General features: G+C 62.5%; 82 protein-coding genes (1 of these 82 running past the window's edge). 19 read left to right on the forward strand and 63 right to left on the reverse strand.

Annotation, left to right across the window (positions count from 1 at the left end; translation table 11 throughout):
* Positions 1-917: RCC1 domain-containing protein (locus GKC41_RS04105; RefSeq protein ID WP_418904389.1), on the forward strand; the 917-nt coding region annotated here is incomplete at its 5' end.
* Between the two features lie 195 nt (positions 918-1,112).
* On the opposite strand, the gene GKC41_RS04110 is transcribed toward GKC41_RS04105, so the two are convergent.
* Together GKC41_RS04110 and GKC41_RS04115 are read right to left on the reverse strand one after the other, a co-directional pair.
* A complete protein-coding gene (locus tag GKC41_RS04110) occupies positions 1,113-2,501 on the reverse strand; it encodes an MFS transporter (RefSeq protein ID WP_154313097.1) in 1,389 nt (462 codons plus the stop codon).
* A 51-nt stretch (positions 2,502-2,552) separates the two neighbouring features.
* A complete protein-coding gene (locus GKC41_RS04115; RefSeq protein WP_154313098.1) occupies positions 2,553-3,509 on the reverse strand; it encodes a nucleoside hydrolase in 957 nt (318 codons plus the stop codon).
* 322 nt (positions 3,510-3,831) lie between these two features.
* On the opposite strand from GKC41_RS04115, the gene GKC41_RS04120 reads away from it, so the two are divergent.
* Positions 3,832-5,202 (forward strand): sugar porter family MFS transporter, encoded by a 1,371-nt coding sequence (locus GKC41_RS04120; protein WP_154313099.1) that lies wholly within the window; start codon positions 3,832-3,834, stop codon positions 5,200-5,202.
* Between the two features lie 74 nt (positions 5,203-5,276).
* On the opposite strand, the gene GKC41_RS04125 is transcribed toward GKC41_RS04120, so the two are convergent.
* Together GKC41_RS04125 and GKC41_RS04130 are read right to left on the reverse strand one after the other, a co-directional pair.
* A complete protein-coding gene (locus GKC41_RS04125; RefSeq protein ID WP_154313100.1) occupies positions 5,277-5,480 on the reverse strand; it encodes a hypothetical protein in 204 nt (67 codons plus the stop codon).
* A gap of 113 nt (positions 5,481-5,593) precedes the next feature.
* Complete coding sequence (locus GKC41_RS04130) at positions 5,594-6,610, reverse strand: alpha/beta hydrolase (RefSeq protein WP_229281618.1); 1,017 nt, start codon at positions 6,608-6,610, stop codon at positions 5,594-5,596.
* 168 nt (positions 6,611-6,778) lie between these two features.
* On the opposite strand from GKC41_RS04130, the gene GKC41_RS04135 reads away from it, so the two are divergent.
* Positions 6,779-7,501 (forward strand): DUF4391 domain-containing protein, encoded by a 723-nt coding sequence (locus GKC41_RS04135; protein WP_195760156.1) that lies wholly within the window; start codon positions 6,779-6,781, stop codon positions 7,499-7,501.
* Between the two features lie 342 nt (positions 7,502-7,843).
* On the opposite strand, the gene GKC41_RS04140 is transcribed toward GKC41_RS04135, so the two are convergent.
* From GKC41_RS04140 to GKC41_RS04150, 3 genes are all read right to left on the reverse strand, one after another.
* Positions 7,844-8,737: a dihydrodipicolinate synthase family protein gene (locus GKC41_RS04140; protein ID WP_229281619.1), complete on the reverse strand. Its 894-nt coding sequence runs from the start codon at positions 8,735-8,737 to the stop codon at positions 7,844-7,846.
* 95 nt (positions 8,738-8,832) lie between these two features.
* Positions 8,833-10,269 carry a GntP family permease gene (locus GKC41_RS04145; RefSeq protein WP_154313104.1) on the reverse strand — a complete coding sequence of 479 codons (1,437 nt, stop codon included), beginning with the start codon at positions 10,267-10,269 and terminating at the stop codon, positions 8,833-8,835.
* Between the two features lie 201 nt (positions 10,270-10,470).
* The gene (locus GKC41_RS04150) at positions 10,471-11,754 is read right to left on the reverse strand and encodes an enolase C-terminal domain-like protein (protein ID WP_324612035.1); all 1,284 of its coding nucleotides are present in this window, start codon (positions 11,752-11,754) and stop codon (positions 10,471-10,473) included.
* Between the two features lie 244 nt (positions 11,755-11,998).
* Between GKC41_RS04150 and GKC41_RS04155 the strand changes: the two genes are divergently transcribed.
* Positions 11,999-12,991, forward strand: a complete 993-nt coding sequence (locus tag GKC41_RS04155; RefSeq protein WP_324612036.1) for a LacI family DNA-binding transcriptional regulator — start codon at positions 11,999-12,001, stop codon at positions 12,989-12,991.
* A 619-nt stretch (positions 12,992-13,610) separates the two neighbouring features.
* Here GKC41_RS04155 and GKC41_RS04160 read toward each other — a convergent pair.
* Positions 13,611-14,729, reverse strand: a complete 1,119-nt coding sequence (locus tag GKC41_RS04160) for a zinc-binding dehydrogenase (protein WP_052323105.1) — start codon at positions 14,727-14,729, stop codon at positions 13,611-13,613.
* Positions 14,730-14,953: 224 nt separating this feature from the next.
* Between GKC41_RS04160 and GKC41_RS04165 the strand changes: the two genes are divergently transcribed.
* Entirely contained in the window at positions 14,954-15,637 is a 684-nt protein-coding gene (locus GKC41_RS04165) for an SOS response-associated peptidase (RefSeq protein WP_154313106.1), read from the forward strand.
* A gap of 14 nt (positions 15,638-15,651) precedes the next feature.
* On the opposite strand, the gene GKC41_RS04170 is transcribed toward GKC41_RS04165, so the two are convergent.
* From GKC41_RS04170 to pepN, 3 genes are all read right to left on the reverse strand, one after another.
* Positions 15,652-16,305, reverse strand: coding sequence for a peptide deformylase (locus tag GKC41_RS04170; protein ID WP_154313107.1), 654 nt, complete (start codon positions 16,303-16,305; stop codon positions 15,652-15,654).
* Positions 16,306-16,335: 30 nt separating this feature from the next.
* Entirely contained in the window at positions 16,336-17,712 is a 1,377-nt protein-coding gene (glmM, locus tag GKC41_RS04175) for a phosphoglucosamine mutase (RefSeq protein ID WP_154313108.1), read from the reverse strand.
* A gap of 99 nt (positions 17,713-17,811) precedes the next feature.
* The gene (gene pepN, locus GKC41_RS04180; protein WP_154313109.1) at positions 17,812-20,427 is read right to left on the reverse strand and encodes an aminopeptidase N; all 2,616 of its coding nucleotides are present in this window, start codon (positions 20,425-20,427) and stop codon (positions 17,812-17,814) included.
* A 213-nt stretch (positions 20,428-20,640) separates the two neighbouring features.
* On the opposite strand from pepN, the gene GKC41_RS04185 reads away from it, so the two are divergent.
* Together GKC41_RS04185 and GKC41_RS04190 are read left to right on the forward strand one after the other, a co-directional pair.
* Positions 20,641-21,399: a hypothetical protein gene (locus GKC41_RS04185; protein ID WP_154313110.1), complete on the forward strand. Its 759-nt coding sequence runs from the start codon at positions 20,641-20,643 to the stop codon at positions 21,397-21,399.
* Positions 21,400-21,515: 116 nt separating this feature from the next.
* The gene (locus tag GKC41_RS04190; protein ID WP_154313111.1) at positions 21,516-22,580 is read left to right on the forward strand and encodes a 2,3-butanediol dehydrogenase; all 1,065 of its coding nucleotides are present in this window, start codon (positions 21,516-21,518) and stop codon (positions 22,578-22,580) included.
* Positions 22,581-22,668: 88 nt separating this feature from the next.
* Here GKC41_RS04190 and GKC41_RS04195 read toward each other — a convergent pair whose 3' ends face one another.
* The 11 genes from GKC41_RS04195 to GKC41_RS04245 form a co-directional block, all read right to left on the reverse strand.
* The gene (locus GKC41_RS04195) at positions 22,669-24,522 is read right to left on the reverse strand and encodes a ribonuclease J (RefSeq protein ID WP_045935108.1); all 1,854 of its coding nucleotides are present in this window, start codon (positions 24,520-24,522) and stop codon (positions 22,669-22,671) included.
* A gap of 62 nt (positions 24,523-24,584) precedes the next feature.
* Positions 24,585-25,496 (reverse strand): 4-hydroxy-tetrahydrodipicolinate synthase, encoded by a 912-nt coding sequence (dapA, locus tag GKC41_RS04200; protein ID WP_154313112.1) that lies wholly within the window; start codon positions 25,494-25,496, stop codon positions 24,585-24,587.
* 239 nt (positions 25,497-25,735) lie between these two features.
* On the reverse strand, positions 25,736-26,518 hold the full coding sequence (locus GKC41_RS04205; RefSeq protein WP_154313113.1) for a hypothetical protein: 783 nt from the start codon (positions 26,516-26,518) through the stop codon (positions 25,736-25,738).
* A gap of 319 nt (positions 26,519-26,837) precedes the next feature.
* Positions 26,838-27,638 (reverse strand): hypothetical protein, encoded by an 801-nt coding sequence (locus GKC41_RS04210; RefSeq protein WP_154313114.1) that lies wholly within the window; start codon positions 27,636-27,638, stop codon positions 26,838-26,840.
* A gap of 42 nt (positions 27,639-27,680) precedes the next feature.
* A complete protein-coding gene (locus tag GKC41_RS04215) occupies positions 27,681-28,250 on the reverse strand; it encodes a DUF805 domain-containing protein (RefSeq protein ID WP_195760157.1) in 570 nt (189 codons plus the stop codon).
* 109 nt (positions 28,251-28,359) lie between these two features.
* A complete protein-coding gene (locus GKC41_RS04220; RefSeq protein ID WP_154313116.1) occupies positions 28,360-29,190 on the reverse strand; it encodes a hypothetical protein in 831 nt (276 codons plus the stop codon).
* Between the two features lie 514 nt (positions 29,191-29,704).
* On the reverse strand, positions 29,705-30,442 hold the full coding sequence (gene dapB / locus GKC41_RS04225; protein ID WP_154313117.1) for a 4-hydroxy-tetrahydrodipicolinate reductase: 738 nt from the start codon (positions 30,440-30,442) through the stop codon (positions 29,705-29,707).
* Between the two features lie 28 nt (positions 30,443-30,470).
* A complete protein-coding gene (locus GKC41_RS04230; protein WP_154313118.1) occupies positions 30,471-31,781 on the reverse strand; it encodes an MFS transporter in 1,311 nt (436 codons plus the stop codon).
* Positions 31,768-32,508: a GNAT family N-acetyltransferase gene (locus GKC41_RS04235; protein WP_195760158.1), complete on the reverse strand. Its 741-nt coding sequence runs from the start codon at positions 32,506-32,508 to the stop codon at positions 31,768-31,770. Before GKC41_RS04235 ends, GKC41_RS04230 begins: the two co-directional genes overlap by 14 nt.
* A 128-nt stretch (positions 32,509-32,636) precedes the next feature.
* Positions 32,637-36,677, reverse strand: coding sequence for an ATP-dependent DNA helicase (locus GKC41_RS04240; protein ID WP_229281620.1), 4,041 nt, complete (start codon positions 36,675-36,677; stop codon positions 32,637-32,639).
* Positions 36,674-41,257 (reverse strand): PD-(D/E)XK nuclease family protein, encoded by a 4,584-nt coding sequence (locus GKC41_RS04245; RefSeq protein ID WP_195760159.1) that lies wholly within the window; start codon positions 41,255-41,257, stop codon positions 36,674-36,676. The genes GKC41_RS04240 and GKC41_RS04245 overlap by 4 nt, the downstream gene beginning before the upstream one ends.
* Positions 41,258-41,412: 155 nt before the next feature.
* On the opposite strand from GKC41_RS04245, the gene GKC41_RS04250 reads away from it, so the two are divergent.
* From GKC41_RS04250 to GKC41_RS04270, 5 genes are all read left to right on the forward strand, one after another.
* Entirely contained in the window at positions 41,413-42,999 is a 1,587-nt protein-coding gene (locus GKC41_RS04250) for a serine/threonine protein kinase (protein WP_154313122.1), read from the forward strand.
* Positions 43,000-43,198: 199 nt separating this feature from the next.
* The gene (locus tag GKC41_RS04255) at positions 43,199-48,631 is read left to right on the forward strand and encodes an Ig-like domain-containing protein (protein ID WP_154313123.1); all 5,433 of its coding nucleotides are present in this window, start codon (positions 43,199-43,201) and stop codon (positions 48,629-48,631) included.
* 2 nt (positions 48,632-48,633) lie between these two features.
* Positions 48,634-50,190 carry an AAA family ATPase gene (locus tag GKC41_RS04260; RefSeq protein ID WP_229281621.1) on the forward strand — a complete coding sequence of 519 codons (1,557 nt, stop codon included), beginning with the start codon at positions 48,634-48,636 and terminating at the stop codon, positions 50,188-50,190.
* Positions 50,191-50,193: 3 nt separating this feature from the next.
* Positions 50,194-51,441 (forward strand): DUF58 domain-containing protein, encoded by a 1,248-nt coding sequence (locus GKC41_RS04265; protein WP_154313124.1) that lies wholly within the window; start codon positions 50,194-50,196, stop codon positions 51,439-51,441.
* Entirely contained in the window at positions 51,438-53,849 is a 2,412-nt protein-coding gene (locus GKC41_RS04270) for a transglutaminase-like domain-containing protein (RefSeq protein ID WP_154313125.1), read from the forward strand. Before GKC41_RS04265 ends, GKC41_RS04270 begins: the two co-directional genes overlap by 4 nt.
* A gap of 161 nt (positions 53,850-54,010) precedes the next feature.
* Here the strand turns inward: GKC41_RS04270 and GKC41_RS04275 are convergent, their stop codons facing one another.
* The 4 genes from GKC41_RS04275 to GKC41_RS04290 form a co-directional block, all read right to left on the reverse strand.
* A complete protein-coding gene (locus GKC41_RS04275; protein WP_324612037.1) occupies positions 54,011-58,171 on the reverse strand; it encodes a DNA-directed RNA polymerase subunit beta' in 4,161 nt (1,386 codons plus the stop codon).
* A gap of 88 nt (positions 58,172-58,259) precedes the next feature.
* Complete coding sequence (rpoB, locus tag GKC41_RS04280) at positions 58,260-61,826, reverse strand: DNA-directed RNA polymerase subunit beta (protein WP_045935092.1); 3,567 nt, start codon at positions 61,824-61,826, stop codon at positions 58,260-58,262.
* Between the two features lie 194 nt (positions 61,827-62,020).
* A complete protein-coding gene (locus tag GKC41_RS04285) occupies positions 62,021-62,671 on the reverse strand; it encodes a hypothetical protein (protein ID WP_154313126.1) in 651 nt (216 codons plus the stop codon).
* A gap of 30 nt (positions 62,672-62,701) precedes the next feature.
* Positions 62,702-63,757 carry an A/G-specific adenine glycosylase gene (locus tag GKC41_RS04290; protein ID WP_154313127.1) on the reverse strand — a complete coding sequence of 352 codons (1,056 nt, stop codon included), beginning with the start codon at positions 63,755-63,757 and terminating at the stop codon, positions 62,702-62,704.
* 90 nt (positions 63,758-63,847) lie between these two features.
* On the opposite strand from GKC41_RS04290, the gene GKC41_RS04295 reads away from it, so the two are divergent.
* Positions 63,848-64,501, forward strand: coding sequence for a tRNA (cytidine(34)-2'-O)-methyltransferase (locus GKC41_RS04295; protein WP_154313128.1), 654 nt, complete (start codon positions 63,848-63,850; stop codon positions 64,499-64,501).
* Positions 64,502-64,516: 15 nt separating this feature from the next.
* Here GKC41_RS04295 and GKC41_RS04300 read toward each other — a convergent pair whose 3' ends face one another.
* The 11 genes from GKC41_RS04300 to GKC41_RS04350 all read right to left on the reverse strand — a co-directional run bounded on the left by GKC41_RS04300 (position 64,517) and on the right by GKC41_RS04350 (position 76,937).
* Positions 64,517-65,881: a PFL family protein gene (locus tag GKC41_RS04300; protein ID WP_154313129.1), complete on the reverse strand. Its 1,365-nt coding sequence runs from the start codon at positions 65,879-65,881 to the stop codon at positions 64,517-64,519.
* A gap of 10 nt (positions 65,882-65,891) precedes the next feature.
* Positions 65,892-66,164, reverse strand: coding sequence for an ACT domain-containing protein (locus GKC41_RS04305; protein WP_015021435.1), 273 nt, complete (start codon positions 66,162-66,164; stop codon positions 65,892-65,894).
* Positions 66,165-66,279: 115 nt separating this feature from the next.
* Entirely contained in the window at positions 66,280-67,542 is a 1,263-nt protein-coding gene (galK, locus tag GKC41_RS04310) for a galactokinase (RefSeq protein ID WP_154313130.1), read from the reverse strand.
* Positions 67,539-68,822, reverse strand: coding sequence for a galactose-1-phosphate uridylyltransferase (gene galT / locus GKC41_RS04315; protein ID WP_154313131.1), 1,284 nt, complete (start codon positions 68,820-68,822; stop codon positions 67,539-67,541). The genes galK and galT overlap by 4 nt, the downstream gene beginning before the upstream one ends.
* 82 nt (positions 68,823-68,904) lie before the next feature.
* Positions 68,905-69,780 carry a DeoR/GlpR family DNA-binding transcription regulator gene (locus GKC41_RS04320; RefSeq protein WP_324612038.1) on the reverse strand — a complete coding sequence of 292 codons (876 nt, stop codon included), beginning with the start codon at positions 69,778-69,780 and terminating at the stop codon, positions 68,905-68,907.
* 219 nt (positions 69,781-69,999) lie between these two features.
* Positions 70,000-70,743, reverse strand: a complete 744-nt coding sequence (locus GKC41_RS04325; RefSeq protein WP_154313133.1) for a polyprenol monophosphomannose synthase — start codon at positions 70,741-70,743, stop codon at positions 70,000-70,002.
* An 8-nt stretch (positions 70,744-70,751) separates the two neighbouring features.
* Positions 70,752-72,113, reverse strand: a complete 1,362-nt coding sequence (locus GKC41_RS04330; RefSeq protein WP_154313134.1) for an NADH:flavin oxidoreductase/NADH oxidase — start codon at positions 72,111-72,113, stop codon at positions 70,752-70,754.
* An 88-nt stretch (positions 72,114-72,201) separates the two neighbouring features.
* Complete coding sequence (locus GKC41_RS04335) at positions 72,202-74,487, reverse strand: transglycosylase domain-containing protein (protein ID WP_229281622.1); 2,286 nt, start codon at positions 74,485-74,487, stop codon at positions 72,202-72,204.
* A gap of 41 nt (positions 74,488-74,528) precedes the next feature.
* Complete coding sequence (locus GKC41_RS04340; RefSeq protein WP_045935086.1) at positions 74,529-75,248, reverse strand: Crp/Fnr family transcriptional regulator; 720 nt, start codon at positions 75,246-75,248, stop codon at positions 74,529-74,531.
* A 124-nt stretch (positions 75,249-75,372) separates the two neighbouring features.
* Positions 75,373-76,620, reverse strand: a complete 1,248-nt coding sequence (locus GKC41_RS04345) for a lipoate--protein ligase family protein (RefSeq protein WP_154313135.1) — start codon at positions 76,618-76,620, stop codon at positions 75,373-75,375.
* Positions 76,602-76,937: a TM2 domain-containing protein gene (locus GKC41_RS04350; protein ID WP_154313136.1), complete on the reverse strand. Its 336-nt coding sequence runs from the start codon at positions 76,935-76,937 to the stop codon at positions 76,602-76,604. Before GKC41_RS04350 ends, GKC41_RS04345 begins: the two co-directional genes overlap by 19 nt.
* A gap of 93 nt (positions 76,938-77,030) precedes the next feature.
* Here GKC41_RS04350 and GKC41_RS04355 point away from each other — a divergent pair, with 93 nt between their 5' ends.
* Positions 77,031-77,477, forward strand: coding sequence for a hypothetical protein (locus GKC41_RS04355; protein ID WP_154313137.1), 447 nt, complete (start codon positions 77,031-77,033; stop codon positions 77,475-77,477).
* 114 nt (positions 77,478-77,591) lie between these two features.
* On the opposite strand, the gene GKC41_RS04360 is transcribed toward GKC41_RS04355, so the two are convergent.
* The 8 genes from GKC41_RS04360 to GKC41_RS04395 all read right to left on the reverse strand — a co-directional run bounded on the left by GKC41_RS04360 (position 77,592) and on the right by GKC41_RS04395 (position 86,994).
* Positions 77,592-78,635 (reverse strand): 3-isopropylmalate dehydrogenase, encoded by a 1,044-nt coding sequence (locus GKC41_RS04360; protein ID WP_154313138.1) that lies wholly within the window; start codon positions 78,633-78,635, stop codon positions 77,592-77,594.
* A complete protein-coding gene (locus tag GKC41_RS04365; RefSeq protein ID WP_229281623.1) occupies positions 78,625-81,102 on the reverse strand; it encodes a S9 family peptidase in 2,478 nt (825 codons plus the stop codon). Before GKC41_RS04365 ends, GKC41_RS04360 begins: the two co-directional genes overlap by 11 nt.
* Positions 81,103-81,109: 7 nt before the next feature.
* Positions 81,110-82,300 carry an App1 family protein gene (locus GKC41_RS04370; protein WP_154313139.1) on the reverse strand — a complete coding sequence of 397 codons (1,191 nt, stop codon included), beginning with the start codon at positions 82,298-82,300 and terminating at the stop codon, positions 81,110-81,112.
* Between the two features lie 10 nt (positions 82,301-82,310).
* A complete protein-coding gene (gene gcvH, locus GKC41_RS04375) occupies positions 82,311-82,724 on the reverse strand; it encodes a glycine cleavage system protein GcvH (protein ID WP_045935082.1) in 414 nt (137 codons plus the stop codon).
* Positions 82,725-82,763: 39 nt separating this feature from the next.
* Positions 82,764-84,362, reverse strand: a complete 1,599-nt coding sequence (locus GKC41_RS04380) for a L,D-transpeptidase family protein (protein ID WP_195760160.1) — start codon at positions 84,360-84,362, stop codon at positions 82,764-82,766.
* Positions 84,363-84,449: 87 nt separating this feature from the next.
* The gene (gene nudC / locus GKC41_RS04385) at positions 84,450-85,487 is read right to left on the reverse strand and encodes an NAD(+) diphosphatase (protein ID WP_154313141.1); all 1,038 of its coding nucleotides are present in this window, start codon (positions 85,485-85,487) and stop codon (positions 84,450-84,452) included.
* Positions 85,484-86,341 carry an alpha/beta fold hydrolase gene (locus GKC41_RS04390; protein WP_154313142.1) on the reverse strand — a complete coding sequence of 286 codons (858 nt, stop codon included), beginning with the start codon at positions 86,339-86,341 and terminating at the stop codon, positions 85,484-85,486. The genes nudC and GKC41_RS04390 overlap by 4 nt, the downstream gene beginning before the upstream one ends.
* A 23-nt stretch (positions 86,342-86,364) precedes the next feature.
* Positions 86,365-86,994: an NUDIX hydrolase family protein gene (locus GKC41_RS04395; RefSeq protein ID WP_110424936.1), complete on the reverse strand. Its 630-nt coding sequence runs from the start codon at positions 86,992-86,994 to the stop codon at positions 86,365-86,367.
* A 171-nt stretch (positions 86,995-87,165) separates the two neighbouring features.
* On the opposite strand from GKC41_RS04395, the gene trxA reads away from it, so the two are divergent.
* From trxA to GKC41_RS04410, 3 genes are all read left to right on the forward strand, one after another.
* Positions 87,166-87,510: a thioredoxin gene (gene trxA / locus GKC41_RS04400; RefSeq protein WP_015021417.1), complete on the forward strand. Its 345-nt coding sequence runs from the start codon at positions 87,166-87,168 to the stop codon at positions 87,508-87,510.
* 149 nt (positions 87,511-87,659) lie between these two features.
* The gene (locus tag GKC41_RS04405; protein ID WP_154313143.1) at positions 87,660-88,667 is read left to right on the forward strand and encodes a G5 domain-containing protein; all 1,008 of its coding nucleotides are present in this window, start codon (positions 87,660-87,662) and stop codon (positions 88,665-88,667) included.
* Between the two features lie 408 nt (positions 88,668-89,075).
* Complete coding sequence (locus tag GKC41_RS04410) at positions 89,076-92,777, forward strand: InlB B-repeat-containing protein (protein ID WP_195760161.1); 3,702 nt, start codon at positions 89,076-89,078, stop codon at positions 92,775-92,777.
* 196 nt (positions 92,778-92,973) lie between these two features.
* Here GKC41_RS04410 and GKC41_RS04415 read toward each other — a convergent pair whose 3' ends face one another.
* A complete protein-coding gene (locus tag GKC41_RS04415; RefSeq protein WP_154313145.1) occupies positions 92,974-94,374 on the reverse strand; it encodes an NCS2 family permease in 1,401 nt (466 codons plus the stop codon).
* Positions 94,375-94,579: 205 nt separating this feature from the next.
* On the opposite strand from GKC41_RS04415, the gene GKC41_RS04420 reads away from it, so the two are divergent.
* Complete coding sequence (locus tag GKC41_RS04420) at positions 94,580-94,795, forward strand: hypothetical protein (RefSeq protein WP_154313146.1); 216 nt, start codon at positions 94,580-94,582, stop codon at positions 94,793-94,795.
* A gap of 4 nt (positions 94,796-94,799) precedes the next feature.
* Here the strand turns inward: GKC41_RS04420 and GKC41_RS04425 are convergent, their stop codons facing one another.
* The 5 genes from GKC41_RS04425 to GKC41_RS04445 form a co-directional block, all read right to left on the reverse strand.
* Positions 94,800-95,786 carry an AEC family transporter gene (locus GKC41_RS04425; RefSeq protein ID WP_154313147.1) on the reverse strand — a complete coding sequence of 329 codons (987 nt, stop codon included), beginning with the start codon at positions 95,784-95,786 and terminating at the stop codon, positions 94,800-94,802.
* 68 nt (positions 95,787-95,854) lie between these two features.
* Positions 95,855-96,634, reverse strand: a complete 780-nt coding sequence (gene pstB / locus GKC41_RS04430; protein WP_024627440.1) for a phosphate ABC transporter ATP-binding protein PstB — start codon at positions 96,632-96,634, stop codon at positions 95,855-95,857.
* A gap of 31 nt (positions 96,635-96,665) precedes the next feature.
* On the reverse strand, positions 96,666-97,643 hold the full coding sequence (gene pstA, locus GKC41_RS04435; protein ID WP_154313148.1) for a phosphate ABC transporter permease PstA: 978 nt from the start codon (positions 97,641-97,643) through the stop codon (positions 96,666-96,668).
* The gene (pstC, locus tag GKC41_RS04440) at positions 97,643-98,596 is read right to left on the reverse strand and encodes a phosphate ABC transporter permease subunit PstC (RefSeq protein WP_324612040.1); all 954 of its coding nucleotides are present in this window, start codon (positions 98,594-98,596) and stop codon (positions 97,643-97,645) included. Before pstC ends, pstA begins: the two co-directional genes overlap by 1 nt.
* Entirely contained in the window at positions 98,593-99,741 is a 1,149-nt protein-coding gene (locus GKC41_RS04445; RefSeq protein ID WP_154313149.1) for a phosphate ABC transporter substrate-binding protein PstS, read from the reverse strand. Before GKC41_RS04445 ends, pstC begins: the two co-directional genes overlap by 4 nt.
* A 330-nt stretch (positions 99,742-100,071) precedes the next feature.
* Between GKC41_RS04445 and GKC41_RS04450 the strand changes: the two genes are divergently transcribed.
* Positions 100,072-101,643, forward strand: a complete 1,572-nt coding sequence (locus tag GKC41_RS04450) for an MDR family MFS transporter (RefSeq protein ID WP_045935071.1) — start codon at positions 100,072-100,074, stop codon at positions 101,641-101,643.
* Between the two features lie 154 nt (positions 101,644-101,797).
* Here GKC41_RS04450 and GKC41_RS04455 read toward each other — a convergent pair whose 3' ends face one another.
* The 12 genes from GKC41_RS04455 to rplS form a co-directional block, all read right to left on the reverse strand.
* Positions 101,798-102,595, reverse strand: coding sequence for an HNH endonuclease family protein (locus GKC41_RS04455; RefSeq protein WP_229281624.1), 798 nt, complete (start codon positions 102,593-102,595; stop codon positions 101,798-101,800).
* Between the two features lie 54 nt (positions 102,596-102,649).
* Positions 102,650-103,498, reverse strand: a complete 849-nt coding sequence (locus GKC41_RS04460; protein ID WP_195760162.1) for an aldo/keto reductase — start codon at positions 103,496-103,498, stop codon at positions 102,650-102,652.
* A gap of 129 nt (positions 103,499-103,627) precedes the next feature.
* A complete protein-coding gene (locus GKC41_RS04465) occupies positions 103,628-104,716 on the reverse strand; it encodes a class C sortase (RefSeq protein ID WP_195760163.1) in 1,089 nt (362 codons plus the stop codon).
* Between the two features lie 571 nt (positions 104,717-105,287).
* Positions 105,288-105,848: a hypothetical protein gene (locus GKC41_RS04470; protein WP_154313152.1), complete on the reverse strand. Its 561-nt coding sequence runs from the start codon at positions 105,846-105,848 to the stop codon at positions 105,288-105,290.
* 460 nt (positions 105,849-106,308) lie between these two features.
* Positions 106,309-108,288, reverse strand: a complete 1,980-nt coding sequence (locus GKC41_RS04475) for an LPXTG cell wall anchor domain-containing protein (protein WP_154313153.1) — start codon at positions 108,286-108,288, stop codon at positions 106,309-106,311.
* 243 nt (positions 108,289-108,531) lie between these two features.
* Complete coding sequence (gene araA, locus GKC41_RS04480) at positions 108,532-110,046, reverse strand: L-arabinose isomerase (RefSeq protein WP_154313154.1); 1,515 nt, start codon at positions 110,044-110,046, stop codon at positions 108,532-108,534.
* A gap of 30 nt (positions 110,047-110,076) precedes the next feature.
* Complete coding sequence (locus GKC41_RS04485; protein ID WP_154313155.1) at positions 110,077-110,769, reverse strand: L-ribulose-5-phosphate 4-epimerase; 693 nt, start codon at positions 110,767-110,769, stop codon at positions 110,077-110,079.
* A gap of 63 nt (positions 110,770-110,832) precedes the next feature.
* On the reverse strand, positions 110,833-112,446 hold the full coding sequence (locus tag GKC41_RS04490) for a xylulokinase (RefSeq protein WP_154313156.1): 1,614 nt from the start codon (positions 112,444-112,446) through the stop codon (positions 110,833-110,835).
* Between the two features lie 102 nt (positions 112,447-112,548).
* Complete coding sequence (locus GKC41_RS04495) at positions 112,549-113,670, reverse strand: LacI family DNA-binding transcriptional regulator (protein WP_154313157.1); 1,122 nt, start codon at positions 113,668-113,670, stop codon at positions 112,549-112,551.
* A gap of 38 nt (positions 113,671-113,708) precedes the next feature.
* Positions 113,709-114,416: a ribonuclease HII gene (locus GKC41_RS04500; RefSeq protein ID WP_324612041.1), complete on the reverse strand. Its 708-nt coding sequence runs from the start codon at positions 114,414-114,416 to the stop codon at positions 113,709-113,711.
* Positions 114,417-114,423: 7 nt separating this feature from the next.
* Positions 114,424-115,188 carry a signal peptidase I gene (lepB, locus tag GKC41_RS04505; RefSeq protein WP_154313159.1) on the reverse strand — a complete coding sequence of 255 codons (765 nt, stop codon included), beginning with the start codon at positions 115,186-115,188 and terminating at the stop codon, positions 114,424-114,426.
* 145 nt (positions 115,189-115,333) lie between these two features.
* Positions 115,334-115,343: the end of a 50S ribosomal protein L19 gene (gene rplS / locus GKC41_RS04510; protein ID WP_024627419.1), read on the reverse strand. It continues 362 nt past the right edge of the window; the window shows 10 of its 372 coding nt (coding positions 363-372); its start codon lies beyond the right edge, outside the window; the stop codon is at positions 115,334-115,336.

Raw genomic sequence — 115,343 nt, forward strand, 5'->3', positions numbered from 1 at the left:
AACGGCATACGCCTGTCAGGGTGAACAAGCCTGACCGCAAGGCGTACCCGGACCTGCCAGAGGATTTCACCTACGTACAAATCAGCGCCGGAAACGATTATTCCCTGGCCGTGGGCAGCGACGGCAACGCCTACGCCTGGGGATGGAACGGCAGTGGCCAGATCGGCGACGGGACGACCACCGAACGGCATACGCCTGTCAGGGTGAACAAGCCTGACCGCAAGGCGTACCCGGACCTACCCAAGGATTTCACCTACGTACAAATCAGCGGCGGAGCCGATCATTCGCTGGCTGTGGGCAGCGACGACAAAGTCTGGGCATGGGGATGCAACTGGTATGGCCAGCTCGGCAACAACACCATCAGCGGGTACAGTGACGTGAATCCTGTTCCTGTGCGCGTGCGCGACCCCGCCAACCCCACCGACAAGAGCAAAGGACTAAAAGCCACACAGGTCAGCGGCGGGTGGCATCTTTCGCTGGCCCTGGGCAGCGACGGAAACGCCTGGGCATGGGGTGCTAACGACAGTGGCCAGCTCGGCGACGGCACAGGAAACACCAAGTCGGCTCCCGTGCCGGTGGTGTTCAACCTGCAGCTGGTGATCACCGGCGTCAGATTCGACCAGACTGCCGTATCAGGCTTGACGCGCGGCGATGGCAACAGTGTCAGCGTGCTCACGCCTGCACACCAGCCGGGCACGGTCACGGTCAGCGTCGACTACACGATGGGTGGCACAGGAATCACCCTGACCGACACTTCCCTCAGATACACGTACCTGCCCGCAGGCGTGCTCCCCCGAGCCGGAGGGGAGGGCATCCTGCTCGCCCTGGCCACCGGCATGACCGGCATGGGCGGGGTCCTCGCCTCACGCCGCCAAAGAGAAGAACAACGTAGTATGTCACATGCTTCGCACGAGTAAGAAAAGGCCTGGGGCGCGTATCAATCCCCCCGCCCTCGGCCCATATAGGGGGCAGGGAGGAAAAGTGCCACTTAAGGCCCAACCCCAAGAGAGCCGACACCCCCTCCCGCGCCCCCAGCACACAATCGGTCGACCGCCCGAACGCAAGAGAGGAAGCAGCTCCTCTCTGCGCTCGGACGGTCGACTACAACTGTTCTACTGCTGGTCGGCAGTCGTGGCGTAGATGGTCTTCTTGCAGGCCAAGTACACGACCAGGCCCAGCAGGGACACGGCAGCTCCGATCAGCAGCAGGTTGCTGTAGTTGGCGGCCGGCCCGGTGGCTCCCATGATGCTGAAACCCTCCAGGCTGGGCTTGCCCATCAGACCGCCGATGATGGCGATGCCGATGGAGCCGGTCACGTTCATGACCAGATCGTTCATGCCCACGCCGCGGCCCGACTGATCCTGGGGCAGGGTGTCAAGCACGGTGGAGACGATGGGCGAATACATCAGTCCGACCCCGGCATAGTAGACGCAGGCAGTCAGCGTCAGGGCCAGCAGGCCGGAATTGACCACCAGAGCCGTCCCGGCGAAGCCCAGAATCATCAGACAGGCGGCGATGATGATGGCGGTCTTTCGGCCGATCTTATCTACAATGGCGCCCGAGGTGGTGCCCAGCACGGCGGCCACCAGGAAGGCCCAGACCACATGCAGAGAGACCGTGGTGGTCGACACCTTGTAGACGTCACGTCCGATGGCGTTGAAGATGGGCGACATGCAGTAGTTCATGAAGTAGAAGATCAGAATCAGCCCGATGCCCATCAGCCAGCGCTTGTTGCGGAAGAAGTCCGGGGTGATGAAGGGGCTCTTGGCCCGGCTGATGTACACGGCGAAGATCAGGTAGCAGACAGCGGAGGCCGCCAGCAGCCACCAGGCCGTGTACGAGAAGAAGAGGGTCAGCAGGGCCGTGGCCAGTCCGAAGATGACGAAGCCCAGCCAGTCCACCTTCTCGCCGTTGCCGCCGCCGGTGGGCAGGCTCTTGAGCAGGATGGGCAGGAAGATGATGGTGACCGCGGGAATCAGGAAGAGGTACTGCCAGGCTATGGAGCTGAGCAGGCCGGCGGCAAAGATGCCGATGGCTGCAGACACCTGGTAGCCTGCCGTGAAGATGCCGAAGAAGATCACCTTCAGTGAGGGCTTGAGGTACTTGGTTGCCACGACCAGGTAGGCCGAGCCAGCCACCTGTTCGCCGGCGGTCTGCAGCAGCCGGGCCGCGATCACATTCCAGATGTTGGGGGCCATGATCGTGTTGGCCACGTATCCGTACACGGACCCGATGAACAGTATGCACAGGCCGAAGGTGACCAGCTTGCGCAGGGATACGAAGTCACCCAGGGACCCGTAGATGAAGCAGACGATGCCCAGGACGATGCTGGGTAGGGCCGTGATCAGCGAGGCCTGGTCGGGGGCGCCGGCATCCTTGCCGACCTGCTGGAAGACCAGGTTGAAGCCCTGCAGGCACAGGGTGCCCAGGACGAAGGTGATCAGCAGCAGGATCAGCGATCGTACGGCTGTCGAATCCTCGGTGGATTGCTTTTCGGACATAATGTCTTCAATTCTCTTTCTTTTGCGTGAACTTGCCGGGGATGGAGGACCTCAGTCGGCCTGGGAGGCCAGCCTGGTGATCCGGGTCATGAACTCGTCCAGGAAGCGGGGCACGTCCACGCCGACGGCCACGCGCATGGTCTTGTTCGGGTCGTTGAGCCGCTGCTCGTCCCCGATGGTACGCCCGCGAGTGGCGCCTTCGGTCTCCACCTTCATATTGATGGGCAGGGTGGTGACCAGGGTCGGATCCACGGCCACGCCCACGGCCAGCGGATCGTGCAGGCCGCAACCACCCAGATGGGGCGAGGTGGTCTCGTAGGCCTTGATGTAGAAGTCGGTCATGTCCGCCAGGAAGTTGCCTGCCGCAGTGCCCAGCTGCCGCCAGCGGGCGGTCTCCTTGTAGGTCAGCAGGGTCTGCAGGGTCACGTCCAGGCCGACCATGGTCACGGGAGCGCCGGAGCGGAAGAGCACATCGGCCGCGTCCGGGTCCTGGGAGATGTTGGCTTCCTGCCAGGCGTCCACATTGCCCGGCACGGTCAGGGCCCCGCCCATGAGCACAATGGAGCCTATGCGCTGGGCGATGTCAGGCTCCTTGGCCAGGGCGGCGGCGATGTTGGTCATGGGGCCGGTGGGCACGTAGACCAGATCCTTGCCGTAGGTGTTGACCGCATCGATGATGAAGTCCACGGCCGACTGTGTCTCAGCCTTGCGGTCCGAGTCGGGGATGGCCACGTCGCCGATGCCGTTCTCGCCGTGGATGAAGGCGGAGACGGGCAGCACCTCGAAGGAGTCCGCCTTGCAGGCGTGGGACAGGCCCGGGTAGACCTTGACCTCAGGATGACCCAGCAGGTCGGTGATGGCCAGATCGTTGCGGATGCCCTGCTCCAGGAGCACGTTGCCATAGGTGCCGGTTATGCCGATCAGCTCAACTTCGGGGCTGCCCAGGGCATAGGAGATAGCCAGAGTGTCGTCGACACCAGTGTCCAGATCGAGAATCAGCTTACGCATACAATGTTTCCTTTCATCGCCATGGCTGTATGGAACCATGGCCGTATGCATCCACGATGTCCTTGTGGTGGATGCTTGTTTATCATATGCGAAATCGAGCGGTTTCGCTCCCCTATGACATGCGCAAGTCGTGGACAATATCCGCAAATGTTCATATAGCCCGCAACCAGGGCCCGGATAACGAATCCGGATAGCGAATCCAACAGCTGGTTCTCCGGCTGATTCCCCCTATCCACAATGGCGAGCCTGGTCGACGGACCGCTCCCCCAGATGCCTATGATTACCCTGATTAAGCCCGGATGATCTGGCGAAAGGGGAGCCCATGGCTGCGATTCAAGGACGGCGGCGCAATCTGCAACTGATGACCGCCCTGGGTGTGCTGGCCGGCGGCCTCTATGGCTATACCTTGACCGTCATCTCCGGCGCGCTGATCGGCATGAATCTAGGCTCCGGCCCGGGCGGGCATCTGACTGCCGGCGAACAGGGCATGGTCACCTCAGCCCTGCTGATAGGAGCTGCATTGGGATCCTACCTGGCTGGCAAGTTCAACGACCGTTTCGGCCCCAAGCACATCATCCTGGCCGGCGCCCTGCTGGCCATCCCCGGAGCCCTGCTGAGCGCCCTGGCCCCCAGCCTGATCCTGCTTGGTCTGGGAAGATTGATCATCGGGGCTGGCATCGGCATGACCTCGACCATCGTGCCCATCTACCTGGCCGATATGGTCGGCACGGAGGAACGCGGACGGGTGGTTTCGGTCAACTCGGTCATGATTGTGGTCTGGCAGCTGCTGGCCGTCAGTGTCAACGCCATCCTGGACCGGATGGGTGCCGACTGGCGGACCATGCTCTGGGCCCTGGTGCCTCCGGCCATCCTGCTGGCCCTGCTGGCCTGCTTCCTGCATGACAGCCCGGCCCACCTGATCCGCCGTGGCCAATCGGACCAGGCAGCAGTCTTCCTGGAATCCACCCGCGACCAGGCAGAGGCCCGGGTGACCATGCGGGAGCTGTCGCATCCGGCGAGCGCGAAGACCGCCGGCTTCAAGGCCCCCTGGCTCCGGCGGGTACTGATCGTGGGCATCGGCGTGGCCATGATCAACCAGCTGACCGGGCTGAACATCGTCAACTATTACGCGCCGACCATCTTCACCGACACCCTGGGCTTCGACCCCTCCCTGTCCATGGTGGCCACCGTGCCCGTCATCCTGGTCTCCGCCATAGCGGCAACCATCGGAGGGCTGGGACTGATCGACCGCTTCGACCGCCGCGCCATTCTGGCTGTGGGACTTGCAGGCACCATCATCTTTCTGGCGGCCATCGGGGTCTGCTACCGGTTCGTCGGCGCCCCAGGCAGCGGGTCACGGACTGCCGCCTGGATCATGATCGGCATGATGATGATCTACGTGGTCTTCGTCCAGGGCCTGGTGGCCCCGGTCACCTGGCTGCTCCTGTCCGAGATCTTCCCCCAGCAGGTCAAGAGCCGTGGCATGGGCTACGCCAACGTGGCCATGAACCTGACCAACTTCGGACTCTCCCTGGTCTTCCCCACCCTGCTGGCCCGACTGGGTGGCACCGGCACCTACCTGCTCTTCGCCCTGATCAATGTGTGCGCCCTGGTGTTCGCCTGGGTCATGGTGCCCGAGACCCGTGGCAAGAGCCTGGCCCAGATCGAGCAGGAGGCCCGCACCCGGGCATGAAACCGGCATAAGAAGAGGGCGGAACCGGATACCGGCCCGCCCTTATGGAATCTGATACTTCAGATTCAGATGCCTCAGATTTTAAAGACCTGCTTGGCCAGCTTGGCGATGGTGTCGCCGCCCAGCTGTGCAACATCATTCTTGCACTGGTTGATCCTGCCGAAGAGCTGGTCCGCGTCGTTGTATGACAGGGGCTGGCCGATCTCCTTGGACAGGTCAACCAGCTGGTCGATGGTCTCCAGGTTGCTCAGCTTCTCTACCAAGGTCTTCTCGTCCATGAATCACTCCTCTGTAAGCGGCGGTGCAGACACCGGGGGCCTTACGCCATCGATGCCCACCTTTCTCTTCCCATCATAGCCAGCGAACGGATGAACCGGGCGCGCACGGGGGCTCAAATCAGGTCGTATGAGAAATCGTGGATCTGGTCCAGGGTCTGCCGGCTCTCCTCCAGCCAGGTCATGGCCACCGGATAGACGTGCCCCAGGGTCTGCAGGCGGTTGGGCCTCGGGTCATGCAGCTCGAAGTCGCGGCCCTTCCTGCACAGAATCCCGGCCAGCTTCAGAGCGTCGCCCTGCAGGAAGTCGTCGGCACTGGTGTTCAGGAATACCGGCGGCAGGTGGACCATATCAACCATGGTCGTCAGGTCGGCCACCTGGTCGCCCCCAGCCTGCACGAAGCTCCCGAAGAAGGATGGAGCAACCATGGTCAAGGCATCGGTGGGCGAGCCACTGGGTTGGAAACCATCCAGATTCACCGATAGGTAAGGAGTCAGGTCGAAAAGCCCTGAGACCAAGGCAGCGCCACGGGGCCGCAGCCCGGCAGGTTTCAACCCCAGCCTCTGCGCGAATTGGTCATCGGACTCCACTGCCAGCGTATATAGGGCCAGCGTGCCTCCGGCCGAGTCTCCCGTCAGAAAGATCCTGTCGGGCGAAACCGGATACTCGTCCAGGTGGTTCTTGATCCACGTCAGGGCCGTCAGCACGTCACCCAGCTGGCCCATGAAGTCCGTGCTGGGGACCAGCCGGTAGTTGATCGAGAAGACCGCAAAGCCGCGCTGGGCCAGATGGGTGCAGAAGTTCCGGTTGAGCTCCTTGTAGCCGTACATGAACCCGCCGCCGTGGATGTCGATGTAGACCGGCGTCACCCTGCCGTTGCGCAGCAGGGCATCATGCGGCAGGTAAAGATCCAGCTTGTGGGCGCGCAAACCGTCGTCCACGTAGGCGATGTCGTTCAGGCAATCCACCCCCTCGGGCACCTGCCAGTGACGGGAGCGGGGAGCGTCCATGCGCCCGAAGGTCAGCCGGGATCCCAGAACGGCCCGAACCATATCCGGACTGCAGCCATCCAGGTCGCCGTCGACCTCGGTCCAGCCCTCCAGGAGTTCGCGTTCCTCGTCGGTTACGGTCATCTTTGCATCATTGCTCATCATTCAGCCCTCATAACTCCAACCCGCACTGCTCTTTGCATCCGGTCTTGTGGGTTTACAGCCAATATACAATGCCGGCAGACGGACACTCCTGGCCCTGGTCGCGATCCTACCGGTAGAATGACGGGAACAGCGACAGAAAGGCCAAGGATGACAATCGCAAGCTACGAAGGCGTATCCGCGCTCTCCCTGGGCCTGCCGCCCACCACCGCCATTCCAGCAGCCAAGGGTGAACTGCCCATACGGGCCTTCACCACACGGCCGCCCGTCTCCTCACGGCTGCGCCAGCACTTCTCCACCAGCGTCGACAGGATCGTCATGCTGGCCCTGCTGCGGCCCGGGACCATCCCTGTGACGGATGGCGCGCACTGTCATGAGGTGCTGGTCATGGCCATCGGACTGAAGACTCCCGATGTGCCGGAGGACGTGTTGGAACACATCGCCGCCATGCGCTCCTCAGGCATGGTCTTCATCACCATTCACCAGGGTGAGGAGGGACTCGTCTGTACGCCGGCCGTCCGCCGGGCCCTGCCCACCAAAGCCGGTCATGAGACCAGACATACGCTCCACCTGGGCAGTCCTCGCCCTGCTGATCAGACCAATCTGACCTTAGCCGGCGACGATATGGACCAACTCTGGGACAGCCTGTGTGCCCAGGTGACCCTGGACCAGACTGACGGCACGGATCTGGACAACCGACTCGCCGTCCGCGAACGCATCGACCTGCTCAAGGCCCAGGAGGCCAAGCTGACCGGAGAACACGGCCGGGCACGAACCACTCAGGACCGCAACACAGCCTTCGCCAAGCTCCAGAAGGTCCGCGCCGAGCTGAAGCGGCTTTCCGCCGATAATCAGACTTTAGAGGATAATTAATCAAGCAGCAACATCCTCATACACCAATCTGATACACATAGATCAGAGCGGCCAGATTTCCACAACGGAATCTTTCTTGCAACTGCAATGAAATCCCACCTTATGCAGAGACAAAGAGGCGGATAATCCCGAAGCCAAATAGCCAAAAGTGCTTTTGGTCACTGCAAATTTTCTGATCTTATGCGTATTGAAGAAACAATCTAACTGGCACTTGTTAAAAGCACAAGAGCACAACGAGTGCGGACGTCACAGGAGTCATCATTTCCTACAACGTCCGCATTAGTCGTAACAATCAGCTGACTTAGCATTGCTTACCCAGTCATGATGCGCCAAGCTAAATCATCAGCGGGATTCGAGAATATCAGCAATTCTTGCTTCCTGGTCGCCAGTAAGTTGGACAGCAGGCTTTCGTATATCTGTACAAATCGGCAATCCCTTGGCCTTTACCGCTCCCTTAATAGAGGAAATAAACAGATCGGCCACATCATATATCTGCATTAAGGCATTGACACGCTCCGCACATCGCAGAGCCGTCTGGTAATCTTCATGCTCATATGCAGAATGCATGGCGACAAAGGTCTCTGGTTCAACGTTTGTTAGCCCGCAAAGCACTCCATCGCCACCGGCAATTCTGTTAGCTGTGTAGTATTCATCAAACCCCGAGAGTACACAAAAATCAGGATTAACCTTGCGAACAGCTGCGATTACCTTGCGAGTATGGCTGATCGTATCGACCGTATCTTTGATTCCGACGATATTGGGATGGCTGGAAACCAATTTGACAACTAGGTCTGGGGACAAATCCATTCCTGTTCGGGGAGGAAAATTGTAAAGGAGGACCGGGAGTTTGATCGATTTGCAAATCATATCATAGTAGTCTTCAGCTGCCTCATTCGAGGGGCCGAAGTAATAGGGAGCTACAGCAACAACAGCATCAGCTCCGGATTCCTCGGCATTTATCGCGAAGTCGACCACCTCATCAGGATTTGTTCCGCCAATCCCCACCAGCACCTTCATTCTGCACGCCACGTGATCTGAGACGTACTGTATGACCTTCTTTTTGGTCTCCAAATCGAATGCATAAAACTCACCTATGCTGCCAAAGATCAGTACTCCGTCAATTCCGGCATCGATCAGATGGTCGAGATGACGGCCCCAAAGATCGTAATCAATGTCACCGTTCTTTCTTGTAATCGTGATCGAAGGGCAGTAAATACCGTGGAATTTTTTCGCCATACCAATACTCCTCATTCGTTAAACAATGAACCCCTATGCTTCTGGCAAGAAGTTTATGATGAACGGGCTCATCCCCGAACCAACCAATCGCTCCTTTACATCAGGACAATGCTCAAGAGCATCACGAAGATGAACGCCACAACCCCTAAGAGAGTTTGCATCACGGTCCATGTCTTGAACATCTCGGTCAAAGAGAATCCGAAATATTCCTTGACCAACCACAATCCGGCATCGTTGACGAATGAGAATACGATGGAACCGGCACCAATGGCCAATACCAGAAGAGTCACACCAACGGGGTTCAGGCCCATCGCTACAGCCACTGGTTCAAGGATTCCTGCAGTAGTTATGGCAGATACCGTAGAAGAGCCGGTCGCAATCCTCACAAACGCAGCGATAACCCAAGCGATAAGCAGCACCGAAATATGGGAGGTCTTCACAAATTCAGTTAACATATCGCCAATCCCGGTATCAATAAGGACTGTCTTGAAACCACCACCCGCGCCTAGGATAAAGACGATTCCTGCGATGGGCTTCAGAGAATTGCCTGCCTCGCTTTGAATTTTCTTCCATGGGAAATTGGTGACCTTGAAGAGGACAAGGGCCGAGAAAATGAGCGAAATCAGCAAGGCGACCTCAGGATTGCCGACGAACTGCAATATCTGCGGACCCATCGCTTTTGAAGTGCCAAGCTTAGGATCGATCATTGTTGCAATGGATGTGATCAACAGCAGAAGGGCTGGGAAAATAATGCACATAAGAGAGAGCAAGAACGAAGGACGCCTGCTACCCTCTGGTCGATTTTCCAAACTCGACATGTCGAAAGTATCTGGAGCCCCTCTACCAACAATCCTTGTAGCATAGCGCGCAAAGAGAGGGCCGCAAATAATGACAGTGGGAATAGCGATCAGCACACCAATTCCCATGGTTATGCCCATGCTTCCGTTAGAAAACGTCTTTAAGGCAGCCGTAGGTCCAGGATGAGGCGGTACAAGAGCCTGCATGGAAGACAAACCAGCCAGGGATGGCATTGCAATCATCATAATGGGCAACTTGGAACGCTTGGAAACCATGATAATGACCGGAACCATAATAATCAGGCCCACATCGAAGAACATGGGCAACCCTATCAGCGAACCAATCAAAGCCATAGTCCAGGGCAACCATTTTGTTGACGAATGATCAACCAGTGTGTCTACAAGCACACCAGTCGCACCCGTAACCATGAGTGTTTGACCTAGCATGGCACCGATTCCAACTAATATGCCCACGCTTTTGGTCGTCGAACCGAACCCATCAAGAAAGGAATTGATGGTATTCATCAAACCATAGCCTGATCCGATGCCTGTGATCATCGATGCAATCATTATGGCTATGAATGGGTGAACATGTGCGGCAGAGACCAACATGATCAACACAACCACACCCACGATAATGCTGATCAATAGAGCCACGGGGTTCAGATGAACCTGTGGAGGCTGTTCTGAAGCAGCTGCCAAGAGTAAAGGAGCCGCTGCGATAATTGAATTCATGAGACGTCTTTCTGTGAAACGATGTGCAATGTATGATTGAATTCATGCTTCATTCGAGCTCACCACATAAATGTTCCTAATGGAAAAGTCCGGGGCTCAGAACTTTGGAGCGAAAGGCATGAATTCAGCAGAATCAAATAGAAGGGAGTGAGGGCGAGGGGGCGAGGGGGCGAGGGGCATCATTGCCTTCCCAGCCGAACATCAACCGCGGTAAATATACTTTTCGGCCGTCTCTATCGTCATCTCAGTGCCATTACCTGGGGCTGTGGGAGCCACATAATTGCCATTACGTATCTCAGTGGGATGGACAAAATACTCATGTTGGTTATCAACGTATTCGATCATCCGGCCATCCATGGTACCAGACACTGCGCAGTAATCGAACATGGCAAAATGGCAGACAGCTTCGCACAACCCGACTCCTCCGGCATGCGGGCATACAATTTTATTGAACTTCTTTGCCATAAGATACTCGAGCACGATCTCCTGAGGGCCAGCAACCCTGGTAGCGTCTATCTGCATGACGCCGAAGGCATTTTCTTGTAGGAATTGCTTGAACATGATGCGGTTCTGCATCTGCTCGCCGGTTGCTACAGGGATGGGGTTGATAGCACGGGCGATAGTCGCGTGACCAATGATATCGTCTGGATTAGTCGGCTCCTCCACCCAAGCCAAATCAAAATCATGAAACTTATTGATCCACTCTATGGCCTCAGGAACATCCCATACTTGATTTGCATCAACCGCTAAGCGAACTTCAGGACCAACTGTCTCACGAGCCAATGCGAGACGACGCAGATCGTCGTCAACATTATGCCCAACCTTAAGCTTGATTTGCTTGAAGCCTTTTTCTTGGGTCTCCTTCTTGGCTATTTCCACCATCTTCTCGTCTGCGTAACCCAGCCACCCTGCTGCAGTGGAGTATCCGGGATAGCCGTTCTTGAGCAGATATTTGATACGCTCTTCCTTGCCTTCCTGCCCTTGTCTGAGGATTTCTGTAGCCTCCTCTGGACGAAGGGCATCAGTCAGATAACGGAAATCAAGCGTGCTTACCAATTCCTCTGGTTCCATCTCAGCAAGGAGCCTCCACAGGGGCTTGCCTGCCCTCTTAGCCTTAATGTCCCAAAGAGCGCTAAGTACAGCGCCAATGGCCATATGTTCCACTCCCTTTTCCGGACCAAGCCATCGCAATTGGGAGTCGCCGACCAAGAGATCCCAGGCACTTCGCATGTTATCAAGAAAATCCTCAACATTACGCCCTAACAAGACCTGCGACATGGAATCAATGGCCCTGCAGACCACATCGTTACCCCGACCGATGGTGAAGACAAAACCCGTGCCTACGATACCGTCGTCTTTATTAGTGTGAACTTCTACGTACGCAGCGGAATAATCAGGATCCGGATTCATGGCATCTGAGCCGGATAGGGTTTGAGAAGTGGGAAAGCGAAAATCATATGTTTGGACTTTGGTGATTGTGCTCACGATAGACTCCTTCGTCATATATACCGCGATCAATTCTTTGATGACAGTTCAGACTATAGCGATATACTTCGAAAAGTACAAACATGCTTTGGAAATATTTCCAAGCTGGGGATCTTTATTATATACTTATGAACTAAGCAGGCTCTGCGTCAACCTGCAATTGCACAGGTCTGCCTTTGTAACCCTAAGTTTCTGAGTCCCGTCCTTGCAAGGATCGATCAATGGGGGAAGGAAGTGACTTGCAGTGAAGGTTTCCGAAATAGCAGAGCTCGCTGGCGTTTCGGCGTCGACAGTTTCCAAGGTCATCAATGGCAGAGCGGGAATCGCTGCTGAGACTAGGCGACATGTAGAGGAGGTGCTTGAAGAAAATGGATACTTCAAACCGCTGGTCAGCACCAAAGTATCTCATACAATTGAGCTGGTTCTAGACCATATCGACTCAGACTGTACAACAGCTTTTACCAAAGAAGTCTCGTATTGGGTACAGCAGGCCGGTTTCGCACTGACCGTAACCCAGCTAGAGGCAGGCCTCAGCATAGAGCACTGCTTCCGAAACATCATTGACCGCAACCCCATGGGTGTGGTGATACACCAGATAACTCAAATTCCCGAAGCAGAAAAGAAGCTTTTAAAATCTAGAAATATTCCATATGTTATATTAAATCCAGTCACACCTCTGGATGACAAAGCAATGTGGGTCTCCTTTGATAGGTGGACTGGAGCCTTTCAAATAACTCAGTATCTGATATCTATGGGGCATAGACGCATCGGCATAATCAATGGTCCCGCAGATGCGCAGGCTACCATTTCGAGATATGGAGGTTTCCTCACCGCAGCACATCATGAGGACATTGATACTTCTGATGAGCTCGAAGAGACGACTGATCTCTCTCCTCAAAGCGGATATGAGGCTGCTTGTCACTTGCTTGACCGTTCTGATCGACCCACTGCGATTTTTGCCTGCAACGACCAGGTAGCAACGGCCGTCTACCGTGCAGCACACGAAAGGGGCCTATCTATACCCGACGATCTCTCTGTCGTTGGTTTTGAGGATATATTCCCTGCAAATTACTTGGATCCGCCTCTGACGACAGTTCATCAACCCTTCAACTCTGCTTCACGTAAGGCCATAGAAATGATTATCGATCAACGACGAAATCGAAAAACAGAAAATCACGTGGTATTACCTATGACTATCGTTAAACGTGGAAGCGTGATGCGCCCCAAAGAACACTAGCAATACAGCTTAATATGCAAATTATTTTAATAAAAATAATCCCAAAGTAGGCAGTGTATGGTATTTGACATCATGATAGGCTAGTCCATTTTTTATTGAGGATCATCCATGACAGTCATATATTTGTTGATCTAGGCACAAAGACACAGCATAGCAGTGCAACCGCGAACTGCGCATGTACAAAGCTTACCGCGATGCTTCGTCTTGGCACAAAAGAAGCTATATTGCGAAAGAACCGATGTTTAACAGTGCGCGAAATACCGACATCCAACATGTCCTTCTGGTCGAATTTTCACAACATAAAGAAAATTTTTGCCGATCTGAAATTTAGTGAAAATTAGTAATTTTAGTTCGTTGCACCTTAATTACAAGCAATATGTAGTCTTTCTAAAAAAACATCATGTACTATCTAAGCATAAAGAATCACCATCTTTCTGACTCAGCGCGGAAAACATCGGACCAATCATCATATAGAGCAGATTATCCTAACTAAGGAAAGGTAAAGGGGTTGTCGGACTGCAGCGGTCCGACAACCCCTCATAGATCCATATCATGAATCTACTCAATTAGGCACAGAGTTCTGGAATCAATTGATTTTCCAATAAACCCTAAAGACCGATCAGTCGAATTCGGTGATGACCGAACGGATGACCTCGCCGTTGACCAGCTGCTTGTAAGCCTCGTCGATCTGGCTCAGCTTGATGTGCTGGCTGACGATGTCATGCATGTTCAGCCTGCCGTCCACAGCAAAGTCGGCATACATGGGGATGTCGTGCTTGATGTTGGTGGAGCCCATCCACACGCCCTTGAAGCCGCGCTGGTGAACCAGCAGGTCGGCCGGGTTGATCTCCAGGGAGACCGTGGCATCCGGCTTGGTCAGACCGATCGGGTAGGCGGTGCCGCCCACGCCCAGCATGTCCCAGGCCTGCTTCATGGTGACGGGCAGACCGATGGCCTCGAAGGCCTGGTCCACGCCGCCGTCAGTCAGCTCGCGCACCTTGGCCACAGGATCCTCGTTCTTGGAGTTGATGACGTCGGTGGCGCCGAACTTGCGGGCGAACTCCAGCTTGTTGTCCAGCAGATCGATGGCGATGATCCGCTTGGCACCACAAATCCGGGCTCCCGAGATGATGTTCAGACCGATGCCGCCGGTGCCGATGACGGCCACGGTGTCGCCAGGACGCACATGGGCGGTGTTGATGGCCGCTCCGGCTCCGGTGATGGTGGCGCAGCCGATGCAGGCGGCCTCATCCCACTTGACCTGGTTGTTGACCACAGCCAGCTGATTCTCGTGAATAAGGGCCTTCTCGGCGAAACCGCCGGTGCCGAAGGCCTGGGTGATGGGCCGACCGTCGGGGAAGGACAGACGGGGCTTCTCGCCCGCGCCGCGCACGCACTCCTGCTGCTGGGTGCAGGACTGGGGCTGGCCCTTGAGGCAGTTGGCGCAGTGTCCGCAGACCTGCTCCAGGGAGGCCACCACATGGTCGCCCACCTTGATCCCGGACACCTCGGGGCCCACGGCCTCGACGATGCCCGAGATCTCATGGCCGATCACAGCCGGGAAGGGGAAGAACTTGTCGTCATCCTCGACCAGATGCAGATCCGAATGGCACAGACCCGAGGCCTGCACGTCCACCAGGACCTCCGCGCCAATGGGGTCGTCAATGATGATCTCCTCGGGCTGGGCAAAGCCCTTGCCGATGCCGTAGGCAATCGACGCCTTGATCTTCTGAGGCATAAACCATCTCCTAATCACAATGCCGCCACCGGCCTCATGCCGGGCAGGGCAAAACAACGTTGAATATTCCGCTGTGGCCACGGCCATCCTCAATGTATGAACCGCTGCCGCAGACCACCTTCATGCTAGCAGGAAAGAGGGGTCAATAGGCATTTAGACCGGCCCGGGAAAAGGCCTCCGGCGTTTCCTCGACGGGGGCCCCAAGCATCCATAGAATGGGCCTCATGTGTGGACGATTCGCGGCCGACCTGGACTACTCCACCCTGGCCCAACACTACGGTGCCCGGCAGGCTCCGGGACTGCCCGAACCCTCATGGAACATCAGCCCCGGGTCGGTCATCGCCCTGGTGGCCCAGGACCGACATGGGCAACGGCACCTGCATCCGGCCCGCTGGAACCTGGTCCCCTCCTGGTCCGACAGCGATCGGATGGCCTACCCCACCCATAACGCCCGGGTGGAGAGCGCCCTGACCAAGCGGACCTACGCAGAATCAGCCAGGAGTCAGAGGGCCATCATTCCGGCCAGCGGCTACTACGAGTGGACGCCTGACCATCAGCCCTACTACTTCCAGGCTCCCGACGGCCACACCCTGAACATCGCCGGACTCTACTCCTGGTGGCGTGCCAGGCCTGGTCAACCCTGGCTGCTGACCGCCACCATCCTGACGACGCAAGCCACGCCAGAGGCCGCCCGGGTGCACGATCGGATGCCCTTGCTGATCACCGATGAAAACCTGGACTCCTGGCTGGACCCAGACATAGAAGGCAGTACGATCCTGCCCAAGGCTGTGGAACCCGGCCGTCAAGCCTCAGAAGAATTGACCATGCACCCAGTGGCGCCCCTGAAGGGGGACGGACCGGAACTGACTGAGGATATGGCCCTGGATCAGCGGGTCAAGAGAATTTAGAAGGTTCGCGGGATTCAGATGGTGAAGCCCAGCTCCTGCGCCGCCTCGGTGGGGACCGGGTCGTAGGCCCAGTACTCGCTCAGGTTGTCATCGGAGGACAGGCTGCGAATCTCGGCCTTGTCGATGTAGACCTCACCCGACAGATGGTCGGTCTCATGCTGGAAGATGCGGGCCGGCCAGCCGTGCATGTGCTGGCGATGCTTGCGCCCGGAACGGTCCTCCCAGCTGGCGGTGATGTCCAGCCAGCGCCGCCGGACCGCCTGGAACCCTTCCAGCGACAGGCATCCCTCGTAGAAGGCCGCGGTCTCCTGCCCGATAGGCTCATAGGAGGGGTTGATGATGACCCTGAAGGGCAGCTCGTCGATCTGACGCGGATCGTCCTCATCGTCGCGGACATGGTCCTCGATGACGGCGATGGCCAGGCCCAGACCCACCTGGGGTGCCGCCAGCCCCACGCCCGGTGCCTCGAGCATGGTGGCACGCATGGCCTTGAGCAGCCTGTTCAGAGTCTTGGCTGCCAGCTGGCCCTGGTAGGGCTGGGCCTGCTGGCGCAGGACGGGTTCGCCCATCTGCACGATGGGCAGGAGCTCTTCCTTGCCGGCCTCGGCCAGCATGGATTCCACCCGGTGGTTGAGATCGGCGTCGAAGGCCGCCTTTCTGCCGAACATGGATGATTCCGCCTTTCCTGGGTCGTCGGTTCAGATGGCCAGCTCGTCGGCAACAACCGAAGCCAACCGCTGGCAAACCTGGTCGGCCTGCTCCTGGGTGGCCGCCTCGACCATGACCCTGACCAAGGGCTCGGTGCCCGAGGGCCGCAGCAGAACCCGGCCGGTGTTGCCCAGCATCCGCTCCTCCGCCTCGACCGCATCCTGGACCTTGGCGTTGGTGCGGGCCGCGTTCTTGTCCACGCCTGAAACGTTGATCAGTTGCTGCGGCAGCTGGGGGAAGTCGGCGGCCAGTTGCTTGAGGCTCTTGCCTGAGCGCACGACCTCCTTGGCCAGGGTCAGGGCCGTCAGGGTCCCATCGCCGGTGGTGGCGAACTCCCGGTTGATGACGTGCCCGGACTGCTCGCCGCCCAGGGTGTAGCCTCCGCGCAGCATCTCCTCAAGGACGTAGCGGTCGCCCACAGCCGTCTGGACGGTGACGATGCCCATCTGCTTCAGGGCCAGCTTCAATCCCAGGTTGCTCATGACAGTGACCACCAGGGTATCGTTGGCCAGCTTGCCCTCGCGCTGCTTGGCGCGGGCCAGGATGCCCATGATCTGATCGCCGTTGACCATGTTTCCCTCTTCGTCCACGGCCAGACAGCGGTCGGCATCCCCGTCGAAGGCCACGCCCATGACCGCGTCCGAGGCCTTGACCATGGCCTGCAACTGCTCGGGATGGGTGGAGCCGGCGTGCTTGTTGATGTTGTAGCCATCGGGCGAGGCGTTGATGACCACCACGTCCGCTCCGGCCCGGCGCAGGGCCTCGGGGGCCACCACCGAGGTGGCTCCGTTGGCGCAGTCGGCCACGATCCGCAGACCGTCCAGGGGCTTGGGCTGGGTCTTGTCGGGGGCGACAGGGGCCACGGCCTCCACCAGATGGTCGATGTACATGTTGGTGGCGGTCACTGTGTCATGGGAGACACGGCCCACGCCCTCGCCCACCGGGCGCTCCCAGTCCTGGCCCAGGACCGCTTCGATGTCGTCCTCCTTGGAATCCTGGAGCTTGAACCCGCCCCGTGCGAAGAACTTGATGCCGTTGTCGGGCATGGGATTGTGGGAGGCGGAGATGACCGCTCCCATCTCCACGTTCAGCACGCTGGTCAGGTAGGCGATGCCCGGGGTGGGAATGATGCCCACGTCGATCACGTCGAAGCCGCCCGAAGACATGCCGGCGGCCAGGGCCGAGGCCAGGAAGTCCCCGGAGACCCTGGTGTCGCGGCCGATCAGGGCCCGTCGGCGCCCCGCGGACCGATCCGCGCCACGGCCCAGGACACGGACTGCCGCATCGCCCAGATCCAGGGCCAGTTGTGCAGTCAGGTCTCTATTGGCCAAACCGCGTACACCATCGGTACCGAATAATCTGGGCATTTGCTCTCCTCCGAACGTACCATCCTGCATGCAGGCAACAGATTCATTATGGCCCCGACCCTGACCCGTCGCCACCCGGGCCAGGGTCGGGCGGAATACTCAGCGCAGACGCTCGTTGTATTCGCGGACCTTGAGGATGCGCCTGGAGGACTCCGTGTTCTGGATGATCATCCCGCGCAGGGCCTTGGGGGCCTCGGCGTGGTCGGCCAGCCAGGCATCGCCCGCCTTGACCAGGGCGGCCGGGTCGGCCTTGGTCGGGTAGAGCCCGCCTGCCGACAGGGGGTTGAGCAGGGTCTCCGCAATGTGGAAGGTCTTATGGGTCCAGACCTCGTCCACGGCCGCGAAGAAGCGATCCACATAGGGCGCGAAGAGCTCCTGGTCACCCGAGCCGGAGAAGCCGTCGGCCAGGGCCTCGATCTGCGAGTTGGTCAGATCCTCGTTGTGCAGGGCCTGATCCCAGGCCCAGGCCTTGGCCTGATCCGTCGGACGGGCTGCCCGGGCTCCCATGGCGAACTCCCGGTTCTCCGTGGTGTCTTTCGCGGCCAGCTCCCGGTCGATCTCCCCGTCAGCCAGCAGGTCGTGGGCGGACAGGGCGTGGATGATCAGCCAGCGGGTGTTGTTGTCGATGGTCAGACCTTCCAGCTTCAGGTCGCCGCTCAGCAGACCACGGGCGTGATCCTCGAAGTCGGCGTCGTTCCCGTAACCCAGGTAGGCGCGGACCAGCTGGAACTGCTCGTCCGAACCGGGCTGGGCCTTCATGGCCAGATCCCAGAGCGTGCCGGCCACCAGCTGCAGCATGGGCTGGCGGCGACGGGAGGCGGTGAAGTGGTGGGCTGCCGTGGAGATCTGAGACAGGGCGTAGCGGAAGGTGGTGGACTGATGCTCGGTGGCCAGGGCCTTCAGACTCAGGCTGATGAAGCGCTCGGCAGGGAACTGCGCATCCCGGGTCATGTCCCAAAGGCTGAGCCAGACCACAGCCCGGGCCAGACGGTCCTCAATCCGGTAGAGATTCTGCGTGGCATACTCCAGGGAGTCCTGGTCCAGACGCAGCTTGGCGTAGGTCAGGTCGTCATCGTTGATCAGGATCAGGGCCGGACGCTTCTTACCGACGACCTGGGGCACTTCGGCTCCCTGGCCCTCCAGATCCAGCTCGAACCGGTCTGTGCGCACCACCTTGCCGGACTCGTCCTCGTCGTAGAAGCCCACAGCCAGGCGATGGGGACGCAGGACAGGATGCTCCTCGGGGGCGGTCTGGTCGATCCGCATGGCGGTGATGATCCCCCGCTCGTCGGTCTGCACCTGGCTGCTCAGCGTGGTGATGCCGGCCTCCTCAAGCCAGAGCCGTGACCAGTTGCCCAGGTCGCGGCCGCTGGTCTTCTCCAGCTCGGTCAGCAGATCCTTCAGGGTGGCGTTGCCGTGGGCATGGGCCGTCAGATAGTTGTGGATGCCCTGGAAGAAGCGATCACGGCCCACGTAGGCGACCAGCTGCTTCAGGACAGAGCCGCCCTTGGCGTAGGTGATGCCGTCGAAGTTGACCTCGGTATCGTGCAGGTCGCGGATAGGGGCCACCACCGGGTGGGTGGTGGGTAGCTGATCCTCGGTCAGGGCCCAGCTCTTCTCACCGGAGCAGAAGGTGGCCCAGTCGTCGGTCCACTCGGTGGCCTCGGCGGTTGCCAGGGTCGACATGAACTCGGCGAAGGACTCGTTCAGCCACAGATCGTTCCACCACTTCATGGTCACCAGGTCGCCGAACCACATGTGGGCCAGCTCGTGCAAAACGGTCTCCACACGGCGGTTGATCTGGGCCCCGGTGGCCTTGGACTCGAAGACGTAGGAGTCGCGGAAGGTGACCAGGCCGATGTTCTCCATGGCGCCCGCGTTGTATTCGGGCACGAAGATCTGGTCGTACTTGGCCCAAGGGAAGGGCAGATCCCAGGTCTTGGCATAGAAGGCGAAGCCCTTCTTGGTCACGTCGAAGAGGTATTCGGCGTCCCCGTCCAGGGAGTCCTTCAGCGCCTGGCGGCAGTATAGGCCCATGGGGATGGTCCGTCCATCCTCGTTCTGGTATTCGCTGGTCCATTGGGCATAAGGTCCGGCGGCGAAGGCGGTCAGGTAGGAGCTCATGACCGGGGTGGTCTGGAAGACCCAACGGGTCACGCCCTCGGTGTGGCCGCCCTCCAGGGTTCCCTCGGCGGTGCGGCTGTCCAGGTCCTGATGGGAAGCGGGAGGCATGTTGGACAGGACCGTCCAGGATGCCGGGGCATCCACGGTGAAGTCAAAGACGGCCTTGATGTCGGGCTGGTCGAAGACGGCATAGACCCTGCGGGCGTCGGGCACCTCGAACTGGGAGTAGAGGTAGACGTTGCCATCCGAGGGGTCCACGCTGCGATGCAGTCCCTCGCCTGTGCGCGAGTAGCGGCAGAGGGCCTCCACCCGCAGCTGGTTGTGCTGGCGCAGGTCGTTGAGCTCAATCCGGTCGTCCCGGAAGGCCAGGGCCGGGTCCAGACGCCGGCCGTTGAGCTCGATCAGGCTGACCTGGTCGGCGATCAGATCTACAAAGGTGGACTCCCCCGGCCGGGCATCAAAGTCGATCAGGGCCGTGGAGGGGAAGGTGGCAGGCCCCTTGGTCAGGTCCAGATTGACCTTGTAGCTGACATTGGATACGACGACGGCTCGCTCTTCGGCTTCCACACGAGTCAGATTGGCTCCGGGCATGAATTTCCTTTCGCACATGGATGTCGGTGCCCCCACCGGCATCGGCATAGGTCCTGTATGGATATGGCATGTCAAGTCTAATGCGGGCACCAGCCGACGGGCCAGGAGGACGGTTACCCTCTTTTCTGATGGCGCAGTCCGGACGGGAATAGTCGGGCCTCCAGGCGGTTGTTCATGGTCCATGCCTCACGAGTCTGGCAGAAAGGGAGCGTCATGCAGGTCCGGACCGGGTTCACCACTCAGCAGCTCAACATGCTCTGCCAGTACTCCTACGGGATCGGTCGAGGGGATGTCAAGACCAGGCCTGGCCTGCACCGGTTCGAAGATCCGGCCCTGGGCAGTTACTGGGTACTGCGTTCCCGCTACTGCCCCGAAAACGGCTTCGAGGGGATGATCGCTGCCCCGGATCTGGAGGGTGGCCCGGACTATGCCCATTTGATCGTGGTCTATGCAGGCACCAACCTGCGCGACGACCCACGCCACGACATCCACGCCGCGTTGACCTGTTTCCTGCCGCCGCTGAACGGGGAGCCGGGGCAGACACAGCAGGCAGGCATACTGGCCGAGCAGGCACTTGACCTGGCCAGACGGAGGGCGGGAACCGACCGTGGGGTGCTCTTTACCGGGCATAGTCTAGGCGGAGGCCTGGCCCTGATCCAGGCGGCGGAGCAGGACATGCCCGCTCGGGTCTTCTGCGCCGCCGACCCCTGGCGGGTGCTGGACCAAAAGCAGCGTCAGCGGGTGGCCCGTCACTACGGGGACGGAAAATTCCTGGACTATCGTCTGGGCAACGACCGGGTGACCGGGACCGCCAATCGACTGCTGAGCGGACAGGCCGACCGCAGCGCCTGCGTAGTCTGGTGCGGCAAGGGACCCAGCAGGTTCGGACACTGGTTGGGCGACTTCGACTTCGACCAGGGCGGCGAGGTCCTGGTCGAAACTCCCCTTACGGTGACCGCATATCCACGGTAGTATGGAAACCGGGCGGTCTCCAATGAGGGAGCGTCACCCGCCCGCAGGGATGTCATGTTGGGTTATTCAACTTCGTCCGTGCAGGGCCTACACGCATATCAGAGAGGATATACGATATGAAAGCATTGATGTACTACGGCAAGGAAGATGTACGTCTGGAGGACATACCCGAGCCTGAGCTCAAACCGGGGACCATCAAGATCCACCCCGCCTTCACCGGCATCTGCGGTTCCGACCTTCACCTCTACTTTGACGGCGAGCAAAACGGCGGCAACTCCAAAGACACCCCGCACCCTCTTTCCGGGGAGACCCTGCCGGTGGTCTTCGGCCATGAGATCTCCGGAACCATCGAGGCCATCGCCGATGACGTGCACACCGATATGAAGGTGGGCGACTCCGTGGTGGTCGAGGCCGAGATGGCCTGCGGAGAATGCCCCGCCTGCAAGGCCGGCAACTACAATGACTGCCCCAAGCTGGGCTTCATCGGCATCAACGGCTGGGGCGGTGGCATGAGCGAGCACATGGTGGTGGCCGCCGAGCGCGTCTTCCCCGTGGGCGACCTGCCCCTGGATCAGGCAGCCCTGATCGAACCCTTCTCAGTGGCCTACCACGCCGTGCGTCTGATCCATACCGAACCCGGGCAGACCGCCCTGGTCGGCGGAGCAGGACCTGTCGGCCTGCTGCTGGGAACCGTGCTCAAGGCCAAGGGGCTCAAGGTCATCATGTCCGAGCTCTCCCATGCCCGCAAGGACAAGGCCCTGCAGTCCGGTGCCGCTGACCTGGTCATCGACCCCAGCAAGGAGGATCTGCTGGAGCGGGTCAGGACCGAGACCGATGGCCGTGGCGCCGATGTGGCTTTCGACGCGGCCGGCGCGGAACCAGTGGTCCACCAGCTTCTGTCGGCACTCAAGGCACAGGGCAGCCTGGTCGTCGTGGCCATCCACGTCAAGCCCGTCAACTTGAACCTGACCATGGAGATGGGCTTCGGCGAGAAGCTGATGTCAGGATCCATGGGATACGCCAACGATCATGCCGACGCCATCAAGCTCATTCATGACCGGAACATCGACCTGTCCACCTTCATCACCGACCGGATCAAGGTCGAGGACATCGTGGACAAGGGCTTCCGTCCGCTGCGTGAGGACGCGGAAAACCACGTCAAGATCATCGTGAGCATGTAAACGCTCCCTTCTGCTGATAACACTGAAGGCTCCTGCCGTCCTTCTGGGCGACCGGAGCCTTCGGTATTCAGTATGCAGGCAGCGGCGATCAGTCCTGCGGCTGCACGTCGGTGGCGATGTCGGCCACCACGGGCACGATCATGGGCCGGCGGTGCAGCTTGCGGGAGATCCAGCCGCCCAGGGTGCGGCGCATCATCTGCTGAAGCTGGTAGGTGCCGGTGGTCCCCTTGGACATGGCATCTTCAAGCTGATCGACTATCTGGGAGTTGATGGACTTGAACTCGCTCTCGTCCTCGGCCACGGCGTTCAGGTAGAGCTTGGGGCCGGAAACGACCTTGCTGGTCTCGGTGTCGACCACGGCGAAGGCGGAGACAAAGCCCTCGGTGCCCAGAATCCGGCGCTGCTCCAGCTCGTCGTCGGTCAGCTGACCCACCGAGTCGCCGTCCACATAGACGTATCCGCAGGGCACGGATCCGACCACGGCGGCCTGGCCGTGGTAGAGGTCCACCACGTCGCCGTCCTCGGCCAGGACCACGTTCTGCGGATCCACGCCGGTCTTGACGGCAATCAGGCCGTTGGCCACCAAATGTCGGTTCTCGCCGTGGATGGGCATGGCGCACTTGGGCTGCACGATGTTATAGAAATGCAGCAGCTCGCCCTCATCGGAGTGGCCGGAGACGTGGATGGCCGCGTTGTCTCGATTGACCACCTTGGCGCCCAGACGCACCAGCTTGTTGATGACCTTGTAGACCTCGTGCTCGTTGCCGGGGATCAGTGAGCTGGCCAGGATGACCGTGTCGAACTCATTGATGGTGATGTCACGGTGGGTCCCGTCGGCGATGCGGCCCAGAGCCGCCATGGGCTCGCCCTGGGATCCGGTGCACATGTAGACGATCTTCTCGTCGGGGATGCTGTGGGCGTCCTTGAGGTCGACCACGGTGTCCTCGGGCAGGTGAAGGTAGCCCAGGTCGGAGGCGATGGACATGTTGCGGACCATGGACCGGCCGGCGAAGACCACCTTGCGGCCGAACTTGTGGGCTGCGTCGACCACCTGCTGCACCCGGTGGACGTGGCTGGAGAAGGAGGCCACGATGATCTTGCGCTGGGCCTCGGCGAAGGCCTTGTCCAAGGCGGGGGCGATGGAGATCTCGGGCTTGACGAAGCCAGGGACCTCGGCGTTGGTGGAATCGACCATGAGCAGGTCCACGCCGGACTCGCCCAACTTGGCGAACTCCCTCAGGTCAGTCAGTCGATGATCCAAAGGCAAGGGATCGATCTTCATGTCACCGGTGTCGATGATGTGACCCGCGGGGGTGCGCACAGAGACAGCCAGGGCGTCAGGAATGGAGTGGGTCACCGCCACGAACTCCAGGCTGAAGGGGCCAACCTTGAGCTTGTCGCGGCCCTTGACCTCAACCTCGGTGGGCTTGAGATGATGCTCCTCACACTTGGCATCCACGAACCCCAGGGTCAGCTTGGAACCAATCAGGGGAATGTCCGGACGCAGCTTGAGCAGATAGGGCACGCCGCCGATATGGTCCTCATGCCCATGGGTCAGCACCAGGGCATCCACCTGATCCAGCTTGTCCTTGATGTAACTGAAGTCGGGCAGAATCAGGTCCACGCCCGGCTGCTCCTCCTCCGGGAAGAGCACCCCGCAGTCAATAAGCAGAATGTGGCCGTTGTACTCGATCACATTCATGTTCCGGCCGATCTCCCCCAAGCCACCAAGCGGGACGATACGCATGGAGCCCTTACGGTACTTGGGAGGCGCCACCAGACGCTGCTCGGTCTGGGTGCCCTTGCCGCGGGCAATGGCGCCGTTACGGCGGCTGCGGGATTCACCCCGGGACCTGCCCGACCCCTGCTTACCGTTCTTCGAGGAGGACCGACGATTTCTGCTCTTGCCGGTCGTGTTTGATTCTTCTTGTTTTCTTGCCATTCTCACTTGTGTTTCCATTATCTGTACCCCCGTCTGATACAGGGGCGACGCTTGGTTGCTTGTCAGGAACGCATCAGCCCTGCGGCCTTCATGCCTTTCTCGGCTTGGATCAGCTGGTCCTTGCCAGGCCCAAGATTAGGGAGCCTCATCGTCGTGCTGTCCAAGACGCCGGCCACCTTCAAAGCGGCCTTGGCCATTACCGCCTGCTGCCCTTGGCCGTTCAGAGCCTGGACCAGCGGCGCCAAGACGGTCGACAACCTCCGCGCCCCTTTCAGGTCGCCTTGATCGAACCGAGTCGCCAGGTCCTGCATAGGACCGCTGGCCACATGGGCCATGACCGATATGACGCCGACGGCACCCAAAGCCAGGAAGGGCAGGTACAGCCCGTCATCGCCGGAGTACCAGGTCAGCCCCGTCTCCTTACGCTTGATGGGAACTGCGGCCAGGTCACCAGTGGCATCCTTGACTGCCTCGACATGCGGCAATTCGGCAAGACGACGGTAGGTATCCACAGTCACGTGCAACCCTGTGCGGCCAGGTACATCGTAGAGCACGATGGGACGATCCACAGACCGGCAGACGGACCTGAAATGCGCTACAACCCCATCCTGGGAGGGTCTGGAGTAGTAAGGCATGACCACCAGGAGCGCATCTGCCCCGGCTTCCTGGGTCATCTCGGCCATGCGGACCGTATGGGCCGTGTCATTGGAGCCCGCACCCGAGATGACCGGCACGTCCACCGAATCCTTTACTGCTCGTACCAAATCGACTTTTTCTTCCATGTGGGTGGCCGGAGATTCGCCGGTGGTGCCGTTGACCAGTATGCCGTCGGCCCCATCAGCCACCAGGGTCCGGGCCAGATTGGCGGCAGCCTCGTAATCCACGGATCCGTCATGGTTCATGGGGGTGACCATGGCCGGCACGACCCGCCCGAATGGGGCCTTGTCCAACAGATGGGTTTGGAGCTCAGACATACTTCAACGCTACTTGCAGACGGGGACTCATCACCCTCACGACACCCTTCCCCCACTGTCAGTCTTAGACAAGCAACGTGTGCCGAACCTCCTCAATCCCTGCCCAATCAACAAGAGGGGAAAGAGACGGTCCCCAGTAGCATAAGCCAGATGGCAGAGCCAGCCCGGTCACCCTGCCGCATCCCACGATGTGCGTTCGATCCGTGCCTATAAGCAGAGAGCAGCATCCCGGGGCAAGCTCATTGTTGGTCCTGCACGGCGGTGCCGCCGCGATACAGGGCGGCCACCAGGGTCATCAGGTCGAAGATCAGCGCCCAGGCCGCCATCCACTCGAAGGAGGCGTCGCGATCATCGCCCGCGCAATAGTCGATCGCCCACAGGTCCTGCAGAAACCACAAAGCTCCCGTTGCGCCCACCGCCACGCACCAGGGCAGGCACGACAGGGGGGAGCCCCCGGACAACAGGCACAGCATCCACGACGGCACCACACACGACGCAGCCGAAGCCGCCCACGCCGCCACACGGCCACGCACCAGATCCGACACGAACCGCAGCCAGGTCACCCCGGCCACCACCAGCACGGCCACCGACACCAGCACCCAGCGCATCACCCCCGGATTCGCGCCGGTCATCGCACCGAACACCACCCCCCAGCAGGGCATCGTCGGCATCGTCAGCGCAAGGCACCAGAACCCCGGACGCCCCCCACGGCTCTCAAACCGGTCCAAAAACCACCACATCGTAAAAACCGAGAGCAGGCCCGCCAAGCCGAACTCCACAAAACGGTACCGTACCCACAGCTCCTCCTGGTCGTACAGGAACGCCCAGCCAGGCACAAACCCCGCCAGGAAGGCCGCCCCGTACACCGCCAGCTTGCGCACCACGCCGGCACGCGAAAAGGCACGCTCCCCCACGGGCGCATGACGCGCGCAACCCGCCACCCGCGACATGACCGAAGACGCGCTCTCCAGCCAGGACCCCCCCGCAGGAAGCCGCAAGGAACCGGAAACACCAACAGCCATCACACACCACCCTCCTGCTCAAAGCCGCGAATCCGCCACTTCGCCCACCAGACCGTTGATTCCGGTCTTGTATCAGTGCCGTTCATATTGGTCTCTTTCCATCTCACATCGTCGGAGTTCGTCCTACTCCTGCGCAAGCACGGACCCCCAAGACCCGGCCGACGACGAGAAAGGCTTCGAATAACCAAGGCCCTCAGACACCAGCGTCTTCCACTGACACCGCCTTTATCCTGATTATAGACTTGCCGCTTCAAGGCATCGACATCGTCTTTGACCACGGAGAAAACGGACGGGTCCAGCCCGGCCTGGGCATCCGGCATCATCGGCTGGCATCGTCGTCATTTTTAGAGGCTCCCAGAAGGGAGGCGATCAGCACGATCAGGTCGAACACCAGGGCCCAGGCCGCCAGCCACTCGAAAGCCGCGTCACGATGCGTGCTCGCACACTTCCCGATCGCCCACATGTCCAACACGAACCACAAGGCGCCGACGACGCCCACCAAGCAGCACCAGAACAAAGACACGCCAGCAGACCCTGTTGTCTTGGCCAGCATCCAGGACGGCACCACACACAACACCACCATCGCCGCCCACGACAAGAACCCGTTACGCACCAGCCGCATCACCAACGGAAACACCGACACCCCGACAACCACCAGCACAGCCACCGACACGAGAATCCACCGGAACACGCCACCAGAATAGCGGGCGCCTGAACCCGATATGACACCGAACCCCGGAGCGAACGGAAGCGACAACACCACAAACCAAGGCCCAGGACGCCCCTTCCCATCCTCATACCGCCCCAACAGGACAACCACAGCAAGTCCGGAAAGCACAGCAAGCAGCAACCCTTGGCCTATCCAGGTGCGCACCCAATCCTGGTCCTGGTCAAACAGGAGGAACCAGCCGCAGGCGAACGCGGCCACATAGGTCAACGCGTACAGCACCGTCTTCCACAGAACCCCGCCCAGGGAGAACTCACGGGCGCCAGGCCGCGCATGCGGGACGCTCCCGACCACACGCGACATCACCGACGACAGGACAAACGCATCAACCCGATCCCCAGCGCCATCCGACACCCCGCCGACACCAACACCCCCGCCGCTCGGCTCAGACATCACCACCACCCATCTTTCACTCTTTCCGCTACTGCAGGGGAATCACCGTCCGTTCGGGTCCACTGGGTACTGCGCCGTGCCAGTCTGACTCGCACCGAGGCTTCCGTTATCGACAACTGGATGACGACGACGCGAGGGAACGCACATGATGACCAGCCGAATGACCACGGCCAGAAGGAGGATGACGATTCCCACAGGCGAAGGGGCGGACGGATCCAGCCCCTCCAAGGTATCCGACACCATCGAACCGACAACCAGACCAAAGCCCACCACAATCAGCACGTAGAGGACGAGCGCCAGCCACCCCGACAGGGCCAGATCATGCAGACGCCGCACCGTCAGGGCATACATAGGCACCAGCATCGCCAGGGAGAACAGCGCCGGTATGACGACCAAGGGACCAGAAGAGAACACGCGGGTCAGGCAGGTGTCCATGAACGAGACGAACAGGGAGAAAACCCACATCTCCTTGCGGCAGGAACGCCCCTTTCCCCTAGCATACAGGTAGAAGGGCCGTTGCAGGCACTCCTGCAAGGTCGCATCATACATGGGCTCGTACCCCTTCATCACATCCACGCGACGCGGCCTCTTCGAGAACAAGGCACTGGCCATAATCCTCACCTTTCCTTTCTTCATAAACCCGTCCCGACGGTCCGTCGTGACGGACATCCGATATCGACATCGACGCAAGCACACCCATGGCGCAGCCCGCCGTCCGGCATCACCGGCCGGTATCATCGTCATCTTTGTAGACTCCCATATAAGAATTGGAGCTTCCAATAATGGAGGCGATCGTCAGGGTCAGATCGAACGCCAGCGCCCATGCCGCCAGCCACTCGAAGGCCGCATCACGATGCATGCTCGCGCACTTCTCAATCCCCAACATGTCCAGCACAAACCATAAGGCGCCCACGACACCCACCAGGCAGCACCAGAACAAGGACGCACCAGCCGACCCCGTCGGCTTGACCAGCATCCAGGACGGCACCACACACAACACCACCATCACCGCCCACGACGCGAACCTGTTGCGCACCAGCCGCATCACCACCGGAAACACCGACACCCCAACAACCACCAACACAGTCACCGACACCGGAACCCACCGGAACACGCCACCCGAGGTAGAACTGGCAGCCCCGAGTACGACGCCGATCACCGGAACGAACAAGAAAGACAAGACCACAAACCAAGGCCCCGGACGCTCCTTTCCATACTCATACCGCCCCAACAGGTTCCGAACAGCAAATCCGACAAAGAAAGCAAGCAAAAGAAGGCAAACTATCCAGGTGCGCACCCAATCCTGGTCCTGGTCAAACAGGTAGTACCAGCCGCAGGCGAACCCGGCCACATAGGCCAGCCCATACAGCACCGTCTTCCACAGGACCCCTCCCAGGGAGAACTCAACGGCGCCAAGCCGCGCATGCGGGACTCTCTCGAGCATGCTCGACAAGAACCACGACAGGGCAAACTTATCAACCTTATCAATCCAATCGATAACGTCATCCGATACCTCACCGGCATCAGCACCCCCGCCGCTCGGCTCTGACATCACCACCACTCACCCTTCGCCCTACACCTTCGCTAGCACGGGACCCAAAGACCCGGCTATAGGCGAGGAAAGTTTCAAATAACCACGGCCTTCAGACACCGACGTCTTCCACCCGACACCGCCTTGATTCTGATTATAGTCCTGACACTTCAAGGCATTTACATCGTCTTTGGCCACGGAACGGATTCCGCGGGTAACGGTCCCGTACAGAGGATTTTCCCGAATCGCGGGAAACGAATTTCAACATCTCGTTGTCGAACTTCGCATATGTATACAGACCGGCAGCTTTTGCAGATGACCACACTCCGCGCCCGAATCCCTCCATCCACAGCAGGGGCATGCCCATACGCTTGGGTGAAGCCGCCGTCAAGGATTTGGCTCCCTCCGCCCACTTCGAAACCGGCAGGATGCCATTCGGTTTACCCAGCATCATCGAAAAGCGGCAAACCAAATAAACACCTTGTTGCGTCGGGTCACCCAAAAGCCCTTGCAGATGGGGACGCTCTTGCGGATATCAGAACAGGTAGTGGTCCAGGCCCACGGTCAGTCCGGGAATGCTTCCAGCACGGCGGACTGCCAGGAGAACTCCGGGCATGAAGGAGACACGCTCGAAGCTGTCTGCACGGATGGTCAGCTGCTCGCCGGGATTGCCCATGAGGATCTCCTCGTGCGCGTTGAGTCCCCGCAGCCGGACGGCATGGACGTGGACACCGTCAACCACCCGGCCCCTGGAGGGATCAGGTTGTTGGGTCGCGTCGGGCATGGGACCCATGCCAGCCTGGCGACGGGCTTCGGCGATTGCGGAAGCGGTTCCCAGAGCAGTGCCGGAGGGGGCGTCGACCTTGTCGGGATGGTGCAGCTCGACCACCTCGGCCGACTCGAAGTAGCGGGCTGCCATGGCTGCGAACCGGTCGGCCAGCACTGCTGAGATGGCAAAGTTGGGAGCGATGAAGACGCTGAGTCCGGGATGCTCGTCCAAGGCCTGCCTGACCTGGTCCAGGCGCTCCTTGGTCCACCCGGTGGTACCGATTACGGAGTGGACCCCTTGCCCTATCAGGGTCAGGGTGTTGCCCAGGACGGCATCAGGGCTGGTGAAGTCGACCGCCACATCCGTATTGCTCGGATTGATGGCAGACGGATCGTCATCCGGACCCAGCAGCAGGGCCGTATGCATATCCTGCGCGCCCTTCAGAGCACGCACCACCTCGGTTCCCATGCGTCCGCCTGCGCCCAGCACCGATACGCGGATCATCGGCTGCCTCCTTCTTGCCTAATTCATTTCACTGTGCATTTTCGGTCTTTTCCACGACCATACCCCTCCTGCGGCTCCTGGCCCAGCCCAGCAAAGCCAGAGGGACAGCGCAGCAGGTGACCACAGCCGGGATGCTCATGCCGCCGTGGGGCCCGAACTGATCCAGGGCGACACCGGCCAGGGTGGATCCCAGTGAGGTGCCGATGGATCCGCCGGTGGACAGCCAGGAGAGCCCCTCGGTCAGGGCCCGGGCATCCACGTTCTCGCGCACGATCAGGTTGCCGGTGGCGAAGATGGGCGAGACACACAGGCCGGTCAGCACCTCGGCCAGACCCAGCAGGACCAGGTTGTCCATGACCAGGCGGAAGACCACGTAGCCCAGGGTCAGCAGCACCAGGAAGGTCGCCAGATAGCGCCAGCGGGATCCTTTGAGCTTGACCGAGCCGAAAATCAGCGCCCCGCAGAGGGAGCCCAGGGCGAACAGGGCCAGCTGCAGGCCCACAGCACCCTCGCGGCCCATGGACTTGGTCAGGGCGGTCACCGAGACGTCCACCGCCGAAAAGCTCATGTTGAAGACGACGAAAATCACGACCAACAGGAGGATGCCCGGGTAGACCAGAGCCGAGCGGGAGCCCTGGTGGCTGTCAGCATCACTCGGCAGGACATCCCCGTGGGCGTCCACCGGGGAATGATCCGCCGCAGACTGGCTGACGGATTCCATGCGAACGACGGCCGGAGGCTCGGTCGAACGCATGGCGAAGAAGGTCAGTCCGCCGATCAGCAGGGCCAGGGCAGGCAGGTAGAGTTGGGAGACCGGGCTGACCGAGGTGGCCAGGTAGGCGGAGAGGATGGGGCCCAGGATGAAAACGCACTCGTCCAGCCCCGACTCCAGGGCGTAGGCGGTGTTGAGCAGGTTGGTCTTGTCGTCGCGCAGCACCCAGGCCCAGCGGGTGCGCACCAGGGCTCCGAAGGCGAACTGGGTCAGGCCCATCAGAGCCGCCAGCACAAAGAGCACACCCAGGGGAACCCGGCGCATGGCGCCCACGGCAAATCCCAGGATGGCCAGAGCCTGCACGATCAGGGCGGTCACCCCGATCCGACGTTGGCCGAACCGGTCGAACAGGCGGGCGTAGAAGGGGGTGACCAGGGCCGCGCAGAGCGTGTAGACGGCACTCATCAGACCGGCCGAGGTCCAGTTGTCATAGATGTGGTTCAAGGCCAGCACGATGCCCAGACCCATCATGCCCAGGGGCAGGCGGGCCAGGACGGCCGACAGGCAGAAGCCGGCGGCGCCCGGGTAGGTGAACAGGCGCAGGAAGGGGGATTTAGCGGCCGCCATGATCACCGTCCTTGCCCAGCTGGTCGCTCACACGGCCGGCATAGATGAAGATGTCGTCGATCCCCTCGAAGAACTGCGGATCGTCAGAGGGGTCGCGCCCGGCGAAAGCCGCATGATCCCTCCCCCTGAGCTCGGCCAGCCGCTCCATGCCCTTGTGGTCGTAGAAGCCCACATCGCAGGAGGAGTCCGTATGCAGGTAGAAGCGCTCGATGCCCGCCTGATCCAGATGCTCCAGGTTGTCCCGCCACAGGGTGCCGCCAACGCCGCGTCCCCGGGCACGGCTGGAGACCAGGAAGAGCCTCAGCTCAGCCTGGGGCGGGACCGTCAGACCGCACTTCTCCTCCAGCTTGACCTCGGTCAGCTGCCACTGGCGGGCCCGGTCCAGAGTCCGGGCGCCCAAGGTCGTGGCAGACAGCTGCTGGTCCACCTGCTCCAGCTCCTCTTGGGCCTGGGGGAAGCACAGTTCGCCACGCCCCTCGGCCAGCAGGGTCACCCCCAAGAAGTCCTGCCCATCGACGGCTATCCGGGCCCTGGTGGCACCCACCAGGTAGTGCAGGATGAAATGCGCGGCGCTCAGCCGGGACACGGTCCCCTCGGGATCCTCCTGCACCTTCCAAGTGGCGTCGAAGGTCCCCACCAGGTCGGGCATATCCGCCCAGACCATAGGTCTTATTGCCACGCTCCCCTTCCGCCGGGAGGGCTGGTCGTGATTACTGGACGTAGTCATCTGTCTCATTGCTCCATTCGGGCGTGCCCGGCCCCACGACGGCCCTTGGCCGTCCGCCGATCGCCTGCTGTTCATGATTGCTGATGCGCGACACCCATCGCCCTTGTCTGGCGGGGTCTGCCGCAGACTCAGTCCTCGTCCGACTGCTCGGGTATGCCCTCGGCCAGGGTTGCGAGAATTTCTTCTTCGGTCCTGGCACGGGCCCGGATGAGTCGATCCTGGGGCCGGTCTTCGCTTACATAATAAAGGCAGGCGTCGATGGTCGACAGGCCGATACCCTCCAAGCGTGACAGGAGCAGCCGGTAGAAGTCCAACTGGACCAGACGGCGGTTGGTTGACTCCTCTCCGTGCGGTCGTGCTCCGGTCTTCCAGTCCACGATGGTGTAGCGCAGATCCGGGCGATCAGGGTCCAGTCCGCCGGCAAAGACCGCATCCAGCTTGCCCTTGACGATGGAGCCGGCCAGCACCGCCACGATGGGCCGTTCCACCCAGACGGGGGTGCGTTGGGCCCAGTCGGACTCAGCCAGCCGCCGCTCCCAGGTCAGCAGACGGGCCTGAACGGGATCGGCCTTGGGATCCAGGGTCTCCCGCTCCTGGTCAAGCCCGGTCAGCATGCGGGCCCGCTCAGCCATGGCCCCGGGACCCAGTGGGCCATCGAGCAGGTTCGCTGTCTCCGCCTGATCGGGCAGGTCCACCAGTCCTTGGGGGGCGGAGATTTCGGGCAGGATGAAGCGCCTGGCCCAGTCGTGGAAGCGGGTGCCTGCCTCGGCCTGCGGGGAGGCCACCTGTGGTATGGGCCTGACCAGCCCCTGCCAGTAGTCCCTCTCCATCTTGGGATCGCCCCCTGCCGAACCGGCCTGGATGGCGGTGACGCTGCTAGCCCCATGCCCCAGAATCCGACGGCCGGTGCGCCGCAGCAGATCCAGGTCCGTAAGCAGCTGGTCGTCGGCAACCCCCAGGCGGCCGGTGCTGACCTGCAGGACGCGGACCGCATTGGCGTAAAGCCCGTCATCGCCCTCCTCAGGCATTGCGGGGTTGCCCGGTTTTCCAGCGCGCACCCAGGCGGCCGAGCGATTCAAAGCTCCGCGTGTGCGCGCATTCAGGACAGGGGGCCATAGCGCCTGATCCCGCTGACCGTCGCGGGCGGCGATCTGGTCCACCTCTTCCAGGGCGCGGTCGACGATAGCCTGGCGGTAGGACTGGGCATGCTCACCGACAAAGAGCCCCAAGGGCGGCGTTGGCTGGCCCTCCTGGGCATCCTCTGCCTGCTCCAGCTTGACCGCATCGGGCTCTTCCTGGAAGAGCTCCACCAGCTCGGTCCAGAAGTTGGAGGCCTTATCCGGGTCCGGAGCCGGCGTGTTCAGGGCGGCAGCCTCCGCCTGGGAATCCTGGCTGAAGGTCAGCAGCAGGTCATGCCGGGCCCTTGTCGCCGCCACGTAGATCAGCCGTCGCTCGTCGTCCAGCAGCCGACGGCCGTACTGTTCGCGCTGAGAGGGGGCGATGGCATCAGCCCGGACCGGGCGGGCCTGGTCGTCCATCCCGCTCTCCCGAGACAGACCCATGGCCTCCTCCTCCAGGCTTGTCAGATCCAGCCGACCCAGCAGATCCTCTGGGTCGGCTCCCAGGGGGGCGTCGTGGGGAAAGCGGGGCAGGATCATGGCATCAGCCCGGACCGGCACCGGCACGGCCTGGGGATCGACCAGCCAGGTACGGGCCGTGCAGTTGTACTGGTAGAGCGGGCCGTCCGGGGATTGGACCACCGGCTGGTCCAAGGCGGGCTTGACCGTGAGCCGGTCGCCCTGGCTGCTGGGAAAGGCTCCACGCTTGAGCCCGACCACCGCCACGGCATCCCATTCCAGACCCTTGGCCTGGTGAACGGTCATCAGGGCCACATCGGCCTGTCGGTCGTCCCCGTCAGTGGGCATTTCGGGGCTCTGGTCCAGCGAGGACAGCCAAGAGACGAATCCGCGCAGGCTGGGCCCCAGGCCTTGGGGCAGCTCGGACAGGTAGACATCCACCTGGTCCAGCAGGGCCTGAATGCCGGCCTTGGCCTGACTGGGCTCCAGAGAACGTTCAGGATTGGCCAGGGAGCGGGCCAGCACCAGGTCCACGTCCAGGTCCAGGGCACGGATGGCGGCGATGACCACCTGACGCAGGGGGGCCGAGGACTCGGCCTGGACCTGGCAGATGACCCGGGCGGCCTCGGCGGCCAGGACCCGTCCCCTGGCGGAAAGCCCGGAGCTCTTCAAGAGGTCCGGCAGGTCATCGCGCAGCAACAGGTCCACCAGGAAGACGTCGTTGGGGACCTGGTCACGGTAACGGTGCAGATCCTCGCGACGACGGCGCGGATTGAGGTCGGACTCGACCAGGCCGGCACGGACCAGGGCCCGATACTGGCTGTCCTCGTTGACCTTGGCGGCCAGGGAGGCCAGAGCGCTCAGGTCGGCCGCGTCCATGCCGAACCGGGCCGAGGCCAGCAGGCGCATCAGGGAATCGCTGTCGGTGTGGTCGCAGATCAGGGAGAGCAGGGCCCTGAGATCCATGACCTCGGGCCGGTCAAAGAGGGAGGAGTACCCGACGACCTGGCAGCTCAGTCCCGCAGCCTCCATGGCCTGGCGGTACCTGGGCAGGGCGGCCTTGGAGCGGAAGAGGACAGCCACGTGCGGCGCGTCACCTTGGTTGCCATAGAGCTCGCGGGCTCTGAGGGCGAACCTGACCACGCCATCAATCTCCTGGCCACCGGTGCTGTAGCCCAAGAGGCCCACGGTACCCGGGTCAGCGTCCTCACGGGGACGGAGCCTGGCCACGTCCACCTCGCGCAGTTCCGCCTCCGATCGGCTCTCCTGTCCCCGGTGGCGTAGGGGGACGGTCAGCTGGTTGGCGGCCTTGAGCACCCAGCTGGAGTTGCGGAAGGTGCGCGACAGGGTCAGCGGGTCCTGGTCCTGCGAGCGCCCAAAGGCTGTCACGCCAGACAAAGGCCCGCTGCCGGAGTCGGGTCGGTCGGCCAACATGCCGAACTGGGCCTGGAAGGTGCGGAAGGCCCCGGGACTGGCCCCGCGCCAAGCATAGATGGACTGGAAGGGATCGCCCACGGCGGTCACGGCCGACCTGCCGGGAGCCTGGTCCGCACTCCCCTGATCCTCCTGCCGATTCTGCGGGTGGAAGATGGCCGCCAGAAGCAGGGCCTGGGTGGTGGAAGTATCCTGGTATTCATCCAGAAAAACGTGGCTGTAGCGGCGCCTCAGCTGGGCGCTGATGGAGGGGAAACGCTCGACCAGCTGGAAGGCGGCCAGGGTGAAGTCGCCGAACTCGGCCATGTTGGCCTGACGCTTGGCCCGCTGGTAGTCCTGGACCAGGGTTAGCAGCTTCTCACGCGTCAGAACCGCCCGTCGCATGGTATCCACCCGGTAGAGGCGAATGCTCCGCCGCTTGTCTCGGAAGTCCTTGATTTTGCCCTGGTAGTGCTCGTCGGTCTCCTTCTTGCTTCGCTTGGGCGGCGAGGTGCTGACTGTGGGCTCGGCGGCCGGCACGGGCTGGTCGCCGATGAGCTGGTCCGCACGATCCACAAAGGCGCGGTCCCAGGCGCGGATCCGCTCCACGGCCTGGTCGAAATCTGGGCAGTCGCTGCTGATCATGGAGGTGGTCACCGCCCCGGTCAGCCCCAGGACCCGGTTGACGGTGGTCGAGAAGGTCGCGGAGCCCAGGTCGTCGGATTCGCCATCCTGCGCCGTGGCACCGGCGGGAAAGATCAGATCCAGATGGTCGGCGACCACCTGGGAGGCCAGCTGGTAGGCCCCCGCCGAGCTCAGGGGACGGGTATCCTGGTCCATGCCCACCAGCAGGCCGTACTGGCGCACGATGGACTGGAAGAAGGCATCATAGGTGGACACGGTCGGCTTGAGGAAGTTGCGCTCAGGGTCCACGCCCGAGGCTCCTCTGCCCTGGTCGCGTCGGATGACCGCCGCCCCCACCCTGGACTGGAGCTCGGAGGCGGCCTTACGGGTGAAGGTCAACCCCAGAATCTGCTCGGAGGGCACTCCCCGACGGATCAGCGCGATGATCCGGCTGGTCATGGTCATGGTCTTGCCCGAGCCGGCCCCGGCCACCACCAGAAGATCCTCGTTGACATCCGCATAGACGATGGCGGATTGTTCGGCAGTCTGCTTCATTCCTGATCCTCCAGTAGACTGGGCGCCACCAGTTGCCATGCCTGACATTCCTGGCCATTGCCGGCCCGATGGCAGCGGGCCGGGTCGAAGACCGCGTCATCCCGGCCCGCCGTCAGCTTGACCCCGGCAGCGAAGAAGACCCTGGCTATCATGGTCAGCCCCCATACAGCCTGGGAGGAGACCCGGGCGGCCCGGACCATGGCCCACAGGTCCGCATCCACCCCGGGCGGAACCTGTTCGGACAGGTCCGCAGGCTCGGCCTTGGACTTGAGCGGAGAGGGCATGCCGGTTCTGGGCTGAGCGATGGTGACCAGCCTGTCGCGCTCGAACAGTGGAGGCTGGTAGGCCATCTCCTCCCGGCGCAGCCCTGTTTGCGCATCCTTGGGCGGCGTCTGCAGCTGCAGGAGCAGGGACTGGCTCAGCTTCATCCCCTCGGTCCTTTCCAGATCGGGGGCCTGGGGCAGGCTCCAGGCCGCCCCCACCTCCGGGCTGCTGCCAGGAGTGGGTGGGAAGGCCAGTCCCAGCTGATAGCAGACCAGCTGCAGGTCGTTGAAGAGCTGCCCCTGGGTATAGGGGACTCTGCCGGTCTTGTAGTCCACCAGCCGCAGACGGATGCCCTCGGGCAGGGACCTAACCTCCAGACGGTCAATGCGGCCGGTCAGCCTGACTGTGGTCCTGGCACCCAGGGCTGAAGGGAAGCCGTCGACCAGGCCGGACATCAGGGCGAAGAGCCCATCGGCATCCAGAGGCCTATCGGGGAAAGTGGCCTTCCAAAGTGGAACCAGGTCCTCCACGGACAGGCTGACGTCGAAGGAGCGCTCGCTCTGCACCCCCAGCAGATCGCCGACCGGGACCGGATTCCTGCCCTCCAGGCCGTATTCGGAATCCGGGGAGCGCACGAAATAAGAGGCCAGGTTGTCCAGGATGGACTCCACCCGGCTGCTGCGGCCGCGCTGGTCATAGAGCTCGTCGGGGTCCCGCAGGCGCTGTTCCTGGGGAGCCAGATCCTGGTAGATGTCCAGGAGTGCATCCCGCACCTGCTGCTGGCGGGTGTCCGGGTCGCCATGGCCGGGACGGTCCAAGCCCTGGGCCGTACCCTCGCTGGCCACCTTGTGAATCAGGGAGCCGAACTCCGTGGGCACCCTGGATGGGGAGGGGCCGGAGAACTGATCGCCCAGGGCCCACTCCAGGGGGCAGTTCCAGATGGCATCGACCGCCGAGGGTGAGAGGAGAACCACCTGGCGGTCGGACCCGTGTTCGTGGCGGTGCTCATGACGCTGGTCACGGTCATGGCTTGGACCCGCCTGGGTGTTTTGATTGGAGGAAGCAGGTGCGGAACGGGAGGCACGGTCCTTTTCAACAACCGATGCGACACCTGCGGCGGCGGCCACAGCCCTTGACCCGGCAGCCTGCTCAACCGGGGCCCCTTCATCCGAAACCTGCTCATCTGAAGCATGCCGGTCCGGGGCCGACCCGACCGTGGACTGTCCGTCTGGGGCATGCTGATCCAATGTCGACTGGTCGTAGAGGAAGGGCCAATGCCGTGGATCGGCCGAATCCTGACCCTGGTCGACCAGCAGCCGCAGGGTTTGTACGGCATCGTCCACCCGGTCACGGTCAATCCGGTCCTCCGGAAGCAACGCCTGGACAGCCAGGATGGATCGGGCGGCCGCAGTCAGGCCCCTGGGAGACACCTCCAGCCCCCCATAGCGCTCACTGCCGCCTGAGCCAGCACCGACCATGCTGAACTCGGCCTGACTCATATCCGCAGTGCGTGGATAGCGTTCGGGCAGGTAACCGTAGAGGAAGTCCGATGGAACCAGGTCATCGTTCCAGACCGCGCTGATGCGCACCTGGGTCCGGGCCCGGGTCAGCGCCTCCAGAAAGCCCTTCTTCTCGGCGTAGAGGATGGAGCGCAGGGCCGGATCGTGGCTGAGCGTGTCCGCCAGGGGGTCGCCGATGCGATTGTGCAGGACCAGGTCGGCCAGCTCCTCGGCTCCGAACATGGTGTCGCGGGGAATCAGGTTGGGCCAGACCCCGTCCTGGACGGCGGGCAGCCAGACCAGGGGCCAGTCGGCGGCCAGGGCAGCAGCGCCGGCGGGTGTGGTCAGCGTGACGGCGTGCTCAATGGGCCCGATCCGCGCCAGGGAGTCGGCCTCGATCTGCATGGTGCGCACCTGGTCCATGAAGGCCTCGACCGTGGGAAAACGACGGGAGTCAGCCGCGTACTGGAAGAGCCGCATGAGCGCGTCCAGGCGGTCGTTGGCCTCCTCCCCCTCCTGGGTGGCCATCAGGGCCCTCCGCTGCCAGTCATCGGCCAGGTCCAGACTCCGCCAGGCCTCCCAGAGCACGTATTGGGGCTGACGGTCCTCCAGGGCGCTGATGCGGGTGGCCGTCAGACGCAGAACCTGCAGGGCCTTGTCCAGAACCTGTACGTCGGGATCCTCCCGGCGACCTCCGGCGATGGCGGTCATGGCCTCCAGGATGATTCCCGAGGATCGGTCATCCGGGTCCAGAACCAGCAGGGTCTCCAGGGCCTGAACGGAAAGAATGGCTGGCCGTTGGTCATCCCGGTCGCCCAGATCCACCGGCTGGTCGGGGGCCGGGGCAGTGGAGAAGGGACCGGACGCTGCCCCTGGCTCGACGGAATCATGCCTGGCCAACAGGGAATCGTCGACACTGATGCCGGATGAACGGTCCCGCTGAGCCCGCCGCTCGGCCAGATCCTCCACCCAGGTCCGCCAGGCCTGTCCAAGGAGCGGCAGATCGTCCAAGGTGCCCGACGAGTCCGCCTCGCTTCCCTGCCGGCCGGACAGGGGGGCCAATGCGGCCATGGTCTCCATGATGGACTCCAGGCGCTCCATCCTGACGGGACGCTCTGCACGAGCGGCGGTGGCGGGGACCCGGAAGAGGGGGCCGGCCATCAGGGTGCGCAGGCGCGAACGGATCCAGGCGGCCACCTGGGCAGGATCGTCCGGGTCGCTTCCGGCAGTTCCAGGGTCCAGTACCGACTGGGCCAGCTCGACCAGGGCAAAGAGACCCTGGATGGCTGGCTCCTGGCTGAGCGGACGGGTCACTGAGGAAAAGCGCACCGGCACGCCCTGCACACGCAGTTTGCGGCCCAGCGTGCGCAGGGTCATGTTGTCGTGGGCGATGACGGCCATGTCGTTCCAGTCACGTTTCTGGGCCAGGAACTCATGCTTGATCTGCCAGACCAGGTCGTCATCCTCCTGGTCGGGGGTACGGAAGAGCCTGGTCTGCACGCTGCCGTCGCGGATAAGACTGTCGCCGTCGGTCAGAGGCGCCACCGGTCCGGCGCCGGGCCAGGCGGGCAGCTTGCCGGGTCTGGCAGGCAGGGGGGTATCGTCCTCCTCAACCCCGGCGATGCCCAGGCTGACCCTGGCAGCCACCAGGTCGGCGTAGGAACCCGGAGCCGCCGAATCTGAACCCTGGCGGCCTTCGGTATGTTCTTCGACTGCTTTCGGAACCACCATCCTCCGGGGTTTCAGGGTCAGGGTGGCGGCGCCCAGGCAGGCGAAGTCCTGGGCCAGAAGGGGGGCGGCGTCACCTGGCACAGGCTTGGCCAGGGTCGTCAGACGAGTGGCCAGAAATTCCGGATAGGAGCCACGGAAGGACTGGACCGACTGGTCGGGATTGCCCACCAGAAGAAGTCGGCAACCGGCCCGGTTCAACCCCTGCAGCAGGCCCATCCCGGCCAGGGTGACGTCCTGCCAATCGTCCACGACCAACAGGTCGGGCAGGTCGTCATCAGCCAGTCCATCCAGGCTGCGGGAGGCTTCGACCATGAGCTTGGAGGGGTCCAGACGGAATTCATCCGGGTAGCTCTCGGTGATGCTCTGGCGGTATTCGTCCTCCAAGGCGAAGGCCAGCCGCCACTGCAGGCCTAGCCGATCGCGGCGGTCGGGGTCCATGGGCTGTATGGCCAGGGTGTCCAGAAGCTGGTCCCGGTCCCCCCTGTCCAGGCCCAATTCCGTCATGCGGGCGAACATGTCCCGTAGCTGGGCGATGAACCTGTCGGCGACCCCTACGACCCGTCCCTGTCCGTCGCCGACCAGGACGGAGGACCAGCCCGCCCCGTTGCGAAAGTAGCGTTCCAGGAGTCGGCAGACCGCGCAGTCGTCCCCGGCCTGGACGTGCTCCAGGTGGACGGTCATGACCTGCCTGAGCAGGGCATCCTCCTCGGCGCCGTTGAGCAGCCTGGGCAGAAGCGGATCGCGGCCTCCCTGGGCCAACCGGGACCGTGTCAGCAGACGGAAGGCCAGGGCCTGCAGGGTGCCCACAGGCCGGGTACGGTCGGACCTGCCCCGCTCAAGAATGACCTGGCGGCTGACCTGGTCGGCTGCGGTCCTACCTGATACGGCCATGCTGGCACCGTCGCCGAACCGTTCCGTGCCGGCCAGCAGGGCCCGGGTAGCCAGCCTGGTCTTGCCGCTGCGGGGAGGACCAGCCACCACCAGGGCACGGGTGGGCCGACCCTCCCCGTTCCGGAGCCGATCGCCGATAAGGGCGCGGACCGGTTCCATGGCCTCTTGCGGATCCACCGGTGGCTGCTTGCTCATAGCTACAAGAATAGGGTCCGGCATGGTCCATCCGCAGGCCTCGGAAGCCGCTGGTCCGGGACCGTCCTTGGGCGGTTGAAAGGATGACCGATCGGGAGCGGCGTGCTGTTATCGTGGATAGCAGTTGTCAGGCAGTCCTTGGGAGGTGATGTCCCTTGCAGCAGAATGGTTCCCAGGCCCGGCACCCGGGTGCGGTCCCATCCATGGACCAGGCGCCAACGCTGCCCGGGCTGCGGCTTATGCGCCCCTTGGATCTGGGAGGCACCGCCGCCGTCTACCTGTACGAGCAGGAAGGGCTCAACCGACCCGTAGCGGTCAAGGTGGCCCTCCAAGGCAGCATGGACCAGCAGACCCATCAGATCTTTCTGCGGGAGGCCAAGACCCTGGCCAAGCTCTCCACCCACCCCTGCATCCTGAGCATCTACCAGGCGCTGGTCAGCGATGACGGACGGGATTGCCTGGTGCTCGAATACGCTCCGGGCGGCAGCTGCAAGACCATCATGCTTCACGGGGGCATGGACCAGGAAGGCGTGCTGGACCTGGGTGTGCGCATGGCCTCGGCACTCTGCTGCGCCCATGAGCGCGGAATCCTGCACCGGGACGTCAAACCCAGCAACTTTCTGATCACAGACCAGGGTCTGCCCGTCCTGGCCGACTTCGGCATCTCCTCGGGCATCTATGGAAGCGAACGGGCCGGCGGACTTTCCATACCCTGGGCGGCCCCGGAGGTCCTGGCGAACCGCTCGGGAGGGTCGGAGGCAAGCGACATCTACTCCCTGGGAGCCTCGCTCTTCGGCATGCTGGCCGGCCGCTCCCCCTACGAATACGCTTACCGGGCCCGGGATGAGGATGACCTGACCCGGCTGATCCTGACAGCGGAAACCCCGGTTCTGCACATGGGCGAGGCCTCCCCCACGCTGGCCGCCGTCCTGGAGAAGGCCATGGCCCATGACCGAGACGACCGCTATTACTCGGCGCTGGAGTTCGGGCGGGCCCTCCAGGAGGTCCAACAAGAACTCTACGGCCATGCAACGCCCTTCATCGGCGAGGGAATCGGCCCCTACCCCACGGAGGATGTACGTTCACACTCCCGGACAGGAGACATTGCTGGCCGACCCATTGCAGGCCGAGGGGGAAAGCGACCAGAGAATAAGGAATCCGGCCACCCCTGGGCTGGTGCACGGGCCAGCTCCCAACCACGTCTGCGCCCAGACAGGGATGCGTTCGCCGACTATGAAGGCAGCCAGGCCAAGCGGTTTTTGGGCGGCCGCTGCCGTGTGGTCCTTTTGGGACTGATCCTCGCTGTCATCCTGGCCCTGGTACTGGTCTGGGCCCTGGTTGTCGGCCTGCCAAACAGATCCGAGCGTGGTTCACGGCCGACTACTACAGGTTCCTCCCAGGCCCAATCCCGACAGGCTCAGTCCCCGGACCCGACGGATTCGAGTGACCCCCAGGATCTGCAGGAGGGGCCGGTTCCCTCGCCCACCCAGGGTCAAGGCCACTACCAGGGCACCACGGCTGTTTTCACCTGGGCCAATCCCGATCCCAAACCAGGAGACACCTATGTTTGGCATCCCCTGGACCAGGGCGGCGCCGGAGACCGTGGCCGCAGCGTGCAGACCCGACAGCCGACCGCCCGCATCGACAGTCCGCAGGGGGGCCAGACCTGCATCAGTGTCACCCTGGTGCGGGCCGACAGGAGCATGTCCCAGGAACCCACCATCATCTGCGCCGTTCAATGAGCCCGGTGGATGGATTTTCACATTCGACCACCCCGACTTTCACAGACCGCCAAGACCCGGCAAACCAGCTAAAATCAGTCCTCAGAGAGGGCATCGACGGCGGTCCGGGACTAATTAAAAACAAAGGCAAAAGGTAAAGGAAGGTATAGGTCAGACATCTTGGCCTGTGCGGCAGAACAGGAAAGGAACCCAGGGGATTATGGACTTGCAGGGACGCTTCCTGCGCATGCGCCGGGCCAGGCTGCGTCTGCGGCATGCTCTTGCCGTCCGCGCCAAGAACCCTGCCACCATCCTGGCCGTCACGCTGACGGCTCTGGTCCTGCTCATATTAGGCGCCTTGTTCATGCATGGAGTGGACCGCCGTGCCGTTCAGGTGGATGACGGCAGCATCTGGATCACCTCCGAGAACGAGCGCAAGGTCGCCCGGTTCAAGCCCGACATCGGCGAGGCGGACGTGGCCCTGTCGACAGGCACGGACCACTTCGACCTGGCCCAGAGCGGATACGCGGTCATCCTGGGCCGTGAAGGAGGCATGGCTCCCATAGCGGCCTCCACCGCCACACTGGGAGACACCACCCGATCGGATGCCAGGGTCCAGCGGATGGTCAACGGGCCCACTCTGGTCCTCTTCCAGGCGCGGACCGGCAAGGTCTGGGTGGGTCAGGCCACTTCTCCGGGAGATATGGACCCGCAACGCCGCGACCCTGTGCTGACCCTGGGCTCCGGGGCCGCCGTCACCGTGGATGCCTCCGGAACCGTCTACGCCTACCGGCCCTCGGACGGGGTCGTGCTGAAAATCGACGGACCGGACTCCCGGGCCCACCGTGAGCTGGACTCCCTGACGGATCACGTCCCCGTTCGGGCCACTGCATTCAGCGTCATCGGTGGAAGACCCGTCCTCCTGGCTGGCAATCGGCTTTACTGGCCCCAGGGATCCGTCCGGATACCGCACCGGGGAGACCTGCAGCTCCAGTCCACTCCTGTGGACATGGACCGTCAGGGACCCTGGGTGGGTCTGACCGATCAGGAAAGCGTCCACCTGGTTGATCTGGACCATCCGCGCAATCAGGTCGAGACCGTACGCACCGGCGGCAGCGGCCAACCCGCCCAGCCGGTCTCCTCCGGCGGATGCCTTTGGACGGCCTGGGCCTCCTCGGGAAGCAATTTCCTACGCCTGTGCGCAACAGGAACGGCCGGGCCCAAGGTCCGGTCACCCCAGCCCCGCCCCACCACCCTGGAAGCCATCAGCCCCACCTCGGACCTGGTCTTCCGGGCCAACCACCGGAGGGTCATCCTCAACGACGTGCTGACTGGCGATGTTTGGAACCCGCAATCCTCCACCAAGGTGATCCGGCCGCAGTGGCAAACCATGGAGGTCAAGCACACAGACAAAACCGATCAGCGCCAGGACTCGGCCGACAACCGCCAGCGGTTCGCTGCCACCTGTCGCTCAGGATCCCAACCCATCCAGGCCGAGGACGACAGTCTGGGCATTCGGGCCGGTTCCAGAGCCCTGCTGGACCTCCTTCGCAACGATCGTCAGACCGACTGTTCGGTTCTGCGAATCGAGGATGCGCGCAGCTCGCAGGGCAATCTGCGCCTGACCCCGGTCATGAACGGCCGTTACCTACAGGTGGATGCCAGCGACGCACCTGTCGGCCGGGCCCGAATCAACTACTCCATCACCGACGGTCGCGGCCAGGTCTCCTCGGCTGGCATCGACCTGAACATCGCCCCGGCCAAGATGGACCGAAGTGACCAAGCACCGGTCCAGAACGATACCCCTCCCGAGTATGAGGTGGAGCAGGGCGCCACGACAACCGTCAACGCTCTGGCCGGCTTCGAGGATCCTGACGGAGACCCGCTGACACTGGTCGGTGCCGAATCCGTCAACTCCGATCGAATATCCCTTTCCACCAGAGCTGATGGGCAGCTGACCATGAGTGCTGGGTCGGCCACATCCGGTCGGTTGGCTGTCAAAGTCACCGTTTCGGACGGACTCATGAGCGGCCAGGGACTCATCTACTTCACCGTCAGACCCGTCAACACCCTGGCCCCACTGGTTGATCCGGTCATCCGCCAGGCCACTCCCGGCCGAGAGGTGACCGTGGACCTGAGCAGGAGCGCACATGCCAATGCCGCTCAGCCCCTCCGCCTGGTCCGGGTCGACAAGACTGATGGAATCCAGGTGGAGGTCAACGCCGAGAGCCTTTCCTTCACCGCCACCGTCGCCAACCCGGGCACCTATTATGTGCCCTACCGGGTGGCCCAGGGCGACCAGGAGACCCAGGGGCTGGTCAGGCTGGAGGTGGAACACGACCAGGGCGGATCCGCGCCGCCGGTACCCGTCAACGACGTGGCCCTGCTGGGGGCCGACCAGACCGCCATCGTCGATCCGCTCGACAACGATCTGGATCCCATGGGCGGAGTGCTGGCGCTGACCGATGTGCGCGTGGACCCGGACTCCGGCATCAAGGTCGGCATCGTGGACCACCGTCGAGTCTATCTGTCAGCCAGAAAAATTCCCACACGCCCGCTGAGCATCGCCTACACGGTCGCCAACGCCGAAGGCAGCGCTCAGGGGACCATCGTCCTACAGCCCCCCTCCTTGAGCAGGGCGGCCTCGGCGCCCAAGGCCCCGAATCTGACGGTTGGGGTCCGATCATCGGGCCTGGTCACGGTTCCGGTCATGGACAGGGTCACCCACGCTGACGGGACCAGCGTCAACCTGGACCAGCAGCTGACCACGGACCAGCGGACCTTTGCGGGTCTGACCTTCGTATCCGGGGATACGGTCAGGTATCAGGCCAGCGAGCGCACCGGGGACTTCCCGGTCACCTATACGGTCAGGGATGATCTGGGCAACGCAGCCTCTGGCACCATCACCTTCCGGGTGCATGCCTCCGACCCTGCCAGCAAGCCCGCACCCACTCCCAAGGACCTGCGGGCCCAGGTAGCTGCCGGGACCAAGGTACGCATCCCCGTCCCGCTGACCGGCATCGATCCGGATGGAGACTGTGACACCCTGTCCGGCTTGGGCAACCAGGCGCCCAGGCTGGGAAGGATTGTCAAAGCCGGGGCCGACTACCTGATCTATGAGGCCTATCCCGACTCGCACGGCACCGACGAGTTCACCTACGCCGTGGAGGACTGGGTGGGGCAGCGTGCCCAGGCGCGCGTCCGCATCGGCGTCTTTTCCGACTCGTCGATGACCGGGGTCTTCGCCCGGGACGATAAGGTCAGGCTGCGGCCTGGGACCGTGGCCGACGTGCCGGTCCTGCTCAATGACATCTCCGGGGACGACGACCCCTTGAGCCTGGACCCCCACATGGAGCGCCAGGGCCTGGACCAGGCCGGCGTAGAGGTCGACATGATCCGGCTGACTGCTCCTTCGCAGCCAGGGACCTCCTATCTGGTCTACAAGGCACGCAACCGGGCAGGGCTGAGCGACCAGGCCACACTGACCGTGGTCTCGGATCCCCAGGCCCCCATCCAGCCGCCCATAGCCCAGGATTACCAGGTTGCTCCCGAGGACACGGTGGACAAGCGCAGTGTGGAGGTCGATCTGGCCGACTCCATCAGCAACCCATCCGGCACCCTCGATGACCTGCGCCTTGGGATTCATCCCAGCGCCCGTGCCCATGCCAGGATCGTGGGCGAAGCCGGCTCCACCAAGCTGGTCATCGATCTGACCGACCAGGCCAGGGCGGTGCCCTACACCGTGACCAACACCCGGTACAAGATCACTTCAATGGCTTTTGTGAAGGTCCCCGCCTATGGGGTATTCCCCCCGGTCCTGAGACCTCGCGCTCCGGCCCTCAAAGTGCGGGCTGGACAGAGCATCACCATCGACATCGCCGACCAGGTCAGGGTGGGTGCGGGCAAGACCGCACGGATCGCCTCCCGCCAGTCAGTCTCGGCCACCAAGTCCGACGGATCCGACCCCTACGTGGACGAGCACACCCTGAGGTTCACCGCCGCCAAGGACTATGCCGGCCCAGCCTCGCTGACCTTTGCAGTCCGTGACGGGGATCCAGGGGGCCAGGCCATCGTCAACGAGTCGGTACTGACCCTGCCCATCACCGTGGTAGGCGGCAGAGCCTCCCCGCCGGTCCTTTCTGCACCGGTCATCGATCTGGTGGCCGGGGAGCCGGCACAGACCATCTCCCTGACCGCCATGACCCGCTGGCCCCAGGGAAGCGACCCGGCCGAAAGCACCTTCTCCTCCGGGGACCCACAGGGGCCGATCCGTGCCAAGCTGAGTCCTCGGGGCCAACTGAACGTAGCCGCCGACAAGACCGCGACGCCCGGCACCAAGGCCACACTGCCGGTGACCATCACCAGTTCCTCCGGCGATGTGCATACGGTCCTGGTCTTCCGCATCGTCGCCACCACCCGACCCCTGGCTTCGGTCCCCTCGCGTCAGCTAGGGCTCAAGGCCGGGCAGAGTCTGGAACTGGACCTGTTCGACGGCGCCCTCAACCCCTTCCCTGACACTCCGCTACGCTTGGTCGGCCTGGTCAGCGACGACACCTCACGACTGACAGCCACCAGCCTGGGCGACGGAAGGATTGCCATCAAAGCCGATCGCGACATCGGCGCCTCCACCAACACCATTCTGGCCACGATCGAGGATGGCAGCCGGGATCCGGGACGCCGGGTCAGCGTCACCATCACCGTGGGCATCATCGACCGCCCGCAGGCCCCCAGAATGCTGGCAGGCGCCGCCCAGGCAGGCGACGGAACAGTTCTCCTGACCTGGGAGCCGGGCGCAGTCAACGGCAGTCCGGTGGACGAGTACCGGGTCACCTACACCTCATCGGCAGGCTCCGGACAACGCTCCTGCGGCAATGCCGTCACCTGCCGGGTCGACGGGCTGGCCAACGGCCATGACTACTCATTCACAGTCCAAGCCCACAACCAGGTCGGCTGGTCCCCCGCCTCCTCGCCGGCGGCAGCCAGACCTGATGCGCTTCCCGGAGACGTGCAGGCATTGACCGTGGACGGCGGCAGCAAGGAAACCCTGACCGTCACCTGGCGTCCGCCGGAGAATCATGGCTCACCCATCCAGGGCTATACGGTCCACGCCGATGGTTCCGGCTGCGGTTCGCCGCGATGGCGGTCGGCCACCGCCACCAAGGCGGTCTTCGACGTGGACCATGACGAGGCAGGAGGCACCTGCACAGTGAGCGTGACCCCCGCCAATATGGCCGGATCAGGACCTGTGGCCTCAGCCTCCGGAGCCACCTGGTCGCATCCGGATCCGCCTGCATTCCAGACTTTGGAGTACCAGGGCAAGGACCGGGTCAAGCTGGTCCTGAACCCCGGTGCCGAACACGGCCGACCCTGCGCAGATATCCAGGTGAGCATCGATGGCCTCGACACAGACAAGGCTTCCTGGACCCTGCCCTGCAACCAGCCGGAGGTCAGTGAAGTCATCACCCTGCCCGCCGGGTCAACCAAACCGGGCGCCAAGCTGAACTTCCGGGCGGTCGCCCGCATCCGTGGGGTGGGGTCCGAAGGCCATTCGCCCGCCGCCACCAAGGAGCTGACCCTGCCCAAGGATGCCGACAAGCCAAGCGACAAGACACTTAATCCGTCAGGGGTCCCCTCAGCAGACAAGGATGAATGACCATGGATGAACGAAACGCACAGGAACCCATCCAGCAGGACGGCACCATCCCCGATGACGCGACCAGGAGGAGTACCCCCAAGGCCGCCCGCGAAGCAGGCAGCGAAGGCCGACGGATCCCTGCCGACCGACTGGATGTACTGAAGCGACAGCGTCAGGCCCTCATGGCCGGTCTGGGTCAGCAGGAATCCTCCCAGGCGGCGAACGACGATCGGACCCGGCCCGCCCGCATCCCTGTGGCTGCCAGGCAGGAAAGGACTCAGGAGTCCGAGGCGGAATCCGTCCCATCGGACCGCACCATGGTGGAAGACGGGACCATCCCCGTCCGCCAGCCGGTCCGTGACCTGTTCACCCGGTCCTCATCGACTCCTGCCAGGCCCGACCTCGTCGATGTCACCGATCAGTCCCGACACCCCCAACTGGAGCGGACCTCGGCTCCCAGATACGAAGTCAGGACCGACGAACCCAGGGGAGCAGAAAAGACCGGTCAGAACCAGAACCAACGGTCTTTCACCGAAGCAGGAAATCAGGCAGAAGAGGCCAGGCGGAAGAGACGATCAGGCCAAGCAGGAGGCAGCAGCCAGGCAGTGGACCGCAGCCAAGCCGCCGTGGATGTATCGACCTTCGCCAGCCTCTTCCGCTCCATAGTCGACAATGTCGGCCAGGCGGTGCTGGGCAAGGAGGAGACCATCGCCCTGTGCGTCACCGCCCTGATCGCAGGAGGCCATGTGCTCCTGGAGGACAATCCGGGCACCGGCAAGACCCAGCTGTCACGGGCACTGGCCGCCTCAATCGCCGTGGACTGCAAGCGGATCCAGTTCACCCCCGACCTGCTGCCCTCCGATCTGCTGGGCGTGACCTTCTACGACCAGTCTCAAGGACGATTCTCCTTCCGGCCCGGTCCGGTCTTCGCCTCTCTGGTTCTGGCTGACGAGATCAACAGAGCCTCCCCCAAGACCCAATCGGCCCTGCTGGAGGTCATGGAGGAAGGCCAGGTGACCGTGGATGGGCGCACCTACCGCCTACCCCGGCCATTCATGGTTATGGCCACCCAGAATCCCATCGAGCAGCTGGGCACCTACGCCCTGCCCGAGGCTCAGATGGACCGCTTTCTGATCCGCACCTCGCTTGGGGCACCGGGGCATGATGCCAGTCTGCGCATCCTTCAAGAAGCCGACATCCGTGACCGGGCCGGCCTGGTCGAACCGGTGGTCGATGCCAGCCAGGTGGAGGCCATGGCCGCCTGCGCCTCCAAGGTCTTCTGTGATTCCTCCATCATGGAATACGTCATCCACATCATCGAAGCCACACGGCACAGCCCCGCCATCCGGGTCGGCTCCTCCATCAGAGGCGGACTTGCTCTGGTCCGTTGCGCCAGGATCCGGGCCTGCGCCCAGGGCCGCGACTACGTGATCCCCGACGATGTCAAGGACCTGGTCGACCCCATCCTGGCCCACCGGCTGCTCCTGACCGCCCAGAGCAGGCTGGCGGGCATGGACGAACACCAGGCGCTGGCCGAAGTCCTGTCCAAGGTCCCCGTCCCCACAGGAGAGCAGTGAGCCATGACCGCCTTCGCCCGCCGACCTGCCACGGAGGCAAGACCGGTATCCTCGACAGGATCCAGACAGGGCCTGCGATCCCGGGCCGCTGACCTGTGGCAGTCCGTCACTGCCCTGGGCCGGGCCATGGCTCTGGCCGCACTCCTGTGCGCTCTGGCCTTCGTCCCTACAGGCTGGCGTGAACTGCTGGCGGGCACTTTGCTGGGCGTGGGCATGCTGTTGCTGGGATTGCTGATGAGCCTGGGCAACCTGTCCTGTAGCGCTGAAACGAGTCTGGACCAGGGCCGTCTGGAGGTGGGCGGCCAGGCTGAGCTGGTCCTGGTTCTAACCAATCCGGGCAGCCGTTCCACCCGCCGCGGCCGAATCGGTCTGACCCTGGGCCAAGGAACCATCATGGCGCCGCTGCCAGCCCTGGCTCCCGGCCAGAGTCACCAGATCCGCTTGAAGCTGGAAGCCAGGTCCCGTGGCGTGATTGACCTGGGCCCGGTGACCATGGAGGCCGGGGATCCGCTGGGACTCATCCGCCGCCGCCGAATCCTGACTGGCGCCCGAAAACTCTACATCCATCCCCGCACGGTGGCCCTGCCGCCACTTGAAGCCGGACTGGAACGCGACCTGGAGGGGGATCCCGGCCCGGGCATTGTCGACGACGACCTGGAATTCCACGCCCTGCGCCCCTATGCTCCGGGCGACGACATGAAACGGGTCCACTGGCTGTCCACCGCCCGGACCGGCACCCTGATGGTCCGCCAGTACGAGCCCACCCTGCGCACCAGGACCGAACTGATTTTGGACGGCAAGGCCACCTCATACCGGAATGCGGATGAGTTCGAGCTGGCAGTTGAAATCTACGCCTCCCTGGGCTGCCGATGCCTGCTTGATGGCCGTCGGCTGCAAGCGGTGGCCCCGGTATCCGACGATTCCGATGCCCATGGAACCATCCTGCCCACGGAGGATCCCCGAAGCTTTCTGGATGCCTGCAGTGCCATCCGCCCCAGCCAGGACAGCTACGACAAACCAGACCTGGCTGACGCTCCCGAACGAACCAGCCTGACCATTCTGGTAACCGGTTCGCTGGGCGACGACCAGGCCTCAGCCCTGGCGGGTGAATCTGCCCAGAGCTCCTCCCCGGTCATGCTGCTGGCTGCTGACCTGGATGCCAATCCAAGTCTGCAGACGCAGCCGGGCCTTGTCAACGCCGTTTTGGGCAGCCTGCAGGACCTTCCCATCCTCTTGGAGAACCAGCCATGAGCACATCTGCATCATGGATGGACCAAGTCCAGAGGGAGCCCATACGCCTGATTGACCGGGCAGGTCTGCAATCCACTGTCGACCCCACCAGGCGCCGCTCCCCTATCATTCTGATCGCTGCACTTGCCCCCCTCGATCTGCTGGCCGGACTGCAGTTGCTTCCGGTCTACGGCAGCCTGCCCCTCTGGCTGACAGTGGGAGCCGTAGCCTGCCTGGTCGGACTGATGATTGCCTTGCTCCCCCGCCGTGGTATTGCCACAGCCCTCCTGCAACCTCTGCTGCTGATTGCGGCCCAATTCCTGCTGGGTCCTATCTTCGCACTGAACGGGACCACTCTGGCACACGTCCTGCCCACCTGGACAACCCTGGCACAAGGGTGGTCCGCCACCTTCGGCGCGTTCAAGACACTGGCAGCCATCGACCCGCCACTTGGCCAGGAAGCCGGCGGACTGATGGCCCTATGGACGCTGACGCTCTGGACCTCTTATCTGGCCGTGCTGCTGGCCCGCCATGGCCTGGGTCGCAACCTGGGACAGCCGGCGCACCCCGTGGCCGTCCTGGCAGCCACCTTGCCCATCCTGGCCACCATGGCTGTGTCAGCCGTCCTAGGCACCAGCAGAGGCCTCCACCCGGCGTTGACGGGCGGCATCCTATGGCTGCTCCTGCTGATCTGGTGCGCCAGCGGACTGGGTCTGCTGCGCCTGCAAGGACTCGCATCCACGCTTCTGACCCTGGCATTGACAGCCGGACTGATTTTCTCCGCTGGAATCCTGCCCGCCCCGACCCGGCTGGTCATCCGAGACCACTATCAGCCCCCCATGGACCCCTACCAGTTCACCAGCCCCTTGAGCGATTACCGCGCCTATATCAAGCGTCACCGCGACGATACCCTGGTCACGGTCCGCAACCTGCCCGCCTGCACGCCGGTCCGAATGGCCGTCATGGACCGTTATGACGGCAAGGTCTGGAACCTGTCCGACTCATCAGGCGCTGGAGCCGCCGACTACCGGCGCATCGGTGCCCAGATCCGCACAGAAACCCAGCAGAGCAAGGCCAAAAACGGCGAACAGGCCGGACAGCCTTTTACCGCGACCTTTCTGATTCGGGAGGGATTCGACCACGCCTGGCTGCCTTCCGCCGGACAAGTCAACGGCATCGATACAGATCAGGGCCTACAACGGAAGGACCTCTACTTCAACAAGGCCACAGACACCGTACTGACCAATCAGGCCCTGCAGGCCGGAGCCAGCTATACGGTGCACGGCGTGGCCGAAGACCGACCCGTAGCCCGTCGCATAGCCGACAGCAATCCAGGAGATGCACAGGTGCCTCCCCTGGCGGATGCGCCCGAGAGCCTGCCCAAGGCGGCTGCCTCCATGACCTCCATGCAGGCGCGCGGCGGCGCCAGGGCGCTGGCCATCGAGGAACGGCTGCACCAGGAGGGATGGTTCTCCCATGGTCTGGCCGGCGACTATCCCTCGCCCTCCGGTCATGGCGACTATCGAATCAATCAGCTCCTGCAGGGCCAGGCCATGGTGGGCGACAGCGAACAATACGCCTCGGCCATGGCCCTCCTGGCCAGGCAGATGGGTCTGCCATCCCGAGTGGTCCTGGGATTCCTGCCCAAGAATCGCGACGGCTCCATCACCCGGGCACGGACCAGGACTCAGGCGGACGGGAGCACCCGAATCGACTTCACAGGACGCGATGCCCAGGCCTGGGTGGAGATCAATCTCAAGGGACTCGGGTGGGTCCCCTTCTACCCCACGCCACCGGAGACCAAGACCCCGGACAAGTCCCTGGACTCCACACCGCCCGATCCGCGGACCCTGGTCCGCCAGCCGCCGCCCCCGCTGGTCGATCCTCCTCGTGACGACAGAGCTACCCAAGGCAGAACCACCGTTGGCGGCCAGGAGGCATCCCGGCAGTCTTCACCCTCCTTCTGGAAGCGGTACGGACCCTTGGTAGCCAGAGTGACGCTCTGGACAGCGCCACTCTGGCTGCCTGCTCTGCTGGTTTTGCTCCTGCTGGCCGTCAAGTCCTGGCTGCGTCGACGGGCCCGGTCGAACGGCGATCCGAAGACACGTATCCGTGCCGGCTGGCGACAGATCGGCAACCTGGGCAGGCAGACCGGCTTGTCCCTGGATGGCACCCGCAGCGAACAGGCGGCTCTGATCGCCCAGACCCTGCTGACGGACCCCCCAGGGTCCTCGTCGTCCGGACTGCGCGGGGATCTGGATCGACTGCGCAGTATGGCCGATCAGGCCTCGTTCGACCAGAACCCTTCAGATGAACAGGAGGCCGAGGATTGCTGGCAACTGGTGGACAAGCTTCGATCCGCCATCCTGGCATCCCTGCCGCGAACCCGACGTTGGCGCACCCTGCTTTCCCCTAGGCACCTGCGCTGACCCGTCCGCCGAGAACCCGGACAGCGGGAAAACAAAATGAGGGCCCGGGCGATCACTAAGATCGCATGGGCCCTCATTCTTTATCACATATCCTGTAGCCGAATCCGCCGGTCCGGGTTATCCGGCCCAAGCGGATCTGCGGCTACTGGTCGTCCATGCGCTCACTGGTTGGAGTGCTGGTCCTCCGAGGAGGAGAAGGTGGCAGAACCAGGCTGCTGGGACGGCTTCTGATCGGAGTCACTGCCATTGGCGGCATCCGAGGATCCCGTGCCCGTGGCAGCCGTCTGATCGCCGGCCTCAGCCGACGGATCCTGCACATTGGGGGTGTCCAGATGGCTCTGGCCGCCCTGGTCGTTGAGGAAGTCGTCCGGGTTGAAGTCGTCGCCCAGCTTCAGGTCTCCGAAGTCGATGTTGGAGAAGTCCACATCGTTCAGGTCGGCGTCGCTCAGATCCACGTCGCCGCCACCCAGACCGAAGTTGGGGTAGATGGTGTCGCGGATGGCCTTGTCGGGCTCCACGGTGGCGTTGCGGTACCTGGCCAGACCGGTGCCTGCGGGAATCAGCTTGCCGATGATCACGTTCTCCTTGAGGCCCTTCAGGTCGTCGACCTTCTGGTTCAGGGCGGCCTCGGTGAGCACGCGGGTCGTCTCCTGGAAGGAGGCGGCCGACAGCCAGGAGTCGGTGGCCAGGGAGGCCTTGGTGATGCCCATGAGCTCGGGGCGTCCCGCGGCCGGCTTGCCTCCGGCCTTGACGGCCTTCATGTTGGCGGCCTTGAACTTGGCCTGGTCAACCAGCTCGCCAGGCAGCAGATCCGTGTCGCCCGAGTCGATGACCGTCACGCGGCGGAGCATCTGGTGGACGATGACCTCGATGTGCTTGTCGTGGATGTCCACGCCCTGGGAGCGATAGACCGTGTGCACCTCGTTGACGATGTTCACCTGGGCGGCGCGCGGGCCGAGGATGCGCAGGATCTTCTTGGGATCCACGGAGCCCTCGATCAGCTGGGTGCCGGCCTCGACGTGCTGTCCATCCTTGACCATCATGGGTGCACGGCGGGTGACCGGGTAGGTCAGCGCCTCCACGGAGGTGTCGTCGGGGGTCAGGGTCACCTGACGGCCGCGGTCGGTGTCCTCCACCTTGACGGTGCCGGGGAACTCCGCGATGGGAGCCTCGCCCTTGGGGGTACGGGCCTCGAAGAGCTCGGTGACACGGGGAAGACCCTGGGTGATGTCGGAGGCCGAAGCCACGCCGCCGGAGTGGAAGGAACGCAGCGTCAGCTGGGTACCGGGCTCGCCGATGGACTGGGCGGCCACAATGCCCACGGCCTCGCCGACGTCCACCAGCTTGTTGGTGGCCAGGGACCAGCCGTAGCACTTGGCGCACACCCCGCGGGTGGACTCGCAGGTCAGGACCGAACGGGCCTTGACCTCCTCCACGCCGTGGGCGACCATGTCGCGCAGCACATCCATGGACAGTGCGTCGCCGCGCTTGTAGAGCACGGTCTTGCCATCCTTGGGGTCGATGACGTCGGCGGCCAGGAGCCTGGAGTAGGGTCCGCCGTCGGCGGCCTTGACCAGGACCAGGTTGCCCTGCTCGTCGCGCTCGGCCACCTTCATGGTCAGACCGCGCATGGTGCCGCAGTCCTCCTCGCGCACGATCACGTCCTGGGAGACATCGACCAGACGACGGGTCAGGTAGCCCGACTCGGCGGTACGCAGTGCGGTGTCGGCCAGACCCTTGCGGGCACCGTGCTGGGAGATGAAGTACTCCAGCACCGACAGACCGTCGTGGTAGTTGGACTTGACCGGTCGAGGAATGATCTCGCCCTTGGGGTTGGCCACCAGGCCTCGCATACCGGCAATCTGGCGGATCTGCATCCAGTTGCCTCGTGCCCCGGACTGGACCATGATGTTCACGTTGTTGTCCGGAGTGAAGTGCTTCTGCATGGCGTCAGCCACCTTGTCGGTGCATTCGGTCCACAGGTTGATCAGCTCCTGACGGCGCTCCTCGTCGGTCAGCAGACCCATGTCGTACTGGGAGTTGACCTTGGCGGCCTGCCCCTGGTACTCGTTGACGATCTCGCCGCGCTCGGGCGGCACCACGATGTCGGAGAAGGCCATGGTCACGCCGGACCACTGGGCCCGGGTGAAGCCCAGATCCTTCAGGGCATCCAGGGTTGCCGCCACCTGTGCGGTCGAGTATCGGGTGGCGATGTCGTCCACGATGCCGGACAGCTTGCCCTTGGGTACCTGCTCGTTGATGAAGGGGTAGTCCACAGGCAGCGTCCGATTGAACAGGACCCGCCCGTAGTTGGTGGCGAAGAGCCTGGAGCCGTCCTTGAAGACCTCCTCCTTGACCACGTCAGGGCTGCCGGGCTCGGGGTCGACGACCTTGAGGTCACCGGGCTCCCAGTCCTTGGGCATGACGAAGTCGGCGGGGACCCGCAGCAGGATCTTGGCCTGCATGTCGATCTCGCCCAGGTCCAGGGCCATCCGGGCCTCGGCCAGGCTGGAGAAGATCCGGCCCTGGCCCTTGGCGCCGTCAACCACGGTGGTCAGGTAGTACAGACCCAGAATCATGTCCTGGGAGGGCATGGTGACCGTGTGGCCGTCGGCGGGCTTGAGGATGTTGTCGGAGGCCAGCATGAGCGAACGGGCCTCAGCCTGGGCCTCGGCCGACAGGGGCAGATGGACTGCCATCTGGTCGCCGTCGAAGTCGGCGTTGAAGGCCGCACATGCCAGCGGGGGCAGGTGGATGGCCTTGCCCTCGACCAGGATGGGCTCGAAGGCCTGGATGCCCAGACGGTGCAGCGTAGGCGCACGGTTGAGCAGGACGGGGTGCTCGGAGATGACCTCCTCCAGCACGCCCCAGACCTCGGGGTCGCCGCGGTCGACCAGACGCTTGGCGCTCTTCATGTTCTGCGCGTAGTTGAGGTCGACCAGCCGCTTGATGACGAAGGGCTTGAAAAGCTCCAGGGCCATGGGCTTGGGCAGGCCGCACTGGTGCATGCGCAGGGAGGGCCCGACCACGATCACGGAACGGCCGGAGTAATCCACGCGCTTGCCCAGCAGGTTCTGACGGAAGCGGCCCTGCTTGCCCTTGAGCATATCTGCCAGGGACTTCAGGGGACGGTTGGAGGCTCCGGTGACGGGACGGCCACGACGGCCGTTGTCGAAGAGGGAGTCCACAGCCTCCTGGAGCATGCGCTTCTCGTTGTTGAGCATGATCTCGGGGGCGCCCAGCTCGATCAGGCGCTTGAGCCTGTTGTTGCGGTTGATGACGCGCCGGTAGAGGTCGTTCAGGTCGGAGGTGGCGAAGCGGCCGCCGTCCAGCTGCACCATGGGGCGCAGGTCGGGCGGAATGACCGGGACGACGTCCAGGACCATGGCCTCGGGCTTGTTGCCGGTGTTCAGGAAGGCGGAGACCACCTTCAGCCGCTTCAGGGCACGGGCCTTGCGCTGGCCGGAGCCGGTGTCGATCTCGTGACGGAGCTCCTTGGCGGCAGCCTCCAGGTCGAAGTCCTGCAGGCGCTTCTTGATGGCCTCGGCGCCCATGCAGCCCTCGAAGTAGTCACCGTAGCGGTCCTGCATCTCCCGCCACAGATCCACGTCACCCTCCATGTCGCCGGGCTTCAGGGTCTTGAAGCGGTCGAAGACGGCGGTGATCCGCTGGATCTGGTCGTCGTAGCGCTTGCGGATGGCGGTCATGTCCCGCTCGGCCCCGTTGCGCAGACGTGCCTTCATGGAGCCTTTGACCTCGTCGGTCTTCTCCAGCTCGGCCAGGTCCTCCTCCAGCTTCTTGGCGCGCTTGTCGATCTCCAGGTCGCGCTTCTTCTCCAGCTGGTTGATCTCGTTGTCGAACTCGTCCTGCAGGTCGGGCAGGTCCTTGTGGCGCTGCTCCTCATCCACCTTGGTGACCATGTAGGCCGCGAAGTAGATGACCTTCTCCAGGTCCTTGGGCGCGATGTCCAGCAGGTATCCCAGCCGGGAGGGCACGCCCTTGAAGAACCAGATGTGGGTGACGGGGGCGGCCAGTTCGATGTGGCCCATACGCTCACGGCGGACGCGGGAGCGGGTGACCTCCACACCGCAGCGCTCGCAGACGATCCCCTTGAAGCGCACGCGCTTGTACTTGCCGCAGGCGCACTCCCAGTCGCGGGTGGGTCCGAAGATCTGCTCGCCGAACAGGCCGTCCTTCTCAGGCTTCAAGGTACGGTAGTTGATGGTTTCCGGCTTCTTGACCTCGCCATAGCTCCAGCCGCGGATGTCATCGGCCGTGGCCAGTCCGATTCTCAGTTTGTCAAATGCATTGACGTCCAGCACTCTGTGTCCTGTCTCTGATCTTGTAACTGCTCTGAAGTTTGCCTCTTGGCGGGATGCCCTTCAGACGGGCATCCCAGTGACTTGTGGTTCAGCGGTACTCCGGCTCGGGAGCGGACTGGTCGGCCTTGGCGGCGGCGTCCGGGCGGGCGCCGATGTTGAAGCCCAGGTCGTCGGAGGCGGCGCTCGGGTCGTCGTCCTCGTCCTTCATCTCGATCACGTTGCCTTCCGCGTTGAGCACCTCAACGTTCAAGGAGAGCGACTGCATCTCCTTGAGCAGCACCTTGAAGGATTCGGGGATGCCGGCCGCCGGCAGGTTCTCCCCGCGCACGATGGCTCCATAGGCCCGGACACGGCCGTCCACGTCGTCGGACTTGGTGGTCATCATCTCGTGCAGGGTGTAGGCGGCGCCGTAGGCCTCCAGGGCCCAGACCTCCATCTCGCCGAAGCGCTGGCCGCCGAACTGGGCCTTGCCGCCCAGGGGCTGCTGGGTGATCATGGAGTACGGTCCGGTGGACCTGGCGTGGATCTTGTCGTCGACCAGGTGGTGGAGCTTGAGCATGTACATGTAGCCCACGGAGATGGGCTTGGTGAAGGGCTCGCCGGTGCGGCCGTCGTAGAGCACGGCCTTGCCGTCATCGCCCACCAGGCGCTCGCCGTCACGGTTGGGCAGGGTGGTCTTGAGCAGACCGTTCAGGGCGTCCTCACGCACGCCGTCGAAGACCGGGGTGGCCACGGCGGTGCCGGGCTCGGCCTTCTCGGCACCTGCCGGGATGTGCTTCTTCCACTCGGCCTCCAGGTCGGGATCCAGACTGATGTCCCAGCCGGAGTGGGCGATCCATCCTAGGTGGAGTTCCAGGACCTGTCCCAAGTTCATACGGGAGGGCACGCCCAAGGGGTTGAGCATGATGTCGATGGGGGTGCCATCGGCCATGAAGGGCATATCCTCCTCGGGAAGGATCCTCGAGATGACGCCCTTGTTGCCGTGGCGGCCCGAGAGCTTGTCGCCCTGGGTGATCTTGCGGTGCTGGGCGATGTAGACCCGGATCATCCGGTTGACGCCGTTGGGCAGCTCGTCGCCGTCCTCCTCGGCATCCTCGCGGGTGACCTCCTTGACCTCGATGACCGTGCCGGTCTCGCCGTGGGGCACCCGCAGGCTGGTGTCGCGCACCTCGCGGCTCTTCTCACCGAAGATGGCCCGCAGGAGCCGCTCCTCGGGGGTCAGCTCGGTCTCTCCCTTGGGGGTGACCTTGCCGACCAGGATGTCCCCGGCCTCGACCTCGGCGCCGATGCGGATGATGCCGCGCTCGTCCAGGTTGGCCACCGCATCCTCGCCCACGTTGGGCAGGTCGCGGGTGATCTCCTCGGCGCCCAGCTTGGTCTCGCGGGCGTCGGTCTCGTACTCCTCGATGTGGATGGAGCTCAGGGTGTCGTCCTGGACCAGCCGCTGGGAGATGATGACGGCGTCCTCGTAGTTGTAGCCGTTCCAAGGCATGAAGGCCACCAGGACGTTCTTGCCCAGGGCCATCTCGCCCTTCTCGGTGGCGGGGCCGTCAGCCAGGACCGTGCCGGCCTCGACCCGCTCCCCGTCCTTGATCAGGGGGACCTGGTTGTAGCAGGTGGTCTGGTTGGACCGCTGGAACTTGGCCAGCTTGTAGGAGGACTGGGTGCCGTCGTCATTCATGACGCGGATGATGTCGGCGGAGACGTAGGTGACCACGCCCGGCTTCTCGGCCAGGATGACATCGCCCGAATCGATGGCGGAGCGCCACTCGGAGCCGGTGCCCACCAGGGGACGCTCGGACTTGACCAGGGGGACGGCCTGACGCTGCATGTTGGTGCCCATCAGTGCTCGGTGGCCCTCGTCGTGCTCCAGGAATGGAATCAGGGAGGCGCCCACCGAAACCATCTGCCGGGGGGAGACATCCATCAGGTCCACCTGGGAGACGGGCACATCCTTGGCCTCGGCCTCGGCATCACGCACCAGGGCCTCGTCCTCGACGAAGTGTCCGGTCTCGTCGATCTCCTGGTTGGCCTGGGCGATGGTGTGCTCGGACTCCTGGTCGGCGGTCATGTAGACCACGTCATCCGTCACCTGGCCATCGATGACCTTGCGGTAGGGGGTCTCGATGAAGCCGAAGGGGTTGACCCGGGCGAAGGTTGCCAGGGAGCCGATCAGGCCGATGTTGGGGCCTTCAGGGGACTCGATGGGGCACATGCGTCCGTAGTGGGAGGGGTGCACATCGCGCACCTCCATGGAGGCGCGGTCGCGGGACAGGCCGCCGGGGCCCAGGGCCGAGAGACGACGCTTGTTGGTCACGCCGGCCAGCGGGTTGTTCTGATCCATGAACTGGCTCAGCTGGGAGGTTCCGAAGAACTCCTTGATGGTGGCATTGACCGGGCGGATGTTGATCAGGGACTGCGGGGTGATGGCCTCCGCGTCCTGGGTGGTCATCCTCTCACGGACCACGCGCTCCATACGGCTCAGGCCGGTGCGCAGCTGGTTCTGGATCAGCTCGCCCACCTGACGGATGCGGCGGTTGCCGAAGTGGTCGATGTCGTCCACGTCCACCCGCAGCTCGATGTCCTTGCCGTCGCGGCGGCCGGGGAAGGTCTGCCCGCCGGCATGCAGGGTCACCAGGTACTTCAGGGTGGCGATGATGTCCTCGGGATGCAGGCTGCGGTCGTTGAAGTCGGCCTCAAGACCCAGCTTGCGGTTGATCTTGTAGCGGCCGACCCGGGCCAGGTCGTAGCGCTTGGTGTTGAAGTAGAAGGAATCCAGCAGGTTGCGGCCGGCCTCGGGCGAGGCTGTGTCCGCGGGCCGGATCTTGCGGTAGAGGTCGGTCAGGGCCTCGTCCTGGGTCTCGATGGTCTCCTTCTCCAGGGCGTCCAGCACCAGTGGATAGCCCTTGAAGGCCTTGCGGATCTGCGGCTTGGTCATGCCGATGGCCATGAGGAAGACGATGGCGGACTGCTTGCGCTTGCGGTCCACGCGCACGCCCAGCACATCGCGCTTGTCGATCTCGAACTCCAGCCAGGCGCCCCGGCTGGGGATGATCTTGGCCCCGAAGATCTCCTTGTCGGAGTTGCGGTCCTGGGTGCGGTCGAAGTAGACGCCGGGAGAGCGGACCAGCTGGGAGACGATGACGCGCTCCGAGCCGCCGATGATGAAGGTGCCGTGGGGGGTCTGCAGCGGGAAGTCGCCCATGAAGACGGTCTGCGACTTGATCTCGCCGGTGTCCCCGTTCTCGAACTCGGCGTTCACGTACAGGGGGGCGGAGTAGGTGTAGTCCTTCTCCTTGCACTCCTGGACCGTGTGCCGAGGCTCCTCGAAGTAGGGATCGGAGAAGGTCAGGCTCATGGTCTGCGCGAAGTTCTCGATGGGTGAGATCTCCTGGAAGACCTCATCCAGGCCGGAGACGGGGGCCACGGTATGGGTCCCGTTGACCCGATCCTCCTCGACACGCTTCTTCCAGCGGTCATTGCCGACCAGCCAGTCGAAGCTATCGGTCTGCACGCCCAGGAGGTAGGGCACCTCGATGGGTTCGCGGATGGATCCGAAATTGACACGATCGGTGGCCTTGTGCAGTTTGATGTCGTGTTCGTCAGCGCGTGCCTGCGTTGCGGTGGTACTACTTACAGCTTTATTGGCAGCCAAAATGGACGTTCCTTATCGCTCGCCGTACTCGATCATTCCTGTTACCCCAGGGAGATGCCGAATGGCCGCCATATGCCTATTCGCGGGCATCTCCTCGATGATGCATGCCCGCTATATGACACACCTCATGCAAGGACAAAACTATAGCAGACAAGAACCATGGACGCAATCGGCGTGTCGTCTTGGAAAAGCTGCTATTGGACCATGACCGGCACTGGCTGGGAGACCACCTTGGAATCGGCCTTGAGCACCAGCTTGGCTTGGTATGAACCAGCCTTGACCCGGGGCAGCTTCTGATCAGGCTGACAGCTCTCCTGGCTCCTGTCGGCATGCCAGGTGATGGTCTGCACATCCTTGTCTCCTGTGGCCATGAGCAGGGTGCGCGCCCCCACCGGGCAGGCATCGGAGCGCCAGACGGTATCCTGACCGCTGGTGATGACCAGCACCCGGCCACCGTCGGAACCGTCCACCAAGCATGAACCCGTTCCCTTGTGCCGGATGGTCACCGTAAAGTCGATGGACCCGCCGACCCCAGTGCTGGGATCGGGCGCAGCCAGCTCCAGAGCCAGATCCCCCTTGTCGCAGTCAGGAGCCCCGGAGGAACGCTTCTTGCCGGCGTCCTTCTTCTGCTTGTCCTTGTCCTTGGATTTGGTCTTTGCGTCCTGCCGGGCGCTGGTCGAGGCTCCCTGGCCCCCATCGCCCCCGCGCAGGGCTCTGATGCCTGCCCCCACGCCCCAAACCAGGCCAGCGCAGACCAATAGGAAGAGCACCGCCAGCAGGGCGGCCGCGATCCTGCGGCGACGGTACATCCGCCGCTTCTTCTCGCTCATGCGTCGCTTGGCCATACTTCTCCAGTCTAATCGCCAGGGCGGCCTTTACTGCGGCAGACTCAGGCTGCCGTCCTGGCCGATCTCCAGAAGACCATCCTCATCCAGTGAAGCGATGCACCGATCAAGTCGGATTTCATCGTTGCACAGGGGTTTCAGGTCCTTCCTTGAGACGGCCACGCCCGAAGCCTGCCGCAGGGCCTGAAGGATGGCACCGCGGACCTGTCGGTCGGTACCCGCGAAGCGCTGTCGGGGCCTGGTCCTGCCTTCGCCCAGACCGGGCAGTCCAGCCTTCATAAAGCGGCAGTGGCCGGCCAGAGGGCAGATGTCGCAGGCCGGCTTGCGGGCGATGCAGACCGTGGCGCCCAGCTCCATGACGGCCTGGTTCCATCGGGCCGAGGGCGGCTCCCGCCAGGCTGCCGACCTGACCTTCGGATCAGCCAGTCCCAAACGGCCACCATCTTCCTGGGCACCACTATTCTGGGCACCGATATCCTCCCGCCCTCCGTCTTCGGCGCTGACACCCTCCTGCCCCTCGTCCTCAGGCAGGACCTGCCAGGCCAGTTGGCGCTCCTCTCGACTGGCGGCGCCCCCGGTGGATTCACGCCCCAAAAAGACCCTGGAGAGCACCCTGCGGATATTGGTGTCGATGACGGCTATCCTCTCGCCATAGGCAAAGCTCATGACAGCGCTGGCCGTGTAGTCGCCGATGCCAGGCAGGGCCACCAGCTGGTCGTAATCCCGTGGCAGCCGGTCTGCATACCGGCCGGCCACCTGCTGCGCGCATTCCTGCAGGCGCAGGGCTCGGCGCGGGTAGCCCAGCCGACCCCAGGCCGTGATGACCTCGGCCTTGGGTGCAGCGGCCAGGGAGGCCGCATCCGGCCATACCTTCATCCAGGCCGTCCAGTAGGGCACCACCCGGCTCATCTGAGTCTGCTGGCTCATGACCTCGGAGACCAGGACCCCCCAGGGCGTGGTCCGCCCAAAGCGCCAGGGCAGGTCGCGGGCGTATCGGCTCCACCAGTCGAACAGCCGCAGGCGGATGGGTTCAGTCTCCGCCAAGGCCGTCTCCGCCTTCTCCATGGTCACACCGCCCTTCACCATCCGATTCTGCCTCATTCAACCGCCGTATTTTGCCCGATGGTGCCGACCAGCCCCGCCTTGTCTGTCGTTTGGCGACGGTAGGTTGGCCTCATGAACAGGCAGGAGCAGGAGCGGTCCGGCGACCCGTCGAAGGCCGTCGAAAGCATGTACGAGTATGGATACCGCAAATCGAATTATGGTCCCGACGAGCTGGTCACTGACGCCCATGGCAACCCCATCTCCGTGGTGGATGCCATGATGAAGGCCGATCAGGCCAGCCGGGTCAAGACCTCCACGCCCCACCTATGCTATTACTCGCCGCGGATCCCCGGCAACACCGGCTCGGCCATCCGCCTGTGCGCCGTGACCGGCACCATCCTGCACCTGATAGAGCCCCTAGGCTTCAACCTCAAAGACACCAAGCTGCGCCGGGCCGGCCTGGACTACCACGACATGGCCCACGTGGTCCTGCACCCGGACTTCGACGACCTGGTCCGCTCCATGCCTGACAGCCGGATCATCGCCTTCACCGCCCACGCTGACAAGCTCTACACCGAAGTCGACTACCGGCCGGACGACATCCTCCTGTTCGGCCCCGAGCCGGGCGACATCCCCGACCCCATGGACATCATGGCCGGCCCTCATGTGGCCGAACAGGTCAGGCTGCCCATGCGGCCCAGCCTGCGCAGCCTGAACCTGACCAACTGCGCCTCCATCGCCATCTACGAGGCCTGGCGGCAGCTGGGATTCCAAGGCGGCCGCTGAACCCCGCGAGCGCGCTCAGTTCTTGAAACTGTGAATGGGCGCTGGGATGTGTCCGCCCCGGTTGACGAAGTCGGCACATGAGCGGGTATTGACAGGCACGACCGGCCCACCGCCCATGAGCCCGCCGAACTCGGCCCATTCGCCCACCTGCTTGCCGATGACAGGAATGACTCGGACAGCGGTGGTCTTCTGATTGATCATGCCAATGGCCGCCTCGTCGGCGATAAGGCCGGAGATGGATTCCGCGGAAGTGTCCCCGGGGATGGGAATCATGTCCAGCCCCACCGAACAGACGCAGGTCATGGCCTCAAGCTTCTCCAGGGTCAGGCTCCCCTCTTGCGCAGCCTGGATCATGGCGGCGTCCTCGGATACGGGAATAAAGGCCCCGGACAGCCCGCCCACCGAGCTGGAAGCCATGATGCCGCCCTTCTTGACCTGATCGTTGAGGATGGCCAGGGCCGCAGTGGTCCCCGGTGCGCCCACCTGCTCCAGGCCCATGGTCTGCAGGACTTCGCCCACCGAGTCCCCCACCGCCGGGGTGGGCGCCAGGGACAGGTCGATGATCCCGAAGGGCACGTCCAGGCGACGGCTGGCCTCCTGGGCCACCAGCTGCCCCACCCGGGTGATCTTGAAGGCCGTGCGCTTGATGGTCTCGCAGAGCTGCCCGAAGTCGGCTCCCTTGGCTGATTCCAAGGCGGTCTTGACCACACCGGGTCCGGAGACCCCCACGTTGATGACGGCCGACCCCTGGCTGACCCCATGGAAACCGCCGGCCATGAAGGGGTTGTCGTCCGGAGCGTTGCAGAAGACCACCAGCTTGGTGCAGCCGGAGCTGTCCGAGTCGGCGGTGCTCTCGGCAGTGGCCTTGACGACCCGGCCCATCAGGGCTACAGCGTCCATGTCGATGCCCGTTCTGGTGGAGCCCACGTTGACGCTGGCACAGACCCGTTCCGTCTGGCTCAGTGCCCTGGGCAGGGACTTGATCAAGAGCCGCTCGGCCGGGGTCATGCCCTTACCGACCAGGGCCGAATAGCCGCCGATCAGGTTGACCCCGACCTCCTGGGCCGAGCGGTCCAGGACCTTGGCCACAGCCACATAGTCCTCCACGGTGTGGCAGGCTCCGGCAGCCACCAGAGATATGGGAGTGACGGTGATGCGCTTGTTGACGATGGGAATGCCGTACTCGCGGGCGATTGAGTCCCCAGTGGACACCAGGTCGCCGGCCAGGGAGACGATCTTGCGATGGATGTTCCGACAGAGCATGTCCACATCCCCGCTCACACAATCCAGCAGACTGATGCCCATGGTTATGGTGCGCACGTCCAGGCGCTCCCGGTCAATCATGTCGTTGGTCTCCAGGACCTCGTCGCGTGTGATCATGGCTGCCTCCTCAGACCCGGTGCATCCTGGTGAAAATCTCCTCGCGCTGGCAGCGGATGGAGACTCCGATATCCTCTCCCAAAGATTCCATCCTCTGGCTCAGCGCATCGAAATCATCCCTGCAGGCGGTGCAGTCCACAATCATCATCATGGTGAAGAAGCCGTCCAGAATCGTCTGCGAAATATCCAGCACATTGACCCCCTGCTGGGAGAGGTCTGTGCAGACCTTGCCGATGATGCCTATGGCATCCTTGCCCACCACCGTGATGATCGCCTTGTCCATGGCCGTCCTCCTCATCCACCTCACCCTTGACCGGTCCCCCTGAAAACCGGGACCCCGCTCCCCCAGCTTAGAGGAGCGCCGGGAGAAGCGGGGTCGTAGAGGTCTGCAGCCTGATTCAGGATTCGCGTGTGGCCGAAGAGGAGGGCAGAGCAATCAGAGCCCTTGGGGCCTTGAATCCCTTGGAGGCGAATCGTTCGGCAATGTCACGGGCAATATCGGAGCCCTTGCCGGCGTCAGCCAGGGCGATGATGGACCCTCCGAACCCGCCGCCGGTCATGCGAGCCCCATAAGCTCCACCCTGACGTGCCGCGTCAACGGCCTCATCCAACTCCGGGCAGGTGACCTCGTAGTCGTCCCTCAGGGAATCATGGGAGGCGTTGAACAGGCGGCCGGCCAGGACATAATCGCTCCTGCCGAAGGCCTCGATGAAGCGGTCCACCCGTCCTATCTCGCTGATGACATGGCGGACCCGCCGACGCATGGTCTCATCAGGCAGCTGCTCCAGCAGGGCAGCCAGGGCGGATGGAGGATCAGCGGCCCCATTGACCTGATCTGCCACCCGGCGCAGGTTGGCCACCCCCAGCAGGTGTGCGGCCTGCTCGCATGTTGCCCGCCGCTTATCATATTGACCATCGTTGAGCTGGTGCTGGGCCCGGGTATCGACGACCAGCAGCTCCAGGCCCGCAGCCTGCAGGTCGAAGGGAACCTGGCGCACGTTGCTCATGGCATCCAGCTCCGGCCGGCAGTCCAGCCGCAGGGCACAGCCGGATCGACACCGCATGGCGGCGCTCTGATCCATGCCGCCGGTGGAAGCGCCGGCCATATCGTTCTCAGCCGTGATGGCGGCCTGGATCAGCCTGACCCGACCAGCCTCGTCACCGCCCAGCCCCAGACCGAACAGGTCATCCAGAGCCAGGGCCACGGCACAGGTCATGGCCGCCGAGGAGCTCAACCCGGACCCCACGGGCACGCAGGAGGCCAGGGCCAGGTCGAACCCTTGAACCTGGGGGAAGCCGTCCCGCTGCAGGGCCCAGGCCACCCCGACCGGATAGGCCGCCCAGCCGCCCACCCCCCGGGCCTGGAGACCATCCAGGTCAGCCTGGACCGGATGCTCCGGATCCATGGTGGAGACCAGGCGGACCCGGCTGTCCGTCCTGGGGCTGGCGGCCACATAGGTACGGTTGGGCAGGGCGATGGGCAGGCAGAGCCCGGCGTTGTAATCCGTGTGCTCACCGATCAGATTGACCCGGCCGGGGGCGCTCCAGACACCCTGGGGGTCCCCGCCATAGACCTTCTGGAAGAGCTCGCGGGCCTTGGTGGCCCCTTGGCCGTCAGCGCCCTGGGTCCAGGCCTGTATGAATTGGACTGTCGTCGTCATTGATTCTCTCCATTCTCCAGGTCCAGGGGCCCCAGCTGGCGGAATCGGTCGGCGATCCGCTCAGGGGTGGTGTCCGACACCCAGGCGGCCATGCCTGACTCGGACCCGGCGAGATACTTGATTTTGTCCACGGCACGGCGGAAGGAGAAGAACTGCAGGTTGAGCCGGTAGTCTTCCCGCCGCGGATCGTGCAGCGGGGCCTGGTGCCAGGCGGCGATGTAGGGCAGATCCATCCCCCTGCCGTCTCCCTTGTCGAAGAAGGCATTGCCCCGCTTGAGCAGGGTGGAATACATGACGGCCAGATCCCAGCGCTCCTGGTCGTTCAGCTGGTCCAGGTTCAGGATTCCGTCGCGCACGGGGGCCATGTGGACCTCCAGGGGCCAGCGGGCGGCGGCGGGCACATAGGCCACCCAGGTGGCGTTGCGGAAGACGACCCGTCGACCGGAGTCCAGCTCGGCCTTGAGGATGTCCGCCAGGAGGTTGCCGCCGGTGCGTTCCCGGTAGGCGGCGCACTGCCTCAGCTCCTGCTCAAGGCGGGGGGCGATGAAGGGATAGCAGTAGATCTGTCCGTGGGGGTGGGCAAGGGAGACGCCGATCTCCTGTCCATGGTTCTCGAAGGGGAAGATCTGTTCGATGCCCTCCATGGCCGAGATCTCTGCAGTCCGGAAGGCCCAGGCCTCCACCACCGTCCGCAGACGCGAGACCGGCAGATCGGCAGGGAGTGCATGCTCGTCAGGGTCGAAGCAGACCACCTCGCAGCGTCCGTTGGCCTCGCGCACCGGCCAGAGAGGATTGCCGTCCACCAGGGATGGCTGGTCGGCCGCCTGCATATTGGGCACCTGCATCATGGAGGGGAAGCGGTTCTCGAAGACCGCCACGTTGTAGTCCACATCGGGGATCTCCCCATCCTGGTAGGGGTCTCCGGGCTTTCTGGCGGCCAGGGGGTTGCCCTTGGCAGTGGCCTGTGGCCCGGCGGTGATGGGCCGGTTCATCCGGGCCGTGGCCATGGGGATCCAGTCTCCGGTCAGAGGGTCCCGGCGCATCTGCGGCGGCTGGAAGGGCACCGTCCTGCCCTCCTGATCCCGGTGCGGGGCGAACCGGTCGGTCAGCGGACGAGGATCGTCCAGACGCCTGGTCCTGCGGCCGGATACATACTCGGGATCATCGTCCAGGTAGAAGAACCGACGCCCGTCGGCCAGTCTGGTGGGGGTGATGCGGATGTGCCCCCTGGCATAGTCGCCGGGAACATACCGTTGGGGGACATACTGCTCTGACTTCATGCTGCTCCTTCATCGTCCGTGATGATTGACAATCCATGGCAACCCGCTATGGCAACCTGCGCACCCCTGTGTGACCGGTCGTTCATTGAATCTGGGCTGCTTTCCCGGCATCGGCCTTAGGCACGTCGGAAGAACCCTCTTGAGCCTGGCCTTCCTCGGGGTTGACCGGGACCAGGACCAGCCGCTTGACCAGGGACCGGGTTGCCTCGGCCGACTCCTGGTCCAGCTGGTCGTCGGTGATGACGGTGTCCACCTGGTCGAAGGAGGCGAACAGGGACAGGGAGGTGCAGCTCCACTTGGTGTGGTCGGTCAGGATGATGGTCCGGTCGGCGATGTCCATCAGGGCCATATCAGTGGCCGCCTCCAGGGAGTTGGGCATCAGGAAGCCGCGTGGTATGGAGACCGAGTGGGTCCCCAGGAAGACCGTGTTGACCCGCAGAGAGGCGATGACCTTGTCTGCGATGGGGCCTACCAGGGAGTTGGACCGGGTGATGACGCCGCCGGTGACGATGACCTCCACATCCTTGCTTTCCATGGCCTGGACCAGTTCGGCCACGGGTATGGAGTTGGTCAGCAGGGTCACGCCGGCGCACTGGCGGCTCTCCAGCAGGTGCTGGGCGAAGACATAGGCCGTGGTCCCTCCCCCGATGGCGATGACGTCGCCCGGGGAGACGTAGTCGATGGCGCGACGGGCGATGGTGTCCTTGAGGCCCATATCCATCTGCGACTTGACCGAGAAGAGCGGCTCAGCCAGAAGCGAGCTGGTGGTGACGGCCCCTCCGTGGACCCTCTTGAGCAGGCCCTTGTCCGCCAGGTCGGCAATGTCCCGGCGGATGGTCATGGCGGAGACCCCCAGCTCCTTGGAGAGGGCGGTGATACGGACTGCGCCACGAGTACGCAACCGGTTCAATATCAAGTGTTGGCGTTGTGACGATATCATTCGAACATTATCGCACACATTCGCCCAAATTGGCAAGCCGGCTATCGGACTGCGGTCGCCACCACAAAACATAGGCGAAAAATCGACGTTTCTCAGTTACTGGGACCATTCTTCCATACGCCTGAGGCCTGCCGAAGCTTTTACAGGAATCCATTCATCAAGGCGTAATTTATCCCCTGGGACTCGAATAAGGCCTACTGGGTCGCTCATGAAAGCGAACACGAATGTGAGCCAATGTCAGTTTCGACGGGTCAACCGTTCAAGCCCCCACAGGGTCACCTGGACCATGGCCTCCAGAACGATCCCGGCATCCATCTTCGAGCTGCCGCGAACCCGCTCCACGAAGACTATGGGCACTTCGACCACGCTGACGCCCATGGCCTGGACCCGACGCAGCATATCCACCTGGAAGACGTAGCCGCTGGATCGGACCCTTCCCAGATCGATCCGCCTCAACACGTCCGCTCGATAGACCCGCAGGCCGGCGGTCATGTCCCTTACCGAGGATCCCAGGGCGGTGCGGGCATACCAGGATCCCGCACGGGAGATCAGATCCCGATACCAGGGCCAATCTTGAGTGCGTCCTCCACACACCCGGCGCGAGCCGATGACCAGGCCCGGATGTGCATGGCCTCGTGCCACAGCCAGCATTCTGGCCAGATCCTGGGGCCGATGGGAGCCGTCCATGTCCATCTCGCAGATCAGGTCATAGCCCTGTTCCAGCGACCAGCGGAACCCCTGCACGTAGGCTGGACCCAACCCGCGGCGGGCATGCCGATGGAGGACGTGCACGCGAGGGTTGCGACCGGCCATATCCTCGGCCAGGGCACCGGTGCCGTCCGGTGAGTTGTCGTCGACGACCAGGACATCGACCTCGGGGCAGCAATCCAAGAGCCGAGGGAGGGTCACCCCAATGTTGTCAGCCTCCTGGTAGGTGGGCATGACCACAATGGTCCCTGCTCCGCCACGAACAACGTCCATGGCCGCTCTCAGCGTGCGATGCCGTAGGCCCCGCGCCGGTAAGGCTCAGGGTAGGGGGCCTGCTGAGCGGACAGCCCCAGTTTGTAGGCGGCCCTGAGAGGCCAGTAGGGGTCGCGCAGGCTGGCTCGACCGATCTCGACCGCATCGGCCAGACCCTTGCGCACAATCCGATCGGCCTGCCTGGGCTTGGTGATCAGCCCCACCGCCGTGGTTGGAATCAGCACCTGGCTGCGCACCTGGTAGGAGAAGGGCACCTGGTAGTTGGGAGCGGCCGGAATCTTCACACCCGGCACCAGACCCCCGGTGGAAACGTCAATCAGGTCCACCCCGTGCAGCTTGAGCACCTTGGCAGTGCGGATGGTCTCGTCCAGGCCCCATCCGCCAGTGGCCCAGTCGGTGGCGGACATGCGCACCAGCAGGGGCATCCCCGAAGGAATGACCTCGCGCACGGCATCGGTCACCTGGATCAGCAGGCGCATCCTGCCGGACAGGTCGCCCCCATACTCGTCGTTGCGTCGGTTGACCAGGGGATCGAGGAATTGGGAGAGCAGGTAGCCGTGGGCGGCATGCAGCTCCACTCCCAGGAAGCCGGCCTGGACGGCTCGCACGGCAGCGGAACGGAAGTCGGCCACAATGGAAGCTATCTGAGCCCGTGAGAGCTGGACCGGTACCGCCATCCTGCCAAAGGCGATGGGGCTGGGGCCCACAGGCTGCCAGCCGCCCTCGGCCACAGGCACGGTGGCGTTGATGTAGCCCATGGAGGAGCACCCGGAGGAGCCCTTGCGCCCCGAGTGGTTGAGCTGGACGATGGGCACCGCCCCAGCGGCCTTGACATCACGGACGATGCCCTGCCAGGCCCTGGTCTGCTCGTCGTTCCACAGTCCCACATCGCAGGGCGAAATCCGCCCTTGGGGATTGACGGCCGTGGCCTCCCCGATGACGACTCCGAAGCCGCCCAGGGCCCGGGACACATAGTGCTGGTAGTGGAAGTTGGTAGGAACCCCGTCGTGCCGAAGGGCCGAATAGGTGTCCATGGGCGGCATCCAGATCCTGTTGCGGATATGCTGGTCGCGCAGTTCCATGGGCTGGAAGAGCGCAGGCAGGGCCATCTCATGCCTTCTGTCTGATTTTGATTTCCCAGCCTTTTTGACCCTCTTGTCTTTCTTGCCCTTCTTGGCCGATTTGACCCCCTTGGCAGCCTTGCCGGTCTTTTTCTTTCCGTCAGCGGCACCCGGCTCGAAGGGCCAGATCGGTTTGGACACATCCAGCCTGCCGGAGCCGCTCACCGGCCCCGGCATCGCCTGATCCTCCTTGACCCGGCCGTCGGCCTGAGGGGCCTTGTCATCCAGCTCTGAATATTCCTGGACCATCAGTTCCTGCCTCTCCCGGCGGGCGGCCGCACCCCTCGTGGTCCGCCCGTTGACGAATCCCTCATGGTCTCCATTGTAGGCACAGGCCCTAGTCCTCCGGCGAATCCACCGTCTGCGACTGGTCCTGACTGGTCCCCTGGTTGCCCTGTTGTCCCCCCTGGCTGTGACGGTAGGTCTGCCGCTGTCTGCCCGAGGACCGTTGCTGGGACGGCTGAGACAGCTGAGGCTGCTGGACCCCGCCAGTGAACCGGGGATCGGGATTGCCATAGGAGTTGTCCGGCTGGATATTGGCTGCGGCCAGGTAGGTATTCATGAAGTCCTTCCAGGCCGGGGTGGCGATATACATGCCGTACCAGGTGTGCATGGACCGTCCGTTGATGGTCCTGTTGGTGAAGGAGACCTGACCCTCCGCATTGCCCACGGTGACGAAGGCGGCAACCTGGGGCACGAATCCGCCGGTCAGCATGTACTTGTCCTCGTGGGTGCCGGTCTTGGCAAAGGTCTTGCGTCCCCCGTCCAGCTGGGTCGTGGACGCCTCGCCTCCGGGCTGGACGACGCCTTGGTTGAGTGCGTAGGCGGCGGTCTCGGCGATGCCCGGATCGATGGCCTGATGGCAGTTGGCCTTGGGGACCTTGACGGACTTGCCGTTCTTGTCGATCACCTTGGTCATGGCTATGGGGCTGCAGGCCACGCCCTTGGCGGCGATGGTGGCATAGACGTTGGCCATGGTCAGCGGGGAGGCCTGGACCGCACCGATGACCATGGGCGGCTGGAAGGTGTTGACCGAGTGGATGTCCATCTGGTCCTTGGGGGAATTGTGGTAGCCCATCTCCTTGGCCGTATCGGCTATGGTGCACAGACCGATCTGCTGGGCCATGGAGGCCTGGGTGGTGTTGTGCGAGCGCACCAGACCCTGCAGGGGGGACTCCGGCGATGTGGTGCCGCCGCCGGAGTTCTCCACATGCCAACTGCCGGCGCCGAACCCGTAGGGGGTACCGTCCGCCATCTTGCAGGCGAAGGAGGTCTGCGGGTAGCTGGTGGAGGTGCGCAGGGGCTGGTTGATGGATTTGCCGGCCTTCATCCAGGACACCAGGTTTATGGGCTTCCAGGTGGATCCCACAGGGAAGCCCCAGCCGCCGCCGTCGACCTGATCCACGGCATAGTTGATGGCCGTGCGTGTGCCGCCGCCCGAGTTCTGGGTGGCATCGTAGATGCGGTTGATGCCGAAGCCCAGGACCTCACCGGTGCCCGGGCGGATGGAGGCTATCGTGACCTCGAAGCCGCTTCGATCATCCACGGGGATGGTGTCCCGGGCCGCCTTCATGGCCGCTGCGTTGGCGTTGACGTCCATGGTGGTGTATATATCCAGGCCGCCCTCCTTGAGGAGCTTGTTGCGCTCCTCCTGGCTCTTGCCGAACTCCTTGGAGTTGAGGATCTGCTTGGTCACGTAATCGCAGAAGAAGGCTGCGTCTCCAGCCGCCTGGCATCCGGCATCGACCGACTGCACGTGCAGCATCTGGTCCAGAGGCTTGGCCTTGTCCTCGTCATACTGGCGCTGGGTGATGTAATTCTCCTGGCGCATCAGATCCAGGACGATGTCCCGCTGCTCCTGGGAGGCCTTGATGTTGACGGTTGGGTCGAAGCGGGCGGGATTCTTGGTCACGGCGGCTATGGTGGCGGCCTCGCCCGGGTCCAGGTCCTTGGCCGACTTGCTGAAGTAGCGCCTGGCTGCCGACTCGACCCCGTAGACGTTGGTGCCGAACTGGGCTATATTCAAATACCCTTGAAGAATCTCGGCCTTGGAGTACTTCTTCTCCATCTGCACCGCGATCAGCATCTCGCGCATCTTGCGGGCTATGGTCTCCTCCTGGGCGTGGTACTCGGCGATGGGGTCGTTGTTTTCCTCAGCCTGGCTCATGAGCACGTTTTTGACATACTGCTGGGTCAGGGAGGAGCCGCCCTGGGTGTCACCCTGCTTGATGTAGGTCTGGATGAAAGCCCTGAGCACGCCCTGGGTGTCCACGCCGGCATGCTCGAAGAAACGACGGTCCTCGCGGGCCACCACGGCCTTCTGCATATAGTCGGAGACGTCCTTGATGGGTACCACGATCCTGTTTTGCGCATAGAAGGTGGCGATGACCGTATGCCCGTCGGAGGCGTAGAGCCGGGACTGCTGGGGCAGATCGTTGACGTTGAAGTCGATGTTGTCCGTCTTCAGGGCAGGCATCAGATTCCTGGAGGCGGCGTTGATGCCGAAGACAGCGGGGAACAGGAAACCAGAGACCACCACGCCACCTGCGACGCAGAAGATGAGGTAAGCCAGCAGCAGCGTGAAGAAGCGCCTGACCGACATGGATTTCTTTTGTTCGGGCATGGTCTCCATCCTAGGCCGTCGGCTCTACCGAACAGTGGCGTTCACATACGCGAGCGTCGAATCAGCGGTCCGGGCTGGAAAATGATGATGGTGCGGCCCTTGCGAGAGATCCACCCCCGGTTGGAGAAGTCCATCAGGGCCTTGTTGACGGTCTCTCGTGAAGCGCCAACCAGCTGGGCCAGCTCCTCCTGAGTCAGATCGTAGGGGACCATCAGCCCCTGCTCGAAGGGTTCGCCGAAGCGTGTGGCCAGATCCAACAGGGTCTTGGCCAGTCGGGCCGGCACATCCAGGAAGACCAGGTCGGAGATGCGCTCGTTGTCGGTCCGCAGGCGGTGGGCCAGCACCTGAAGCATATCCACAGCCACCTTGGGATGCTGGTTGAGCCAGTCGAAGAGGGCATCGTGGTCCAGGGCTGCCACCTTGGTCTTGTTGACCATGACCACTGCCGAGGCGGTACGCGGCCCGCCGGATGGGTCAAAGACGGGAATCTCGCCCAGGATCTCCCCACGCCCGTGGATGCTGAGCAGCTGGATGCGGCGGTCGGGCGACTGGCGGACCAGCTTGACCCTGCCCTCCTCCAGCAGATACATGCGGTGATCGGTATCCCCCTGTCGAAAGACCGTGGACCCCTTGGCGTAAGTGGACTCGTGCATGCTGTCCAAAAGCTGGTCGGCGTCCTGCCTGGGCACTTGTTTGAATAGGGCGGTCTGCCGGAGGGCATTCCCGTCATCGGGAATCTCGTTGGGCTTGTGAACCGCCATACTCCGCACTCCTTTTCGCCATGTCTGGCGGGTCTGCACCGACTCACGCATGGTTGATGACCTCACGCCGGGTTCGACGCGACTGAGCACGATTATACCCACACGCATCAACCCACTTTTTTGGTCAGGCAATCTGTGCGGTCCACTCCTCACGGCCGTAGCGATGCCGGGCCAGAGTGCGGGCCCGCTGCTCGACCTCGGGCGCCGGACTGGATGTGCGCAGATCCGCCACCAGGGAGGGCAGGGTGTCCAGAAGGGCATCGATCAGGGGTTGACGGGACAGACCGGTCTGCCTGTCGATGGGGTCCACCCGGCTTCTGACCGAGGTCACGGCCTTGTCATGGAATTTCTCCGGGTCCACGTTGAGCACCTGGGCCATCAGATCGGCATCCACGGAATAGGAAAGCGTGGTGTGGTGGAGCAGTCCGCCCGGTCCGCGGGAGCCTGCCGGCAGCCTGCGCTGGGCGGCGCCACCCATCTTGCCGCGTGGGGAGGCGATGTCATTCATGCCCTGCCAGCCGGCCTGAATCCCCTGCATGCGCAGACCACGAACCAGCCAATAATCGCAGATACGGTAGGAGTCGATCAGGTCGGCCCCTTTGACGAAGTCCAAGGGCAGATAGAGGGAATAGGTGATGGCCCGGTCGGGCTGAATGACCATGGTGCCACCGCCTGTGCAGCGGCGAACCAGGGTGAATCCCAGAGTGCGTGCCCGCTCGACGTGGACCTCCCGGCTCAGGGACTGGAAACGCCCCAGGATCACCGCCGGCGCCGCCCAGTTCCAGATGCGCAGGGTGGGCGGCAGCCGGCCCTGGGCCACGGCGTCATTGAGAGCCTGGTCCATGGCCATCTGCATGACCGGCTGCCGTGGACGGTCCCTGATCAGGTCCAACTCCAGGTCGGACCAACGGCGGCGGCATTCGGCCTCATCCGGTTGGGACTGCCTGGAAGAGGGCTGGCCCGGCGCTGACGAGAGTTGGTCTGGATCGCCTTGTCTGCGAATGACCAGCCCATCCGGCAGGGCACGCTCCAGCGCGGTCACCAGGGTCCGTGGGGACACACCGACCACCCGTTGACCGTCCCCTTCTGCCATGACCCTGTCCAGCCTTTCCAGAGCCAGACCAGGGTCCAAGGGCAACGGGAGGTCACAGATTGCGGATTCCAGCCGGAATACAGGCCCATGATTCCCCGCGGATTCCTGAGAGGCTGCCGGGGCTGGCTCCGTGAAGAAATCGCCGTCAATCCTGCATGAGGCGATGAACGGGCGGGAGTCGGATCCCCGGCCCAGGGTCAGGGTTACGGCCGCCAGTTTGCCGCCCATCTGCTTGCCGACGCCGCGCAGACGGGCCGGATTCAATCCGTCAGTTCCCATCCGCGTGCGTCACGATGCCAGAAGGAGCCGGTCGAGGATGTCAGAATCAGGATGCCTTCGATAAGCCCCCAGATTATGGCGATAGTCGGCCCGATGAAGAAGAAGGGGAAGCCGATCAGTGTGAGCATGAGCTGGGCCACGCCCCGCCCGGTCCTGCCCAGGTAGAAGTTGCCCACGCCGAAGCAGCCCAGAAAGATGCTGAGCAGACCGGCTGCAAGCTTGCTGTGCGGGGTAGGCGATATGGGATAGGGCCCACTGCCGTTGGGGACAGCCCCGGGGTAACCGCCCTGGGGCATGCCCGGGTAGGGCCAGGGCATGGAGGTCTGCGGCGGATACGGCCCGCCAGGATACTGATTGCCGGGATACGGGCCTGCCGGGTATTGATTTCCCGGGTACCCACTCGGCGGGTATTGGCCGGACGGATACTGGCCGGGATAGCCCGGTCCCGGCTGATATGGCCTTTGAGGATACTGACCGCCAGGATTCTGACCGCCAGGATACCGGCCACCGGAATACTGTCCAGCAGGATATTGCTGACCGGTTGGATATTGCTGACCGGTTGGATAACCGGCGGTCGGATACTGATTGGGCCAGTAGGGCCCTGCCTGATAGGCCCCTGGATATTGGCCGCCATTCTGGGGGGCGCACGGGTATCCGGCATTGGCCCTCTGACCGGTCGGATACCCACCATAAGGGTTCTGACCGGAGGAATACTGACCGGCCTGATAGGGGCTCTGATTCCCGACGCCAGCATCATGACCAGCAGGATAACCCTGAGCCTGCCGCTGACCGTCAGCCGCCCCGGCAGGAGCATTCCCACCGGCGGGCTCCCGATGCTCGGGCGGTTTCTGCGGTGACGGGGAGGAGCCGAAGCCAGGATTCCCTGTCGGCGTATCGCTGGGCTGCCGGTCGTCCGGCTGGGGGGCATCATCCATAGTCATGCCTTCCAGTCTAACCGCCAACCGGCCCGATCACAGACGGGCAAGAATATCCCTGCCGATCTGCTCGGTGCTCCTCTGGGTGGAGCCGGAGCGCTCGATGTCATCCTCCACGGCCCGCTCAATGCTGGCCGCCTCCTCCTCGAAGCCCAGATGGTCCAGGAGCATACCCGCCGAGAGGATGGCTGCCGTGGGGTTGGCGATCCCCTTGCCGGCGATGTCGGGAGCGGACCCGTGGATGGGCTCGAACATGGATGGGTAGGTGCCCGAGGCGTTGATGCAGCCGGAGGCCGAGTAACCCACGCCGCCCACCACAGCTCCCGCCTCGTCCGTGAGGATGTCGCCGAAGAGGTTGTCGGTCACGATCACGTCGAAGCGACTGGGCTCGGTCACCATGAATATGGTGGAGGCGTCGATGTGCAGATACTCGCGCTCCACATCGGGATACTCCTGGCCCACATGGTCGACCAGTCGCTGCCACATGTCTCCCGCATTGGTCAGCACGTTCTTCTTATGGACCAGTGTCAGGCGGCGGCGACGCTTCATGGCCAGCTGGAAGGCGTAGCGGATGACCCGTTCCGCCCCGTAAGCGGTGTTGATGGAGACCTCGGTAGCCACCTCCTGGGGAGTGCCCCGGCGAATGGAGCCGCCGGCCCCGGCATAGAGCCCCTCGGTGCCCTCCCGCACGACCACGAAGTCGATGTCGCCCGGGTTGGCCAGGGGCGACACCACGCCCTTGTAGAGCTTGGAAGGCCTCAGATTGACATACTGATCCAACTCGAAACGCATTTTGAGCAGTAGTCCCCGCTCCAGGATGCCGGCCTTGATGCGGGGGTCGCCGATGGCCCCCAGGAGGATGGCATCCTGCTGCTTGAGCCGGTCCAGATCCTCGTCGGGCAGAACGGCTCCATCACGCAGATAACGCTCAGCGCCCAGATCGAAGTCTTCATAACGGATATCAGCCTTGCCCCGGGTCACCTTTTCCAGGACGGCCTGAGCCTGGGGAACGATCTCCTTGCCAATGCCGTCACCGGCAATGACCGCAATGTGATATGTCTTCTGCTTGCTATTTGTCATACCCCGAGCATAACGAGCCAGCCGAGCCGCTTTCATGACCCCGACCGAATCCCGGACAGACCATGATGGACAGGCACCAGGCGTTCTCGAAGGCCAGTTCCTCCCACTGCCGGTAACGTCCGCTGATGCCCCCATGGCCCGCCTGGACCTCGATCCTGATCAGCGCATCGGCCCCCACCTGCGGCTCCTGCAGCCTGGCCACCCACTTGAGTGGTTCCACGTAGAGCACGCGCGTGTCGTTCATGGATGTGGTCACCAGGATGGCGGGGAAGTGGTCGCTGCCGAAGAGCCGGCGCCTGCCATCAGCATCAGGAACGTTCTCGTAGGGCGAGTAGGAGCGCATGTACCGGTAGACCTGCTGATCATGCAGGGGGTCTCCCCACTCGTCCCATTCAGTCACGGTCAGCGGCAGGTCCGGGTCCAGGATGCTGGTCAGCGCGTCCACGAAGGGCACATCCGCCTCGATGCCGGCATAGAGCTGGGGAGCCATATTGGCTACAGCCCCCATCAACAGCCCGCCGGCCGACCCGCCATTGGCCACGGTATGACGGGGATCCGCCCAGCCCTGAGCCTGCAGTGCGGCGGTCACGTCTATGAAGTCCAGGAACGTGTTGATCTTGTGCAGCCGACGGCCCTGCTCGTACCAGGCACGGCCCATCTCCCCGCCGCCGCGCACATGGGGGACGGCGTAGAGCACGCCTCGGTCCAGCAGGCTGAGCCGACCTGTGGAGAAACCGGGGTCCTGGCTGATCTCGTAGGCTCCATACCCGGTGATGAACATGGGCGCGGACCTGTCCGGATCATGGTCCGGCCAGGGACGGCGCTCGGGATGGTCGGGGGCCTGGATGACCGTGTCATCCGGCCCGGTCCTCCCGCTGGCATCCAGCCCCGGATGCATGCCCCGCCGCCAGACCAGGGAGACCGGCACCAGGGCTCCATCCCTGACCCGGACCAGAATTCGACGCTCGGCGTAACGCTCGGGTCTGAAGTCGCCCAGAACACGGGCCCGCTTGAGTAGTCGGTCCACGCCCCGGACCGGATCCAGCTCCCGCAGCTCAGCCGGGGTTCCATAACTACCCCGGATGTAGCGCAGACCAGGGGCCTGGTAGGAGGGGTTGTCCGTGGGACCGATGCTGTAGAGACGGTCAATGCCCTCCCTCCCTTGGTCGGGCAGGACCTCGCGGAAGCGCCAGGGTCGGCCCGCCCGCAGATCCTCCAGGGCCTGGTCCTTGGCGATTACAGCCATGTGGGGCAGGCTGTCGGCCCGGTAGGTCAGGACCACGAAGCTACGGTGGATGCCCAGCCCCTCGATGCCCAGTCCGCGAGCGCCCTGGAGGATGGCGGGATTGCCCGGATCCCGATAGGGCTTCTCGGGCGGCAGGGAGGCCAGGTCTCCGGAGCGCTCGCAACCATAGGGGCTGCCCTGGGCCAGCCGCACCCCTTCTCCCAGACGGAAAGGCGGACGGTGGCTGCGCAGATCAATCAGATCCACCTCGAAGTTGGGGTTGTTCACATTGTGGTAGACCACGGCCACCGGCAGGTCCTCCCCCGCCGGACCGGCATTTTCGAACCGGGCCAGGCTGATGTCGTACTCGACCCCCTCCTTGCGGGGGATCAAGGACACAAACTCGCCCTGTGGATCCTTCAGATCCAGCATGAGCACCTCGCTGGTGGTCTTGGACCCGGTGGCAATCAGCATGGCGGATTCGTCGTAGCTCAGGCCCAACCCCACCCAGAAGCGCTCATCGTCCTCCTTATAGACCATGACATCCTGGTCGGCCGAAGTACCCACCTTATGCCGCCAGACCGTGTCCGGACGCCAGGCCTTGTCCAGGCCGGTGTAGAAGACCCATTGACCGTCAGGGGTCAGCACTGCCCCGGAGGAGACCTGGTCGATCCGGTCAGGCAGGTCTCGGCCGTCTGTCAGATCGCGGATACGCAGGTCGTAGCGCTCGTTGCCCCTGGTGTCCAGTCCATAGAGCATCCACCGGCCGTCGGCGCTCAGGTCCAGGCAGCCCAAGGAGAAGAAGTCATGCCCCTTGGCCTCGGCGTTGGCGTCGAAGATGACCTCCTCGCCCGGCATGGATCCAGGCGCTGCATCGGACTGGACGGCAGGAGGGTCCCAGTCGTTCTGGTCGCGCACCGGCAGGCGGCACTGCACCCCATACTCCTGGCCCTTGAGCGTCCGGGAGAAGTACCAGTAGCCATGCATCCGGGTGGGCACCGACATGTCGGTCTGCTGTACCCTGTCGGTGAACTCCTTGAGCAGGGTGGTCCGCAAACCCTCCTGACCGGCAAGCCGTTCCCGGCAGTAACGGTTCTGGTCACGCACGTAGGCCTTGGTGGCGGGATCCTCCCGGTCGCGCATCCACTCGTAGGGATCCAGGAAGTGATCCCCATGGAAGCAACGATCGGTGGGACGGCGCTGTGCACGAGGGGGCGCGGAATTGACGGCCGAAAAACTCATGGGGCGATTATATTCGGGCGCGACGACGCAGATAGGGCAGCAGGGTTCGCATCAGATTGGCACCCGTGGTCCCGTAGAAGACCGGTACCTCCGTCACCGGCACCGGCTGTGTGGCAGTGCGTTTGACCAAGGCTCCCAGCCCGGTCTCCTGGGGACTCAGCTGACGGATGCCGATGGCCAGCACCCGGCCCGGATACTGCCGTACCACCTGGGCGAAGGTGGAGGGGTCGCTCTGCCCGTCGTCGCCCATGAGCACGAAGCGCATCTTGGGAAAGTCGGCCATGAGCTGACGGATGAACTCCATCTTGTGCTGCACGATTGAGGGCACAAAGGTCTTGGGTCTGGGGTCCAGATCCCGCAGCAGCAGGGGGCCCGCCGGAAAGCCGTGGTCGCGGATGAAGCCGCGTATGGATCCCTCCACATTCCAGGGCGAGGCCGACAGATAGAAGAAAGGCATCCGGGGGTCCAGGTCGCGGATGCGGTTGTAGAGCACGGCCATGCCCGGCACCGAGGACCGGCGGTGCGGATTCGACAGGAGCAGGTTCCAGGCAGCCTTCCAATGATTGGGCACCTGGCTGATCATGATGGTGTCGTCCACGTCCGATATGAGGCCGACAGGAGCCTGACCGGGCACGATGTATAAAGGCGCGTCGACGGGCCGACGGCCCCGCACCTGGTAGGAGACCCGGTGCACGCCTGGGGTCAGCCGATGCTCGGCCACCAGATCCAGGTAGCCCGATCGGTCGGAGAAGACCGCATCCGCACTCAGGCTGCGGCTGGGATCGACGGCATCGTAGACCGAGGAGTCACCCACCTGAACCCTCCCGATGGCCGTGCTGTCAATGGCCAGCCTGACCCTGGTCCTGGGTGCGGGTACGGTCAGCAGACCGCGGATGCCCCGCATGGCCGGATCCCCACGTCTGCGGCCGTCGGTCAGAATGGTACGGCATATCAGCCGGGAGTATGACTCGGTACCGTAACCCACATATGGCTGGACGTCGGCCGACCAGCCCAGACGGCCGGTCATATTGATGGACAGCCCCACCCAGAGGTCGAAGGCGCCGGTAATCAGTCGCCGCAGCAGGCGCACCGGGGCCGGTCTGCTCTCGATGCCTTCACCGGGCGCGGCCGAATCGAAGGTGGTACTGACCGACCGGACCCGCAGGGGCCTTTCATTACGGCCGGATCGCCTGGTCATAACCCGACCGTCAGTTCAGGCTCTTCAGCAACTGACCGTACTCCTCGGCGCTCATCAGATCAGGCTCATCGTCCTCCAGGTCGATCTTGGCTATCCAGCCTTCCCCATAGGGGTCGGAGTTGATGACCTCCGGATCGTCCGAGGCTGCCCTGTTGACGTAGGCGATGGTGCCTGCCACCGGGCAGACCACCGGCTCAACAGCCTTGGAGGACTCCAGCTCAATGACCTCATCGCCGGCATCGACGTGGGTGCCGGTCTCGGGCAGGTCCAGAAAAACCAGGTCTCCCAGCTGGTCCGCCGCATACTCGGTCACGCCCATGGGCGCCGGGGATTGACTGGGGTCGATCCAGACATGATCCTGGGAATACCGCAGGTGTTCGGGCACATCCAGGCGGGAAGTTCCATCACTGTGTTCATCGCTCATGGTTCCAGCCTACTCGACTGTCTGCCGCGGCAGGCGCTCCTAGCGGGCCGGACCCGACGGAACCTGCCCCTCCACCTTGACCATGGTCCCGATTGGGGCGTTGTCAAAGATCCACTTGGCGTCCTGCTCATACATATTGATGCAGCCATGGGATCCGTATTGGGCAGGGTCGCCCTTGGCAATGCCGGCAGAGTTCCAGCTGGCCGTGTGGAAGCCCTCGCTGCCGTTGTAGTAGGAGACCCATTTGACATTGGGCGTGACGTAGCCCTGCCCACGCATGGTCTGGACCGCGTAGCGCACATTGATGAAGAAGGTGCCGGTGTCGGACCATTTCCCGTTATCGGGCTTGCCTGAGCATATGGGGAAGGTCTTGACCTGGGTGGTGCCGTGGTAGGCGGTGGCGGTCTGGTCGCTGAGGTTGACCTGGATCCAGATGTCGCCGTCTGGCACGTCGTATCGGGCCACCCGAGTCTGCTCCTTGTGGGGTGTGATCTCGGCGCTCGCCTGGACGGGATTCGTGTCGCCCTCTTCCAGGGCCTTGACGACCAGGTCCGCCGTGGCGGACACATCCGTTACCCGGACACCGTCCACTCCCTTGGTGGTCTCGGCCACCACATCGCCCTTGGTGTTCTTGACGTTGACGGCGGTGACCATATCCCGGTCCAGCTGCCGGGCCAGCTCCTGGTCCAGATACTGTTTGATGGCCTGCCGATCGAAGCCCAGCTCCATGGTCCCCTTGTCCAGATCGGTGACCGGCTTGACCCAGGTGGCCACTGTGGCGGCCGGGACGGTCATGAGGTCATCATCAGCGCCCTTGATGACCAGATCCTTGGCCAGCCGCTGGTTGGCCTGGGAGGCCACCTGATTGGCGGTATCCAGGCTGATGGGCATGGTCACGTCCTTATAGACCACCCCTACGGCCAGACGCCTGCCGGGCTTGTCTATCAAGGATGAGACGGCATCCTGCACGCGGCCCAGCTCAGGCGCCTTGCCTCCGCGACCCTCCTGGGGCCGGAAGACGTGTGCGCCTTGGTCAAAGACGATGGTGGAGGGAACGGAGCGTTCCTGGCGGGGGATGAAACGTTCAGTAAGATACCTGTCCATGGCCAGCTGATCCCGCTCGGCCACCAGAGGCACCGCCTCGCCATGGAAGGGGTTCAGCCGTGAGAGGCCTGCAGAGCCCTTGGCGTTCATGACCTTGGTGACCGTGGCATCCGAATCCACGCTGACGCCCAGATCCTTCAGTCCCGCTCGGGCAGAGGTGCCTTCACCCTTGAGTTCCACCTGGGATTCACGAACCTGCCGATCGACGATCTGCCGGACCTGGTCCCTGGTCCGACCCATCATGGCCTGCCCACCCAGGGTGACGCCGGGGGCCACCCGATCACGGAAGAAGGCACGGACGCCGAACCAGCAACCCACCAGAATCAGCACAGCCAGAAGCAGCAGGGCCAGGATGGTGCGTCCGCGATGACCGCTGGAAGGAGCCTTGTGGGCGGCACCCGCGCCGAAAGCCCGCTCTGCTTCTTCGTCGGCGAACAGGTCCACAGGGTCGGGCCCCTCCCCGGTCGCCGGCGGCATGGTCACAGTTTCGGCCTGGTCGACATCCGAGATACGAGGCTCTTCTTGCCCCTCCATGGCCATAGCACACCTTTCGCTGCTGACAGTTCCTTGAAATATCTTACGACGCGACCAGGTCCGAGGGCGCAACACCACTCGGATGAATCAGAGCTCGCTGCCGTACCACTGCTCAATCATATGTCTGGCCACACTGGCCGCCTGAGGTATGCGCAACCGGCCCGAGGCCAGAGCAGCGCTGAATTCCTCCCGCGTGAACCAGTCGGCCTCATCGGTCTCCTGACCATCCACCCGGATGTCCGTATTCAGGGATCTGGCTCTGAAGGCCACCATCAGGGAGGCCGGGAAGGGCCAGGGCTGGGAGCCCAGATACCGCATCTCCCCCAGGTTCAGGCCCACCTCTTCCAGGGTCTCCCGCCGGACTGCATGCTCCAGGTTCTCCCCAGCCTCGACGAATCCGGCAGTGACCGAACGAAAGCCGGAAGGCCACTTCTGGTTGTGCTGGAGCAGGAGCCGATCGCGGCCATCCACCACGGCCATGATCACTGCGGGTTCGATGCGGGGAAAGAGCGTGTGTTGGTCCCCTGATTCATCCCCCTGGCAGATTTGGGCCCATCCGGCCTGGCAGGGATGAACCGGCGCGCCGCAGTGGGGGCAGAAAGCCTGACGTCCATGCCATACGGACAGGGCGACCGCACAGGTTGCCAGGCCCACCTGACGCGGACGTCCATGAGGGGCATACTCGCGCAGGCCAAGCCAGTCGAAGCGCTGATCCGCGGCCTGAGCCAGATCACGAAGAGGGTCCTGAACAGCCTGATTGGTGCAGGCAAGATCCAGATCCAGGGCCAGCCAGGCCTGCTGGTCGGCCTTCCCAAGGTAGTAGCAGGGCGGCTCGAACTGGTCTGCCGAGCCTGTCAGAGGATCTCGCAAGTATGCAGCAGGCATTGTGGCCAGACGGATGCTGGCTCCAGTGCGGCCAGCCAGCGCCCCCTTGCCCTTGGGCACGGCCACCTTCTCGCCCCGCACCAGGATGACCCCAGTGCCGTCCTGCTCCAGCAATCGGTCAAGCAGACCGGGCTGCGGCCGCGATGCCGTGTCGTAGTCCACATCCCCCTGAGCCAGAGGCAGGAAGGGCAGGGGCTCGGTAAGGGCCAGCGGGGAGAAGATCGTTTCGGAATCGCTCATGACTGCCTCCCTATACGGCCAATCAGGTCTAGCAGTGCAGCGGCCACCTGATCCGGGTGCTCGACGGCGCTGAAGTGGCCGCAGTCGTCAATGGCAGTGAAGGTAACGTCGGTGCCGGCCTGACGCATGGCCTGGGCCAGAGGCTCCATGGCGCGTGGAGGGCTGGAGGGGTCGCAGCGGCCGCTGACCAGGGCCACGGGCACCCTGATGCGGCCGACCAGATCACTTTGATCCGGGCGGCCCGCAGCCATCCGTTCCCGCCAGGCGATGCCCCGGGGATCCTGGGACTGTATCCATTCGGTCATGGTCTGCACGAAGGCGGGCGAACGCTTGACCCTGGAATCACCCTCCTGGGGCCTGGCGAAATGCATGACCGGATTGAGCGTCCCCTCCTCCTCGCAGGTTCGGGCGATCTGCAGCCGCCTGGCCCGGGAGGCCGGACGGTCAGCCAACATAGTTGTGTCGCATAGGGCCAGACCGGCCACCATCTGCGGATAAAGCCTGGCTACGGCCTCGACCAGGTAACCGCCCATGGAAAGTCCGACCCAGATGGCCTTCTGTGCACCAGTGGCGGCGATCATGTCCACAAAGGCACGGGCCATGACATCCAGTGCGCCTGGCAGGGCACCATCAGAGTCCACCGGGCCACAGGATGCCGGCCCGGGCAGGGGGCAATCGCCCGCTCCAGGCATATCCGGAGCATAGACCGGGAAGGGGGTCATACCTGCACGATCCGACTGGGCAATCAAAGAGGCCGCGCACCGATCCCACATGCGGTGATCCACAGGGAATGCATGGACCAGCACCAGCGGCAGCCCCTCCCCTTGCCGATATACGGTATTGGCAATGTTCATGCCCGCCTCCAAGGATTCACGGCTCATAGTGCACCGGCCCAGGTCAGGGCGCCCATCAGCACCTTGCCATGCCCGCCGGGCATCTGGCTCATGAAGGACTCCAGCATATCCCCCTTGGGATCGATCCATTCCACATCCAGGGTCTCGTCCTGGGGCTTGCAGTCCCCGGCCACCGGCACCAGATAGCACAGAGCGATGGCATGCTGACGCGGATCGTAGTACTCCGAGACCCCCGGCGTGGGGAAGAACTCAGCCACAGTGAAGGGCTGGGGGCTGGCAGGCAGCATGGGCAGGGCCAGCTGGCCCAGATCCTTGGCGATGTTTCTGGCCAGGGCCTCCCTGATGGTTTCGTGGTAGAGAATCCTTCCGGTGATCAGGGTGCGCTCGATGTTGCCCTGATCGTCCACGCGCAGAAGGGTGCCGACCTGGGTGACGGCACTCATGTCATCCACACGAACCGGCACCACCTCCACATAGGGCATGGGCAGGCATCGCCGCGCACGGTCGATGGCGTCACGGTCCAACCACCCGGGGGGATTCGAGCCCGAAAAACCGCGGTTGAAGTCCTCCGGGGTGATGTGTGAGAAGGCGCCACGGTCGCGATCGGCATCGAAGTCGTCATCATCGGGAATCTCGTCGTTCAGCACTGGCATGGTTCCATTATCCGTACCAGGCTTGACCGCTCACGGAACCCCGGCGGACATCTCCACCCAGAGCATATTCGGGCGCTTTCTCCAGCCTTGATGGAATGCTGATGATTGAAAGCGGTTGCTAAGCACGGGAGCTTCCCGCGCGACAGTCAAACGACTTCAAGGAGCGTTATCATGGCCACCACGACTATTACTTCGGAAAACTTCGAGCAGACCATCAAGGACAACGACCTGGTGCTGATTGACTTCTGGGCCACCTGGTGCGGACCCTGCAAAGCCTTCGGCCCTATCTTCGAGAAGGCTTCGCAGGCCAACACCGACATCGTCTTCGGCAAGGTGGACATCGATCAGAACCAGGATCTGGCCGCGGCCGCCGACATTCAGGCGGTGCCCACGCTGATGATCACCAAGCAGGGGCAGATCATCTTCAAGCAGGCCGGTGCTCTCAGGTCTTCGGACCTGGACGACCTGATCGACCAGGCACGCAAGGCCGATTTGTCAACCCCGGCACAGGCCTGAGTCAGTCGAGTTGGCTCCCAGGCCAATTTGCACTAAAGTAGTGCCGTGTTTGTCCAGTGACCCTTTCGGCGCTACCGGAAGCATGCGGTCGATAGGAAGCGTTACGTCGACTGATCACTGAGGATCTGTCGGTCCAACAGAGGAGAGTAATGGCGAACCACCGTAGAGGACGGATGAGTGCGGTCAAGGCCCTGACCAAGCGTCAGTGGCTGCGGTTGGCTGCCGGTGTCACTGTTCTCGGCATGGTCGTTGGTGCGGGTTTCGTCTCGCGCGACTTCTACACATCCACTGAGAGCTCGGCCAATTCAGGCGTAACGTCCTATTCCGCCACCCAAGATGCGGACACGGTGTCCCGCGGCAGCACCAGGCAGGCCATCCGCAACGGTGCGGGCGGCGCTAACGCGAACACATCTTATGTAAATGTGCAGATCAATGGGAAGAACAAGGTGGTCCTGGGTACAGGCTTCACCGATGTCAAATCCGTGCTGGAGGCCGGGGATATCGTCCTGCAGCCCGGGGACCAGATCACCCCATCTCTGACCACTCGCGTCACTGAGAAGACCGTCATCCGCATCGACCGGGCCGACGCCCAGGTCAAGACGGAGGAGTCGCCCATTCCCTTCAACACCATCGAAGAGAAGACCAACTCCCTCCCGGCAGGCACCACCAAAGTCAAGACGGAGGGACAGAACGGCGTCATGGAGACCACCAGCTTGGTCACGGCAGCCGGCAACAAGCACCTGACCAGCAACATTTTCGCCTCCTTCGTCAAGACGGTCCCCGTCGACAAGGTGGTTCTGGTGGGCACCGGCGGCGGTACTCCCGCAAAGTCAGGTTCGACCACCACCACGGTCCCCGTAGGTACGGCCCAAAGCATCGCCCACGGTCTGGTCACCTCCCGTGGCTGGGGCGAGGACCAGTTCACCTGCCTGGTGCAGCTGTGGAACAAGGAGTCCGGCTGGCGGACCAATGCCTCCAACCCATCTGGCGCCTACGGCATTCCTCAGGCATTGCCGGGTAGCAAGATGGCCTCGGCCGGTCCCAACTGGCAGACCGATGCCCACACCCAGATTGTTTGGGGCCTGGGCTACATCCAAGGCCGCTACGGAAACCCCTGCGGCGCATGGGCCCAATCCCAGGCGACCAACTGGTACTGATCCCTTTTCATACAACTTAATCAGGAACTTCCGGCAGGCTGGTTCGGCTTACCGGAAGTTCTTTTTATATCCACGAAACAACCAATCCCAATTTCCTGCCGCGAATCCGACCACCAAAGCAAAAGACAGGCCTCAATGAGAACTTGGTATTCCAGAACCACATGATATAAACTGATTTTGATTGAACGTCATGCACGTCGGTCATGGGGATTGAGCTGGGAATACAGGTGCCACGTTGCATGCGCCGTTGCTTTCAAAGGGGACCGTATGCAATCGTCATCCAGAAGTCGTGCATGCTGTATAGCTTCTCTTGCAGCCATTATCGCCTCAGGGCTCATTTTAGGAAATCTCTCGGGAATTGACCTGGCACAGGCGGATGCCACCGCATCCCCGACAGCATCGCAAAGCATGGAAAATCAAGGCGAAGGGGTGACCCCTGGTATACCCAGCTCAACCCAAACTCCTTCTATTGCCTCCTCGCCAACAGAAACTCAGAAGCTGGATTCCCCTATCCAAACAACACCCTCTCCAGCCTTTCCATCCCCCACTTCACAAGGCTCAGCAAGCCCTGCCCCCTCCACCCGATCGACAAGCTCCTGCCCAAATAATCAATGTTCGGTCACCTTTGACACCACCCAAGCCGACACAGCAACCCCTGACTCTCAGACTGTCCTTTCGGGAGGTCTGGCGAAACGACCGACCGATCCCACCAGGAAGGGATACCTCTTCGATGGCTGGTTTATCGGCCAGGTAGCCTACGACTTCAACCAGCCCGTCACCAACAACCTGAAGCTGACCGCAAACTGGACAGCAGGCGACGGCCATTGGTCCCTGACACCTGCGCATGGAGCCATATCAGGGGGCACCACTGTGACGGTGGCTCCCCCAGCGACCCGGGGCATCAAATTCTCACAGATCACGTCAGGATCCACCCAGTCACTGGCTCTTGGCTCGGACGGCAACATCTATTCCTGGGGCAAAAACGCTTACGGTCAGCAAGGCGATGGTACAAACATCGATCGCCAATCCCCAATAAAAGTATCTAAGCCAGCCAATGCACCAAAAGGATTCATTTTCACGAAAGTGGACGCTGGTGATCATTCCGTTCTGGCCATGGGTTCGGATGGCAACCTCTACACTTGGGGATTCAATGCTTCTGGACAGCTGGGCGATGGAACCACCGAGAATCGCAGCAGACCTGTCCCGGTGAAAAAGCCTGATGGGGCCGCGCCAGGATTTACCTGGAAGCAGGCAGAAACCCGGTGGGACCATACTGTGGCCTTGGGATCAGACGGCAATCTCTATGCATGGGGACTCAACGCATATGGGCAACTCGGCAATACCAGCGTTCCCAGAGGTCCCAACAATCCAGCTGCATACAGCACTAAACCCGTCCCCGTAAGCAAGCCGGCGGGAATCACCTTTACCCAGCCGGCCACGGGACGGTACAGTTCCATGGCCATGGGATCCGACGGAAAACTCTATGCCTGGGGATGGAACAGTTATGGTCGCCTAGGCGACGGTACCACAACAGATCGTTTGACACCCACCCAAGTCCTTCAGCCCAATGGGGTCACCTTCTCGCAATTCAATGTAGGAGCCGATTACAGTTTCGCCATCACTACGAACGGGGATCTTTACGGCTGGGGGTGGAACGACAGCGGGCGTCTGGGAGACGGCACCACAACAGACAGGCATGTGCCGACTTTCATACCTCGTCCGGATGGGACACCTGCAGGATTCACCTGGAAACAGGTCATGGGCAGGGACTACCACGGCATGGGCATCGGTTCAGATGGCAATCTTTATACCTGGGGCGTCAACTGGTACGGCGATCTGGGCTTGCCAGACGTCCCTACCGGCCAGACCAGCCACATCACCAGACCCCGGCCTGTGCAAAAGCCTAAACCATCCGTGGCTGGACAGGAAACCAGCTGGGTTCGGCTCTATGCTGGCTGGGAGCAATCCTTAGCCTTGGGGTCAGATGGGAACCTGTATACCTGGGGGTGGAACAGCGGAGGCCAACTGGGTGATCCGACCATCCCCACGGGTTATGACAACAGCAAAGCAATGAGGCTGACGCCTGGTTTGGCGGCCTTCCCGCTTACACCGGATCTTACTGCGGTCAAATTCGATCAAACACTGGGCAGCAATCTGAAAAAAGCAGGTACGAACTGGCAGGTGGTGACGCCAGCTCATAGGAAGGGTCGAGTGGATACGGCCATCACCTGGAATCTCTATGGTCCGCAACCCGATGACATCCTGGATTACACCTATGACCCGCCCTCCTATACCGTCACTTTTGACAAGGCTGATGGCAGCCAGCCCACCAGTCAGTCGGTCGTCGAGGACCGGACGGCTTCCAGACCGGATCAAGACCCGACCCGTCCTGGTTTCCTCTTCGACGGCTGGTTCAGCGGCGATGCGGCCTATGACTTTGCTTCCCCCGTCAAGGGTCCCCTGAAACTGACAGCCCACTGGACGGCAGGCACCGGGCGATGGACCACCTCTCCCAAGCAGGGGCCCGACAGCGGTCAGACCAAGGTGACCCTGGTACCCCCTGCAGCGCGGGGCATTAGGTTCAGCCAGGTCAGCGCCGGCGATGATCATTCATTGGCCCTCGGGTCGGATGGAAACATCTATGCTTGGGGTGCCAATAAATACGGACAGCTGGGCGATGGGACCAAGACGGACCGCTTGACCCCGGTGCAGATTCCCAAACCAACAGGCGTGAACCGATTCATACAGGTCAGTGCAGGAAAAGCCTTCTCAGTGGCCTTGGATGGCCAGGGCCATATCTGGGCATGGGGGCTTAACAGCTCTGGACAGCTGGGCAGCAATGCCGTTGCCACCAATGGTTCAGCCGCATACAGCTCCAACCCGATTCGCGTGCAGGCCCCTAGCGGTATGACGGCAACAAACTTCACTCTCACTGGCATCAGCGCAGGCATCACTCATGTCCTGGCCGTAGACGGGCAGGGCAGAGCCTGGGGCTGGGGATCAAATGAGTTCGGCAAACTGGGCGTTCCTTCAAGCACTGTGGCAACGACAGGGATCACCACCAGACCCGTCCAGGTCGCAACCCCGCAAGGCGAGACGACGGGATTCCACTATGCACAGGTCAGTGCGGGCGGCTCACATTCCCTGGCGACTGACGCCCAGGGCCGTACCTGGGGCTGGGGATCGAACCAGAACGGCGACCTGGGTAACACGAGCGACGTAGCACTCAACGGCTACACCTTTACACCCGTCCAGGCCAAACCGGGCACCAACCCGACAGGCGGATTCAAGCCGGTTCAAATTATCGCAGGCAGCGGCCACTCCTCCGCCCTCGACGATCTGGGACGCCTTTGGTCCTGGGGCGGGAACAGCAATGGAGAGCTCGGTCTGGGCGACACCACCACGAGGACTGCCCCGTCCCTGGTAACCATGCCTGCAAACGTCAGCACCTTCAGGCAGTTGACAAGCAGCAGGTCTAGCGGTAATTCACTGGCGCTGGATCAGAATGGAAACATCTGGGGCTGGGGCCAAAACTCGTCAGGCATGTTGGGGACCGGAGGCACAGGCAGCCTGAACAAGCCAACCAGGATGGGCAATCCGTCAGGCATCGACCACTTCGTCAAGATCAGCGCCGGGACTGGCCACACCCTGGCCATAGCCTCCACCGGCAGCACCTTGGGGTGGGGAGACAATGGCCAAGGAAGGTTGGGGAACAATGCGACGCAAACGGTCTACTCCCCTGTCAACGTGCTCTTCCCCTTCAGACTGGGCACCCCGTCCACAGTGCAGTTCGGAGGTGTCAGTGGAACCAGCCTGAGCTTCACGGGGCAGCCGGATGGCGCCTGGACCGTGCTGACACCGAACCATAATGCCGGCGATACGACTGTCAGCATCGCCTGGACACTCAATGGGGCTCCACAGCCCAACGATGAGACCAATGCCTTCCGTTTCATCCACTATGGTGTCCTCCCCTTAACAGGAGAAGCAGGCATCCTCGTCATCGTTATGGTCGGCTCACTGGCTGCAGTCAGTGGTCTGGCTGCCAAACGGCAGCGCCTTGAGGCACAAAGTGGACCAGGTGGAAAGACTGCCGCTCGGCACAAGCACTGACGGGCACGAACGAGCAGGGCCCCGCCACTAGATAATAGGTGGCGGGACCCTGCTGCGGTCTCTGTGCCTGATTTGCTCTATTCACACCCTCAAACAGTCAGATCAACCCGACAACAGCATGACGACTATCTGCACAGCTGAGCAATGGTTCTGACGAATGGCTGCTTGTGGATGCCTTGTGTTTGCGAAACCGTGCTCAGAGCACGGCCTGGAGCACGAAGTCCAGGATGAAGAGGGCCGAGACCGCCCAGATGATGGGGTGGACCTCCTTGCCCTTGCGCTTGCAGACCATGGTCAGACAGTAGGTGATGAAACCTGCGGCCACACCGTAGGAGATGGAGTAGGCAAAGCCCATGAAGATGGCCGTGAAGAAGGCCGGAATGGCTTCAGACAGCTCGCCCCACTCAATCTCTGCGAAGGAGCTCATCATCATGCAACCCACAATGACCAGGACGGGCGCAGTGGCCGCCGAAGGCACAGCCGAAATCAGCGGAGCGAAGACGGCGCTGAGCGCGAAGCAGGCGGCGATGACCACCGAGGTCAGTCCGGTCCGGCCACCGGCTGCGATGCCCGCAGCGGACTCCACATAGGTGGTGGTGTTGGAGGTACCGAAGAGGGCGCCGATGGAGGTGGCCGTAGCGTCGGCGAACAGGGCCCTATCCATCTTGGAGCTGAAGCCGCGACCGGTTTCCAGAGCCTGCTCATCCTCGGCTGAGAAAATGCCTGAGCGCCGACCGGTGCCCACAAAGGTACCGATGGTGTCGAAGGTGTCCGACAGGGAGAAGGCGAAGATGGTCACCAGAACCACTGGCAGCTTGGCCGGGTCGGAGAAGAGGGCAGGGAAGCCCTCCGGACTGAAAATGGCCAGGAAAGTCTGCGGCAGCTGTGACCAGGCCTGTCCCAGATCGACCGACTTGGCCATGCTGGTGACCCCCATGGGAATGCCCAGGAGCGTGACCGCGATGATGGCGATGACAAAGGCGCCTTTGTTGATGAAGGCCAGATGGCCCTTGAACTTGAAGATCAGGAGGAAGACGGTCAGCAACAAGCCGATGACGAAGAGGATGACACCGGGGGTGTTGAAGGTGGTCAGCCCTGGGTTGGCTCCTGCCGCCGAGGTCTTGTCAGGCGAGAACTTGATGATGCCCACATTGAGCAAGCCCACATAGGCGATGAAAACGCCGATGCCGCCGCCGATGGCGTGCTGAAGCAGAGGCGGGATTGCCTGGATGATCATCTTGCGCAGCTTGGTGGCCGTGACCAGGATGTTGATCAGGCCGCACAGGAAGACCATGCACATGGTCTGTTGCCAGGTGAAGCCCAGCCCCTTGACCACGGTGAAGGTGAAGAAGGCATCCAGTCCGACTCCTGGCGCCACGCCGTAGGGCACGTTGGCCACCAGACCCATGATCAGGGTGCCGATGATGGCAGCGATCAGGGTGGCGAGAAAGACGGCGCCCCAAGGCATCCCCGCCGTGGAGAGCACCGAGGGATTGACCACGATGATGTAGGCCATGGCGAAGAAGGTGGTGATACCTGCTACCACTTCCGTAGAGACTGTGGTATTATTATCCGAAAGCCGAAATAGCTTATGCATATTCGATTCCTTATTGTCTTATTTGGCGATGAGACAAGGAAAGAATATCACGAGCACTCGGCTTTTTCTGTTACAGGTCCCTCCTATTGAGCTCCAATACCGCTGCAGGACTTTCCGCTCACCTATAATCGGCATACCGGCACGGCCCTGAAGCCCTCCCGCATGGGGATGAGTTGAAGGGCACGGCGCTTTCGAGGAGGGGCATATGGCCAGGAACAATCATTGGGATCCGGACGATCAGAAGCAGTATCAGCACGTGCATGACAGCGAGGTCGATCGTGGTCAGGATGAACGAGCTGCCGAACGGATTGCAGCCGCCACGGTCAACAAGCAGCGCACCCGCGAGGGCCGCACCCTGCGTCAGGAGCAGGAACGCCGCGACCAGGGCGAAGACGACAAGAAAGACAATAAGCAGGACTGAACCCTCAGAGGGCACCCATCAGCAGGTGCGCCACAACCATGAGCACGGCACCGATCACCGCAGTCAGAGCCAGGGTGAATCCCGCCAGACGGGCGTTGCCAAGAACCTTGTCGGTGAACATGGTGGCGAAAACCGCCGTCGGAGCCAGGCAGCACAGGGCCACCGCCTGACGGATCAGGGGTTCGAAGGGCAGCAGATACCATGCGGCCACCGCGAACAGGATGCCGAAGGGCAGTCGCCAGGCCAGAATCTGCAATACTGACTTGACATCATCCCTTCCGCCAGGCAGGTCCATGAGCATGCCCACCATAAGCATGGAGCAGAAGGCGTTGGCGGCCGAGAATGGACGGGTGATCTGGGCCGACCAGTCCGGCAACGAGATTCCGGCCAAGGTAAAGCACACCATAACCATGTAGGTGTCGAAGGATGGCGAGCTCAGGAAGCCCTTGGCTATGGAGATGGCTGCAGCCTTGCGATGGAGTTTGCGGGCATCCGGGTCATCCAGCTTGACCGGCTCCCCCGCATCGGGATCCAGGGATTGGCCCGGTCGAATATGCAGTAGCCCCTGGGTCATGACGTTGGTCCCGGCAGAGACCATGACCGAGTTGCCGATGTCGAACATGGCGGCGGGCACCAGGGCCGCCGTGCCCAGCAACGACTGAAGCATGGGGAAGCAGAAGCATCCGATGTTGAAACCCGATCCGTTGAGCATAAGAAAAGCCCGCTGAGCCGTGGGCCGATGCCTGCTGGTCAGGAAGATGGCCAGGGGCGGAATCAGCGAGGCCACGAAGGCGAAGGCCGAGACCAGAAGAAGGCTGGGATCGTGTGGGTTGGTGGCGAAGGAGTAGATGATGGCCCCAGGCAGGACCAGATCGAACACAACGGTCTGCAACACCCGGTAGTCCAGTGGACGAAAGAGACCAAAACGCTTGAACAGGTAGCCCACCAGGATGATGCCCAAGAGGGTGGCCGGTTCCAGCAATACTCCCATGCCCTCGCTCCTTCCGTGGATGCCGGAACCATGATACCTGACGGGCGGGTGCGCGGACCGGTTCCGTCTCAGCCGAAGCGACCGGAGATGTAGCGCTCGGTGTCCGGCTCGTGCGGGTTGGAGAAGATGGTTGTGGTGTCGTCCATCTCCACCAGGTGGCCGGGCTGACCCACGGCCTTGAGGTTGAAGAAGGCCGTATAGTCCGAGACCCTGGCAGCCTGCTGCATGTTATGGGTGACGATGACGATGGTGTAGTCCCGCTTGAGCTCGTTGATCAGATCCTCCACAGCCAGGGTGGAGATGGGGTCCAGGGCCGAACAAGGTTCGTCCATGAGCAGGACCTGGGGGTGTACGGCCACGGCACGGGCGATGCAGAGCCGCTGCTGCTGACCGCCCGAGAGCCCGATGCCCGGCTTGTCCAGGCGATCCTTGACCTCATTCCAAAGGTTGGCTCCGCGCAGGGCCCACTCCACCAGATCGTCCGCGTCCGACTTGGCGATGTGCTTCTTGTTCAGCCGTATGCCGGCCAGGACGTTCTCCCGGATGGACATGGTCGGGAAGGGGTTGGCCCTCTGGAAGACCATGCCCACGTCCCGCCGCACCTCGACCGGGTCTACATCCGGTCCGTAAAGGTCACGACCCTCCAAGAGCACCTGCCCGCTCACATGAGCCCCTGGAGTGATCTCGTGCATGCGGTCCAGGGTGCGCAGAACCGTGGACTTGCCACAACCGGAGGGGCCGATGAAGGCGGTGACCTTGTTGGCCTGGATGCGCATGTTCACGTCCTGGACGGCCAGAAAGTCGCCGTAGTAGACGTTGAGGTGGTTGATGTCTATGCGTTGGCCCATGTTCCGGCCTCCGTTTCTCTCATGGCGGCGCTCAACGGGTCCGCCCAACAGCAAAGATGCGCGAGACCAGCCGCCCAAGCAGGTTGAGCAGCAGGACGATAAGGATCAGTACCAGGGCTGCAGCCCAGGCCCGCTGCATGTGGATGTCGGTCAGGCATCCCGGATCGGCCCCCGGTCCGCAGACGGCCAGCCCCTGTGAATACTCGTTGTAGACGAAGACCGGCAGGGTGGTCATCCTCCCGGAGAAGAGGTTGGGGTTGGTGGTGGCGATGAAGCCCGAGGCTATCAGCAGGGGTGCTGTCTCCCCGATGACACGTGCCACAGCCAGGATGGTCCCCGAGACGATGCCGGGCAGGGCCGTGCGCAGAACGATGCTGGTGATGGTCCGCTGCTTGGTCACTCCCAGAGCATAGGCGGCCTCCCGCAGGTCGTTGGGTACCACGGCCAGCATATCCTCGGAGGTTTTGACCACCGTGGGCAGCATGAGCAGGGAGAGTGCCACCGAACCGGCCAGGCCGTTGACGGTGCCTGGTCCGACCACCAGGGCGAACATGGAGAAAGCGAAGAGGCCGGCCACGATGGAGGGGATCCCGCTCATCACGTCCACCATGAGACTGATGGCCTTGGCCAGGCGGCCTCCATGGGCGTACTCGACCAGGTAGACCGCGGACATGACACCCACCGGAATGGATATGACCATGGATCCAAAGGTGATCTCCAGGGTGCCGATTACAGCGTGCAGAATGCCGCCATAACCTCCGGTCGGCGTGGGGTTGCCTCCTACCACGCCGCTCATGTTGTGAGTGAGGAAGTCCGGTGTCAGCCGCTGCACCCCCTTTGACAGGCTGACCCAGAGCACTGAGACCAGCGGAATCAGGGCCACCAGGAAGGAGAGCCCGATCAGGACGGTCATCAGCCGGTCCTTGCGCTTGCGCGCCCGGATGGAGGACCTGGTTGGCCTGAAGCGGTCAAAATCGATGACCGGTCCGCGATCAGTTCGGCTTGCCATCACGCACCCGCCTTTGCTGTGATCCTGCGCGCCAGATAGTTGACGATAAAGGTGATGATGAAGAGGACCAGACCTGTGGCCACCAGGAGGGCCACACCCTGGGAGTCCGCCTCGGGGAACTGGGCGGCGATGTTGGCGGCGATGGTCTGACTCTTTGAAGCCTGCAGCAGCCGCAGGGAGTAGCTGAAGCCTGGCGAGAGGATCATCAGCACCGCCATGGTCTCGCCCAGGGCCCGCCCCAGCCCCAGCATGGAGGCCGAGATGATGCCCGAGCGGCCGAAAGGCAGGACCGCGAGTCGAATCATCTCCCACTTGGTGGCTCCCAGAGCCAAGGCGGCCTCCTGCTGCAATCGAGGGGCCTGGATCAGGATGTCACGGGTGACTGAAGTGATGATGGGCAGAATCATGACCGCCAGCACCAGGGCCACCGTGGCCACGGACCGGGCCGGGGCTGCAACGGGTCCGGAAAAGATCGGAATCCATCCCAAATGAACAGACAGCCAGCGCCAGAAGCCGGTGATATTGGGAACCAGGACCAGAGCCCCCCAGAGCCCATATATCACCGAGGGCACGGCGGCCAGCAGGTCAATCACCGTGCTGAGCAGCGTGGACAGGCGGATGGGGGCGTAGTAGCCGATGAAGAGGGCGATGCCCAGGGAGACAGGGAAGGCCAAAAGCAGGGCCAGACCGGCAATCAGAATAGTGCCGAAAACCAACGGACCCACATAGCCCAGGAAACTACTGGCCCGGCCACCACTCAGGGAGATTATGGCGTGGGTTCGGGAATCCGCGTCCCCGGTGAAGGCCGGAAAGGCCCGCAGAATCAGAAAGAGAGTGACCGCAGCCAGGGCCAACAGGATCAGAATACCCGCCCCGGTGGCGCAGGCCTTGAAGATCCGATCCACCCGTTTGGCCTTGTTCAGAGTTGCAGTCTCGTTCGGTTTCTCGCTCACGACTTCCCCCCGATGGTCTCAACCGAAGCCATGGCCTGGCTGCGCAGCCCCTGCCCCAGCTCGGCGCTGCCCGCATTGGCCGCAGCCATGCGCTGGCCCTGCTCGCTCAGCAGATAGGTCAACCAGGCCTTAGCAAACTGGGCCTTGGATCCATCCCGATCGTCTCGATAGGTGGCGCAGACCACGTCGTAGGAGACCAGGACGATGGGATAGGTGTGCTCCCGGCTGGTGCGATGGTCCACGGCCAGGACCACCCGGCCCGGCTGGCTGGCCTGAGGATCACGCTGGGCCGCATCCAGCAGATTGGCCACTGTCTTGGCTGTAGGCGGCTGCCAGGTCTTCCCCACCTGGACGGCCACGGTGCCCAGCCCTGTGGTCTGGGCCGCGTCCGCATAGCCAAAGGTGCCCTTCGCCTGGTTCATGGTCATGACCACTCCGGCAGTGCCCTTGGCACCCTGCCCCAGGTCATTGGGCCAATTCTCACCCGCTGGATAAGGCCAGGCAGACCCGGCCGTGTCGTGCAGGTAGGAGAGGAAACTTTTCGTGGTGCCTGACTTGTCCGAACGGTGAATCACTGTGATGTCCAGGTCGGGCAGATTGGCCTTCGGGTTGAGGGCAGCGATACGCGGGTCCCGCCAGTTGGTGACCTTTCCGGAGAAGATCATGGCGATCAGAGCCGGGTCCATCCGCAGATGGCCGCCTGAACCCTTGGGCCACAGATCAGGCAGATTGTAGGCCACGGCGATTGGGGTGGCGTAAACAGGCAGGTCAAAGGCCGTACCGGAACCGCAGACCTTACGCGAGCGCTCAAGCTGATCGGCGGTCAGCGGTGCATCGGTGCCGGCCCAGATGGTCGAACCCGAAAGGAAGGCATTGACCCCGGCACCGGAACCTGCCGGATCATAGGAGATACGCGCCCCCGGATGCTGCTTGCGGAAGCCGGCTATCCAGGCCTCGTCAGCGCTCTGCTGGGAGGATGCGCCAGATCCGGCGAACTCGCCTTGGAAGAGGGTTTGATCTGCAGTATTGCCTGTCTCGCCGCCATTAACAGGAACATTGTCACCGCAGGCCGCCAGGGGAATCATCATTGCCAGGGACATGAGGAGGGCCGGGAATCTACCACGACCATGACCATGTGCGTGCATGCTACCTACCTTGACCGCCGTTTCATTTCAAACGTCCGTCCTTTTCAGCCCGTGTTGGACCTTCCCGTATTCACATTAGCGAAGCCCGCCTCACACAGCATACTGGAAACGCTGACCGCCGGACAAGCTCGCCGCATCCGCGTCAGCCATGTGGAAAAACCCAATCACAATCCACAGCCGGGTATATTATAAGGTCATTGTCAGACGCTTAGCTCTCTTGTTCTTTTCTTAGTGTCACCGGTATCGGTATGCCCTGATTTTCTTTCTAGGACGGCACCGCAGGGAGTGGTATGCGCAGCGAAAACTGAACCCATAGGAAGTGGTGGTTGCATGAGGAAGCAGGAGCTCGCCAAGCAAGGGCGGACCCTCAGCAAGGATGGAGCCTTCGTCAACGGAAAGCTCACCCATGAAGCCTTCCTGTCGCTGGCCATCCTGACCGTCATCACCTTCCTGGGCAACTTCACCCAGCTGCAGCTGGCTTCGGCCCTGCCCACCATTGTGGACGAGTTCCACATCACCCTGACCACCGGCCAGTGGCTGACCTCGGTATTCCAGCTGGTCATGGGCGTCATGGTGCCATTGACCGGTTTTCTGACCAAACGCTTCTCCACCAGGCAGATCGTCATCACCTCCATGGCCGTCTTCACCCTGGGGTCCCTGCTGAGCTGGCAGTCGCAGACCTTCGCCCTGGTTCTGCTGGGCCGCATCCTTGAGGCCATAGGCACGGGAACCATGTGGCCCGTCCTGCAGATCACCGTCTTCTCCATATATCCTCTGTCCAAGCGCGGCATGGCCATGGGCACCGTGGGCCTGGCAATGAGCGTGGCCCCGGCCATCGGCCCCACCCTGGGCGGATGGCAGACCGATGCCAACGGCTGGCGTTCCATCTTCCTGACGCTGAGCATCTGCGGGGCTGTGGCGCTGCTCCTGTCCATCTTCGGCCTGCGCAATTTCGGCCAGCGTGACACCAGCGTCAAGGCGGACTTCTTCTCGGTGGCCCTGTCCATCTTCGGATTCGGCGGCCTCATGTTCGGCTTCACCAACATCGAGAACTTCCCCATCACCTCCTTCATGACCTGGCCCTTCATGCTGGTCGGCCTGATCGGAATCGTCTGGTTCGTTCTGCGCCAGCTCCATCACGACAAGCCCCTGCTGGACCTGCATGTGCTGCGGATCAAGAACTTCACTGTGGGCACCATCATCGCCTCCATGTCCTTCTTCGCCTTCAGCTCGGTCACCGTCATCCTGCCCATGTACATCCAGACTGACCGCGGCTTCTCGGCCACCATGAGCGGTCTGGTTATGCTGCCCGGAGCCATCGGCACCGCCATAGCCCAGTTCTTCGGCGGCCGGCTGCTGGACCGCTGGGGCGCACGTCCCGTGGCTATGACGGGCTGCTCGGTCCTGCTGCTGGGCACCATCGCCATGAGCCTGATCGGCGCCAATACCTGGATCGGCCTGGTCTCCATCTGCCAGTTCATCCGCCAGATCGGCATGGGCTTCACCCTGATGCCCTTGACCACCTGGTCCCTGAACAACCTGGCTCCCAAGGACGTTTCAGCCGGTTCGGCCGTCACCAACACGGCCCGGCAGATTGCAGGCGCTGTCGGCGCACCCATCCTGGTCATCCTCATGGAGACCATCACCACCCTGCGCCACAACGCCATGGGCGGCGGCCACTCCACCCAGATTGCAGCCAACATCTTCGGCGTGCAGTGGGCCCTGCGCATCTCGGCACTGATCTGCCTGGGCATGGTCCTGCTGGTCTACTTCGGAGTTCGCGGAAACGGCGCTGGCTCCGGACGCCAGATGACCCGCATGCTCCTGCGGCACATGCACATCATCCACACCGAAGCCCCTGCCGTCACCGCCTCCACCGCCGAATCCAAAACCCAGGACTGATTGCCGGTGGTCTTTCTCCGGCACCTGCTGGATCTGACCGGATTCATCGCAAAGTGCAGGATCGACAGACCGGTAAATACAAGACATCAATTGAAGGATGTCAGTTGTCAGTCAACCCTTTCGACGGAAGCGTCGATCTCCTGTAGGCTCGCAATCAGCGATCCTGTGGAAGGGGCTGGCCTGGGCAGGTATGCAGAACGGCCAGCATGGCCTGCTTTTCCGAACTGGTGACGCTCAGGGAGTACTTGTCCTTGACTCCTATCTGACGGGCCACATAGGAGCACTGATAGTCCTTGTTCTCGGGCAGCCAGTAGTCAGCCGAGGCACTCCCCTTGGCCTGGTTGGCGGGGCCGTCCACGGCGAGAAGATTGTAGGGGTCGTTGCCAAAACGGTAGCGGCGGGCCGTGTCCCACTTGCTGGCTCCTGACCGCCAGGCATTCTCCAGGGCGACCACATGGTCGATCTGCACAGCCGAGCTAGTCTTCGGCCCTCTGACGAATTCGATGGTCCGCCCGGTATAAGGGTCCTGCAGACGACCACTGGCCACCTTGCACCCGCCGGGAGTGGTGGTACGCAGGTCGGTCAGGTCGCGGGTCAGCACATCCTCGCGCACATTGCAGCCGTTGCCGTCCTCGTCGGTCTCCTTGAAGCCGAAGGCCTCGCGCCTGTACTGGCGGCCGGGACGGGCATGATCGTCCACCGTCAGGCCTTGCAGGGTCTGGGCCGCATCGCCGGTTGCTGTATATCGTCCGGTCAGCCGTCCGACTCCACCGTTGACCCTTGGCAGTATCAGACCGATGGTGATGCCCAGAACCACAGCCACTACCAGAAGGATCAGCACCCGTTCCGTGAGTGATTCGCGACGGAAGCGGGCCGGGGCGGGATTCCTCCAAACCGAACCGTACCGACTGCGGCCTCGATACCGATATCTTCTGCGTCTCGGACCGGTCATCTACCGCCGATACCTCCTATGTCGACTGCTTGCATGAATCATCCATCATAGCGGTCAGGCGTATGCATAGGTCATCGGGTCGTGTCCTGCGCGCACCGGGGAGTCCATGGCATCGATGGCGGCATGCTCCTCAGGTGTCAGGTTGAAGCCGAACAGGTCCAGGTTCTCGGCCTGCCTTTCCCTGTGGACAGACTTGGGAATGATGATGGTCCCGTTCTCGATGTGCCAACGCAGCACCACCTGGGCCGGCGTAACCCCGTGGGCCTGGGCGATTTGCTCCAGCTTTCCCCCGCCGGCTGTCAGATCTGCACCGCGCGCCAATGGCGAGTATGCCTGGATGGCGATGCCGTGCTCCTTGCAAAAGGCGGTCACCGAGCGCTGCTGCCAGCTGGGGTGCAGCTCAATCTGATCCACGGCAGGGTACTCCCCCGTCTCCCGGTGCAGCCGTTCCAGGTGTTCTGGCAGGAAGTTGCAGACCCCCAGGGTCCGCACCCGCCCCTCATCGCGCAGCCGATGGAAAGCTCGCCAAACCTGGTCAGCCCGCCAATCGAACGGTGTCGGCCAGTGAATCATATACATGTCGACATAGTCGGTGCCCAGCAGGGCCAGCTGGCGGTCGAAGGCCTGCAGAGCGCTGTCATACCCCTGCTCGGAGTCGCGCAGCTTGGTCGTCAGCCACAGCTTGGTACGCCCAGGACCGCTCTGGCAACCGAATGCCTTGAGGCCACGGCCTACGCCGCCTTCGTTGCGATAACCCGCTGCCGTATCGATGTGGCGATAACCCAGCTCCAGGGCGGATTGCACTACTCCAGCGGTTTGATCGTCGTCGATCCTGAGCACACCCAGGCCCACCTGCGGAATGCGATTGCCGTCAGACAATAAGATGTCAGGAACTGCTGTCATGGTCCACACCTTCCCAGGATGCAGCCCAGCAGTCTGCCGGGCCATGCTCGCTCCATTCTAGAGCCAGGCAAAAGTCTGGCTGCAACAGAACAGTCCTATGTGGTCAAACCTGCCCGCTCATGCACCGGCTTAGATTTTGCTGATGCTGAAGAAGTACAGCACGTGGGTATCGAACCAGTGGTAGCCAAGGTCGAATACGGGCAACAGGCTGATCTTCATCATCATGCCGACCGTACCCCAGGCGAAGAAGAGGCCGAGCACAGCCAACAGCCACATGAAGGCGCTGCAGATTCGCCGGGTTTTGATCAGCCGGCGACGACGGGTGGCTTCTGAACGGGTCTCCTGCTCATGGCTGACCATGATCGTGGCCAGCGGCTCCCCCATGGTCCCCGGTCCGGTCGCTCGAGATTCCAGATGCTCCATCTGCTCCAGCTCGTGACGGCAGTTGCGCCGGCGACGTGAAAGCAGGTACCAACCCACCAGGCAGGCCAGGAACAGGGCCAGAAGCACCCAGACCATGTAAATGGGCGCCCCTTCAGGTTGGGTGGGAGGCACGTCGTCGCCGATATAGTGACCACGCACGATCAGTCTGTGGGAGTTGACGCCATAGGGGTAGCAGGTCAGCAGGGTCACATAGTTGGAATTCTGGATTGGCTGCAAGGCGCTGACATCGGTAGGCAAGATAATCTTAATCTGATCCACCTTGTAGCTCATATGCCGCTTGAGCACTCGTATCTGGAAGACATCCCCCTTGCGCAACTGGGTCAGGTTATCGAACAGCATGTAGCCAACTTCGCCGGTGTGTCCGGTAATAACGGAGTGGATTGTTCGGTTGTCTGTAGGCACGTGGGTTGTGGCGATGTGCCCTGTGCCGTCCTTGAGCACCTCATCGCTGGTGCCGTGCCGCACGGGCAGTTTAACGTTGATCTTGGGAATCTCCACATAGGCCATCATGCCTTTGCCATCTACATTGAGGATTTTGTAGTAACGGCCCAGTGGTTCCTTGACTTCCTTGTACTTGAAGGGGTCCCTCAGCGTAGGCTTGCCCAATTCCTCGTCATACTTCTTGGCATCACGCCACATCGCCCTGCGCTGTGCAGGCGAGAGTGCATCCACGATCTGATCGTAGTTGTCTACTGCGGAGGAATCCTTGGAATAGTTCACATAGGCTGCCAGCAGGGGATAGAGAAAGATTGCCAGACCGATCAGGAAGGCCAAGGTCTCCAGGAGCCCGAACCCCCGCCCTGACTTGCCAGCCCTCCCACCGTTCTTGGTCTGTTTGGATGCAGTCGCAGCTTCCTGATCTGCTTTACCTTGTTGATCTATGTCCTCGGAATGATTTCCTGAAACGACAATTATCGGAGCAGACGTTGTAGCGTGGCCTGTAACTGTCACTGGAGCTGCTATTGCATCTGAATCAACTGACTCTGAAGCTCCGCGATCCTTAGGTGTTGCCGAAGGCGGATAGGAGGGCGGCACCTCGGAACTAGGAGCATATGCAGGTGGCATGTCCCCTTGCTCAACAGGCATGTCTGACGATGCTGACTCAGCCGGCATGGACGCATAGGAAACTTCACCGTTTCCGGTCGTCTGGGATGGGCTCATAGTAGCCGAGTCAGTGTGCTGGTCCATCTATAGCCTTTCTCGTGCCCGCTTCAAATAGTCCGATTGTTAGTTCTTGACATACAAAGACCGGCGGCACCTGTATGATACCGCCGGTCTTTACACATCCTCACAGATGCCTACGATGCCGTCTGATGGCATCACACCGACATTGCCATGAGAATACCTAGCGCTCATCCCTGTTCCAGGATCGTGCGACTACCGCCAAGTAGAGGCCCATCATGGCCAGGATCATAAGCAGAATCCCAGGCGCTACCATGGATACACCGGTAGCTGCCAGCTTGCCTGGTCCAGATCGGACGACTGGGACGACCTGAGGTATGTCCACAAGCTTGGGGCTTATAGTCACATCATAAAGCGGATGGACTTCACCCTGCTCGCGGTAGAGCGGCAACTGTACGACCACAGGATCGGCTTTTACCTTTGCATTCTTAGGTGTGGCTACCAGAGTGATCAACCAGTATGAAGCATGGAAGTAGTCGCCATCAAAAACAGCGGGACTTCCTCCGGTCAGACTGGGTGCGTCTAAATCAAGATTGGCTCCTGTAAGCCAGACACCTTGTGATTTGGCTTCTGATGCGTTTGTTATGGTGCCTTCTTGATCAGAGACACCGTAGTATTCAGCGGGTTGTGTCTTGTCCTTGAAAGCATCTGGGTTGGCTGCCACCTCGTTGCTGATGGCCGCTTGTGCCTTATCGGCGCCAGGATTATGGTCAAGTGCCTCCACCCGGCTCTTCAGAGTACCGGCATCCAGTCTCAGGGCACGAAAGACGTACCCTGCTCCAGCCGATACAGGAGCACTCGGCAGGATGTCATTCTGACCTCCTTGACCTGAATGCCCTCTCTTGAGTTGCACCGTCAGGGTCGGGTTGACCGTCGCCGCCTCTGCCGCCGGCGTCATATCGAAAGCGGTAAGGCCTAAACAGGCCACGGCCGCAATCAGACAGGGCAGGACCCGGTGGGTGAGGCATTTCGGCAAGGCAATTCCCTTCATAAACCTTCCCTTCCAAGGCCGCCTTTCGACGACGTGGTTGCGTCAGATCCGCTGGCTGAGTAAAACCCAGACCAGCGTCCCGACATGTGCGGACCGTAGAAGTTCAGCGGTCCGTATGAAAATGGCGGACGATTCACGGAGGAACCGTCCGCCATCGGGTCACCTCACATGATTCTTGATGTGACCGTGATCATCAGGCCCGGGCGGCGTTGTTGCGCCGATTGCGGGCATAGAGGGCACCACCCATGATCAGGGCACCAACAACCAGCAGCAGCAGGATGCCACGACCACCAGTCAGAGGCAAAGCCAATGGGGAATCACCATCAGTGGTCTTATAGTGGGCCAGATACTTGGAGACTGCCACATTGTTGAACATCATCTTCGTGTCGGCACCAATCTCACCTACTGGGGCGTTGAAGTTGCCAAAGTTCAGAGCATCGTAGTTCGGTTGCAAAGTAGCGTTACGACCGTACTTCTGTACGATGCCTTCCTCGGTCATACCTACATCCCCAAAAGTTACTGTTCCGAAGGGGATGCCGGGGTTACGCCAGTCCTGTGGGGTCTTAGTCTCAACCAACATCCAGCTTGTATTTTGGACAGTCTTGTCAGCTGCCTTGCCTTCTCCTGTTCCGAAGATAGGCAGGGCGGCAAAGACGACCAGACCTTTCTTGTTGGCCGTTGCCTTGTAAACCTGAACATTGTCAGGAACGGTATCCTTCGAGCCGTAGAACTTACCATCTGAAGCCAGGTACTTGTCCGTGGAATCAGCGTCCTTAACCAAACGATATTCCGTCTCAGGCAACGCAGGGTAACCCAGCTTCTTGCTCCCCACAGAACCAAAAGCTAATGCTGCATTGGTAACGTTTGTATGAGAGGGCACAGGATCCAGGTTATTGCCGTCAGAATCCTTGTTATCGATAAAGTCAGATGCCGCATCGTTAACTACACCACCGGTACCTGTAGAATCACCATTGCCGGTGACCAAAGCGTCATAGGTGACCTCAAGTTCCATCACAGAGGTTTTAACTTCCTTCACTTTTGCAACACCACCGGTGGTGAAGAAGTTGAATACCCAGTAAGTCACATCATCCGAAGGCGCATCTGCAAACATCTTCTTAGTTGTATCGTTCAGCGCAGCGGGATTTGCATTAGCAGTTAAATCCTGAGTGTAGTCATCAGTTATTGCCAAATCTACTACTTTATTACCATCGCTATCCCGAATGTCTGCCTTGATGGTGGCTGGATTGCCCTTCAGCGAACTAGACATACGATCAGCAAGCCTTACATCTTTCCCTTGACCCTTCAATTCCTTGACATCGAGCTTTCCGTCGTTGCTAGCAGAACCATTACCTTCATTGTAAATCTTCTGAGACAGCTTATAGGTGACTGTATCACCAGCGGTCGCAGTGGTTTGATCCTTGACATTCCCGTCAGCACCCTTCACACTTTGCACTGTCTTGGCGAAAGATTGAGCGTTGACGTTCTTTGGATACAGGTGCAGGTGATAGATGAAACCGCGAGTCTGGTTTGCATCCGTTCCATTAGTTGCATAAGGCAGACCAAAGAATGAGTTGACGGCAGTCTTATACTTGGACATATCAATTCCGTGTGGATTCGAGGGATCGAAAGCAGGAGAACCAGCTGTATTCTCATTCATAACATAGTAATGATTGGGACCTGTGGGGAAAGTCAGCTTTGTGCTAGTTGGCTTTCCACTTGCGTCACCTTGGTACCAATCGCTGATGACACCTTGACCGTCCGTCACACCTGCATATACTGTAGTATTCTTAGGTGTAAACGAAGTTGGGTCATTAGCATTGATATCAGCCAGACTCTTGCCGTCTGCCGGCTGTACTTCCCTCACGTTAAACAGAATGTCTTTGGCAGGAGCCAGATCGTGATTTGAGTTCAGATGAACAGCATCATTGGCTGAGCCAGTAGGTGCATAGCCGTCATTCAGTGACAGATACTTGGTGACAGTTAACTGAGGCACCTTGGCAGTGTCCAAATCGCCTGCTACGAAGTCATCTTCAGCGGCAAATCCATAGGCGTCAGCGGCCGAAGCCTGGGTGGCTGGCAAAACGACCATGCCCGCCAGGAGCGTCGCTCCGGCAACCGCCAAGCCTAAAAGCTTAGGGAGCCTAATCCCTTCATTATCTCGTTGCATGTGCATGCACGCATTCCCTTCTTTGTTAATAGGCACAGGATGGCCAGGCACATCTTCGCCTCCCCAACCGATCACTTCCCCGACTCAGGGGGGTGGGCAATATGTCAACTTTGGGACATGCCACTGTTCCCATTGCCTAATCATCACTGTACCGACAAAGTAAGGACAACGCAAACCGACAAGCCGAATGTCAAAGGCCCCACCACATGTGTTGTGGCAGGGCCTTACAATCTGTCCTAAGACAGGCAATCAGTGCCGGTTGTCCAGCCGGTGGTAGAGCTCTGCTGCACGCAGATCGGCCTCAAAACGGCGCGGTTCGGTGTTCTCGTCGATGACGGCGAGCTCCACGCCGGCCATCCGGGCGAAGTCCTCCCAGGCCTCGCGACCAACGGTGGTGGTCATGCAGGTATGGTGGGCCGCCCCGGCACGCAGCCAGCACTCAGCCGAGACCTTGAGCGAGGGCCGGGGCTTCCAGAGGGCACGTGCCACAGGCAGCTTGGCCAGGGACCCGCCGGGCTCGACCACATCCACCACGTTCATGACCAGGCGGAAGCGTTCGCGTACATCCGCCAGGGAGACGACCACGGCATCAGTGCAGGGAGTGGCCGTGAAGACCAGACGCACCGGGTCCTCCCTGTCGCCGATGGACAGGGGGTGGATCTCGAGGCGGGGCCGTCCCTCGGTCAGCAGCGTGGGCGAGACCTCCAGCATGTGGGCGCCCATGATCTCCTCATGGCCGGGCACGAAGTTATAGGAATAGTCCTCCATAAGCGAGCAGCCGCCCTTGAGCCCGTAGCCCATGACGTTACCGATCCGGATCAGAACCGAGGTCTTCCAGTCGCCCTCTGCCGAGAATCCGTACCCGTCGGCCATCAACCGCTGGGCTCCCACGCCGGGCAGCTGACGCAGGGCTCCCAGATCCTGGAAGTTGTCCACGGCGGCAGTGGCGCCCACCTCTTCCATCATGGCCCGCATGCCGAGCTCCTCGCGGGCGGCCACCACCAGGGAGTCGTACCGGGAGTCCAGAAGTTCGGGAGCCACCTCATAGCTGCGCTTGTAGTCCTCGATCAGATCCTTGACCTGGTCGTCGGTGACGGCGTTCACATGGTCCACCAGCTCGTTGACCGGCCAGGTGTTGACGGAGACGCCGAAGACCCTCTCAGCCTCGGTCTTGTCGCCCTCGGTGACGGCAACGTCGCGCATGTTGTCGCCCCAGCGGCAGACCTTCATGTTGTTGGCGGCATCCCAGCCGGCGCAGGCACGCGCCCAGACACCGATCTTGTCGGCAACCTCGGGGTCGGTGTAATGGCCGACCACAATCTTGCGCGGGATTCCCAGCCTGGTCAGGATGTAGCCGAACTCACGATCGCCATGGGCCGACTGGTTCAGATTCATGAAGTCCATGTCGATGGTGTCCCAGGGAATCTCCACATGGTGCTGCGTGTTCAGCTGCAGCAGCGGCTTGCGCAGCTTCTCCAGACCCCTGATCCACATCTTGGCCGGGCTGAAGGTGTGCATCCAGGCCACCACGCCGATGCAGGCCGGGTTCGACGAGGCATCGACCATGAAATTCAAGATGGAATCCGAATCCTTCAGCGTGGGCTTCAAGACCAGCTTGACCGGGATCCGACCCGAATCATTGAGGGACTTGGCGATGTCCGCAGCCTGGACACCCACCTGGCGCAGGGTCTCCTCGCCGTAGAGGTCCTGCGAACCAACGGCGAACCAGAGTTCCTTGCCCTCGAAGGGATTTTTCATGCTCATACTTCTTGCTCCTTTGCTTATGTTTCCAGCTCAGTGCTGGCCGTAGACGTGCTGGTACCGGTCGTTGAGCTTGGCTATGTCGGCCGGATCAATGGGCTTGGGCGTGCCGATCTGCTCAGCTGCCCAGACAGTGTGGGCCACCTCCTCGGTCATGGCAGCCGCCTTGACCGCTGCCTCGGCATCGGCCCCCACGGTGAAGGGCCCATGGTTGCGCATGAGCACGGCCGGGCAGCCCGGGTGGTCCTTGAGGGTGTCGACCACGCCCTTGCCGATGGCCTCGGAGCCGATCAACTCGAAGGGACCCACCGGCACGGGGCCGCCGAACTCGTCGCCCATCATGGTCAGCACACAGGGAATGTCCCTGCCTGTGGCCGCCCAGGCGGTGGCATAGGTGGAATGGGTGTGGACCACGCCATAGACATCGGGCATGTGCCGGTAGATATAGGCGTGGGACAACGTGTCCGAAGAAGGAGCCTCGGTACCATCCACCACATTGCCGTCCAGATCGGTGACCACCATGGATCCCGGGGTCAGGTGCTCATAGCGCACCCCCGAGGGCTTGATGACCATCAGATCGGCAGAACGCAAACGCTGCGAGACATTGCCCGCCGTCCAAACCACCAGATTCCACCTGGTCAGCTGCGCATGCAGGGTGGCCACCTGCTCGCGCACCAGTTTCACCTCGTCGCGCACCTCGGGCGAATAATCAGCCAAGGACACCATCAGCAACTCCTTTTCCCGGCCCGATCCCGCTGATCCGGCCGTTTGACGTTTTCAGCTCCGGCCTCATCCCTGCAGGGGGATGGTCTTCACGGCCGCCTGCTCGATGGGCAGGCCCTTGGTGAAGCGGTCGAAGAAGGTTCTGAAGCCCTTCACATCAGCCGGATCCGGCTGCTCGGTTGTGGACTGGACGCCCGCAAAGACATTGGCATCCAGGTAGTCGGCCAGGGTCTGGTCGGGATGGCCCAGATAGTCGGCCAGGACGGCCATGCCCCAGGCGCCCCCCTCCACAGCGGTGGACATGACCTTGATGGGGGCATTGAAGGCGGCGGCCAGGATCCGCTGGGCCACCTTGGGGGTGGCGAAGATGCCGCCGTGGCCGACCATGGTGTCCACCTGGACATGCTCCTGGCGGGTCATCACATCCATGCCGATGGTGACCGGCGAGAAGGCCGAGAAGAGCTGGGCGCGCATGAAGTTGGCCAGGGTCATCCGCCCCTCGGGGCCGCGCGCAAAGACGGGCCGGCCCTCCTCCAGGCCAGCCAGGAACTCCCCGGAATAGAAGCAGTAGTTGATCAGCCCGCCGGCATCCTTGTCTCCCAGAAGGGCCTGGTTGAACAGGGTGGCGTAAAGCGCATTCCCTTTCAGGTCCAGACCGGCGGCCTTGGCGAAGTCCCCGAACAGCCCGACCCAGGCGTTCAGGTCCGAAGTGAAGTTGTTGGCATGGCTCATGCCGGCCGGATCCCCAGCCGGTGTGGTGACCGGATCCACCTCGGGGTGGAAGTCACGCAGGGGATGCTCCAGAACCACCATGGCGAAGATGGATGTGCCTGCAGACACGTTGCCGGTGCGGGGACGAACCGCGTTGGTCGCCACCATGCCGGTTCCCGCATCGCCCTCGGGCGGGGCCATGGGCACGCCGGGCTGCAGCTGACCACTGGGATCGAGCAGGGCGGCGCCTTCTGCGGTCAGTGCCCCCGCATCGCTGCCGGCGGTCAACGGCTCAGGCAGCAGGTCGTGGATGTCCCAGGGCTGAGCCTGAACCTGCGGCAGTCGGGAGAAGATGTCCAGCAGGCCCTGGTCGAATTCCTTGCGGGTGGAGTCGATGGGGAACATGCCCGAGGCATCGCCGATGCCGATGACCTTGCGGCCTGAGAGCCTCCAGTGCATGTAGCCGGCCAGAGTGGTGATGTAGGCCACCCTGGGCACATGCTCTTCGCCGTTCAGAATGGCCTGGTAGAGGTGGGCGATGGACCAGCGCTCGGGAATATTGATCCTGAAGGCCTGCGACAGATCCTCGTGGGCCTGGCGGGTGTTGGTGTTGCGCCAGGTGCGGAAGGGCACCAGCAGCTGACCATCCTTGTCGAAGGCCAGGTAGCCGTGCATCATGGCCGAGATCCCCATGGCGCCGATTTTGGTCAGCGTTACCCCGTACCGGCGACGGACGTCCTCGGCCATGGCCGCATAGGCCGCCTGCAGACCCTGGTGGATCTGGTCCATGGAGTAGGTCCACAGACCGTCCTCCAGCCGGTTCTCCCACTCGACGTCCCCGGTGGCCAGCGTCCGGTAGTCATGGTCGATCAGCACAGCCTTGATGCGGGTGGAGCCGAATTCGATGCCCAGACTGGTCGCACCCTCCTGTAGTTCGCTTACGATGACGCCTTGTTCGCCAACAGCCATGTCCGCTCCTTTGCCTGATATGTTAACGCTCACATAGTCTGATTACGATTGTATCCGAGACCAGAGCATCAGGCAAGCCCGCTGGACGCGAGCCGACGGTGGTCAGATGCGCTTGACGGCGTAGCCCAGGGACCGACGCTGAATCACATCCGCCTGGATCAGCCCCACACCATGATGGGTGACGGGGAAGTCCACCGGCTGCCCCTGATGCAGCAGGGCCAGGACCTGCCGCATGGTGGCCACACCCAGATCCTCAAAGCGGGGACGGACCGTGGCTAGCGGCGGATACATGTTGTCTACAGTGGGTACATCGTCGAAGCCCACCAGACTGATGTCACTGGGAATGCGGATGCCGTGCTCCTGCAGGGATCGGGCCACGCCCACGGCCTGGTTGTCGTTGGCGGTAACCACGGCTGACGGCAGGGAGGTACCGCTCATGCCCCGCTGATCGATCAGGTGATTCATCAGTGTGTATGACTCCCCCGCCTCCCAGCTGCGGGCATGGACCACGGCCATTCGTATGCGGCAACGGGCGCAGGCCACCTTCCAGGAGGCCAGTCGGGTGGCGGCATCCCGCCACTGCGCAGGGCCTGCCATATAGAGCACCCGCCTATGGCCCCTGGAGACCAGCAGCCGGGCCAGCCGCTGCACTGCTCCCCATTGGTCGATTCCGGTCAGGGCAATCCTGCCGTCGCCCCGCCGGCGGCTCAGAGCCTCTTCGACGCTGGTGATGCCATGCGTGGAGGTGACGATGACCCGGGGCTGGCTGACTTCAACCTGGCAGGCGGCCTGGAACATGGTGTCGGTGGGGGTCAGAAAGATGAAAGCGTCCACATTCTGCTCCAGGAAGGTGCCGCAGAGCTCCTGAAATCCGGCAAGCGTGCAGGTGGATTCGTCCACCATCATGACCGACATAAACAATCCATGGGAACGGGCCACGGTCTCGATGGCCGTGATTGACGAAACAGGCCCAAAGAGACTGACACCGCCAGCCACCAGTCCGATGGTCCGGCTGCGGCTAGATGCCAGAGCCCGCGCAGAGTTGCTGGGACGGTAGCCCAGCTTCCTGATGGCCTGCTGGACCTTGATCCGAGTGGCCGGCGAGACATCCTTGGAATTATTGATGACCCTGGACACAGTCTGGTGGGAAACCCCGGCCAGCCGGGCAACCTCGAACATGGAGGGGCGCTTGGACCGTGACCTGCCCCCGCTGCCTGCGGGCATGTGACCTTCTTCCGATAGCCGTGTCGACCGTTCCGATATTAGCCCCTGCCGGGACCGGACGAGGGCAAATGCCAGCTGACCCGGTGCAGACGGCTGGGCCCCAGACGGCGAATGGCCTCCAGGTGCGCAGGTGACCCATAGCCCTTGTTGTGCTCCCACTGGTATGGGGACAGGGCGGGATCGGAGGCGGCCAACCGGACCATGAGCCGGTCACGGGTGACCTTGGCGATGACCGCTGCGCAGGCCACACTGGCACAGTGGGCGTCGCCCTTGACCTGGGTGGAGACCTTGGGCAGAACCGGAAGGTCGGGGGCGTCAAAACTGTCGGCGGCCGGGGTGATGTAGTCATGGGGGCCGTCAAGGATGGCGGCCAGACGGCAGCCAGGCCCCAGGTCCATCCCCTGCTCCAAATCGGCCAATGCACGCAGGGCGGCGATGCCCAGGGCATGGACGATGCCCCACTGGTCGACCTCATGGTTGGAGCAGGCCCCCACCGCCCAGCCGGCAGCCCAGTCCTCCAGGTCACGGTACATGGCCAGCCGGCGCGCAGGGGTCAGCATCTTGGAATCAGCCACCCCGTCAGGGACCTTCAAATGAGGCAGGTCAGCGGACCGGACCGCCACCACGCCGACCATGACCGGACCCGCCAGGGCTCCGCGGCCGACCTCATCCAGGCCCAGCACGTACTCAGCTCCCTGGTCAGCCAAGGCGGCCTCGGTGGCCAGGGTCGGCAGAATCCGCCTCACAGCCGGTTCAGTCCTGCGTCGGCTCGGGCACAGCGTCGAAAACCTTGTGCTGGTTGTTGAGCAGCTTCCAACTGCCTACCGGATAATAGGTCAGCAACGCGGTGCCCTTGATGTTGTCCATGGGGACCAGGCCGTTGTGGCCGTCGTCCTTGTGCAGGCGGGAATCGGCGGAATTGGAGCGGTTGTCGCCCATGACGAAGACGTACCCAGGGTCCACCTTGACCTTGAAGGCAAAGGCGCTGGGCTCCACTCCTGGGCGCAGGTAGGGGCTCTCATCCAGGGGGACGCCATTGACAGTGACCGGGGCGCCATGACCCTTGCAGGCCACCGTGTCGCCCGGCATGCCGATCAGGCGTTTGACCAGGTGACTGCCACGGAAGCTGGGTGTGGACTCCTCACCTAGCCAGTTGGCAGGGTCGGTGAAAACCACCACATCCCCTCGGCGGGGGGGCACCATGGATCTGGTCAGCCGGTGAGTGGTCAGGATCCTGTCCCCGATGCCAAGGGTGTTCTCCATGGAGCCGGAGGGGATGACGTAGATGCTGAACAAAAATATGCGCAGGACGGCAACGACGGCCAAGAGGGCGACCAGCTCGAACAGAAACTCGGGCAGGAAACCGCGCTCGCCCAGACGCGGGTGGCTGCTCTTGGTGGAGCCGCGTCCACCGGGACGGTCAAAGGCATGACGGGGCGGCACCGGGGCTGAGGTGGCCTGCCTGCCGTCCGGGTACCAGAGTCCCGACGAGGTCGCTTCCTCATCCCGAAAGGCCATATCCACTCCTTGTCATCCGCCGGAACCCTGACACAAACAGGTTCCGCATGCCTCATAGCGTACACACCCAAGCATGGAAAAACCCGGGAGAATTGCATCCCGGGTGTTAGCGGCCAGGCCTGGGCTGGGTCGCCCTTGTCGAAACCTACTTGTTG

It is taken from the genome of Bifidobacterium asteroides (assembly GCF_009683175.1).
In the GTDB taxonomy this organism is placed as follows: Bacteria; Actinomycetota; Actinomycetes; order Actinomycetales; family Bifidobacteriaceae; genus Bombiscardovia; species Bombiscardovia asteroides_H.

Excerpts from the sequence above, each read along its gene's own strand:
- GKC41_RS04460 (WP_195760162.1), bottom strand. The coding sequence starts at position 103,498 with ATGACAGCAGTTCCTGACATCTTATTGTCTGACGGCAATCGCATTCCG.
- GKC41_RS04410 (WP_195760161.1), top strand. The coding sequence starts at position 89,076 with ATGGAAAATCAAGGCGAAGGGGTGACCCCTGGTATACCCAGCTCAACC.
- GKC41_RS04325 (WP_154313133.1), bottom strand. The coding sequence starts at position 70,743 with ATGGACGTTGTTCGTGGCGGAGCAGGGACCATTGTGGTCATGCCCACC.
- glmM (WP_154313108.1), bottom strand. The coding sequence starts at position 17,712 with ATGCCCAGATTATTCGGTACCGATGGTGTACGCGGTTTGGCCAATAGA.
- GKC41_RS04170 (WP_154313107.1), bottom strand. The coding sequence starts at position 16,305 with ATGTTCGGCAGAAAGGCGGCCTTCGACGCCGATCTCAACCACCGGGTG.
- GKC41_RS04415 (WP_154313145.1), bottom strand. The coding sequence starts at position 94,374 with ATGCATAAGCTATTTCGGCTTTCGGATAATAATACCACAGTCTCTACG.
- lepB (WP_154313159.1), bottom strand. The coding sequence starts at position 115,188 with ATGGCCTTTCGGGATGAGGAAGCGACCTCGTCGGGACTCTGGTACCCG.
- pstA (WP_154313148.1), bottom strand. The coding sequence starts at position 97,643 with ATGGCAAGCCGAACTGATCGCGGACCGGTCATCGATTTTGACCGCTTC.
- GKC41_RS04210 (WP_154313114.1), bottom strand. The coding sequence starts at position 27,638 with ATGTCTGAGCCGAGCGGCGGGGGTGTTGGTGTCGGCGGGGTGTCGGAT.
- GKC41_RS04335 (WP_229281622.1), bottom strand. The coding sequence starts at position 74,487 with ATGCCCGAACAAAAGAAATCCATGTCGGTCAGGCGCTTCTTCACGCTG.
- GKC41_RS04285 (WP_154313126.1), bottom strand. The coding sequence starts at position 62,671 with ATGGCCAAGCGACGCATGAGCGAGAAGAAGCGGCGGATGTACCGTCGC.
- GKC41_RS04495 (WP_154313157.1), bottom strand. The coding sequence starts at position 113,670 with ATGCCCGCAGGCAGCGGGGGCAGGTCACGGTCCAAGCGCCCCTCCATG.
- dapA (WP_154313112.1), bottom strand. The coding sequence starts at position 25,496 with ATGTCTGAGCTCCAAACCCATCTGTTGGACAAGGCCCCATTCGGGCGG.
- GKC41_RS04350 (WP_154313136.1), bottom strand. The coding sequence starts at position 76,937 with ATGCCCTGGCCCTACCCGGGCATGCCCCAGGGCGGTTACCCCGGGGCT.
- GKC41_RS04245 (WP_195760159.1), bottom strand. The coding sequence starts at position 41,257 with ATGAGCAAGCAGCCACCGGTGGATCCGCAAGAGGCCATGGAACCGGTC.
- galT (WP_154313131.1), bottom strand. The coding sequence starts at position 68,822 with ATGAAGTCAGAGCAGTATGTCCCCCAACGGTATGTTCCCGGCGACTAT.
- GKC41_RS04330 (WP_154313134.1), bottom strand. The coding sequence starts at position 72,113 with ATGGTCCAGGAATATTCAGAGCTGGATGACAAGGCCCCTCAGGCCGAC.
- GKC41_RS04340 (WP_045935086.1), bottom strand. The coding sequence starts at position 75,248 with ATGGCGGTTCACAAGCCCAACGAGATTCCCGATGACGGGAATGCCCTC.
- GKC41_RS04425 (WP_154313147.1), bottom strand. The coding sequence starts at position 95,786 with ATGGGAGTATTGCTGGAACCGGCCACCCTCTTGGGCATCATCCTGGTG.
- GKC41_RS04125 (WP_154313100.1), bottom strand. The coding sequence starts at position 5,480 with ATGGACGAGAAGACCTTGGTAGAGAAGCTGAGCAACCTGGAGACCATC.
- GKC41_RS04390 (WP_154313142.1), bottom strand. The coding sequence starts at position 86,341 with ATGAACATTGCCAATACCGTATATCGGCAAGGGGAGGGGCTGCCGCTG.
- GKC41_RS04195 (WP_045935108.1), bottom strand. The coding sequence starts at position 24,522 with ATGGCAAGAAAACAAGAAGAATCAAACACGACCGGCAAGAGCAGAAAT.
- GKC41_RS04290 (WP_154313127.1), bottom strand. The coding sequence starts at position 63,757 with ATGGTGAAGGGCGGTGTGACCATGGAGAAGGCGGAGACGGCCTTGGCG.
- GKC41_RS04270 (WP_154313125.1), top strand. The coding sequence starts at position 51,438 with ATGAGCACATCTGCATCATGGATGGACCAAGTCCAGAGGGAGCCCATA.
- GKC41_RS04380 (WP_195760160.1), bottom strand. The coding sequence starts at position 84,362 with ATGGAGGGGCAAGAAGAGCCTCGTATCTCGGATGTCGACCAGGCCGAA.
- GKC41_RS04230 (WP_154313118.1), bottom strand. The coding sequence starts at position 31,781 with ATGGCGGCCGCTAAATCCCCCTTCCTGCGCCTGTTCACCTACCCGGGC.
- GKC41_RS04130 (WP_229281618.1), bottom strand. The coding sequence starts at position 6,610 with ATGACCGTAACCGACGAGGAACGCGAACTCCTGGAGGGCTGGACCGAG.
- GKC41_RS04345 (WP_154313135.1), bottom strand. The coding sequence starts at position 76,620 with ATGGGAACTGACGGATTGAATCCGGCCCGTCTGCGCGGCGTCGGCAAG.
- GKC41_RS04490 (WP_154313156.1), bottom strand. The coding sequence starts at position 112,446 with ATGGCTGTTGGCGAACAAGGCGTCATCGTAAGCGAACTACAGGAGGGT.
- GKC41_RS04235 (WP_195760158.1), bottom strand. The coding sequence starts at position 32,508 with ATGACTACGTCCAGTAATCACGACCAGCCCTCCCGGCGGAAGGGGAGC.
- GKC41_RS04405 (WP_154313143.1), top strand. The coding sequence starts at position 87,660 with ATGGCGAACCACCGTAGAGGACGGATGAGTGCGGTCAAGGCCCTGACC.
- GKC41_RS04485 (WP_154313155.1), bottom strand. The coding sequence starts at position 110,769 with ATGGTGTCCTTGGCTGATTATTCGCCCGAGGTGCGCGACGAGGTGAAA.
- GKC41_RS04420 (WP_154313146.1), top strand. The coding sequence starts at position 94,580 with ATGGCCAGGAACAATCATTGGGATCCGGACGATCAGAAGCAGTATCAG.
- GKC41_RS04475 (WP_154313153.1), bottom strand. The coding sequence starts at position 108,288 with ATGCACATGCAACGAGATAATGAAGGGATTAGGCTCCCTAAGCTTTTA.
- GKC41_RS04370 (WP_154313139.1), bottom strand. The coding sequence starts at position 82,300 with ATGACCAGGCGATCCGGCCGTAATGAAAGGCCCCTGCGGGTCCGGTCG.
- GKC41_RS04445 (WP_154313149.1), bottom strand. The coding sequence starts at position 99,741 with ATGCACGCACATGGTCATGGTCGTGGTAGATTCCCGGCCCTCCTCATG.
- GKC41_RS04260 (WP_229281621.1), top strand. The coding sequence starts at position 48,634 with ATGGATGAACGAAACGCACAGGAACCCATCCAGCAGGACGGCACCATC.
- GKC41_RS04450 (WP_045935071.1), top strand. The coding sequence starts at position 100,072 with ATGAGGAAGCAGGAGCTCGCCAAGCAAGGGCGGACCCTCAGCAAGGAT.
- galK (WP_154313130.1), bottom strand. The coding sequence starts at position 67,542 with ATGACGACGACAGTCCAATTCATACAGGCCTGGACCCAGGGCGCTGAC.
- GKC41_RS04145 (WP_154313104.1), bottom strand. The coding sequence starts at position 10,269 with ATGAATTCAATTATCGCAGCGGCTCCTTTACTCTTGGCAGCTGCTTCA.
- GKC41_RS04115 (WP_154313098.1), bottom strand. The coding sequence starts at position 3,509 with ATGCGTAAGCTGATTCTCGATCTGGACACTGGTGTCGACGACACTCTG.
- dapB (WP_154313117.1), bottom strand. The coding sequence starts at position 30,442 with ATGATCCGCGTATCGGTGCTGGGCGCAGGCGGACGCATGGGAACCGAG.
- GKC41_RS04240 (WP_229281620.1), bottom strand. The coding sequence starts at position 36,677 with ATGAAGCAGACTGCCGAACAATCCGCCATCGTCTATGCGGATGTCAAC.
- pstB (WP_024627440.1), bottom strand. The coding sequence starts at position 96,634 with ATGGGCCAACGCATAGACATCAACCACCTCAACGTCTACTACGGCGAC.
- GKC41_RS04300 (WP_154313129.1), bottom strand. The coding sequence starts at position 65,881 with ATGATCACACGCGACGAGGTCCTGGAGACCAACGACATGATTGACCGG.
- GKC41_RS04120 (WP_154313099.1), top strand. The coding sequence starts at position 3,832 with ATGGCTGCGATTCAAGGACGGCGGCGCAATCTGCAACTGATGACCGCC.
- GKC41_RS04360 (WP_154313138.1), bottom strand. The coding sequence starts at position 78,635 with ATGACAAATAGCAAGCAGAAGACATATCACATTGCGGTCATTGCCGGT.
- gcvH (WP_045935082.1), bottom strand. The coding sequence starts at position 82,724 with ATGAGCGATGAACACAGTGATGGAACTTCCCGCCTGGATGTGCCCGAA.
- GKC41_RS04220 (WP_154313116.1), bottom strand. The coding sequence starts at position 29,190 with ATGTCAGAGCCGAGCGGCGGGGGTGCTGATGCCGGTGAGGTATCGGAT.
- GKC41_RS04305 (WP_015021435.1), bottom strand. The coding sequence starts at position 66,164 with ATGGACAAGGCGATCATCACGGTGGTGGGCAAGGATGCCATAGGCATC.
- araA (WP_154313154.1), bottom strand. The coding sequence starts at position 110,046 with ATGAGCATGAAAAATCCCTTCGAGGGCAAGGAACTCTGGTTCGCCGTT.
- GKC41_RS04165 (WP_154313106.1), top strand. The coding sequence starts at position 14,954 with ATGTGTGGACGATTCGCGGCCGACCTGGACTACTCCACCCTGGCCCAA.
- GKC41_RS04215 (WP_195760157.1), bottom strand. The coding sequence starts at position 28,250 with ATGGCCAGTGCCTTGTTCTCGAAGAGGCCGCGTCGCGTGGATGTGATG.
- GKC41_RS04160 (WP_052323105.1), bottom strand. The coding sequence starts at position 14,729 with ATGCCTCAGAAGATCAAGGCGTCGATTGCCTACGGCATCGGCAAGGGC.
- GKC41_RS04265 (WP_154313124.1), top strand. The coding sequence starts at position 50,194 with ATGACCGCCTTCGCCCGCCGACCTGCCACGGAGGCAAGACCGGTATCC.
- nudC (WP_154313141.1), bottom strand. The coding sequence starts at position 85,487 with ATGAGCGATTCCGAAACGATCTTCTCCCCGCTGGCCCTTACCGAGCCC.
- GKC41_RS04135 (WP_195760156.1), top strand. The coding sequence starts at position 6,779 with ATGACAATCGCAAGCTACGAAGGCGTATCCGCGCTCTCCCTGGGCCTG.
- pepN (WP_154313109.1), bottom strand. The coding sequence starts at position 20,427 with ATGCCCGGAGCCAATCTGACTCGTGTGGAAGCCGAAGAGCGAGCCGTC.
- GKC41_RS04455 (WP_229281624.1), bottom strand. The coding sequence starts at position 102,595 with ATGACCGGTCCGAGACGCAGAAGATATCGGTATCGAGGCCGCAGTCGG.
- GKC41_RS04395 (WP_110424936.1), bottom strand. The coding sequence starts at position 86,994 with ATGCCAGTGCTGAACGACGAGATTCCCGATGATGACGACTTCGATGCC.
- GKC41_RS04110 (WP_154313097.1), bottom strand. The coding sequence starts at position 2,501 with ATGTCCGAAAAGCAATCCACCGAGGATTCGACAGCCGTACGATCGCTG.
- GKC41_RS04185 (WP_154313110.1), top strand. The coding sequence starts at position 20,641 with ATGCAGGTCCGGACCGGGTTCACCACTCAGCAGCTCAACATGCTCTGC.
- GKC41_RS04140 (WP_229281619.1), bottom strand. The coding sequence starts at position 8,737 with ATGGCGAAAAAATTCCACGGTATTTACTGCCCTTCGATCACGATTACA.
- GKC41_RS04365 (WP_229281623.1), bottom strand. The coding sequence starts at position 81,102 with ATGAGTTTTTCGGCCGTCAATTCCGCGCCCCCTCGTGCACAGCGCCGT.
- GKC41_RS04205 (WP_154313113.1), bottom strand. The coding sequence starts at position 26,518 with ATGGCTGTTGGTGTTTCCGGTTCCTTGCGGCTTCCTGCGGGGGGGTCC.
- GKC41_RS04255 (WP_154313123.1), top strand. The coding sequence starts at position 43,199 with ATGGACTTGCAGGGACGCTTCCTGCGCATGCGCCGGGCCAGGCTGCGT.
- trxA (WP_015021417.1), top strand. The coding sequence starts at position 87,166 with ATGGCCACCACGACTATTACTTCGGAAAACTTCGAGCAGACCATCAAG.
- GKC41_RS04190 (WP_154313111.1), top strand. The coding sequence starts at position 21,516 with ATGAAAGCATTGATGTACTACGGCAAGGAAGATGTACGTCTGGAGGAC.
- GKC41_RS04295 (WP_154313128.1), top strand. The coding sequence starts at position 63,848 with ATGAACAGGCAGGAGCAGGAGCGGTCCGGCGACCCGTCGAAGGCCGTC.